Genomic DNA, 115,343 nt, shown 5'->3' with positions numbered 1-115,343 from the left:
GCCCGTAGATATGCACGCCGAACTGCGCTGCGTGACCCACTGGAGGCGGAAAGAACCGATTGCCTGCATTGGAGAAACTGCCATGCACTAGCAACCGTTCGTAGCTGGCTTCCCGGAGGCTCGCCTCCCTGTCCCCGCTGAAATGCGAGTCGGGATGAACAAGACCCACCGTGCCATCGCGTCCCGTGTGCATCCAAGTCATGCACATGAAGGCACGATACAGATTTGGCCGAGTCTCTTGCATCAGCGCGTAGTTGACACGTGAACTGAGAAACTCGGAGGTACCGCTCACCGATGCAAGCTCATCCAGGAAATAGCGGAGGTTACTCTCCTCAGCCAGGACTGATGTCCTTCTAGCCTGACGTACCGAAGTCGGAGGCTTCTCCGTCAGCATGAACCAAGGGTCACGCTCAGCCAGGAGAGGGTTCTCCACCCACTCCGGCCGCACCCAAGGCGGGTTCCCCACCTGGAGGTCGAACCCCCCGCCCTTCCCCCGGAACACATGCGCGAAGTGCAGTTCCCAGTGGAAGAAGCCGTGGCCGTCCTCCGCCTGTATGTCCTTCTCCGTCGAGCCGGCGATGCTCTCCACCACGCCCAGCCAAGGGAAGCGCCCCGTCAGGTGCTGGGCCTCGTCCATGCCCAGGACCGCGACCAGGTCCTTCTCGTACGTCGTCAGGACGTCCAGGTCCTCGATGGCGTCCAGGAACGAGCCCTCCGGTACCTCGTGGGTGCCGAGGAGGCAGTCCAGGAAGTCCAGCCAGTCAGCCAGGGTCTTCAGCGGGATGGTGTCGCGCCAGCGGTTCGTCGGGATGCGTGACTGCCGGCTTCCGCCGCGCCGCTGACCGGACGGACGTTGCTGCTTCTGCTCCTCCTCGACGGGCTCACCGAACAGGGAGACCTTCTCCCAGCCCTGGTCCCCCGGCGCCGGGCCGTCGGTCGGCTCCGGCGCGGCAGGTTCCGCCGTCCGCGCGGCAGGCGCCCCGCCCAGCAGCGCGGCCAGGTCCGCCTCGCTGACGACGCCGCCCCCGACCTCGTACGCCCGTGCCGTGCCGTCGAGCTCGGCGACCTTGTCCAGCGGCCAGAACCACAGGGCGCACCAGGCGTCCATGACCTTCTTCAGGCGCCAGTACGGTGTGCCGGTCGCGGTCAGGTCGTCGAGGACCCGCTGACGGTCGATGGCCTGGTCCGGCTGGTCGAGCCAGTCGGCGCCCCAGACGTCGATGCGGCGAGCGATCTTGTCCTCGGAGAGTTCCAGACGCTTGGCGACCATGCGCCACAGGAACTCCGTCGTGCGGGCCAGCCGCTGGAGGCGCCCGGCCTCCGAGTCACGGTTGCGCTTCTGCCAGGTGGCGTACCGCTTGGCGCGATCGGCGGCCGGCTCGTCCTCGCGTTCGGCGAACGCCGTGCCCTTCGGGGACTTCTGAATGCCCTTGCGCCAGGCGGCGAGCGCCGATGCCTGGTCCGGGGCGAGCTTCTTCGCCTCCGGTTCGGCGGCGACCGCGCCCCAGCCGACGGCCGGGAGGAGGAAGTGGTGGACGGCGCCCTCGGGCAGGTCGCCGTCGCGGAAGGGGAGTTCGTCCGGGGAGAGGGCGTCCTTCCTGGCGAGCCAGGCGCCCTTGTGGAGGTCCTTGCCCCGGTACACCTTGCGGCCCGCGCCGATCAGGGAGTTGCCGCGGCGCAGGTGCAGGCCGAACCAGGGGGCCCGCATGCCGGGGTGCATGGTGTTGAGCCAGAGGGAGACCTCGGCGAGCTCCACGGCGGTGGCGTTGAGGTCGACGCCGTAGGCGTTGTGCAGGGCGACGTAGGCCTTGGTCTTCTGGAGCTCGATCTGGCGGCGCTCGGTGTCGATGCGGCGGCCCAGCTCGCCTTCGCGGCGGCGCAGATACTCCGAGGCGACCTGGTCGATGGCCTCGTTGAGGAACGCGCCGGAGCCGAGGGCCGGTTCGCAGATCTTCCACTCCAGCAGCTCGCGCGCCGGGGTGGTCGTGCCGTCCTGGTCGAGGCGGTGCTTGAGGGCCAGCTCGACCGTGACCTCGGTGAGGGACTTCGGGGTGTAGTAGGAGGCGGAGGTCTGCCGGTCGCGGCCCGCGAGGCGGTAGACGAAGGAGCCCTCGGGGTGGACGACCCGTTCGAGGTGGCCGGTGGTCTCGTCGCGGACGCGCCGGACGAAGACGTCGTCCTCGTACTCGTGGACCTTGGACTCCGGGATCATCCAGCTGCCACCGGACGCGTCACCGCCCTTGGCGACCTCGTACAGGTCCTCCACGGCGATGAAGCCCGTGTAGGACATCAGGCCTTCGTAGACCGCGCCGAGCTGGTTGATGCCGAGCTGGGCGTACGAGATGAAGCCGCCGCGCTCCTTCCCCTTGCCCTTGGTGAGCATCAGACGGCGCAGCACCTTGTGCAGGGTCTCGTTGCGCAGCCGGGTGTCGAGGTAGGGGCCGCGCTTGGACTCCGGGACGGCGGGGTCGTACGCCGGATTCTCCACCTGGTCGTCGGCGATGAGGCGTACGGCCTTCTCGGCGAACAGGTCCGAGCGCAGGGATTCGAAGCGCAGGCCCTCGTCGGCGCTGCGGCCGGCGGTGCGGCGCAGGCGGGCGGCGTCGCTGAGGCGTTCGGTGTACTCGGCCCGGGTGATCGCGCAGGCGGCGAGGAGCTGGTCGGCCTCGCGTTCGGCCTCGGTGGCCTCCTGGAGCGCTGCTTCGGCTTCGAGGTCCTCGGGCTCGGTGCCGTAGGGGCGGTGGCCCTTCTCGACCATGCGGAACAGCAGGTCGAGGGACTCGTAGAGGTGGTAGCCGTTGCGGGAGCGTTCGCCGATGAGGTCGCGGGTGACGAGGTCGCCGAGGCGCTGGAGGCCGTAGCCGCGGTCGTACTCGGGATAGTCGGCGGGCAGGATACCGAGGGCGGGCTGGGCCTCCGCGTACAGGAGGAACAGGATGCGGTAGAGGTAGCGCAGCGACTCGCGGCTGAGCTCCTTGGCAAGGCGTACCGGGTCGTCGAGCTGCGCGGGGGTGACGCCGTTCTCCGGGCTCCGGAGGCGGTCCAGGACCTCGTTGGCGATCCACTCGACCGACAGGCGCAGGCCTTCGCGGAGCTCGGTGGAGACGCCGACGGCGTGTTTGCCGGACTTGTCGACGAAGTCGGCGAGCGGGGCGGATCCTCCCTCCACGGGCACCCGCAGGGAGTCGGCGCCGAACAGCGCGGCGATCGTGTCGAGTTCCCCGCCGTTGCGGTCGTCGCGGCGGCCGAGGGCCTCGTCGAGGACGGCGGCGAGGTAGCGGCCCTCGTACCAGGTGAGCCGGTCGGCGAGGACGATCACACCGCCGACCAGGAGCAGGACGTGGCGCGGGGGATTCTCGCACTCGAAGAGGAAGTCGGCCAGTGCCTTGCCGTCGGTGAGCGACCCGGAGGCCTCCAGGGCGACCGGGTGCAGCAGCCGGCCGGCGCCCTCCGGGTCGAGGGCGGCGTCGGGCTGGGCGGTCCAGCCGCAGGAGACGGCGACGATGCCGGACTCCTGGTGCAGGGCGGTGAGGGTGTACTCGCGCTCGGACCGGTGGACCGTGTGCGTCTGCTCGTGGGCCTCGCTGAAGCCGAGCGCGCGCAAGGTTCCCAGGTGCAGGTCGGTGACGCGCTTGGGCCAGTCAACGGGGACGGGGGCGTCCGGCCGGCCGAGAGCCTCCTCGTCCTTCTCGAAGTCCGCGCGGGAGGCGAAGTACGGTCCGTGCAGGGCGCGCAGGCCTTCCCTGGGTGTACGGGCGCGCGGCGGTACGGTCGCCGGGTCCTCGCCCAGACGCTTGGCGTCGGCGACGGCCGCCGCGTGAACGCGGCGGGCCTCGTCCTCCCTGGCTGCCCAGCGGGCGAGCAGCCCGTCCTTGGCCTTGAGGTCCTTGGGCAGCACCTCGGCCAGGTAGTGGGCCGAGAGGAAGTCGCCCTGGTTGATCAGGGAGTCGTACGTCACGTGAGGTCTCCGCTGTCCGCCGGTTCGGGGCTGTCGATCGGGGCGGGCCGGTCCAGGACGGCCAGGACCCTGAGCAGGGGGCGGCCGGTCGTCCGCAGCTGGTCAAGGAGGTGCGCCTGGTCGTCGGCGGTCTTCTCGACCTGGCGCTGTCTGCGGCTGGTGATGCCCGGCAGGAGTGAGTCCTTCTCCCATCGGGCGAGCTGCTTGCGGTAGTCGGCGAGCGGTTCGCTGATCAGGTCGGCCCAGGCGTCCTTCGTACGCTCCAGGTGGGCGCGGGCCGCTGCGACGGCGGCCGGGACGAGGGACTGGAGGCGGTCCCGGTCGCGGGGTCCGCCGGTGACCGCGAGCCGCGGCCCGACGCCCGCGGCCCGCAGGGCGTCCGACATGGAGGTGACGACCGGCGTGCTGGGCAGTCCGGTGACGGCCATCCACTTCACGACCGTGGGGCGGCCGAGCGCGTTGGAGTAGATGCCCTGGACGAGGAAGGTGGGGTGTCTGGCGTCGGGCGAGGTGATGACGGGGGCCTCTTGCCGGCCGAACTCCACCAGCACCTTGTCCGTCAGCCACTCCACCACCGGGTGGATGTCTGTGAGGAAGGAGACGTTGGGCCAGAGGGTGTCCGAGCTCTCCCGGGCGTCGCTGAGCTTTCGGTCGGCCAGCTCCCGGTCGAAGGTCAGGAGCATCCGCTCGGCGACGCCCTGCTCCTTGAGGTAGGAGGGCGGCAGGGCCTTCAGACGGCGCAGCAGGTCCGGGGCCTTCGCCGGGGACAGCGACAGATACGGGCGGTTGTCGGCGTCCCTGCTTCGGGTGAGGCCGATCAGCTCGTCGGCCCGCTCATCGAATACCTCGGCGAGCGCGGTGTCGACGAAGGCCGCGGTGTCGTTGAAGAGGCTGGGGAGCTCGGCGCGCGCCGGGAGTTCCTGGTCGGTGATCGTGTCGACCTGGCCGAAGAGGCCGGCGAGCAGGCCGTCGTCCTCGCCGGACGGGGCAGCGTCGAAGAAGTCCTCGACGCTGCCGCCCTCGACGAGCTCGCGGATGAGGCGGCGTTCCTCCTCCTCCGCCCGGTAGTAGCCGGTCTCCGCCTCAGCGGTGCCGTTGAGCTTGTGGGCCTCCTCCTCCCGGCGCAGCAGCTTCTCGGCGACCGTGCGGTCGTCCTTCGCACCGGGCACGGCGGAGGTGAGGATCAGGGCGCGGAACTCCGGCTGGACACGCTGCCCGTAGCGGTCGATACGGCCGTTGCGCTGCTCGATGCGGATCAGGGACCAGGGGATGTCGTAGTGGATCAGGTCGCTGCACTGGCGGTGCAGGTTGACGCCCTCGGAGGCGACGTCCCCGGTGAACAGGAGGCGCACCGGGTGGTCGGCGAGGGAGAACGCCTCGCGGATCGCCTGCTGTTCCTGCTCGACGAGTCCGCCGTGCATGAGGAGGACGGGCTTGCGGAAACGCTTGGCCGGATCGCTCGTCGTGCCGGCGGCTGTCTCTTCCGGGGTGCTGTCGGCCGGGAAGCCGAGGCGCGCGGGCACGACACGGGCCAGCCACTTGAGGGTCTCGACGCGTTCGGAGAAGACCACGGCGCGTTTCTTGCCGCCGGGACGGATACCGATCTGTCGCAACTGCTCGACGAGCGCGTCGAGTTTGGCCGAGTCGCCAGGTGCGCTGCCGTCTCCGATGGAGTCGGTGAGCGCGGCCAGGCGGGCAAGGGCCTCCTGCTCGGCATCGAGGGCGGGGTCGTGCCGCTTGCCGTCCTTCGCGTCCTTGCCGGCTTTCGCGGTGAGGTTGTCGCTGCGGTTGGTGACCATCCGGCCGAGCGCGACGTGGGAGGAGAGGAAGGTCTTGAGGACGTTGTGGGCGAAGAGCGGATCGGTGCTGACGGAGACCCGGTCCTGGTCGCCTGTGCCGAATTCGACCGTGGTGGGCGGGGCCGGCAGCCAGTGCTCGGCCAGTTCGGCGAAGATCCGCTCCTCGGCCTCGGTGGCGGCGCAGTGCACGGAGTGGGTGGGCCCCCGGTCCGCCCACTCCTCGCCCATCTGGTCACGGACCTCGGGGCTGATCTTCGTACGGCGGATGTAGAGGTGCCCGAGGTCCTTCTCCGGGTCATAGTCGTTCGCGTCGACGATCGCCGCCGGGTCGAGGAGGGACACCAGGTCGGCGAAGGACTGCTTGTCGCCGTTGTGCGGGGTGGCGCTGGCGAGGAGCAGCGCGTCGGTACGCGGGCCGAGGATCTCGGCGAGGGCCCGGCGCTGGCTGCCGGGGTTGATCAGGTTGTGCGACTCGTCGATGACGACCGCGTCCCACTGGATGCGCTCCAGGTGGTGCCGGAACTGGCCGATGTTCTTGAGGGTGTCGACGGAGATGATGACGCGCTTGTAGTGCGTGAACGGGTTCCGGCCGGCCGGGATCTCGCGCTGGATCCGCTGGATGCCGAGGGAGTCCAGGCGGACCAGGGGGATGGAGAAGCGGGTCCACAGCTCGTGCTGGAACTGCTCCAGCACGCTCTGCGGGGTGACGACGAGGATGCGTTCGCCGCGTCCGCGGCGGATCAACTCGGCGAGGGTGATCCCTATCTCCAGCGTCTTGCCCAGGCCCACGACGTCGGCGATCAGGATGCGGGGGCGCAGGTTGCGCATGGAGAGCGCCAGCTCGGCGGGGCGCTGCTGATAGCTGAGCGGGTCCAGCAGGAAGCCGTCGGCGAGGGCCAGCCCGCGTTCGGACTGCGGGAGCGGGGTCTTGCGCAGGACTGCCTCCAGGAAGAGACGGCTGCTGCGGAAGTAGGAGGACGTGTCGGGAACGAGTGTCGTCTTCTCGGGGTCGACGAGCTCGACGTCGTCGATCTCGGTGAAGAAGACCGCTTCCTCGTCGCGTACGAACTCCGAGACCCCGACGGCTTCGATCCTGTCGCCGTCCCGGTCGGTACTTCTGGCGCTCCTGACCAGCCATTCCTCGTCACGGACGTGGATCTGCGCGCCTGCCGGGTACCGGGTCTCCCCCTGGTCTGCCACCCGTGATTCCTTCGTTTGATGCGTGTCGGTCCCTGGTCCCCCAGTGCTTCACGAGTCTTTCACGGGGTTGGAGGGCGCCGTGCGGCTCCCGCACATCCTCAGAAGGTGGCCTCACGGGAGTAGGCGGCGCGCAGCGACTCGGCGATCCGTAGCGGGGCGGTCAGACGGACGCCGGTGCCTGATGCGCCGCGCTCCCGCTCCTGCTCGGCAGCGGGGGCCGGCACCGCGTCCTCCGGTTCAGGACCGGGGGCCTCCTCCGCGTCGGCGGCCACGTCGACGACCGTCGGCATGTAAGCCGGGTCCACGGCCGGCGGGAGCGGTGCGATGTCGAGCGGCACCGCCGGGGTGCGGGCGGTGAGCTTGCGCCTGGCTTCACCCGGGGTGAGACCGAGACCCCGGATGACATCCGCGAGCTGTCTGGTGACTTCCCCCAGCGCGGGCCGGCTGCCCGGGTCCTTGGCCAGCATGGCGGCGATCACTGATTGCAACTCCGGTGCCAGGCCCGCCAGGTCGGGCACTGCGGCGGGGTCCTCGATGCGCAACGCCACGGCCTGCCAGCTGGGCCCGGTGTACGGGTAGTGCCCGGTCGCCGCGTACAGGAGACAGGCACCGAGGGCATAGACGTCGGCGCCACGGCCGAGGTCGGTCTCGCCCCGGGCCTGCTCGGGCGGCATGCACAGGACCGAGCCGACGACGACTCCGGTCGCGGTCAGTACGGAGCGCCGCTCGGCGAGAACGGCCAGGCCGAAATCGATGACTTTGGGGCCGTACTCGGCGAGCAGAATGTTCTGCGGCTTCAGGTCGCGGTGCAGCAGTCCTGCCTCGTGAATGGTGCCGAGCCCTTCGGCAAGCAGGGCGCCCAGGCTCGCGGTCTCGGCCGGGGGCAGCGGCCCGTGCCCGGTTACGTACGTCCGCAGGTCCGGTCCCGCGACGTACTCGACGGCGAGCCAGGGCAGGTCCGCCTGGGCGTCGGCCGCCACGAACGCGGCGACGCACGGGCCGTACACCACCTTGAGGCTGTCGACCTCGGACACGAACCTGGCGCGGGTGTCCTCGTCGAGGACCGCCCGCCTGATCACTTTCACAGCAACCAGGTGGCCGGCCTCGGACTCACCGAGATAGACAAGACCCATACCACCGGCACCGATGCGCCCGTGCAGGACGTACCCGCCGATGCGGGCCGGATCCTCGCCGCTCAGTGGCTCCACGGTGACGGCCTTCCCTTCGGCGCTGACAGCGGGATGTCGAGGATATACGGGCAGCTCGCAGCGGGGCCCTCGGTTATGGGGCATAGCCGCGAGTGCCTGGCGCACGATGCTTCGAGTCGACAGCGGCCCGCTTCCGGGAGGTGAGCAGGGCTCGGATGACGACTCCAAGAGGATCTCTTCGCGGTCCATGGACCACTGCAGTCGGCCGCGACGGCGTCTCGGCGCGGCCTCCTGGGGCCGTGGGTGACAGCCAGGTCCCCGGAGCATGGGACATTGATTCCTTTTCAACCTGCATCAGCAGTACGCCGTGGGGCTGACAACAGGGTGAAGCCCCCGGTGGGTGGGATTTCGACCAAGATCACCAGTCTGCCAGGAGCTTTCGCGTGCTTGTCTACCCGTCCGGTATCGATCTGTCCAGCCGCACTCTGCAGCACCTATCCGGTCTCCTCGCAGGCCACCGTCGTCGGATCGGCTCCCGGTGGCGGCGCCTGACCTGTGGCCGGCAGGCCGTGCTCGTCCTGGCCTACCTGCGCTGCGGCGACACCTACGCCCGCCTCGCAGCAGGTTTCCGTGTCGGGATCGCGACGGTCCACCGGTACATACGCGAGGCCGTCGACCTCCTGGCCGCTCTCGCGCCCACGCTGGAACAGGCCATGACGACGGTGCGGAAGAAGGCGTACGTGATCCTCGACGGCACCGTGCTGCCGATCGACCGCATCGCCGCCGACCAGCCGTGCTACTCGGGGAAGAAGAAGCACCACGGGATGAACGTGCAGGTCCTCGCGGATCCAGTCGGCCGCCTGATCTGGGCCTCGGACGTGCTACCCGGAGCCGTGCACGATCTGACCGCGGCCCGGACCCACGGCATTCCCGCCGCTCTCGCCGCTGACGACGTCAAGTGCTGGGCTGACAAGGCGTATCAGGGCGCAGGCCCTGCTGTCCGCGTCCCGTTCCGGGGCAAGAACCTGCGTGGCTGGCGTCGTCGTCACAACCGCGATCACGCCAAGATCCGCAGCCTCGGCGAACGCGCCATGGCCACCCTCAAATTCTGGCGCCTCCTGAGGAAGCTCCGCTGCAGCACCACCCGGATCACCGCCGTCGTCCGTGCCGTCGTCGCACTCGAACTCGCCACCTGATCAAGATGGAAAAGGCTCAGTGCGTTGGCGCCGGCGCGCTGGTTGCGCTCGTTCAGGCGCCGCAGCTCCGCCTTCGCGGCGGGGAGATGCACCAGCGCCCATCGGCCGCCCGCGGCCTCGATCGTCTTCTTCCACGCATCGCGGTCCTTGCGCAGTGCGCCCCCGAGCCGTTGATCGACCAGATGCTGCGGAAGGTCCGTTCGGCCGACGGCTCCTGGCTCCTTGCCCCTGGCCAGGACTCCCGACTCTGCCGGGACTCCTGGGCAGGAGGTCTGCGAGCACGCTCAGGGTGATCAGGAACTGGTCGGGGCAAGCGTCGTCCGCTCAAGGCGGGCGAGGTGACGGTCGTGCACGCGGCTGAGGATCAGCAGCGAGCACGCGGCGCCGATCAGCGCGCAGAACATGTCCCACTGGGTGTCCCACACATCGCCCTGGGTGGCCAGGAACGCGTCGGCCGCCTGCCCTCCCGTCACGGCCGCCACCCACTCCAGCATCTCGAAGACCGCGCTGAAGGCGAGGCAGGCGCAGACCGTCAACGGGGCCAGCCATCGGCTGCCGCGCAGCGGCGAGGTGCGGACGAGGAGTTCCCGGACCAGGATCGCCGGGACGAATCCCTGCATGAGGTGGCCGAAGCGGTCGTAGGGGTTGCGTTCCAGGCCGAACCAGTCCCGTACCCAGTCACCCGCGGGCACCTCCGCGTAGGTGTAGTGGCCGCCCACGATGAGGACCAGGGCGTGCGCGGCCAGCAGACAGCACAACAGATCGCTGAGCGGGAACCGCTTGCGCAGCAGGACCGCCAACGGCAGGCCCAACATCACCCAGACAGTTTCCAGCAGCCAGGTGGTGGGGTCCTTCGGGTGCCACGCCGACACCGTGAGCGCGCCCGCGACGACGGCCACCAGTACGACGGGCAGCCGATGTCTGGTGAGGCGAGCTCTCGCCTGACCGGTGACCGGCTGTGGTTCAGCCGTCGGGCCGACGGCGGTGGAATCGGCGGACATGGCTGGCTCCCTGTGTTGGTGGACATCATCCTCGGGTGGCTCCCAAGGTCTCGGCATCAGCACGGCTGCTCATCTACCGCCGGGTGAAGCCGGCCGACTTGGTGTCCAGGGTTGTGGTGCCGTCCTGCGCAGTGGCCAGGACGGCAACGTGCCAGGCGCCGCGCGGGGATGACTCGGCGTCGGAGCCGGTGATCCTGGTGGTGTAGGTGCAGCGCACGGTCTCCTGTCCGGCAGGCTTGCAGACGGCCGGCTCCGCAGTGGCCATGTCCTTGGTGGTCAGCTCCTCCTTGGCGAGGGACGAGTTCTCCGGCCAGGCCAGTACCTTCACGCTCTTGACGCCGGAGGACGCCGTGACGTCGGTGGCGAAGGTCAGCGAGCCGTCACGGTCGCCCTCGGGAGCGGTGTAGCGGGCATCACTGTGCGCCAGGGCCAGAGGCTGCTCCCCGGCGTGGGCCAGAGCGAAGGCCCCGGCACCACCGAGGGCGAGAACACCGGCGGCGACTGACAGAGCGATACGTCGGGACATGAGATTCTCCGTAACTGTCTTAAGCACTGGATCGGTCCGGGCCACTCGGTGGGCGGCGCCTCTGCACCGATACTCGCCGCGCAGCGGCCTGCCGGGCCTGAGTGCGACTACTCAACTCAGCCTGAGTAGGCCCAGATTTCGTGCGGACTCGCGTGACGGGACGTCACGTTTACCCTCAAGTGGGCGGGTTGTCTGGGGTGCCGGAGTGGTGAAAGCAGACCACGACCCCTGATGATCAAGGTGTCCGAGCTGGATCCGGCTCGCAGACCCGCGCCGACGACAGGATCGGCGTTACCGGCTCGGAGCCAGGCCCGCCCTGTGCGGTGCCGCAGTCCTGGCGCCGGGGCGGTCACACTCGCCGCGATCAGGGGGGCGGCGGCAGCAGCCGAGTCGGCACCCTGGGCGTATGTCGGTGCACCAGACGGAAGGCTCGTACGCTGGGTCAGCGTACGAGTGCGGAGAGTGTACGGCGCCCGTAGTTTCAGCGGATCGGGAGGGCCTGGCCGACAGCCGGCGGCGAACGGATCCGGGCTGTCCGCGCCGAACACCCGTCGGTCAGCGCACTCCTGGCCCGCCGTCATTTATCTGGGAGGACCATGGCACCCGGTGTCGTCGTAAAGAATCTTCAAAAGGCGGATGCAGTTCGCGAGATCGACGCCTCCTTATGGAGGACAGCGCAGAGAGGCGAGCCCATCAGGTCCGCGGGACCGGCTCGCGTGCGATCGAGGAGCGCGATGGCTCAGCAGGATGGCAGGCCCGGCAAACTCCCGGGGCTGCTCAAGTACTTCCGACCGGATCTGTTCGGCCCCCGTCATGGAGTTCTCCAGGTCATCGGCGGCACCGGAGAGGAGCAACTCTCACCGGAGGCCGCCGAGCAGTGGCACGAGGCGCTCGCGCTCGGCGACCGCTGGTTCTTCATGACTCGGAAGCGGCTCACGAAGGAGCACGCCGAGGACATCTGGCAGATCGTGCTTCTCGCGGTGTGGCGGACACTGAGGGACCACGGACCGGTGGACCGCATGAGCGCTTACCTGGGCGTGGTCCACAGCCGCGAAGTGGCACGGTACATCGACCGGATGAAGGAACACACGCTGACCGTCCTGGGTCAGGACGTCCGCGTCGAGGCGGCGGACGACGCGCATGTGCCGCACAACCTGGCGGACCTGCACGAGCGCGCCCGGCGTCTCGCCAAGGAGCTCGAAGGGCTGGTGACTCCGGCGCAGGCGGAGGCGGTGATCCTCGTCGACGCGTACGGCCTCGACTCCAGGTTCGTCGCCGAGCTGACGGGCACGACACACACCATGGTGCGCAATCGCGCCAGCAGGGCGCGCCGGGAGATGCGGAAGCCCGACGTCAAGAAGCAGGTGCACACGCGGCTGGGCGTCACCGACTGAAGCCCGGAATGCCTTCTACGGTCCGCGTCCGTACGACCGCCGCCGCGTACGGACGCGGCCCCGAGTGGGCCGTCCGACATCAGGCCCAGAGCTGCGCAGAGAGCAACTGCGCAGACCCGAATGAGGAAGTTGGAATCAGATGAACAACGAGTCTGGGGGGGCTATGCACAACGTGGGGCGGTGGGTGATCGTACTTGTGGCCGCGCTCTGGGGGTCGGTGTACCGGCTGTACGACCGGACACTGATCGCCGTGATGTCCTGGCTGCCGATTCGAGCGGACCAGGATGTTCCGGGGAGGCGTGCCGACGGGGGGAACGGCACGGCCCGGTCCGTGGGCAACGGGGCACGGACACTGGACCCGCAGGAAGCATGAGCGGGACACGGATGCCTCGGCGTCCCGGCCGATCGAAGCGGCCGAGCAGCTGTACGCGTCCGCACCGCGCCCCCGCTCAGTCGGCGGAGCGGGGTTGCGACTGAGGTGACTGATGCGTCAACGCCTTGGAGTTCCGGGGGAACGTCAAGGCTGTGACGGGGGACATCGACAGAGCCGGACGCCTTTGATGCACATGAGGCGTCCGGCTCCTCCTATCGAGAGACAGGACAACACCGCACTGTCGCCGCGGAGTTCGAGTGAGGCACGGCTTCGCCGCATCCCGGCAGTGCTCCTTGGAGGAGTCCCATGAACACCCTGCCCGAGCCGTACGCGAACCGCCAGGTCGAGGCCGCCGAGGTCGAGGCCGTCACCCTCCTGATCGAGGCGAGGCGCGAACTCGGCCTCCGCGAGGCGGAGACGTGGGCCGCCCGTCGCGAGGTACGCCGGCTGCGCCGCGCCCGCCGGGCCGAGATGTACCGCCGCGTCGTACGGAACGCGCAGGTGCCGTTCCGTGTCGGCTGTGCGGTGCTCGGCACCCTGGCCTTCCTCGCGAGCGCCGTGATGTTCGCCCATGGCCACCAGCAGGCGGCCGACACGCTCAGCGCCGCCGGGGCGTTCTGGGCGCTCGCGGTGATGCTGCGGCCGTCCAGGTAGCCAGGGCCCGGTCGCGCACGCCTTCGCCGCCGGATCACCGAGCTTGGCCAGGGCGGAGGCGAGCCTCGTAGGGCTGACTTCGGGCCACTCCCGGGAGTGGTCGACGTCGGCGAGGCCCGTTCGTGCTGTCCGCCGTCATGTCACACGCTCCGGTCAGGCGGTCACCTTGGCGATGAACGCGGCGAGGTTCGCCACGGTCCGCCCCACCTTCTCCTCCAGGGTGAGGGACTCCTGGAGGCGTCCGCCCACGCCCGCGTCCTTCCTCCCGCGTACGTAGAGGGAACAGGCCAGGTCGCTGCACATGTAGACGCCGACCGAATTGCCCTGCTGCCCGGCCTTCCCGGACCTCGGCGCGACCATCAGGGAGACGCCCCCGGTGTGGATGGTCACGCACACCGAGCACATGCTGCGCCGTGTCTGCCAGGAGCCGGTGCCGGAGGAGCGCAACTGGACGCCGACGGGGCGGCCGTCCAGCTCGATCACGAGGTAGGCCCGGTCGGGGGCCTGGGGATCTCGCCAGCCCAGGAAGTCCAGGTCGTCCCAGCACCGCTCGGCCAGGTCGCGGGGGACCGCCAGGCGCTTGGCCTCGCCCTTGGTGCAGTTCACGAACGCGCTACGGATCTCTTGCTCAGTCAACGACTTCATACGTGACACGCTAATTTGCCTAAAACGATTAGGCAAATACATAATGATCGATGGCAAGGGTGAGACGTGATTCGGAGGATGCGCATGGCACAGGGTGGACGGGCAGGACTGACCACGGAGCGCCTGGTCCGGGCCGGCGCGGAGCTCGCCGACGAGATCGGCTTCGAGCAGGCGACCCCCGCGGAGCTGGCCCGGCGGTTCGGTGTCAGGACGGCGAGCCTGTACTCGCACGTGAAGAACGCCCACGACCTCAAGACCAGGATCGCCCTGCTCGCCCTGGAGGAGCTCGCCGACCAGGTCTCCACCGCGGTGGCCGGGCGGGCCGGCAAGGACGCCCTGACCGCTTTCGCGAACGTCTACCGCGACTACGCCCTCGCACACCCGGGGCGCTTCGCCGCCGCCCGGTTCCGGCTCGACCCGGAGACGGCGGCGGCCAGTGCGGGCGTCCGGCACGCACAGATGACGCGGGCGATCCTGCGCGGATACGACCTGGCCGAACCGCACCAGACGCACGCCGTGCGGCTGCTGGGCAGCGTCTTCAGTGGATACGTCGGCCTGGAGACGGCCGGCGGGTTCAGCCACAGCGCCCCCGACTCGCAGGAGAGCTGGACCGAGATCCTCGACGCCCTCGACGTCCTCCTGCGTACCTGGCCCACCACCTCCTGATCACCCCTCTTTTTTTGGCGGCCTCACCCGTCACTGCCCTCGACCGAGGAGACCGGCGCCACGGACACCGAGCGCGCCTGGACCACCACCCCCGTCACCGCTGACCTCCTGCGCGGCGCCGTCGACCTGGAGCGCACCGAACGCGGTGTACTGCCCCACCTGCTGCCCGCGCGCGCCCGGCAGCAGATCCCCGACGGGCAGCCGGCCATGGCGGAGTCGCAGCCCTCCGGTGTGCGGCTGGTCTTCCGGACCCGGGCCACGGCCGTCGAGCTGGACGTCGTGGCCACCAAGCGGATCTACGTGGGAGCGCCGCCAGTCCCCGACGGGGTGTACGAGCTCCTCGTCGACGGGCGGCTCGCAAGCCGGGCCTGCGCGGCCGAGGGTGACACGCTCACCGTCGACCTGGCTTCCGGGACCGCGCGGACCCGGTCCGGGCCGGTGGAGACCCTGCGGTTCAGCGGCCTGCCGGATCACGCGAAGGACGTCGAGATCTGGTTGCCGCACGACGAGACCACCCAACTGGCCGCCCTGCGCACCGACGCCCCCGTGCACGTACCGCCGGACGGCGGCCGCAAGGTCTGGCTGCACCACGGCAGTTCCATCAGCCACGGCTCCAACGCCACGGCCCCGACCGGGACCTGGCCCGCCGTGGCTGCCGCGCTGGGCAGGGTGGAGCTGGTCAACATGGGATTCAGCGGCAGTGCTCTGCTCGACCCGTTCACCGCCCGCGCCATGCGTGACACCCGCGCCGACCTGATCAGCGTCAAGACCGGCATCAACTTCGTCAACACCGACCTGATGCGGCTGCGGGCGTTCGGCCCGGCCGTCCACGGTTTCCTCGACACCATCCGTGACGGCCACCCCACCACCCCGCTGATCGTCGTCTCACCCGTCCACTGCGCCCTCCACGAGGACACACCGGGTCCCACCGCCACGGACTTCAGCGAGCTGAGCGAGGGACGGCTACGGTTCGTAGCCACCGGCGATCCCGCGGACAGGGCGACGGGGAAGCTCACGCTCAACGTGATCCGGGAGGAACTGGCCCGTATCGTCGAGGAGCGTGCCGTCACCGACCCGGACCTGCACCACCTCCATGGCCTCGACCTCTACGGCGCGGCCGAGGAGGCCGAACTGCCGCTGCCCGACGGCCTGCACCCGGACCCCGCCGCCCACCTGCGCATCGGCGAACGCTTCGCCCGCCTCGCCTTCGACGGCGGACCTTTCGCTACGAGGAGCCGCTGAGCCCGCGCGCCGATAACCATCGGCAACAACGGGGCATCTAACCTTTCCGCAACGACATTCAGGCGGCGGGCGGGTGGTCAAGGCGGCGCGCAGGAGCACTCCGTGGGCGGCTTGGTGAGCCGTTCCGCGGAGCTCCGCGATCCGCTCACCAGGTGCCGGACCGCTGGTCAGGCAGGGTCGGCCCGGACGGCTCCACTCCTCCCGCACGACCCCAAGAGCCTTTGTCGTAGGCACACTTGTGACAGAAGTTGGTCGATCTCCATGCGATTGATGCGCAGACTTATTCGGAGGTTCACCCGTCGGGAGCTCCGCACTACGGCATAGGATCATGCCGCGCCACCGGGGCCCCTCTGCCCCGTCAGCCCCCTTTCCCCACCCTCACACCCGCACACCCTCACCCGCACGCCTTGTCCCGTCCCGACGACGGGGCAGTCGATGTGCCGATGTCCGCACCACACTTCCCCACAACCCGTTAACAGGTATCTGCGTGCCACCGATACTCAGCACCGGTTCCGGTCACGGAGCCGTGCAGTGAAAATCAACCGTCGCCTTGTCCTTCTCGTCACCGCGCCCCTCACCGTGGCCGTCACGTTCTCGGTCCTGGCCCTCGCACCCGCGACCAACCAGGCTTTACAGGCCGACCGGTTAACCGCGATGGTCGATGCCGCCGCCGGTGCGGGCGAGTTGACCCACCAGTTACAGCGTGAACGGGCGGCAGCCACCGCCCTGGTCTCCGGGAACGGAGACGCGGACGCGTTCCGGTTACGTGCCGAGGCGACCGACAAGAGCATCGCCGAATTCCGCAGCCGGACCGAACGCCTCTCCTCGGTACCCGGCAGCGCGCAGGGCGCTCTGGACCGTATCGAGCGCTTCATCGACGAAATGCCCGGCCTCCGCACCCAGGTGCGCTCGGGCAGCAGCACCATCTCCGCGCTCGCCTTCGGCTACCGGATCGTGATCGCCGACCTCAACGGCTACCGCGACGGCATCGCGCAGGCGGACGGCGTCGACGCCGACATCGCGGACCGGATCCGCGCGGCCGCCGCCCTGTCCGAGGCTGCCGAGCACACGGCCCAGCAGCAGGTCACGGTGATGCGGGCACAGGCCGCGGGCGGCTTCACGACCGCCTCGCAAAGGACCTTCGACGCCGGCCGTCTGGGCTACACCGATTCGACCGGTGTCATGTTCGACCTCGGCCCCGGCGAGTGGCGGACATGGCTGGAGCGCACCCTCTCCGGAGCGAGGGCCCTGGAGGCCCGGCGCCTGGAGGACGAGATCGGGCGCACGGGCACCGGCAAGGACATCACGGTCACCCCGCAGGAGTGGCAGAAGGCCTCCGACGACCGTCAGACGATGCTGCGTTCGGTGGAACAGCGGATCGACGAGTCCGTCCTCGCCCAGGTCTCCGACGCCCGCACCACGCTCATGTGGACGGCCGGGGCGGAGGTCGCCCTGGTGGTGCTGACCCTGATCGGCGCGGTCGTCGTCGCGATCCGTCTGGGGCACGTCATGATCCGGCGGCTGCGCGAACTGCGCAACGCCGCGCACGAGGTCGCCCACACCGGGCTGCCCGCCGTGATGAGTGAGCTGTCCCGGCCGGGCGCGCTGAGCGGAGCGACACCCGAAGAGGTGGCCGAGCGGACGGGCAACCCGGTCAGGACCACCGGCGACGACGAGATCGGGGAGGTCGGTGAGGCGTTCAACGCCGTCCACCACGAGGCCGTCCGCCTTGCGGCCCAACAGGCCCACATCCATGAGCAGTTCGCCGAGACGCTGGTGGGTGTCGCGCGCAGGGGTGCGCAACTGACCGCCGTCATGGTGTCCGAGCTGGACACGGTGCAGCGCGACGAGGCCGATCCCGTGCGCATGAAGACGCTCTTCGCTCTCGACCACCTCGCCATCCGCATGGAGCGCAACACCAACAACCTCCTGGTGCTGGGTGGTTACGGGAACGCCCGGGTGCGCTCGGCCGATGTCGGCTGCTCCACCGTCATTATGGCCGCCGCCCAGCAGATCGAGCGGTTCGACCGGGTGTCCCTCGGCGCGGTCGAGTCGGGAATCGGCGTCACCGCCCGCGCCGTGCACGACGTGGCGCACATCCTGGCGGAACTGCTCGACAACGCGACCCGTTTCTCGCCTCCCGACAAACAGGTCGGAGTCGCCGTCTGGCGGCTGTGGGACCGGGCCGTCGTGCAGATCGTCGACGAAGGGGTGGGCATCCCTGCGGAACGCCGGGCGGTCCACAACGCCACACTGCTCGAACCGCAGGCGGGTATCGGCGACGTACGGTCCATGGGGCTGCACGTGGTGGCACGGCTCGCGGCGCGCCACGGCATCGTTGTCGAGCTGCGCGACTCGTCCGGTCCTGGCACCATCGCCGAGGTCACGCTGCCCGCGAAGGTGCTGGCCCTGGCACCGCAGGAAGCCGCGCCGCGGCCGCCGGGTGCGCTCGGCGGGGACGGTGACAACGACGTCCACTACGAGGCGCCCCGTCCGATCACCCAGCCGGGGCGCCGGCAGCCGGCCGGGGCGGGCGCGTGGCCCGACCGCAACGGCACTCCCGTCGGTGCGGGTGTCGGCCCGGGCCGGGGCGGGTCACCGGCCGGTGACCACAGGCCGGGCGGAGCACCGGGGGTGAACCGGGGCGCGGGCGAGCGGGACACGCCGGTCGGTGGCGGACCGGGCGCCGAACCGCGTGGGCGGGAGCACGGCACCACGCCTGCGCCGCATCCCGTGCACGACGAACCGGAGTCGCGCGTCGCCGGGGTCAGCTCCTCGGGGCTGCCCGTGCGGCAGCGCAGAACGGCCGAGCAATGGCCCACCCTGGGCAGGCGGGAAGGCGCCGAACAGCGTCCCGGGGCCACCGCTCCGAGGCCGTCGCCCCGCCGCCGGGACTCCCGGCAGGTCTCCGACGTCCTGGCGGCCTATGCCCAGGGAATCAACAGGAGCACGAATCACCGTGGGCGTTCCGCCGCGGACGACAACACCGAACGGACCGAGAAATGACCTCTCCCACCGACCTGAGCTGGATCCTGAGCGGTTTCGCCGGGCGCATCCCGGAAGTCACCCAGGCGATAGCCGTGTCCGTGGACGGACTCGCGCTGGCTTACACCGGTGTGGAGCGTGACGACGCCGAGCGGCTGGCCGCCATCGCGTCCGGTGTCGTCAACCTGCTTTCCGCCGCAGCCCAGTTGACCGGCACCGACCCCGTGGAGCACAGCCTCACCGCGATGGAGGGCGGTTACATGTTCTCGATGGCCGTCTCCAGCGGCGCGTCGCTGCTCGTGACCACCACCAGGGACGCGGACATCGGTGAGGTCAGCTACATGATGTCCGAACTGATCAACCAGGTCGGTGACTCCCTGTCGCCCCAGGTCCGCGATCCGAGTCTGCCGCCGGCGCGCTGACCCCCGGGGTGCGGCCGAGCAAAGGTGCCTCGGTCCCGTACGGCCGCACCCCCGGCCCCGTCCGTACGACGTGAACCACTCGTGTCACCCGGCTCGTCGCCGTGCGTCGTGCCGAGCCCGCTCCACAGCCAGCCCCGCCCGTTCCGATCCACACTCCTGATGAGAGCCCTCATGTACTTCGACATATCGAGTCCCCGCCGTCGCGGATTCCGGTCGGCCGGAGCCGCCGCACTCGCCCTCGGTCTGGCGGCCGTCACCGGTTGCAGCAGCGACAGCGGTGCCGGCGGCGACACCGTGAAGGTGGGCCTGGTGGCCTCCCTGTCCGGCACCTACGAGCCGGTCGGCACCGAGCTGCGGGCCGGCTTCGAGCTGTATCTGGAAACCCATGGCAACAAACTGGGCGGCCGTGAGGTGGAGCTCATCGTGGCGGACGAGGGCGACGGTCCGCCGACCGCCGTACCCGCGGCCACGAAGCTGGTGAAGAAGGACAAGGTCGACGTGCTGACGGGTCTCGTCAGCGGTGCTTCGGTCAACGCGGTGCTGCCGCTGGTCAACCAGGCCAGGATCCCCTTCCTCGGGTCGAACGGCCGCCCGCCCGTCAAGAACCTCGAATACGTGTGGACGACGAGCTTCCTCTCCGACGAGCCGGGCAAGGCCATCGCCCCGTACGTCAAGGAGAAGGTCGACGGGCCGGTCTACGCGATCGGTCCCGACTACCAGGGCGGCTACGACGAACTGCGTGGCTTCACCGACGAGTTCAAGCGCGTCAAGGGCAGGCTCGCCAACCCCGACGGCAAGACCACCTGGACGCCGTTCCCGAAGACGACCAACTTCATGCCGTACTTCGCCGAGATCGCCAGGACGGACGCCAAGGCGGTGTACTGCTTCTACGCGGGCAAGGCCGCGATCGACTTCGCCAAGCAGTACGCCCAGTCGGACATCGCCGATCTGCCGCTGTACACGGCCTTCGTCACCGAGGGCAGCGTGCTGCAGGCCCAGGGCCCCGCGGCGAAGGACATCTACTCCGTCCTGAACTACGCGGCCGACCTCGACAACGAGGCCAACCGCACGTTCGCCGCCGACTGGACGGCCGAGCACGACACGCAGCCCACCACGTACGCGATGGCGTCGTACGACGCGGCCTCCGTGCTGGACAAGGCGATCGCCGACGCGGCGAAGGACGGCGACGTGACGCCGCAGACCATCAACAAGGCCATCGCGGGGCTGGGCCAGATCGACAGCCCGCGCGGCGCCTGGGAGTTCGGCGACAAGGCCCACTCGCCGGTGCAGACCTGGTACCTGCGCCAGGTGCGGCCGGACGGGGCCCAACTCGCCAACGTCATGGTCCAGGATCTGGCGACGCTCGGCAGCTGACATGGATCTCCTCGACGCCCACCTCGTACCGGCGGTGGACGGGGTGGCCTTCGGGCTGCTGCTGTTCGTGGTCGCCGCCGGCCTGAGTCTCGCGTTCGGCACCGCGGGCGTGCTGAATCTTTCGCACGGCATGCTGTACGCGATCGGCGCCTACACGGGCGCCGAGCTGAGTGACGGGACCTGGGGCGGTCTCGTTCTCGGGCTGGCCGCCGGGACCGCCGCGGCGTGCGTCGCCGGGGCGGGTCTGTCGGCGGCGACGGCTCCGCTCGCCCGGCGTGGGCATCTCGCGCAGGCACTGCTGACGTTCGGGCTCGCCCTGGTCGGCGGCGATCTGCTCATCCAGCTCTTCGGGGCGGACGAACTTCCCGTGCGCGTCCCGGAGGCGCTCGACTCCTCGGTGACGCTGCTGGGCCACCGCTACCCCGCGTACCGGCTCGGCTTCATCGTCATGGCCGTGCTGCTCGCCGCATTCGGTACGTGGGTGCTGACCCGGACCCGTATGGGCGCGGCGGTACGGGCCGCCGCGGACGACCCGCAGATGCTCGCGACCACCGGTCACAACCCCCGGGCGGTGCACACCGGCGTCCTCGCGGCGGCGGGCGCGCTGGCCGGGGCGGCGGGTGTGCTCGGGGCACCGATCATCGGCCCCGGGCCCGGTACGTCCGAGAACGTGCTGATGCTGTCCCTCGTGGTGGTCGTGCTCGGCGGGCTGCGCTCGCTGTGGGCGACGCTCGCGGCGGCGGTCGCCGTGGGCGAGGTGCAGACCCTGGGTGTCTCGTTGGTGCCCGACCTGGCGCCGTACCTGCTCTTCGCCGCGATGGCGGCGGTGCTGGTGCTGCGCTCCCGCTTCGCGGAACCGGCCACCGCGCACGGCCCGGAGGACCCGTCCCCGGACCCCGTCGACCGACTCCGCCGCCACCTCGCCACCAGGCTCCGACGGCCGAGCGCGGCGGCGGGGGTTGAGGGGGCGGCTGCGGCGCCCGACGAAGGGGGGCCGGACAGTGGCACGTCGGGTGCGGCCCTGGCGCCTCGCGAGGGCGGGACGGACAGCCGCACGTGGGGGACGGGCCCGGCACCCGGCGAGGACGGGGCGGACACCGACCCGTCGGGTGCGGCTGCGGCGCCCGACGAAGGAGGGCCGGACAGTCGCACGTCGGGTGCGGCCCTGCCGCCGCGCGAGGGCGGGACGGGCACCGACCCGTCGGATACGCCCCCCGCGCCCCGCAAGGGCCGGGGCAGGAGCGTGTTCGCGGCGAGCGGCCGGTTGCCCCGCGGGGTGGCGTCGCGGCAGGCCGTTCCGTTGCTCGTCCTGCTCGTGGTGCTGATCGCACTGCCGTGGCTGCTCGACGCGTACAGCATCTCGCTGGCCGGTTCCGCCCTGGCCCTGGGGCTGCTGGCGGTCAGTGTCACCGTCCTCACCGGCTACGCCGGACTGCCCACGCTCGGGCAGACCGCGCCGTTCGCCGTGGGCGCGTACGCCACCGCTAACCTCGCGGACGCCGGGTGGACCGTGGGCCCCGTCCAGATCGTCCTCTCGGCGCTCGCGGCCGCGGTCTTCTCCGCGGTGGTGGGACCCGCCGTGGTCCGGGCCCGCGGCACCACCGTACTCATGATCACGCTCGCCGTCGGCGAGCTCACCGGCGCGGTCGTCAACCAGCTCAAGTCCGTCACCGGCGGCGCCGACGGCCTCGTCGGCTTCCCCGCCACGCAGGCTCTGTGGGGCGGGGAGGGGATGGTCGTGGAGAGCGAGCTCTACACCTACGCGCTCGTCGTCACCGTCGTCGCCGTCACCGTCACCCTGCTCGTGCTGCGCTCCCCGGCGGGAAAGCTGCTGACCGGCACCCGGGGCGCGGAGGCACGGATGCGCGCCTCCGGGCACCCGGTGGGGCGCTATCTGCTGGTGGCGCACATCTGCGCCGGCGCATTGGCCGGTGTGGGCGGGTCGCTGATGGTCACCGTCCAGCAGTACCTCTCCCCCGCCGACGTCGGCTTCGAGATCGCCGCGTTCGCGCTGCTGGCGGTGGTCATCGGCGGTACGACTTCCGTGATCGGCGCGCTGACGGGCGCCGGGCTCATCGTCACCACCCGGGACTGGGTCGCCGGTTCGTGGCCCGGGCACGGGCCTCTGCTGCTCGGCGTGCTGTTCGTCGCCACCGTCTACCTGCTGCCCCACGGCCTGGCGGGGCTGCGCGGCGGATCCGGCCGGAGCGGACCGACGCCCGACGGGTCAACGGCACCCACCCCGACCCTCGCCGGGAAGGTCTCCCCATGACGCCCGCACCGACCACCGCTCCGGCAGTTCCCGTGCTGGACCTCACGCGCCTCACCCGCAGGTACGGCAGTCTCACCGCCGTCGACGACGTCAGCCTGCGACTCCCCGTGGGCGCCCGGCACGCCGTCATCGGCCCCAACGGTGCCGGCAAGACCACCCTGCTCAACCTCATCGCGGGCACCGACCGGCCCGACCACGGCACCATCGCCCTGGACGGCGCGGACATCACCCGTACGGCCACGGCCAGGCGCAGTCGTCTCGGCATCGCGCGAAGCTTCCAGCAGCCGTCGGTCGTAGCCGAGTTGTCGGTGCTGGACAACGTCGTACTGGCCGGCTGGCCGCACCATCCGAAGCGCCGCGGCGCCTGGCGCAGACCGTCCCGGCACCGGCTGCACACCGAGTCCGCCGGCCACCATCTGGAGACGGTCGGCCTCGCCGACCTCGCCCACCGCCCCGCCTCCACGCTCTCCCACGGACAGCGCCGCATGCTCGACCTCGCCGCCGCGCTGGCGGGCAACCCGCGCCTGCTGCTCCTGGACGAGCCGGCGGCCGGTCTGACCGACGGCGACATCGGCCGGCTGCTCGGCATCCTCGGTGGCCTGCCGGAGAGTGTCGCGATCGTCCTGGTCGAGCACCATGTCGAGGTGGTCGCCCAACTCGCCACGAGCGTCACGGTGCTGGCTGCCGGGAGGGTGCTCGTCAGCGGCCCCACCCAGGAGGCGCTGGCGCACCCCGAGGTCCGCGACGCGTACCACACGGGCACGGCGGACGCCCCTCGCAAGGGGACCGAGACCACCGCCCCGTCCGCCACCGAAGCGAGAGGGTGACCGACGCCCGATGCTCGAACTCACCGCCCTGACCGCGGGGTACCACGGGGGCACCGTCCTCCACGCCCTCGACCTGTCGGTGCCCGCCGGCACGGTCCACGCCGTCGTCGGCCACAACGGCGCCGGCAAGACCACCCTCGTCCACACCGTCGCCGGGCTGACGCGGCCGAGCTCGGGGACCGTACGCCTCGACGGCCGCGATGTGACGGGGCAGCCCGCGCACCGGATCGCCCGGGCCGGGATCGGCCTCGTACCGCAGGGCCGCCGGGTGTTCGCCGGGCTCACCGTCGACGAACACCTGCGGCTGTCCTTCCGCCCGCCGCGCCGTGGCGACACCACGCGGCCGAGCGTCTGGACCCCGGCGCGCGTCCTGGAGCTGTTGCCCCGGCTGGGCGAGCGCCGGGGCAACAGGGGTACGGACCTGTCCGGCGGCGAACAGCAGATGCTGGCACTGGCCCGCGCCCTGCTCGGCTCACCGCGTGTGCTGCTGCTCGACGAGCCGACCGAGGGCCTCGCGCCCGTACTCGTGCGGCAGGTCCACGAGTTGGTGACCACGCTGGCGGACGAGGGCATCGGCGTACTGCTGGTCTCCCCCAGCCCGGCCCGGGCCGCCGAGTGCGCACGGACGCTCACGGTCCTCACCTCGGGGCGGACGACGCTCCGCATGGACGGCGAGGACGCCCGCGCCGACGCCACCGCGCTGCACGCCGCGCTCGAACTCGCGCCGACGGCGGTCTGAGACACGAGCGGTACGGACGACGGGGGCGGCGGCCCACCCGCGCACGGCCACCGCCCCTGCCATCGTGCTCTGCGCCTACCCGGCCTTCATGCTGTGGCCACCGAAGCCGCTGCGCCGGTCCGAGCCCTTGTTCTGGTCCTGCCACCACGCGTCGAACTCGGGCTGGCCCATGGCCGACCAGTCGGGTGTGTTCTCCACCTGCGCGCTGCCCATCCGTCGCGCGAGTGCGACCATGGCCGCCCCCACGGGCCCGCGTCGGGCGTCGTAGCTCTCCAGGACCTCTTTCCAGCTGTCCCCGGCCACCCAGGCCGCTTCCAGGGCGGTGGCGTCCTGGAGCGCCTTCACGCTGCCGCCGCCGATGTGCGGCCGGGCGACACTGGCGGCGTCACCGACGAGCGCCATCCGCCCCGAGGTGTAGTGCGGCACCTCCAGGTCGTAGATGGGCTGGATGAAGGTGGTCTCGGCGGGGGTACGGAGCACCCTGGCCGCCCAGTACGGCGGGAAGTTGTCGGCGACCAGGGCGCGCAGGCGCGCGGTGAGCTCCGAGTTGAGCCGGCCGGGCGGCAGCGAGGTGGGGACCCGCAGGTCGGGGTGGAGGCCGTCGGCCTGCGGGGGCCTGGTGTAGAGGACCCAGTTGAGCAGGTGACCGCCGACGCCGTCCGGGATGCGGTAGATCATGCAGTGGCCACCGGGGAAGACGATGTTGTGCGCGTCGTGGCCGTCCGAGGGGAGGTCCGTGACGTCCGTCGACGTCCCGCGCCAGCCGATGTAGCCGGCGTACGTCGCGTCGGTGCCGGGGAACATGGCCTCGCGGACGACGGAACGGTATCCGTCCGCCCCGATCACGACGTCGAAGTGCTCCTGGTGTCCGTCCGCCAGCCGCAGCGTCACCCCGTCGGCTTCCGGCTCCACGCCGGAGACCACCGCGCCGGACCGGTAGGAGACCTCCTCGGGCACCCGGCGGCGCAGTTCGCTCCACAGGGAACCCCAGCTGTAGGCACGGAAGGGGAACGGCTGCTCGCCGACGGCCCGCCCGTGGTCCGCCTCCCCGTCGCGCGCGCTCCACACCCGCCGGGTCAGTGGCGCCCAGGGCATCTCGGGGGCCACGTAGCCGGCGTCCCTCAGCTCGTCGTAACGGTCGCTGTGGAGGGCGATACCGACCCCTCTGTCGCGGAGTCGGGCGTCGGCACGCTCGAACACGGTGACCGTCGCGGCTCCGCCGCGCGACGCGGCCAGCGCCGCGGCACACCCCGCTATGCTGCCGCCGACCACGGCGATGCTGCCTCCACGCATGACTCGCACTCCACTCACTCGGTATTCGGGCCGCCGCTCGGGACTGTGTCGCCGCGACGGCGCGCCCCAGTTGCAAACCACCCTGCATCAACGGCTGTTGGCCGTCGTGGAGCGGTCAGGACCCGCACGGAATCCTATCGGGATGCATACAACCAGCTTGCGGTGCATGTGAGTTGACCTCCGCGAAGAGCGCGGGTGGAGGTGTGCGGTGCGCGCACTCGCGGCTGGTGCGGTCCGCACGCTCGCGGCTGGTGCGGTCCGCGCCTGATCGCCACTCCCGGCATGGCCGCCGCGAAGGCTCCGGTGACGCTGGAGGGCAGCGGCTACACCCCCGGAGAGCGGGTCCGCATCACCTTTCGCTTTGCCGGTGGGGGCTACGAGGCCGGCCTGCGCGATGTCACCGTGGGTCAGGACGGGCGCTTCGCCGCGGAGGTGAAGGTCCCGGTGGACCGGCCCACCGGGATGGAGACACCTGTGTTCCGGGCGCACGGCCTGGACAATGTGGACACCGACAACCAGGCCGACACTCCGTTCATCTACGCCGAACAGCCCGAGCGGCTCGGGTCAGGGGGACTCCCTCCGCGTCCCGGCGGGACGTTCGTCCATGCCCCCTGGGACGAGGAAAGGACGGTGGCGGCGACGAGCGGGTGCAGGGCGAGCGCGAAGGCCGGACGGTCGAAGGCCGCGTCGAGCGAGCCGGAGTAGTCGACGGTGATCCGCGGCATGGCAGGGCAACTCCTCTGATGCCTATGCGTGTTGAGGGCATCCAGCGGTACGGATGAAGAGGTGGCCGACCGTGCCCCGGGTCCTGGATTCCGGTGAGTTCATTCAGCCCGACCGCTTCGGCGCCCACATGATCAGTGGGGGCGCAGCCGTCAGCGGTCCCCGTCGAGCACGAGCATGATGTGCTCCGCCTCTCCGTGCAGGACCGTCCCCGTGCGCCGGAAGCCGTGCTTCTCCAGCAGCCGTACCGAGCCGGTGTTCTCCGCGAAGGGGTCGGCGTACAGCGGCCGGTTCGTCTCCAGGTCCAGGAAGAGTGCCAGCGCCTGTGTGCCGACGCCCCGGCCCCAGTACTCCCGGCCGAGCCAGTATCCGAGGAAGCGCCGGTCCTCGTCCCACCATGCCACCAGGTTGCCCGCCAGTACCCCGTCGACGGTGACGGCCCGGACGAGGACGGATGAATCCCCCAGGACCTTCGTCTTCCAGTGCGTCATGAAGGCCTCGCGTTCGCGAGGCGGGAAATTCGACCGGCGTGCGGACTCCGGGTCGTGTTCCTGCGCGTGGAACACTTCCAGGTCGGCCTCGTCGGCAGCTCTCAGACGCACTTGGTCGCTCATGCCCATGGAGTCTGGCACCCGCCACTGACAGTCCCGGTCCGCCGGCAGCCGAACGGCTGCCCCGCGAAGGCGTTCCGGGCCGGTGGGACAGGGCGTATACCGGCGCCGAACCTGCGGCCAGGCGTTCCCATACCGGGGCCTCATACGTTCTGTCTCAGCCGGCGCAGCAGTCGCCGTCCATCAAGGAGGACAGGATGCCCGAGAACACGAACCCGGAGCAGCAGGACGACATCGAGGCCGAGGTCGTCGCGCACAGCGAGGACGAAGAGCTCGAGGCCGGCTGCATCGTCAACAACAGCAGCGCTCTTTCCTGAGCATTGCGCGGGCTGCCCGGCTCCGGCTTCACGCCGCGAACCGGGCAGCCCGCGCCTGTTTTTCCGCGCCTGTTCCCGCACCGGCGCCCTCGGCGGCCGGCCGGCCGCAACGGACAGCGCGGCCCGCGCGGCCGACATCGTCGAGCGGACGGCCCAGGCCTCCGCCACACCGAAGGAGGACCATGGGTACACGATCAGCCGGCCTCGAGGCCGCGGAGCGTCTGTCCACTCGCACCCGGCACTGGATGGGGCGCCACGCGGACTACCTCGGCTCCCCGGCCGCCCACGCGGAGCTCCCGGTGACCCCGCACGTGAAGGCGCTGCTGCAGCTCGCACTGCTCTGCCGTACCTGGCGCAGGATCGCGCCGGCGGACGCGGATCTCGTCGCGCCCGCCGCGGTGGTGGAACGCACCTGGCAGCGTGCGGACTTCCCTCGTCTGCTCACCGTGGACCCGAGGTACGCACGGCAGTTCCAGCTGATGTACGCGGCGCTGGCACCGGCCACGAGCGCCCCGGGCACGTCCCGCGTCACACCGGAGCGGGACGGCGTGCGGACGGGCGCGGCTGTGGAGTTCGACGGCTCTCTGGAGCGGGGGAAGTCGCCGTACCTCCAGCTGGAAACCCGGTTCTACGCCGATCTCGCCGGCGTGGAACACCGGTTGGCGTCCTACCAGGAGCTGTACGCGTCCAGTCTGCTGGCCCGGGCCGGTGCGCTGCGGGTGGCGGAGCTGGACGTCTGCGAGATCGCGCACACCGTGTTCCACCTCAGTGACTTCGGCTTCCGCGATGCCGGCCTGACCGGGGGCGACCTGGACCGGGCGGTCGACGTCGTGGACCGGCTCACGGAGCGCTGCGTGCGCCAGGGTGCGTGGGACCTGACCGGGAAGCTGGTGCTCGCCCAGTACTGCCTGGGCGTGGATCCGCTGAGTACGCCTTCGGGGGCGTCCGGTGTCCGGATGCTGGAGCGGGCCCTGTCGCCCGACGGGGCGATACCCGGGAAGTCCCTGGCCGAGCGGGCCGCGCCGGACGCCACACCCGTGGCGTTCTTCCGGCGCGCCTACCAGTCGACCCTCGGTACGGCCCTGGCGATGCTGGTCGTCACCGGCGGCCGGTCCGGCGAACTGGCCACAACGGGCGCGTACACGGCGGGCTCGTACACAGCGGGAGGCGCACGATGAGCCTTGACCAGGCAACCCGTACGGGGGGCGAGCGCCTGCTGCGCGGCGAGCGGAACTGGTGGTTCCTGGGCGCCGGCGGAATCGTCCGCCTCGGCTCCCGGCACGTCACCCCCGACGGAACGCTGCTGCCCGAGACGGAACGTTGGCTGGACGAGCGCGGCATGTACGCGACCCGGCCGGTCCGCTCCTACGCGCTCACCGTCCTCACCAGTACCCACTGCAACCTGGGCTGCGGATACTGCTTCCAGAACACCGCCCAGGACCCGGCGGGCGGCAGCCGCCCGCCCCGGATCGCCCGGAGCCGCCTCACCTCCCGGACGATCACCTCGGTCCTCGACTTCACCGAACGGCAGATGGCCGCCGCCGGCCTGGAGCGGCTGAGGATCCTCCTCTTCGGCGGAGAGCCCCTGCTCAACCCGCGCGGCTGCCTGGAACTGCTGGAACGGGCCGCGGACCTCGGCCAGTCCTCGGCCTGGATGATCTCCAACGCCACCCTGCTCACCCCGCGCCTCGCGCACCAGCTCTCCGACCTCGGACTCGACTCCGTCCAGGTCACGTTCGACGGCGACCGCCCCGACCACGACCGGATCCGGATCGGCAGGGCGGACGGCGGCGGGACCTTCGACACGATCGTCCGCAACGTCGTCCAGGCCTCCGAGGCCGCACCCCTGCGGTGGACCCTGCGGGTCAACGTCTCCCAGGAGAACTTCCACGGGGTCGACAGCCTGATCGGCCGCCTCTCGGCGGCGCTCGACCCCGCCCGGTGCACGCTGTACTTCGCCCGGGTCGGTGACGTCGGCATCGGATACGCCAACGACCTGCACACGGCGGAACTCTCGGCCGCCTTCATCCGGTGGCAGCGCCGGGCGCTCGCCCTCGGCTTCACCGTGAGCCGCCCCGGTGCCCGCCGGCCCTGCACCACCTGCGGTCACTCCGGCGGCCGCTACGGGGCGGTGGTGAGCGCGGACGGGACCCTGGCCAGCTGCTGGGAGACCGCGGGCAAGCCGGACTGGGAGGTCGGCGCGGTCGCCGACGGCTACCGGTCCGGTACGAAGGCCGACGACCGCTGGGTCGCGTGCGAGGACCTCTACCGCTACGACGAGGGCGCGCGGGCGCTCACGGAGTTCCGTGACACGGTCGACACGGCGCTGCTCGATCACCTGGCCGAGACGGGGCGCCTGTAGCGATGACCACCCCACTCGACCAGCTCTCCGACGGCGCGCTCGACTGGCTGGGGGGAAGCCTCGACCACTTCGACCCCTACTCGTCGAGCGCCCCGTCGGCGACGCACGCGAAGGCGAAGGCCGCGCTGGAGCTGGCACTGCTGTGCCACTGCGCGGCACGCCTCGACGGCTCTCCCGCGCCGCTGACGGGGGCGAGGGAGCTGGTCCGGACGCTGTGGGGGCGTCCGGACTTCCCTGACCTCTTCGACATCTACCCCAAGCACGCGTCCTCGTACGGGCTGATCTACACGGCACTCGCCCCCGCCGGTGTCGGCGGCACGTCGTTGCGGCTGGACCCCGGCTTCCTCTCGCCGCACGGGAAGTCCCCGTACGAGCGCATCGAGATCCGCTACTACGCGGACAAGGCCGGTGTCCCCCACGGGATCGAGCCGTACGCCGGCCTCGTCCCGCTCAGCCCGCTCGTCGCGTACCAGCCCCCGGCGCCGAAGGACATGGCACCGGAGGGCGCGGCGCCGGAGGACGCGGACGCGGCACCGCTCCCGACTCCGCAGGCGTACGCCCTGACGCACACCGCCTTCTATCTCGGCGACTTCGGCCGGACCCGCCCCGGGCTGACCGCTGACGCGGCGGCAGGCGCGGAGGACCTGGTCCGCCGCATGCTGGACCACTGCGTCGCGCACGACCGGTGGGACCTGGCCGCGGAACTCCTCCTCACCCAGTTCATCCTGGGCACCGATCCGCTGCGCACGCCCTCGGGTGCCGCGGCCGTGGAATGCCTGGTGAAGGCGCAGCAGTCCGACGGCGCGGTCCCCGGCCGGTCGGCCACGCTTCGGGCGACGGAGTCGGACACGGCCGCGGAGTTCTTCCGCAGGGCGTACCACACGACCCTGGTGACGGCCCTGATGGCCTTGATCATCTCGTCGGGGAGAACGTCATGATGCCACGCCTGGTACTCATCAACCGCGACTACACCAGGCTCTGGATCGGGCAGGCGGTCTCGTCCGTCGGGGACGCCGTCTTCAGCACCACCCTGGTGCTGTGGGTGGCCACCGTTCTGGCGAAGGACGAGACCTGGGCGCCGATGGCGGTCAGTGGTGTCCTGCTGTCGACGGGCATCGCCGTCCTGCTCGTCGGCCCGCTCGCCGGAGTGTTCGTCGACCGCTGGGACAAGCGCCGCACGATGCTCCGCACCGAGGTGGTCCGCGGCGGGCTGGTGGCCGTGCTGACCTTCGTGTCCTTCCTCCCGGTGGACGCCCTCCCCGTCGGGATGTGGCTCGCGCTCGTCTACGTGACCGTGCTGATGCTCAACGCGTCCGCCCAGTTCTTCACACCCGCGCGTTTCGCGGTCGTCGGTGACCTGGTGACCGGGGAGGCCGACCGTGCAAGAGCGGCCGGCATCGCCCAGGCCACCGCCCAGACCGCCTGGATCATCGGGCCGCCCCTCGCCGCGCCGCTGCTCTTCACGGCCGGTCTCCAGTGGGCGCTGCTCCTCAACGCGGTGTCGTACGCGGTGTCGTACATCGTGATCCGCTCCATCGGGGCGGGCCGTCCCGCACCCGTCGCCGAACGGACCGGCAGCGGTGCCGTCCGGCAGCCTGCCAACGTGTTCGAGGAGTTCACCGCCGGCCTCCGCTTCTTCCGGCGCAGCAAGTTCCTGGTCGCGCTGATCGTGCTCGCCGTCATCGGCCAGTTCGGGACGGGTGCCCTGAGTACGCTCAACGTGTTCTTCGCGACGGACAACCTCCACATGCCCACCCACCTCTACGGCTACATCGGTACGGCCATGGGGCTGGGCGGCATCGTCGGCGCGCTGTGCGCGGGGCGTGTGGTGCAGTGGATCGGGGCTCGCCGGACGACCTGGGCGGGTCTGCTGGTGAGTGGCGTCCTGCTGCTCGTCTACTCCCGGCAGACCGGTTTCGTCGGAGGCGTCGTCCTGCTGTTCCTCTTCACCGTTCCGCTCACCATGCTGAACACGGCGATGGCACCGCTCCTGCTCGGCGCGGCACCCGCCGAGTACCGGGGGCGGGTGGTGTCCGTGTTCTATCCGGTGACGCAGCTGACGTCGATGCTCTCCGCGGTGCTGTCCGGCTGGCTCGCCGGCTCCGTGCTGCGGGACGTCGCGGGCTCGTTCGCCGGTATCCGGTTCGGCCCCGTCGACACGGTCTTCGCGGCGTCGGGGGTGTTCGTCGTCCTGTCCGGCGTCTACGCCTGGACCGCTCTCCCGCGCACGGAGGCCCCCGAGAGACCCGACCCCGGGCCGGCTCCCGCACCGGAGGAGCCGCTGCCCGCCACACCCCGAGGGAGAACCAAGTGACTTCCGTCATCCGACCGGTGCGGCACCGGTATCCCGATGCGGTCCGGCAGGACCTCGTACAGGAGATCCACGGGCTTCCCGTCGCCGACCCGTACCGCTGGCTGGAGGACGCCGAGGCCGGGCCGGTGCACCGCTGGGGCGGGGAGCAGGACGCCCTCTACGAGGCGGAGCGGGCGGCCCTGCCCGGTCTGGAGCGGTGGCGGGCGGAGGTGGCGGCGCTCACCGGCGTCGACCGTGCGACGGCTCCGAAGGTCCGGGGCGGCAGGGTCTTCCGGCTGCGGCAGGAGGCCGGGCGGGAGCATCCCGTGGTGACGGTGGCGGAGGGCGAGGAGGGCACCGAGCGGGTGCTGCTCGACCCGTGTGCGCTCGACCCGTCGGGGCGTACCGTGCTCGACACCTGGCAGCCGTCCCTGGAGGGGGATCTGGTGGTCTGCCAGGTGTCACGGGGCGGCACGGAGGACTCCTTGCTCCGGGTGATCGACGTGGCCACGGGCGAAGTCGTCGACGGGCCGGTGGACCGGGTGCGGAAGTCGTCGATCGGCTGGCTGCCCGGGGGCGAGGCCTTCTACTACGTCAGGCAGCTGGACCCGCGGCTGAACCCCGGCGAGGAGCGCTACCACCGGCGGGTCTACCTGCACCGGGTCGGGACCGCGCCCGGGACGGACGCGCTGGTCTTCGGTGAGGGGCGGGACCGGACCCAGTTCTACAGCGTGTCCGTGACGGCCGACGGGCGCTGGCTCGGGGTCACGGCCACGCTCGGTACGGGCCGGGGCACCGACGTCTACCTGGCGGACCTGACCGCGGGCCCGCTCCACCGGCCGCTGCTGCGGCCGGTCCAGGAGGGCATGGGGGCCGTCACCCGGCTGTGCGCGGTGCCGGACACCGGTCCGGACGACCCGGTGTGGCTGCGCACCGACCACGGCGCCCCGCGCGGTCACGTCGTCGCCTGCCGGCCGGCCGACCTCCGGCTGGGCCCCGACGCCTGGCGCGAGGTGATCCCCGAACGGCCCGACGCGATCCTGACCCACCTCGTCGTCCTGTCCGGTCCCGAGCTCCCGCACCCGCTGGGGCTGGCCGCCTGGACCCGCCGCACGGTGGCGGAGGTGACCGTGCACGATATGGCCGACGGCCGGCAGGTGGCCACGGTGCCGCTGCCCGGCACCGGCGCGGTCGGCGACTTCTCGGCCGGTCCGCACGGGAGTTACGACGCCTGGTTCACGTACACCGACTTCGTCACGCCGCCGCGGGTGTTCCGCTTCGACGCGCGGACACACGGGGTGACACTCTGCGAGGACGGTGCGCGGGACGCCGGGACGGTCGGTGGCGCGGTCACCCGGCAGGTCGAATTCCCGTCCCGGGACGGCACGACGGTACGGATGTTCGTCATCTCCCCCACGGGCCGTCCGGACGTCCCGCGTCCGACCCTGCTCACCGGTTACGGCGGGTTCGGCAGGACGATGTCGCCCCGCTACCGTGCCCAGGTCCTGGCCTGGGTCAGGGCGGGCGGGGTGTTCGCCTGGGCGGGGCTGCGCGGCGGCGGCGAGGAGGGTGAGGAGTGGCACCGGGCCGGAAGCGGAGAGCACAAGCAGAACACCTTCGACGACTTCGACGCCGCCACGGACCACCTGGTCTCGGCGGGGTGGGCAGCCGGCCGGATCGCGATCCTGGGCGGGTCCAACGGCGGGCTGCTGGTCGGCGCGGCGCTCACCCAGCGGCCCGAGAAGTACGCCGCCGTCGTGTGCATGTCGCCGCTCCTGGACATGGTCCGCTACGAGCTCTCGGGGCTGGGGCCCAGCTGGGTGCCCGAGTACGGCAGCGTGCGGGACCCGGACCGGCTGAGAGTCCTGCACGGCTACTCCCCCTATCACCGCGTCACACCGGGCACCGCGTACCCGGCGGTGCTGCTGACCGCCTCGGACGGCGACACCAGGACGGACCCGCTGCACGCCCGGAAGATGTGCGCCGCCCTGCAGCACGCCTCGTCCGGTACCGGGCCGGTCCTGCTGCGGCTGGAACGCGGTGTGGGCCACGGTGACCGGGCCACTTCGAGCGTGGTGGCGCTGCAGGCCGAGTATCTGGCCTTCCTCGCGGCGCACGTGGGCCTCGCGGCCCCCGGTCGGGACGAGGGGTCCTAGCGGGTCCTCGCGCGGCCGGTGACGGTCCTCGTCACTGGCCCACCCGTCCGTCGACGCACTCGCGCAGCAGGTCGGCGTGTCCGCAGTGGCGGGCGTACTCCTCGATCCTGTGCACCATCAGCTCGCGGACGGCGGTCCTGTCCTTTCCCAGCCGCTCGCCCAGGTCCGGGTGCGCGGCCAACGCGGCGTCGGTCGAAGCCTGTTCGCGCTCCAGGTCGGCGTACGCGGCGTCGACCAGGTCCTGTTCGGCGACGGCTCCGTCGAAGTCCGCGTCCCTCGGGCCGTACAGCTTCGGCACCGGGTCGCCGTCGATCCAGGTGCGCCAGTCCCGTTCCACCTCGACGAGGTGCCGGATCAGGCCGAGCAGCGACATCGTCGACGGCGGAACGGACCGGCGGGCCAACTGCTCCGCGTCCAGGCCCTCGCACTTCATGAGGAGGGTCCTGCGGTAGTCCGCCAGGAAGTCCCGCAGTGTCGCGAGCTCACCCTCCGAACCGGCTCCCTGGCTGTTGCGCGGGTCGTCCTCCGGGTCCGCCCACATGTCGGGGTAGGTGGTTGCCCGGCTCCATCGTGCGGGTGTGTCGCTCATGCGCGCCATGGTGGTCCGCGGGGCCCCGGCCCGCCACTTCTTTACGGACCGGGGCCAACGGACCGGGGCCACTTGATCACCGCGGGCCCGCCCCCAGCCGGTCCTCCACGGCCGCGCGGACCTCGCTCCAGGGGTCACGCCGAAGAGGTTCCAGCGTCTCCTCGGACGTGTTCCCGTGCAGAGCGACCCTCAGCCTGACCGACTCGTCCGCGTCATGGGCGAGGCGTTCGAGGAGGACCGGCGACAGCTTCCGCTTCATGGCGACCAGGAAGCGGACGCGGGTGCCGGGATCCTCGATCAGGGTTTCGAGAACCGCCAACGGGACCGTCCTGTTCCGGACGACGCCGACCCGCTCCGCAGGGAACCGGTCGACGACCTCCCTCCACACCTGCACGGACGCCTCGTCCGCCGCCGCCCGGCGGCACTCCTGCGGATCCTGACTGTTGCACAGCCGAACGAATTCGTCGGCGGTCTCGATCATCCGAGCCTCTTGCCGGTCTCCCGACAGACCCTGAACGCCGATTCGCCGCGGCCCGTCACGTCCGGAGTCCCCCACATGCCGTCCGAGGCGTGGGGGCATTTCCGCCAACCACATCAGTCGAAGCGCTTCGACAAATCCCGGCACACGTAATCGTGCGCGCACTCACGAACCGACCTGGGTCCGTAAGCAACCAGGCACCGCCCAACCCGTTGACATCCCCTCGTCGACCTGCGAGTTTCGAAGCGCTTCAACGATCCAGGTCGGACGGCAGGCCGCGGCCCCGACCCCGCTCGCCGGACCTCACGGCCGCGCGCGGCAGTTCCGCACGCCCCGACCCCATTCCTGAGGACGGACATGACGTTCTTCGACAACCCCGTGATACCCGGCTTCAGCCCTGACCCGAGCATCTGCCGGGCGGGCGACGACTTCTACGTGGCGACGTCCAGTTTCGAGTACGTACCCGGGGTGCCGCTGTGGCACAGCCGCGACCTGGTGCACTGGAAGCTGATCGGGCACGCGCTGGACCGGCCCTCGCAGTTGGACCTGCCCGAGACCGTCTCGTCCTCGGACGGGGTGTACGCGCCCACGCTCCGGTACCACGACGGCCTGTTCTGGATGATCACGACCGTCGTCGGCGGGGCGGACACCTTCCTGGTGACCGCGCAGGACCCCGCGGGGCCTTGGTCGGAGCCGGTGCCGGTCGGCATCCCGGGCATCGACCCCGACCTGGCCTGGGAGAAGGACGGCACCTGCTGGTGCGTGTTCTCCTCGGGCGGGATCCACGGGGTGCGCATCGAGCCGAGGACGGGCGAACTGCTGGGCGAGCCAGTGGCGATGTGGTCGGGAAGCGGGCTCCAGTATCCCGAGGGGCCGCACCTCTACCGCATCGGCGACTGGTGGTACCTGCTCCTGTCGGAAGGCGGTACGGAGCGCGGGCACGCCATGTCGGTGGCCAGGGCCCGCACCCTGCCGGGGCCGTTCGAGCCGCACCCCGACAACCCCGTACTGTCCCACCGCAGCACCGGCCACCCGGTGCAGAACACCGGCCACGGCGATCTGGTGCAGGCGCAGGACGGTACGTGGTGGATGGTGCTGCTGGGCACCCGGCCCCGCGGTGACACACCGAAGTTCCACGGGCTGGGCCGGGAGACGTTCCTGGTGCCGGTGCGCTGGGAGGACGAGTGGCCGCTGCCCGGTCCGCCGGAACTGCGCGCGCCCGCTCCGGCGCTGACGCCGCACCCCTGGCCGGACGAGCCGGACCGGGACGACTTCGACTCCCCCGCGCTCGCACCGTGCTGGGTGACGCCCCGAGGGCACGCCCCGGCCGCCGTCCGCCTCGACGAGCGGCCTGATCACCTGGTGCTGCACGCCGGCAAGGACAGCCTCGATCAGCCCGGGGCGCTCTTCGTGGGACGGCGTCAGCGCGATCCCGACTGCAGCGCGCGTACGTCGGCCGATGTCGCCGAGGGCGGCCGGGCCGGGCTCGCGGTACGGCTGGACGACGCCCACCACTACCAGGTGGAGAGGGTCGACGGCACGGTCCGCGCCGTCGCCCGGATCGGCCCGCTGTGCCACACCGTCGCCGAGCGGAGCGTGCCGTCGGGCCCCGTGACCCTGCGGGCCGACATCACCACCACCGATGTCCTGCCTCCCACGGTCACGGTCCGTGGCGCCGTCCCGCCGGGCCTGCGCGTCGGCGCTCCGGACACCCTGCGCCTGGGGTACGAGACGGCCGACGGCGACTTCGAGATCCTTGCCGAACTCGACGGCCGCTACCTCACCACGGAGGTCGCCGGGGGATTCACCGGCCGCGTCATCGGCATGTACGCCACCCACGGCAGTGCGGCCTTCGACTGGTTCGAACTGCGCTCGGCCTGACGGACGTTCGCCCGACCGGCCCGACGTCCGCCGCAGCGGGGGTCGGGGCGGGGCGCTGAGCAGCGGGGTGGGTCCCACGGGCAGAACTCCGGCCCCGGGCGCTTCACGACGGGAGTGGGCCTCTCCGTCCTCCGAGGACGGGGGGAGGGAGAAGAGGAGTGCCCACTCCTTTCGCCTTGAAGGTACCGCTCGACGCGATCGGCTGAGCGGGACCACCGGTCCAACCGTCGTCGCCCTGCACCGCTCCGCCTGCCTCCTCCCACGCCGGCCCACGCCCCGGTCACCGGCGGGGCGGCGTGCTGTTCGTCGGCCCGCACCGGCCCTGTCCGGGGTACGTCGCCTACGTACCGCCCAGCCCCGGCGCCTTCGGCCTGAGCCCCGGCGCCACGTCAGCGCCGCAGGTCCAGCTCCGCGACGACCGTCTTGCCGACGGACACACGGTCGAGGACGTCCCACCGGTCGGCGAGCGCATCCACCAGGAGCAGGCCCCGCCCGGTCTCCGCGAGCGGCGGCATCGAGGGGTACGGATCGCCCGGTGCGGGCGGCCGGAGTTCGCCCCGGGTGTCGGAGACCGCGATACGCAGCGTCCGGCCGTGAATCACGGCGGTGACCACGAAGTCCCGGCCGGGGAACCTGCCGTGCGTGACGGCGTTGGCGGCGAGCTCCGCGACGAGCAGGGCGGCGGTGTCGGACGTCTCACTGCCGTGCGGCACGCCCCGGGCGTCGAGTTGGTGCAGCACGAGCCGACGGGCGAGGCGTGCGCCACGCGGACTGGAGCTGAACCGTTGCGTGAACACGCGTACGGTGAACGGCTCTTGACGGGTCGCGGGGGTGGACGGCGCAGTCATGCGCCCACGACGGCGGCGCCCAGCACCCCTGACCAGCGGCGACGCGCGTACGCCACGTCGGCGTACGCGCAGTCCGGGCGGCCGGTACGTGACGCCGCGTCGGTCCCTCGGATCCCGAGAACGGGCGGCACCGGCACCCGGCCGAGGTGGCCCCAGCCGGCCCGCCGTGGCGCGGCGCAATCGCCATCGCGGGCCGGTCCCGGGACGGCGATTGCGCCGTGTCTCAGTTGAGCCTGGTGGCGTACGCCTCGATCGCGTCGCGCTGATACGCGGCCGGACCCGGGGCGATCGCCTCGTAGGCCGTGCGCCAGGCGTCGTTGTCCACGCAGGAGCGCCCGACGGCCCGGTACTCCTCGCCGGAGACGCCACGCAGCTGGGTCAGCGCCCGGTACTGGGCGTCGATCCCGGCCTGCACCTGTTCGTCGTCGGCCGGGTGGCCCGCGGCCATGAGTTCGGCCAGCCGGATCATCTGCGCGGTGCGCTCACGGTGCGCGGTACCGGCGTCGGCCTGGCTCATCGAGGCGGCACGGCGCCCAACTCCCTCGGCGAGTTCGGGGAAGTCGGACATGTTCTCCTCGTAGTGGGAGGGCTGGACGCCCTCGAAGAGATTTTCCGGTCGGTTGACGGTCACGGGGGTGCCGTCCTTCCTGGACTGCTCCAGTTCGGCGATCGTGCGGGAGACGGTGTCGGCCAGGGCATCGAGCCGGTCCCGCTCCACGAGCAGCTTTCGGTGGTGGCCCCGCAGTGCATCCACCTCGTCGACCTGCTCGGACAGGATCCGGCCGATCTCCGGCAGTCCGACGCCCAGCGCCCGCAGTACGAGGATCCGCCGACCCCACCAGGCGTACGCTGTGACATCACGCGCACACGCTCGGTGGCCACTTCGTGCCCATGGCGTGTCGGTGCGGCAACGTCGGAAGCGGTACGGCGGGGCGGGTGCGCGTGGAAGGTGGCCGGCTGTGGCCTACGAGAACACGGACGACGGCGTTGCGGGAACGGGCGCGGGGGCCGGCTCCGAGCCGGGGGTGTCGGACAGCCTGCGCACGTTCGGCGCGTTCGTCCAGGCACTGCGGGAGCACGCGGGCTTCTCACGCGAGGAGTTCGGCGACCTGGTGCTCTTCCCCAAGCACACCGTCGCCTCGATCGAGCAGGGCCGCCGGATGCCGGACTGCGACTTCGTGGAACGGGCGGAGGCGGCACTCGGGAACACGGGTGCGCTACGGAAGGCGGCGCCGCATCTGTCGAGGCAGGCCGGGCTGGCGAGCTGGTTCCGGCAGTGGGCGCGGCTGGAGACACAGGCAGTGACCTTGTGGACCTACGAGTGCCGGGTCGTTCCCGGGCTGCTCCAGACCGAACGGTACGCGCGGGCCGTGACAGTTGGCGTGCCGCCTGTGAAGGACCAGCCCCAAGTGACCAAGCAAGTGACAGCTCGGCTGGAACGCCATCACCTCTTCGAGCGCAGGCCACCGATCGCGTTCGGCTTCATCATCGAACAGGCGCTTCTTGAGCGCGGTACGGGAGGTCCTGACGTGATGCGGGAGTTGCTCGACAGCCTCGTGGAGCGGTCGGTGCAGTTCAACGTCGAGTTGCAGATCATGCCGCGATACCAGCCGGACCATGCTGGGTTCGACGGTCCGTTGATGCTCCTGGAATCACAGGACAACAAGTGGTTCTGCTACGCGGAGGGGCAGCGTGGCGGCATGCTGATCTCGGACCCGAAGGAGGTCAGCATCACCCTCCAGCGGTATGCGAAACTGCGCTCGCGGGCTCTCACCTCCGAGGACTCCAGGAGCCTGCTCAAGCAACTGCGAGGAGCGCTATGAGCAGCATCGACGAACGGGCTTGGTTCAAGAGCAGCTACAGCGGTTCCGACGGTGATGCCTGCATCGAGGTCGCGAACGGGACACAGTCCGTCCACGTCCGGGACTCCAAGGACCGGCTGAGCCCCGAACTCACTCTCTCCCCCACCGCATGGGACGAATTCGTCGCCTACGCGGCGCAAGGCTGACACGACCCTCACACGCCCCGTGCCGGACCCGTCCGGCGCGGGGCGCTGCCGTTCGTACCTGCTGATCGTCGTCCGCTCCCGTCCCAACTCCGGCTCATGGTCCGGGACAGAACCTGGAGTGCGAGGTCCAGGTGCAGAGCCTGACGCTTCTGACGGGCCAACAGATCACGGCGGCCTGGCCGGCCATGACGGAGACCGTCCGTGCGCTGATGCCCAAGCTGCGTTCCTGAACCGGCAGCGGAGCGGACGACCCTGGCCGCGGCTGAGGCCGATCCGTTCCTATGCCCGCGGTGTGCTGTCAGAGCGCCACGTGGTGAGACGAGGGTGCCCCGGCAGTTCGGCGCGGCCGGCGGCCCACAACAGGGTGAGCCAGGGATCCGCGCCGCCCGGAGCCTCTGGAAACAGACGGGCGAGCACTCGCGAGCAGAGGGCGGAGGGCGGGGTCCAGGCAAGCCCGAAGCCTTCCGCCACATCGTGCATGTGTACCAGCGTCTCCTGCAGCGCCAACGCTGCGAAGCCTTCGGGGTCCGACACCCCGGCGGCGTGGTGGGCGCGGACCTGGGGCGGCGTCGTACGCACCATGGCGACCAGCAGCGCGCCGGTCGCCTCCAGCACCTGCACCAGGCCGGCCGGACCCGCATCACGGTCCGCGTAGAGGAAGTTCACGGGTCCGTCCGGCCTCGTCCGGCTCATCGCGAAAGGCACATGGGTGTCCAGCGGCGGGCTCTGCGGCCCCATCTGCGCGGCGTAGTAGAACAGGTTGTCGGCGAGGTGCTCGACGGTCTCCCAGCAGTCCCACTCCAGCGAACCGGCCTTACCGCCCCACCCCTCCGGGGGTGCGTCCCGAAGGATGCCCACGGCGAGCCGCACGGCAAGGTCGACGTCGTCCGCGGTGACGGGAGACGGGACTGATCCGGTTTCGATTGATCGAGACATGGCAGCACCGTATCGCGAGGGAAGAGGGCAACCCGGTGCCCTTGCGGACACAGCCTCAGCCTGTTCTTCAACCTCGGGGCCGGTCGTCCAACAGGGCGGTCGTGAACACCACTTGGTGCGCGGCAAGCCACTCCTGCATGCGGTCCCAGCGTTGTCATGCCACCGGCCAGCGCTTCGCCGTCCGTCGCCCGGCCCTCAGCCGTCATACCGATCACTCCTCGGGTGAGCGTCATTCTCGTACGCACCGGCTTCCGGTCGCCGCCCCGACCGTGGGTTCAGAATCGGAAGCCGATCACGCCGAAGCCGGGCAGCGCCTTCGCGCGCCGCATCCAGCCCAGGCACTGCGTGACGGCCTTCGTGACTCCCGGCTCCTGCGGAGGAGTCCGGCCCGGCTCGGCGCCCTTGCGTGCGGTGGCCTCGTGCTGTTCCAGGGCCCGGGTGATGCGATCGGGCGTCCACTCGCCGCAGCCCGGTGTGAAGGTGTACGGCAGCGGAGCGGGCGGGCCGCCGTGGCCGAAGGACTCCAGGGACACGGCGGTGATACCCAGCGCGCCCAGCCCCCGGTCGACGACCGACAGCCAGTCGCCCCGGTGCGGTGTGAAGCAGTCGTTGGGCAGGAACGCGCCGGAGAACGAGCACAGCCGTTCGTAGGCGTAGCCGTACTGGAAGGCGTGGCGCCGGTTCTCGCTGAAGGGCCCGCCGTGGATGACCGCGCGCAGCGCCGCCTCCGCCGTGGGGGCGCCCTGCCCCATCTCGTGGCTGTGACAGTCGTCGGCCATGTCGTCCGCTAAGCGGTTGCGGATCACCTTCAGAAGCTGGTCGTCACGGGATCCGACCAGGGCACGCGTGGCCGTCACATCGAGCAGGCAGAGGCTCAGGGAAGAACTCATGGGAGGAACCTATGGGAGGAACAGCCCTCAGGACCTGGCGTCGAGCGGCCGCAGGAAGCGGCGCTCATAGCGCTTGATGCAGCGGGTGTTGCGAGCCAGTTCGAAGGCATCCTGGCACTCCGGGTCGGTCATGCTGTCCGTGCGGTACTGCTCGTACGCGGCGAGGCTGGGAAAGGAGAAGAGGGCGTACGCGATGTCGCTGTCGCCCTCACTCGGCAGGAAGTAGCCGTGGTGCGTCCCGCCGAACCGGTTGACGAGCCCGACCCAGCGACGGCCGTATTCCTCGAAGTCCTCAAGCTTGTCGGTGTCGATCTCGTACTTCAGATGAATGGTGATCACGCCTCCATGATGGGGCATCGCCGAAATGGCGGCTCCTGGTGGCGCGGCCGGGACTACTCGGCGTCGCGCCGCCGGCGCGCGCGCTCGAACTCGGCGACATCCGATATCCAGGAGCCGTGCTGTTCGAGTGCGGCGCAGCCGCCGCGGACGAAGGCGCTCACCAGGTTCCGGTACCCGCCGATCCCGTCGACCAGGCTGTACTCGACCCGGTACTCCGGGTCCGACCCGTCCTCACCCTCGCGCGCCGTCGTGATCCGGGCGACGGAGTCCGCGTAGAAGTGGAGCTGGATCCCTTCGCCCCTCTCCTCGTCCTCGATGGTGAACACTTCGTTGTCCGCCGCAGAGCGATCGCCGACGAACTCCCAGAACTCCGCGGTGGCAGTGCGGGGACTGGCCCGGAGCCACTTCTTCTCGACGCCCTTGTCGTCGGTGAACGACAGGATCGTCTTCCTCGCACCCTCGCCGAAGTCGGCGCGGTCGCCGGCAGCCTCCTCGTCGTCCTCCATGGGCGTGCTCCTGGCGCGGTCCGTGGCCTGCGAGCACATCAGGAAGCTCACGGTGCGCACCGCGTCGTCGACGAGCTCAGGGTGTGCTCGGCGCACGGCCGCGTCGACCGTCTTCGCCATCCGATCCCAGTCGCCCTTGTCCGTGGCGCGCTTCCCCCGTCGCGGATCGAGGCCGATCCGCATCCCGGCGCACGCCTGCTCCGCGGCGGCGATCACCCGCATGACCTCGGGCAGCAGCACGGGGTCGACGGCATCTGGCGTCCGCCTCGGAATCGTCGAGCCGTGCACGTACTGGCCCGTGTACATCAGGATCGCGGCGTCGAGCGGACCGAGTACCACTCCGCGCCGGGCGCGACGGCGGTCCGCGTCGTGCTCCTGAGCCCGTTTCCCGTCGGGTGTCTCTGTCGCCGCGCGCATCGCCGCGCAGAACTGACCGCGCTCCAGGAGAGCGATGTCGGCTCCATGGGCGATGAGCCGGCCCCTGTCCCACCGGATGTGCTGGAAGAGCGCGTCGACGTCCGCGGGCGCGGAGAGGAGGACCGGGTCCAGGAGCGCGACGGCGGCGTTCTCGTCGAGCCGGCCCCGGGTTCCGGCGGCGTCGCACAGCGGAAGGACCGCACTCCACAGCAGCAGGTGTCTGGCCAGGTCCTCCCGGATCACCGCAAGATGGGCTTCCCCGATCGGGAACGTGAACGTGCGAGGGTCGTGGTTGGCGTCGGCCCCGGCGCCGAGCATCAGCTTCAGCTCACCGTTGTCGCGGATCACTTTCGGGGTCCAGTCGCTCCTGCGCGTGAAAACGACGTCTCTCATGGACTCAGTCTTCCCCATCGGACGGGACCGGCGAGTCCTGCCTGCACCGGTCCGACCGGCCGCTTCAGGAGTTCCGGTGCAGAACAACCTCGATCCGGCCCTTCTCCCCCACCGTGTGGGACGACTTCGTCCGATGTCGCTGAGCACGCCCGGACGGTGAGGTAGTGCTGACGGCCTTGTCATAGGCGGTGGATACCCTGCGGGAATGAGTAACGCGATGTGGGATGCCCTGGCAGCGACGCCCCTCCCGGAAGTGCGGCGCCGCGCGGCCGTCCTGGAGGAGCTCGCCGAGGTCGAGCCGGTGAGGGTGGCCGGCGCACAGCGTCTGGCCTGGAACGACTGCGGCGGCCAGTCCGCGGTCTGGTATTTCGCGGAGGACGGCCGCGTGCTGCTGCTGACGTTCGACCACGAGTCGGACCTGAATCTGTACGCCGAGCAGGATTTCGCCCTTCAGGAGTCCTTGTACGAGGGCGTCCCCGAATCCCTCGTAGCCCTGGTCCGCGACCGTCCCGAGAACTACGAGTCTCTGAACCTCACGGACCCCGAGACGGGCCGGACGATTCACTACGCGGGCGGTGTCTTCTGGTACGACGGGACGCGCTGGCACATCTCCGACGGCCTGGCGGAGTACTGCCGCCGCGAGGACGCGGACCTCTTCGGCGAGTCCGGCTTCGACTACTGCCTGGGCTTCTACCACTTCGGCCAGGACTTCACCCCGGAGACCGTCGTGGGGATCCGGGACGAGGACACGAAGGCGAAGGAAGCGGATCTGTCACGCGTCCGCGAAGTCTTCACCCGGCACGGTTAGGGCTCGGCGTCTCAGCGGGTGAGGCCGGCGATCACCTCGACGGCGCGGTCGATCTCCGCCTCGGTGTTGTAGTAGTGCGGGGAGAGCCGTACCAGCGGGTGTACGTCGCGGACCTCGGAGTCGAACTGGGAGTGTTCGGCGACGGTCGTCGTGACGTTGATGTGCTGTGCGGCCAGCGCGGCGGCGACGTCCGCGGTCGGGATTCCGTCGACCTTCGCCGTCACGACGGCGCACTTCTCCGTCCCCTGGTCGTGCGTGGTGACGCCGGGCAGGGCGTCCAGCCGTCGGCGCAGGAGGTCGCCGAGTGCGAAGGCGCGCTCGCCGATCCGGTCCATGCCGAGATCGAGAGCCTGGCGCACGGCCGAGTCCAGCCCCAGGACGTTGGCGTACGCCATCTCCCAGGTGGCGAACCGTCGTGCGCCGGGCTTCCAGGTGAAACCGCGTCCGCCGTCCCAGTTCGCGGACTCGATCTCCACGACGAACGGTTCCAGGCGGTCCAGCGCCTCGCTGCGGACCCACAGGAAGCCGGTCCCCCGCGGTCCGCGCAGGAATTTGCGGCCGGTCGCGGTGAGCATGTCGCAGCCGATCTCGCGTACGTCGACGGGGAACTGGCCGACGGACTGGGTGGCGTCCAGGAGGAAGGGCACCCCGGCGGCCCGGGTGATCCGGCCGATCTCGGCGACCGGGTTGACCAGGCCCCCGCTGGTGGGGACGTGGCTGACGCCGACGAGTGCGGTGCGTTCGTCGATGAGGGCGGCCAGCGCGGTGGTGTCCAGCCGGCCCGAGGCGTCGTCGGGGACCACGATGATCTCGGCGCCGGTGCGCCCGGCGGCCTGGAGGTAGGCCAGGACGTTGCTGCCGTACTCGGCGCGGCCCGTCAGGATGCGGGCGCCGGGGCTGAATTCGAGGGCGTGGAACGCGGCGTTCCAGGCCTGTGTGGAGTTGCCGAACAGCGCCACCTCGTCGGCCCGGCCGCCGATCAGCTCCGCGATGCTCCCGTACGTCGCGTCGATCCGCTCCTGCTCCTGGGCTGCCGCCTCGTAGCCGCCGACGGCCGCTTCGAGCTCCAGGTGCGCGGTGATCGCGCGCAGCGTCTGCCGGGACATCAGGCCTGCTCCGGCGTTGTTGAGATGGACCCGGAAGGCGGTGCCCGGGGTGTCACGGCGGAGGGCTTCGATGTCCATGCGGGTGCCTTCTCCTCTGTCGGGCGGCTTCTCCGGCCACGCTCCCAAACCTCTCCACTCAAGTAAAGCGATCAAGTAGAGCGACGCCCTCCGCACGGTCCGCCACAGGCCGGACGGGACCCTTTTCCTGATGGTTCACGGGTGAAGGGCATCGAGCCCGGCACGGCGCACGCGTGGTTCGTCACGGCGCGCTCCGCGCACGGCGGTGTGACCGCGTCCGAGCCGAGCGGGTTCGTGACCAGGGACGCGCGCGGGCGGCCCGGCCCGTGGGGGCCGGGTGTGCCGGACTACCGGTGGTTCACGCCACCGGCCGCCGGACGGTGACCGGCTGACCCGCGTCCGCGCAGGACGCGCAGGACGCGCAGGACGCGCCGGACGCGCCGGACGCGCCGGACGCGCCGGGCCCACCGGTTGCGCGGGCCGCCCCGGACCCGTAACCAGGGGTCCGGGGCGGCCCGCGTCAGGGGCCGGAGGGGCCGTCCAGCCGGTCGAGGGAGGCGGCGGTCAGGGCGGTGACCGCGGGCGGGAGCGCGGTCCGGACGTCCGGGGCGAAGTACGGCGAGTGGTTCGGGGGAAGGCCGGTCGCGGCCCCGGCCCACTGCTTGGGACCCATGACCCCGATCATCCAGTAGACGAGCGGGACGCCTGATTCGGCGTGGATCTCCAGGCCCGCGTCGCCGAAGAGCGGGAAGTCCTCCGCCGCCATCGACGGGGGCCACTGACCGACCCGTTCCGGTCCGTACGAGCTGGTGTGGGCGGCACGGACCGCCCGGGTCGCGTCGGGGTCGCACCACAGGGCGGGCGAGCGGGAGAGCACCGTCACCTCCGGGTCCCTGGGGCAGGCGGAGGCGGTGCACTCGGCCCGTACGATCCGCTCCACCGCGGCGAGGGCACGGTCGAGGGTCTCCTCGTCCGTCGCGCGGAGGCCGATGCCCAGCTCGGCCGTGTCCGGCACCACGTTGACCGCGGTGCCGGCGTGCAGGGTGCCGACGGTGAGGGTGAGCCGGTCACCGGGTGCGGTCTCGCGGGCGACCACGGTCTGGAGCCGGGTGACGACCGCCGCAGCCGTCACCACGGGGTCGACGGTCAGGTGCGGGGTGGCGGCGTGACCGCCCCGGCCGTGCAGGACGACGGTCAGGGCGGCGCTCGCGGCGGCCACCGGCCCGTGCCCGGTGCCGTGCGCGACCATCCCGGACGGGAGCGGGGCCGCGTGCTGAGCGAGGACCACGTCCGGTCTGCCGAACCGCTCGTACAGGCCGTCCGCCAGCATGGCCCGGGCTCCCGTCAGAGTCTCCTCGGCGGGCTGGCCGACGACCACGACGGTGCCCCGCCAGCGGTCGGCGGTACGGGAGAGGAGGTCCACCGCGCCGGCCGCCGCCGCGAGGTGGAGGTCGTGGCCACAGGCGTGCATGGCACCGTTGGCGCTCGCGTAGGCGAGGCCGGTGCGCTCGTCCATCGGCAGCGCGTCGAGCTCCGCGCGCAGATACACGCGCGGGCCCTCGCCGTTGCGCAGGACACCGACGACGCCGTGGCCCCCCACGTCGCGGGTCACGTCGCAGCCGGCGGCGGCGAGCCGTTCGGCGAACAGGGCGGCGGTGCGGCTCTCCAGGCCGGACGTCTCCGGGTGGCGGTGCACGTCCAGGTAGAGGGTGAGGGCGGGGCGCAGGACCTCCCCCGCCCTGGTCAGGACGGGGTGGGGCGGGCGGGTGGCGTGCGTCATGGGGTCTCCTGCGGCGGGGAGTTCGGGGGCGCTGTCGGGGCGCTGGCGTCGCGTGCCAGCGATGTGCGTGCGCGAGGCGTGCCGAACGGTCAGTGGCGGCCGGTGGAATGGGTGGCGCACACCCCAGCAGGCCGTCGGACCGGCGGCCCCGACGGAGGAGACCGCATGAACAAGGACCTGAGCACCCTCGCCGACGAGATCCTCGAGCTCGAGGCCGAGACCTTCGAGATCTCCGACTACTCGGACGCCAGCGAGGTCGTGCTGGCCGGTTCCACCAGCACCAGCTCGACCTCGACGTGCAGCTCCACCACCAGCACCACCTCCTGCTCCGCCTGATCCGGCGTCAGCAGCGGTCCGTTCGCGCCCGGTACCCGTCTCCTGACGGGTACCGGGCGTTCGCGGTTCCTCAGGGGAACGGGTGCGGGACCCGGCGGATCTCGGCGTCGGTCAGATCCGTGGTGCGGTGGCCGCCGCGCCGCAGGGCGGTGCGCAGCCGTGGCAGCAGCAGGGCCCGCTGCCGGTTCCAGCCGAAGTCGATCGGCAGGAGTCCCGGCACCAGGGTGCTGACCGTGCGCAGCCCCATGCGTTCCTGTTCGGGGGTGGTCTGGTCGACGACGATCACGTCGTGGCCTGCCCCGGTCAGTTCGTCGCGGACCACGAGGACGTCGTCGAGCAGGTCTCCGGTGCGCGGGCGGCCGTTGTCCTCCCAGTCGCGGTAGACGTCGTCGAAGGGGCGGACGGCCACCGGTTCCAGGTAGCTGCGGGCGTGTTCGGCCATCCGCGGCAGGCCGTAGAGCTGGGCGTGGTCCTTCAGGTGCCTGACCCGGTCGAAGTCGTCCGCCATCGCTTCGAGTTCGTCCCGGCGTTCGGTGGTCTGGCGGGACAGGTGCGGGATGTAGGTGAGCACTTCGGACAGTGCGCCCTCGACGGCGGCGAGCGGGTCGAGCGAGGCCGCCGCGGCGAAGGAGAGGATGCCCGGGCCGCCGTCGCGGCGGACGGCCACGGCGGTGACCACGGGCACGGCCAGGTCGATGCGGTTGTCGAGGACGTGGACGTCGTAGCCCTGGAGCGCGGCCCGTTCCGCCATGGCCGCCGCGGTACGGCCGCCCACGGTGTCCAGGTCGATCCTGGTGAGGCGGGCCGCGCCGTACCAGGCGTTGAGGAAGGCGTCGCGCTCGACGAGTTCGAGGAGTCCGCCCAGCACCGCCTCCTCCAGGCTGCCGCCGATGGCGCAGCCGTTGGAGCACTCGAAGACGAAGTTGTCCGAGGCCAGGCCGGCGCTGTAGTAGACGAGTCGGGAGGGGACGAGTACGGGGCGTTCGTCGCGCAGCGACCAGCCCCACTCCCAGGGGATGGGCCGGTCGGGGTCGAAGGGGTCGACCAGCGGGTCGTCCCGGTAGGTGCGGGGGTCGTAGAAGCCGCAGGTGGCGGGGTCGACCGCGTCGGCTCTCAGCTCGTTCCAGGAGCCGGTGACCGGGGTGGTCCGGCCGCGCCGGTGGGTTCCCGCGTAGCGTTCGAGGCCTTCGAGGAAGGCCAGGGTGCGGCTGGTGGAGAAGGCGTTCTCCTGGCCGCTCCAGGTGACGTCGTTGAGCCCGGCGTAGCCGCGTACGAAGACACTGCCCGCGACCGGGGCGGTCGTCGGGGAGGTCACGTCGGTCCAGGTGCCGCCGCCGAGGGCCCCGCACACCGGGTTGGCGAGCGCCTCCTCCGGTATGGGGTACGAGGAGGCGGGGCGCAGCCGGTAGGTGTCGGGGTGCGGTTTGGGCCGGGGGGTGAGGGCCTGCGGAGTCACTCCGCCCGTGCCGGGGCGCGGCCCGCAGTCGGGGCAGAGCGGGTCGGCCAGGAGCGGGAACGTCCGTACGCGCAGGGTCTTCAGGTCGAGGCGTGACACCTGCGGCAGGGCCCGGTCGGCGGGCCCGGCGGCGGGCGGTACGGCGTCGGGGGTGCCCAGTACCGCCGTGTACAGCGCGGCGACGGCGTCGTACGTGTGGTCGGTGAGCAGCGGCCACTCACCCACGGGCCGGGGGCCGTCGGGGCCGCCGGTCTCCAGGGCGTCGCGTTCGCTGCGGCTGCGCAGCCGCTGCCAGCGCATCGCCAGGCAGCGCCCGCAGGCGGGTGCGGTGCCGTCGCCGCCCCAGGGGCCGACGAGAACGGCGGAGGCGGTGAGGTGGACGCGTGCCCCGGGCCGGTCGGCGGCCCAGGGGTCCGGGGCGCCCCGGTCGCCGAGGGTGGCGGCGGCGTCGGTGGCGCCGACCGGGACGACCTGGAGGGTGCCGGGGCCCAGCCGGTCGTCGAGGGCGAAGTGCAGTACGGCCCTCGCCCGGTCCATCGGGTGCGGCAGCGGCGGGGACGGCTGTGGCCGCGTGGCGGTGGTCATGAGGCCTTCGTCCAGCGGAAGGTCCGGATCGCGACGACGCCGAAGAGCAGGGCGAAGACGGCGAGGCCCGCGCAGCCGATCGCGATGTCGGAGGAGTCGCCTCGGCCGGTCAGCGCGTTGGACACGGCGTCGTTGAGGTAGCGCAGCGGCATGATCAGGGAGACCTTCTGCAGCCAGGAGGGCATGGCGTCCATCGGGAAGAAGGATCCGGACAGGAAGGCCATGGGCAGCATCAGGAAGTTCGCGACGGCCGCGACGGACTCGGGGGTGTTGGCGAACGAGCCGATGATCACGCCGAGCAGCAGGAACGTCGTGATGCCGAGGATCATCACCGGGATCAGCAGGGGCCAGCCGGAGGCGGGCTCCAGGCCGAACAGCGGCAGCATCGCGACGCCGACGAACAGCAGCGACTGGACGAGGCCGACGACGAGGGCGAGGGCGTAGCGGGAGCCGATGACGGCGGACAGCGGGGCCGGGGACATCCGGATCAGCCGCAGGATGTCGTCGGTCCGCCACTGCATGAGGGTGAACGCGATGCCGAACACGGCGGCGTTCGCCACGCCCCAGGAGAGCACTCCGGCGGCGGTGTAGGAGATGTAGGACAGGCCGCTCTGCTGGACGTCCTGGCCGCGGAAGATCAGGCCGAAGACGACGAGGAAGAGGAGCGGGAAGGCGAAGGTGAAGAAGAGGGTCGTGCGGTCGCGGACCTGGGCGCGGTAGCCCGCCGCGGTCAGTGCGGTGTACGTGCTCATGCCTGCTGCTCCGTCGTCTCGGCGTTCCGGCCGGTGGTCTGCCGGGCGGTGAGCCGGGCGGTGAGGTCGAGGTAGACGTCCTCCAGGCTGGCGGTACGGGTCTGTACGCCGTCCAGTCCGGTGAGGCGGTCGACGGCGGTGAGCACCCGTCCGGACGTCCGTGTCTCCAGGACGAGGGAGCCGCCCTGGACGGTGACGCGGTCGACGCCGGGGATCGCCGCCGCCTGCTGCTCGTCGAGCCTGCCCAGCGGCAGCATCAGCCGGCTGGGGGCCTCGGAGGCGTCGACGAGGTTGTGCGGGGAGTCCGTCACGGCGATCGAGCCGTCCACGAGGATGGCGATGCGGTCGCACAGCGCTTCCGCCTCGTCGAGGTGGTGCGTGGTGTAGACGATGGTGCGGCCCTCGGCCTTGAGTCCGCGCAGCACCTCCCACAGGGCGCGGCGGGCCTGGGGGTCGAGGGCGGCGGTCGGCTCGTCCAGGAAGATCAGTTCGGGGCCGTGGACGAGCGCGGAGGCGATGGCCAGGCGCTGGCGCTGGCCGCCGGAGAGGCTCTCCACCTGTATGTCGCGGTGTTCGGTCAGCCCCACGGAGTCCAGGGTGGCGTCGACGGCGGCCCGGGAGGCCCCGTAGAGAGCGGCGACCGTGCGCAGGTGTTCGTGCGCGGTCTGCCGTACGAAGAACGCCGAGGACTGTGTCTGCACGCCGAGGCGGGGCAGCAGCGCGGTGTTGCGCGGCCAGGGGGACTCGCCGAAGAGGGCGACCGTTCCCGAGTCGGCCCGGCGCAGCCCTTCCATGATCTCCACCAGGGTGGACTTGCCCGCGCCGTTGGGGCCGAGGAGGCCGAAGAACTCCCCGCGGCGGATCTCCAGGGTCACGTCGTCGACGGCCTGCCGGTCTCCGTACCGCTTGGACACCCCCACCACTTCTACGGCCGGGGACGGGGTGGTGCCTTCGGGGGGTGTGGCTCGCATGGCCTGTACCTCACTCATGTGGTGCGTGGGTCCTTCGGGTCGGTCGGTGGGGCGCGGTCGGGTCATCGGAGGAGCAGCAGGAGGGCCGCCGTACAGGTGCCGGCCGCGGCGAGGAGGATCAGGGCCGCCGATCCGATCCCGTACGCCGTGTAGAGGCGGCGGGCCCGCCGGGGGTACGCGGCCGTGGCCTCCGCCCCGCCCTTGCCCCGGCGCAGCGTCAGGTATGCGCGGGTCTCGGGGGCGAGGTGGGCGACGCCCAGGGCGTGGCCGAGCATCCGGTAGCCGTCCAGCGGCGGGAGGGGGACGAGGTTGCTGAGGCCCTGGACGCTGCCGAGCAGCAGCAGACCGGCCAGCAGGGGACGGGTGGGGTCGTCCTGCGGGAGGAGGAGCCACCACAGGGCGAAGGGCAGCAGGAGCAACAGGTTGATGTAGGCGCCCGCGCCGGCGATCACCTGTTTGGCGCGCCGGCCGGGCAGGAAGAGGTAGTTGTCGACCGTGCAGTAGAGCATCGCGGCGGGGAGCCGCCAGCGCAGTCCGATCTCGGCGACGTGGCCGCCGTAGTGCTGGGCGGCGACACCGTGGGCGAGCTCGTGGAGGGTGATGCTGAACCACAGCAGCAGGGCCACCACGGCGAGGGCGAGCGGATTGCGGATCAACTCGGCGGTTCCGTCGAGGAGTTCCCCGGCGTTCAGGCCGAGCACCACCAGCATGGCCAGGACGGCGGCCAGCAGCGGCAGTTGCACGGCGGGGTGGAGCAGGGGCCGCAGGATCCGGTGCAGCCGGGCGGTCGTCGCGTCGGCGTCCGCGACCATCCGCCGGGTGCCGTGCCAGAGGGTGCCGGTGCGGGGCGGGGCCGGCGGGGCGGGTGGCGGGTCGGGGGCGCCGGACAGCAGACCGCGCGCGCCGAGGAGCCCGAGCAGCCGGTTCCAGTTGTCCTCGGCGAGACGGCGGCCGAAGCGGGTGGCGTACGCGGGGCCGATGTCGTCGAGGTTCCGTGTCCCGTCGAGCCGGGCGATGACGAAGTGCTCCTTGACGCCCACCTCGAACGCGGCACCGCTGCCGGGGTGCTTGATCAGGTGCACGGTGCGGGGGCCGCGCAGCAGGGCGGGGCTCAGCAGCACCCCCTCACGCAGCGTCGGCCGATAGGCACGGGCCGCCGCGTGTGCCTCGGCGTGTTCCCGTGCGGCGGGCGGGCCGGGGGCGGCGGTCATGCGTGCGCCCCGGCGCCGGTCACGCCCCCGGCCCCGGCGGCGTCCTGGTCCCGCAGCACCTGGCCGAGGACGAAGGACAGATAGGCCTCGTCGCGGATCGTCACATGCAGCCGGTTGTTGGTCATGTGCATGTACGGGGAGAGCAGCCGGGGCAGGACCGCGGGCACATGGGTCAGCGTCTCCGGCGGGGCGGCCTCCGTCTGCGCGGGGCGCTCCTGGCCGGTGTCCTCGCGGGCGGGCCCGTCCCAGGCCGGGAAGGCGAGCTCGCCGCGGGTGGCCAGGTCCACGACGCGTGCGCGCAGCTCCAGGCAGTGGGCGGCCCAGCCCCGCAGGAACGCGGGCAGCCGCCGCAGCTCGCCCGCGGAGACGGCGGCGTGGATCTCGGTGAACCGGCGGCCCAGCGAGGGTGCCGTCGCGGCGTAGTTGCGCTCGTACTCCTTCGAGCCGATGAACCCGGTCCCGGGGAAGGCCCGGTGCCAGAACTCGTAGTAGCCGTCGAGGTAGTCGGCGAGGCGGTCCTTCTCCGGCAGGAAGCAGCTCGCCATCACCATCATCAGCTGCGCGGAGGTGCCCAGCAGCACGGTGCGCAGGTGCAGGTTCATGGTGCGGAAGGCGTCCATGACCAGGTCGCTGGAGTGCCGGAAGTGCCATTCGGCGAGCTCGACCCCGGCGGGCCCGCCGTACTTGGCGTACTCGGGGGCGTAGGCCTCGTACGAGAAGGAGTTGTTCGGCCGCAGGTTCATCCGGCCGTCCTCGCCCATGTACCGGCCCCGGTCCTCGCCGGGGAACTCGATGTCGAACAGGGCGTTGTAGAAGTCCTTGAGGAAGCCCGAGTCCACCTCGTACAGCGCGGGGCGGGTACGGAGGAACGTGCCGAGCGCCTCCTCGGCCCTGCGGCGCACCTCGGGTGCGGCGGCGGCGCTCGCCGGGCGCAGCCGGAGCCGGACGTGCGGACCCTCCAGCCAGTAGTTGATGAAGAAGTGCCCGGCCAGCAGGCCTTCCTCCGTGAGCCGGTCCACCAGCGGGCGGACGCAGTCGACCAGCATCGGCCGGGGGCTGGCGGCGTAGAAGACGTGCAGGGCGATCCATTCCCCGTCCGCCGGGCCGGGGACCGGGCGGGCGGGGCGGGGCGAGGTCAGTTCGGGCATGTCGGGCCGTCCTCGGTGCTGGAGCGGAAAGTGAAGGTCTCTACGGCCAGTTCGGCCACATGGCTGCCCCGCGCCGAGGTCAGGTGCAGCTCGTCCTCGGCGGGGAGCATCTCGCGGAGGACGACCCGGATGCCGGGCCCGCGCTCCACCAGGGCGTCGAACGCCGTGAGGGAGAGGTGGCTGCCGAAGTCCACGTAGGCCGGTTTGGCACCGAGGGCAGCGCGGCCGTCCCGGGTCAGGGTGGCGAAGACCTGCTCGGGCAGCCGGTGGGTGCGCCGCCAGCGCTGCCAGTCCAGGTACCACTCCTCCTCGCCCGTCCCGGGGCGGCGGACGGGGAGCGCCGACGCCTCCGCCGTCCAGCTGCGCCGGCTGATCACGACATCGCCGTGGCGCACCCGTGGACGGCGCGTCACACCGTCCACGGGTTCGCTCTCGGGTACGCCGCCCCAGACGTTCGAGGGGGCCATGGTGCTCGGCGAGAGGAGCAGGAGGGTGCGGGGGATCTCGGGCAGTGCCACGGGCACGAGGTAGCCGAGATAGACGGGGACGACCTCGCACTCCAGCCTGCGCGAGCGCAGGACGAGACGGTCGGCCTTCTCGTCGTGCTCCAGATACAGGTCGTCGAGGTGGATCCGGCCGTCCTCGGGAACGGTGGCCGTCTCGCCGGGACAGACGATCTGGTGGTCCGTCAGACGGCCGTGCAGGTTGAGGTTGCTGGTGACCGGTCCGCCGGTCAGCTCGGCGAACACCGCCCCCCGGGGCTGCCGGTCGCGGAGCTCCGCGCGGAGCCGGCCGGACAGTCCGGGACCGTCGGCGCCCTCCCTGCCGCCGTGGCCGTCGTACACATGGGTGAAGCGGCTGAAGGGGAACGCCACTCCCCCGTACGAGCGGTTGAGGACGACCAGGGACTCACCGCTGCGGCCCGGGGCGGGGCGGGCCAGCTGGAGGTGGTGGCTCTGCGGGGTGAAGTCCGCGGTGAGCGGCGCGAGTTCATCGGCGACCGTGGTGAGCAGTTCCTCGGGCAGGCTGATCTCCCCCGATCCGTCCGCCTCCTCCCACAGCTCGCGCATGCCGGCGACGAACCGGCGACGGGCGTCGTCGAGCGTCCTGAGCGCGGGCTGGCCGAGCCAGTTCTCCTCGGGCACGTAGGTGCCGTCCTCGTCGAACGTGCTGCGCTTGGAGGTGAAGGAGATGTACTGGTCGAAGAGGTCCTCGTGGAAGTCGTGGACGAGGCCGAGCAGGTCGTCGCACCGGCCGCCGCGCCCGTACCGGGCGACGAAGAAGCCCCGCAGGGTGATGCGCTGGGGCAGCGTCATGTCGAACATCGGCAGCACCCCCTCGACCGACCGCAGGGCCCGCCCCGTCGCACCGGTCAGCACGCCGGGCCCGCAGACCAGGCCGTCCCCGGCGCTGACGTCCTCGTACAGCAGGGTCTGCGGGAGAGCGGGCTCCGGCGCGCCCAGCTCCCGCTGGATGTCCAGGAGTTGTTCGCGCAGGGTGCGCAGCAGGGTCCGTCGTTCGCCGGCCCCGGCGGCCGGGTACGCCGCCAGGCAGGCGGCCGGGCCGTCCAGGCCGCGGGCCACCCGGTCGGCCCAGGGGGCGTCCAGGGTGCGCAGGGCCTCCTGGAAGGAACCCAGCGGGTCCGGGGTGTGCACGTCGGTGCGCAGGCAGGGCACCTGCACCATGCCGAGCTGCAGCAGGGCCGCGGCGTAGCGTTCGCACTCGGTGCGTTCGGCGCCGTGCTCGGCGTGCAGCCAGTCGACGAGGTCACGGTGGCGTAGGTCCGTGCGGCCGTCGAAGAGGCCGAGCAGGCGCTCCAGGGTGCCGCTGCTGCGGAGGTAGAAGAGCCGGTCGCGTACCGAGTCGAAGGTCACGGCGGCACTGTCGTCGCCCGCCGTGACCCACTGCCGTACGTAGCGGATGCGGTCCTCGTCGCGGCCCCAGCCGGGGGACAGCACGACGGGCAGGTCCTGGCGGAGCACGGGGTCCGCGAGGACCAGGTCGGCCAGCCGGCCGAGGGCGACGACGTTGAGCCGCACATGGCTCGTCCAGTCCTCGCCGGTGCTCAGGGCGGCCCGGCCGTCCGCCGGGTCGCCGTCGAAGGTGCCCAGGGCCACGGCTGTGAAGGTGCTGAACGGGCTGGTCTTGCAGGCCGTCCGGTAAAGGTAGGCGAGTGCGGACCGTTCGATCTTCCGCATCCGTTTGCCCGGCTCGGCGCCGGTGTCGCGCAGATAGGCGTCGAGCCGGCTGTCGAGCGTCGGCGAGGCCAGCAGCAGGCCGAGCCTGAGGCGTTCCCCGGCCAGGAGGGTGCGCAGTTCGCCCCGGGCGGTGCGCAGCTCGGCGGCGAGCAGTTCGGCGCCCCGGTCGCGGAGTTCGGTGAGCCCGGCGCGGTCGCGCAGCCATGCGGCGGTGCGGGCACCGGCCTCCTCGTCGAGGCCCGCCACCAGGCGTACGGCGGCGTCGGGGGCGGCGGGCGACCGGTTGTTGAACACCTGGCGGCGCAGCGCCAGCAGGGCGCGGCGGGCGTCCGGCCCGACGGCGTCGGCGGCCTTGAGCAGGTCGTGCAGCAGATCGCTGAGGGCGGCGCCGCCCGCGCGCAGGCGTTCCTCCCCGTCCAGGACCTCGTCGGCCCAGCGGCGGGTACGGACGCAGCGCAGCCCGTGCACGCTCTCCACGGGCAGGCCTGCCGCCCGGAGCACGAAGCGGCGGCCCGGCTCCCAGCCCGTGGCGGGCGGGGGGTCGTGGGGTGCGTCGGGGGCGGACGGGATCGGTGTGCCGGACGCGGTCGGTGTGCCGGACGTCGTGAGTGTCATCGGAAGTCTCCCCGGTCAGGCGATCTCGTGGTGGAAGTCGGCGGGCCGGGGGCGTTCGTGGCCGAGCGGCATGATCAGCAGGGGGGCCTCGTCACCGTCCCCCAGGCCGAGTTTCTCGATGAACGAGATGTTGTCGAAGCCGAGGGCCACCCCCGCGCCCAGCTCCAGGGCGGCGGCGGCCACGTAGAAGGTCTGCGCGACGGCGCCCGCGGTGCCGACGGCCAGCCGGTAGCCCCGGTCACCCACCGCGTCCAGGACCGCCGTGGTGCGGACGGTCGGCACGAGGACGACGCCTGCCTGCTCCAGGTTGTAGTTGGCCAGGAAGTAGTTCTCCTGGAGGAACGCCCCCTGCGGGCCCGGCACGACGAGCCGCAGCTCCCCCGCGTCCGGTTCGTAGGCGTACGCGCCCGGCTCGATGCCCTCGACGTGGTTGACGAAGGCGTAGAGCGTGGCCAGCCGTACGGCGTCCGCCGGGTCGGCGTCGCCGCCCAGCGACGTCGCCGCGCAGGCCGCCAGGACGGCCGAGAGCTGTGCGGGGGTGACCGGGCGGGCCGCGTCGAAGCGGCCGAAGCTGCTGCGCCGCCCGCGCAGCGCCCGGCGTACCGGCATCTCCGGGAAGGCGGGGGCGGGCAGTGCGGCGCGGGTCCCCCCGGCGGGTGCGGGGAGGGCCGCGGCTGCGGCGAGGGCGCCGGGGGCGGGGCGGTCCGCCGCGCGTGCCACGGTCGCGGTGTGCATGTCGAGCACGGTCGGGAACTCCAGCACGGTGCGGGAACGCTCGACGTCCCGGTGCCGGACGGCCGGCCGGTGCGCGGGGCCGGGTCCCGGTGCGGCGGCGGCAGGACGGGACCCGGGCTCGGATGCGGCGGCCCGGGGTGTCTCGCGCGCGGGCCCGTCCCAGTGCAGCGGGACGACGGCGAAGATGCCCTCCTCCTCGCCCGCCACGCCGAGCAGCCCGTTCAGCCGGGGCTCGTCGAACCACAGCACCGGTGCCGTCCGCAGACCACGGGCACGGGCCCAGATCCGCCAGGTCTGGACGACGGTTCCGAGGTCGGTGGAGACCACGTGGTACGAGAAGCTGTTGTACTTGAACGCGTTCTGCCAGTACTTGACGCCCAGGACCAGGTACTGGTCGGTGTCCAGCGCCCCGGCGGGCGCGTCCGCTCCCAGCGCCTCCCGCACCTGGCCGGACACGTCACCGGCCAGCAGCCGCTGTACGGCGTGCCGGTGGACGTCGTAGTAGTGGATGCCCGGGGTCAGCGGTCCGGACGGGCCGGAGACCCAGTAGACGCTGACCGGGTAGAGCCCGCCGCCGCCGGCCGTGCCCCGGGACCAGTTGGCGTGGGTGTAGAACGGCAGGCCGGACAGGTCGCTGTTGGCCTGGACGCCCAGCCGGCGGCCGGTCAGACCGTAGGAGTCCTTGAGCATCGCGGACAGCAGGGGCAGGGTGAATCCGGCCGCGCGGTCACCGGGATCCGCGTCGTCCCGGGCCGCCGGGAGCAGGCCGCGGGCCGCCGGGGCGTCAGCGAGGTCGTCGCCGTCGGGCAGGGGGTAGGTCTCGGCTCCCGGGTAGAACTTGCCCTTGCGGGGGCCGTCGGCCCAGTCGGGGACGAAGTCGGCGGGCTCCATCGGGATCCGGCCGCGGTGCATGACGGCGTTCGCGTACTCGTGGGCGTACCCCATGGGGTCTCCCCTTTCGGATGGGCGGTCGGTAGGGACGTCCGTCACGGGAACGGGTGCGGGGCCGGGTTGAGCCCGTCGGCGGTCAGGTCGGTGTCGCGCAGTCCGGCCTCGCGCAGCGCGGTGCGGGTGCGGGGCATGTGCCGGGCGCGCTGCCGGGACCAGCCGAAGTCGATCGGGATCAGTCCGGGCACCAGCACCTTCACGGTGTGCAGGCCCAGGGCGCGCTGTTCGGGCAGGGTCTGGTCGACGACGACCACGTCGAACCCGGCGGCGGTGACGGCTCCCACCGCCCGAAGCAGGTCCTCCCGCAGGTCGGGGCTGACGGGTGCGCCGTCCGCGTCGGGCCATCGCAGGCCGGTGACATCGACCGGGGGGCGCGGGTCCGGCTGCCGCAGCAGGAAGTCGGCGTGGTCGCCCATCTCGGGGACGCCGTAGACGAGCGGGTGGTCGTGGAGGCTGGTGACCTGGTCGAAGTCCTGGGCCAGGGCGCGCAGCCGGGTCTCGTCGCGCCGGGTCCGGCCGACGAGGTTGACCGAGTCGGTGGCGATCTCGCAGAGGGCGGAGTCCAGGGCCGATTCCGGGTCGAGCCCGGCGCCCGCGCCGAAGCACATGCGGCCGACGCCTCCGTCGAAGCGTTCGGCGACGGCGGTGACGACGGGGACGGGGAAGCTGATCCGGGTGTCGAAGAAGCGGGCCCGGTAGCCGTACATGGCGAGCCGGTCCACCATGTGCCGGGTGCCGGGGCGGGTGCTGGTCGACGGGTCGATCTCGGTCAGCGGTACCTGCCCGTACCAGGCGAGCAGGAACGCGTCCCGTTCGATGACCTCCATCAGCCCGAAGTAGACGGCTTCCTCCGGACTGCCGCCGGAGGCGCAGCCGTTGGAGCTCTCCTGCACGAACCGGTTCTCCAGGCCCGGTGCGTGGTAGTAGGCGAGGATCTCGGGGACGGGGCGCGGGCGGGCGTCGCGCAGCGACCAGCCCCACACCCAGGGGATCTCCCGGTCGGGGGTGAAGGGCCGCACCCGGGGGTTGTCCCGGTAGAAGTCCTCGGCGTACAGGCCGGTCTCGCGGGGGTCGACGGCGTCCGGGCCCAGGTCGTCGAGGGAGGCCACGAGTCCGGTGGTCCGGCCCCGGGCGCGCATGCCCGCGTAGCGCTCCAGGCCCTCCAGGACGCCGATGCGCAGACTGTTCCCGAAGCTGTCCGCGTGGCCGCCCCAGAAGGTCTCGCGCAGGTAGGCGCCGGAGCGGGTCGAGAAGCAGCCGACGGTGGCGGAGGTCGTGGTGGACGCGACGTCGCAGATGACGGACGGTCCGAGCGCGCCCCAGTGCGGGTTGGCGAAGGCGTCCACCGGCAGGCCGTGGTCCTCGACGCGGCGGACCCGGAAGGCACCCGGCCGGTACTTGGGCGCGGGCCGCAGGGTCAGGGCCGCGCCCTCGGCGGTGTCCGGTCCGGGCGCACCGCAGGAGGGGCACTCCGGATCGGGCACCAGCGGGTGACGGCGCACGGTCATGGTGTCCAGGTCCAGCAGGTGTACGTCGGGGTACGGACCCTGGGCGGCCTCCGGGCGTTCGGCCTCAGCGGCTTCCACGGCTTCCACGGCTTCCGCGGCGAGGGCGGCCAGCAGTGCGGCCACGGCGGTGGCGGCGAACGGGGTGGCGTAGGGCCAGGGGGCCACCGAGCGGGTTCCTGAGCCGAGTTCGAGCCCTTCACGCAGGGACACCGAGCGGACCCCCTGCCAGCGGCGCTCCAGGCAGGTCCCGCACCCCGTGTCCCGTCCGGCGGCGGGCCACGGTCCGACCAGCACCTGACGCCCGTACAGGTGCACCGGTACGTGGTCCCCGGGTGCGGCGGTGCCGGTGTACGCGTCCCGGACGCCCAGGGCGCCCACCGCGACGGCCGGGACTCGCGCCGTGCAGACCTCGTCCAGGGCCTCTCGCAGGGCCCCGGCGAAGCGGCGGGAGGACTCGGCCCGCGCGGCGGACTGCCGGGGCGGGTCCGCCTGTCCGGGCCGCCGGTCCATGGTCTCAGCGGGCATCTGCGGCCACCGTGAGCAGGACGCGGACGGTGTGGATCCCCGCGGTCGGCAGGTCCGCGGCGTGCGTCGGCACGACGAGCGCGTCCCGTCCGTCGGCGGCGAGGCGTTCCAGGAGCCTGGTCCAGCCCGCGGGCTTCCCGGGCGCGTCACCGGCGGTACCGGTGACGGGGATCAGCGCGGCGTCGAGGTCGCGCAGCAGCGGGTCGCCGGTGTCGGGCGCGCCCAGTCCCTCGGCGGCGAGCTGTGCCTGGCCGAGCAGGTCGCGCAGGGCGTCGACGGCGGCGGCCCCCAGGTCCAGGGCCGCGCCCACCGCCCAGTACGCGGGCGTCCCGTCCCCGGTGGTCCGGGCGAGTACGACGGACGCGCCGGAGTGCGTACGCTCCCCGAGGTCGAACAGGCCGACGCTGATGCCGAGATGGCCCGCGGAGCGCAGCAGGAAGGTCACCTCCGGGTCCTCACCGAAGGCCGAGGGCGGGATCACCGCCGTGTTCCGGGCGCCTCTGACGGCCCGTCGGAGGGCGTCGTGGGCGAGTGCCGACAGCAGGCCCGCGGCGGCGGCCTCCGGCAGGTCCGCACCCGCGCCCGCACCGGCCCGGGTCCGCTCGAACCCCCGGTCGCGGTTGTCCGGGCCGAACGGGCGCACGGCCCCGGCGGGAACCAGCACCTGTTCCTTCGTCACGAGCGAGGTGGCGAGGGCCCACGCGGTGCTCCCGTCGCCGCCGGTGCCGGAGGCGGTCGTCAGTGCGGCGGGCAGCCGGCCTGCCTGCGTGCTCCCCAAGGGGGCGGCCGGCACCACGTGTTCGGCGTAGACGACGGCGGCGGCGTTCAGCGCGCGCAGCCGGGCACCCGCGGTGTGGTGGACGTCGAAGGCGGTGATGGTCCGGGTGCCCTCCGGCCCCAGGCCGAGCACCAGGGAGCCCACCTTCAGGGGCGTCTGGGTCAGCGGTTCGTCCGCGTACCGGGTGAAGACCCCGGCGTGCGGGCGGACGAGGGCGGAGCGGCGCTCCAGCTCGGCCAGGGGCCCTTCGGCGGCGTCGTCGTCGGGGGCGGTGGCGACCGTCGGGAGGAAGGCCGGGCGGGCCGGGGCCGATGTCAGATCGACGGGTTCGGGGCCGCCCTCGGGGGTGCGGCCGACGCAGCAGGGGCAGCGCGGGTGGGGCAGCAGCGGCTCCGAGGCGACGTCGAAGGAAGCCATGTCCTGGATCAGCAGCTGTCCCCGGGTCTCGGCCGGCAGCGCACCGGTGACCAGGCGGAACACCTCGTAGCCGAGCAGGTTGCCGAGCATCGCGGCGAGCGGGCCCGCGGGCTGTTCGCCCGACGTCCCGGTGCCCAGGGCCACACCGCTCCACAGGTCCGCGGCGGCCGCGTCCGACGCGGAGTCCCCGGCCCCGCCCAGCCGCAGGGCGGCGCAGGACCAGCAGCCCTCGGAGTCGGAGGTCATCACCGGCCCGACCACGGCCTTCCGGCCGAACGTCCAGGCCGGCAGCAGCGTCCGGCCGTCCGGCACCCCCTCGCGCAGCAGGCGCAGCACCGTCCCGGGGACGCGGGGCCCGGAGGCGGCCACGACGACGTCGTATCCGTCGTACGCCGCCCAGCCGGGCCGCGCCGGGGCGGCACCCGGGAGGAGGGTCATCTCGACGGGGCAGTCCTGCTCCGCGAGCTCCGCCGCCTCCTGGTGGATCGCCGCGAACTCCTCGGGCGTCACGCTTCCGGAGCCGTCCGCGAGTGCGGAGTCGTAGGCGACGGCCGCGCAGCCGTTGCGTATCAGGGACAGCACGCACCAGCGGGCGACCGGGCCGTCGCCGAGGACGGCGACCCGGGTGGCGCGGAAGCGCGCGAACCGGCCCTCGGCGCCGTCGGCGTAGTGGTCGACGTACGCGATCTGCTGGGCGAAGCGTGCGGCGACGGCGGGCACCGTCGCCAGCGGGCCCGTCCCGTCCGGTACCGGGACCGGACGGGCGAAACCACGCGCGTAGAGCGCCTTGACGAGCTCGCCCACCATGGCCTTCTGGCGTTCCCCGAAGCCCTGGCAGATCTCGTCGACGGATCTGGTGCCGTCCAGGTGCGGGACGAGGAGGGTGGCGAACCGGTAGGCGGACTTGGAGGTGAGCCGGAAGCCGCCGTCGGCGTTGTGGAAGATCACGCCGTCGGGTGTCTGGGTGAACAGGACGTCGCGGCGGACCCGGGGCCTGGTTCCTGCGGTCTCTGCGTACGGTGTCGTGGCCATGCGTGCGTCACACCTCTTGGTCTGTGGTCGGGCGGGGGCGGCCCGGGGGGGCTGGGCCTGTACACGGGTCGGGGGAGGCGGTGCGGTCGGTACGGGGCGGGTACCGGGCGGGTGGTTCGGTACGGGCGGCGGGCGGTTCGGTACGGGGCGGCGCGGCCCGTCAGCGCAGGGCGGCCGGGGGCCTGTCGACCGCCGGCCGGCCGTCCTCTCGGCGGGGCGGGCGGAGCACGGTGGACCGGTGCGCGGACCGGGGCACGGTGCGGCGGGCGTGCGCGCGCAGGAGTTCGTGCATCCGGAAGGCCCCGGGCAGGCCCTCCTCCAGCAGGCCCGCGTCGAGGAGCCGTTCCATCACCGCCTCCGCCGTCTCCTCCGACAGGCCGAGGACGTCGGCCGCCCGCCCGGTGGTCAGGGGGTCGTGGGCCGACGCCCCCAGCCGGAGGTGGGCCTCGGCCAGCGGGGAGGGCAGCCGGTTCAGCGCCTCGTCCAGGATGAGCGGCACGGACATACGGGGGTCGTCGGCCAGCGTCAGCCGGGCCGGCAGATCGTGCCGCAGCCAGTCCACACAGTCGGCGATCCGCAGCCGGGGCCTGGTGATCAGACGGGCGGCGGCGATCCGCAGGGCGAGCGGGAAGTGCCCGCACAGGGACGCGAGTCGCCGTGCCGCGGCGGGCTCGGCGCCGATCCGTGCGCCGCCCAGCACGGCGGTCAGCAGCACGTGTGACTCCTCCGGTTCCAGGGTGCCGAGCCGGAAGACGGCGCCGCCGTGGGTGGCGACGAGCGCGGCCAGCCCCATCCGGCTGGTCACGATCGCGGCGCCGCCGGCGTTGGCGGTCAGCAGCGGACGTACCTGGTCCGGGTGGACGACGTCGTCGAGGACGAGGAGGCGGCCGCGCCCCTCACCGGGCCTCGCGGGCAGGGCACGGCGCAGTTCCTCGGCCGCCTCCCGCACCGGGAGGGCGGTCCCGTCGGGGCGGGTCGGCGACAGCAGCAGACGGCCCTCGGGGTAGTGGTCGGCCACCAGGTGCGCCGCGTGCAGCGCCAGGGCGGTCTTGCCGACGCCGGGCGCCCCGGAGAGCACCACGACCGACGGGCCGGGGGGCCGGTCAACCGTCAGGAGGCGTACCAGCGCGTCGACTTCGGCGTCCCGTCCCGTGAAGCAGGGCACCGCGGGCAGCGGGCCGGCGGCCGGCTGCGGCCCGGTGCCGACCGCCGCGTCCCGAGGCGTCGTGGCGGCGGACGCCACGGGAACAGGCGGTGCGGGAACAGGCTCCACGGGAACAGGCGCTGCGAGGCTCACCGGCGCGCGCCCCGTGTCGGGGGTTCCGAGATCGTCACCGCGCAGGATCGACAGCTCCAGCCGCTGGAGGTCCGCCCGGGGGTCGACGCCCAGCTCCTCCCGGAGGTGCCGCTTGACCCTGCGGTACTCGGCCAGGGCCTCGGTCTGCCGGCCCGTCCGGTACAGGGCCAGCATCAGCTGCTCGGAAAACCGCTCGTGGGCGGGGTATACGCGCGTAACCTCCCAAAGATCGACGAGAGTCTCGCGGCAGCGCCCGTGCTCCAGCTCGATGTCACAGACCCGTTCGAGGACCCTCAGCCGCTCCTCCGCCAGCCGCGGCACCTCGTCGCGGTGCAGGAGGTCGGAAGGGACGTTGGCGAGCAGCGGACCCTGCCACAGCGCGAGGGCGGCCCGCAGCGTGTACAGCTCGGACTCCTCCCCCGACGCGGCAGCACGGTCGACGAGCTGACGGAAGTGCAGCAGGTCGAGCGTCTCGGCGTCGGCCCGCACGCGGTAGCCGCCGGCGACCGCCGTGACGGCCTGGTCCTCGATGCCGTACTTGGCGAAGATCCGGCGCAACCGCAGGACGCAGCTCTGCAGGGCCGCCTTCGCCGTCGCGGGCTGCTCCTCGCCCCACACCACACCGCGCAGATGGTCGGTGGACACCACCGAGCCGGGCCGGATCAGCAACGCGGCCAGCAGAGCGGTCGGTTTGGAGGGCGGCAGCACGACGACGTCCCGCCCGTCGGTGATGCTCAGGGGGCCAAGCAGTTGGAATCGCACCGTCGTTCGCCCTTCCTCCCTCTGGTCCGCCACAGCCGGGTCGAGCCGCACGGCTGCCCCGCCTACTGCCAGCCGAAGTCGTGGGGATTCTGCCCGTGTCCAGGCACATCGGGGCGGGCCGGCGTCTGGGGCGGCGGGCCGGGGGGCTGGTGCGAGGCGGTGACGTCGGCGTCCGTCGCCTGGGCGGGCACGGCACCGGCGAGGAGGGCGGAGCCGGTCAGCATCAGGGCCGCGAAGGCCAGACAGGAGGAGCGGTGAGCATGGAGCATGTGAGGAGCCCTTCCAACCATCTGTGGGGATCGATGGACAGCATGGTGAGTTTTGTACGAAGGTGACGACACGGTGAAGGTCAGACCGGTGGACCGATAGGGCCATGGCCCTTTCCGTCCAGGAAGCCGCCGGGATCCCCGTCCGGACGCCCTTCGACTCACGTACGGATCATGTACAGCCGCCGTACGGAAACACCGCCCGCAATCGCCCCGGCCGCAGGGCCCCATGTCCGAAGCGGGGCGCGCCCGTGCCATGATCTGGACGAGAGGGGCCAGGGGGGCCAAGGGGGGGACGATGCTTGACCGGTTGGGTCTGGACCCGGTGACGGAGACGGTGTACCGGGCGATGCTCGATCGCCCCCGGACAAGCCCGGAGGAGCACCGTGCACGGCTGGGGCTGACCGTGGGTCAGCTCGAAGGGGCCATCGGACTGCTGCGCAGCCTGTCGCTGGTCCGCCCTGCGGCGGACGGGGACCCGCAGCGGATACACGTGGTCGATCCCAGGCTGGGCCTGGAGTTACTGCTGGCCCGCCAGCGGGCCGAACTCGCGGCGCGCAAGCAGCGGGTGGAAGAGGGCGAGGCCGCGGTGGCCGAGCTGCTCAGCGAGTTCACCCCCGCCCATCCCGTGCCCGGCGAGTCACCGGTGGTCCACCTGGACGGCGTGGACCACGTCCGGGACTACCTGGCCCGGCTGCACGCCGAGGTGGAGGACGAGATCCTCACCTTCGCCACGGGCGGTGCGCAGACCGAGGAGAACATGCGGGCCTCCCGGCCGCTCAACCAGCAACTGCTGGGCCGCGGTGTCCGGATGCGTACGGTCTATCTCGACAGCATCCGCAATCACGCCCCCACGGTGGCGCACGTCAAGTGGCTGACGTCGATCGGCGGCGAGATGCGCACGGCACCCTCTCTCAGCACACGCATGATCATCACCGATCACCGGCTCGCCCTGGTGGCCCTGGACGACCAGGACTCCTCGCTCGGCGCGCTCGTCGTGTCGGGGCGGGGGCTCATCGCGGCCCTGGAGGCCCTGTTCGAAAGCGTGTGGGGACAGGCCCAGCCGCTCGGCCCGGCCGAGAAGCACGAGGCGTGCTCGCTGACCCGTCAGCAGGACGAGGCCCTGCGGCTGCTGGCACGGGGGTACACGGACGAGGCCATAGCCAAACGTCTGGGTGTCTCCCCGCGCACCGCCCGCCGCATCGCCACCGGCCTGATGGGCCACCTCGAAGCCCGCAGCCGCTTCCAGGCCGGTGTCCACGCGGTGCAGCAGGGCTATCTGCAGGCCGGGGACCCGACGCCCTGAGCGGCGGGTGAGGACGGCGGTTCACCCGTGGATGCCGCCGGGAGGTCAGTCGGGCAGCGGGACGCGGATGACGGGGTCGAAGGGGTGCTTGTTGAAGCCGGTGCGCAGATTGCGGCACTCCGGCGCCTTGCACATGAAGAACTCCTCGACGGCCTTGCGGCCCGTGCGGTTCCTGAGCCAGTCCTTCTCGGTGGTGGTGAGGGAGCGGTGTTCCTCGTCGGAGCCGCAGGTGTAGCAGTACATCGCGCGAGATGGCATGAAACCTCCTGATACGGCGAACAGGCCGGTCAGGAGCATACGGATATACCGGGCGCGCCGGACAGTACTTCACCCACCCGCACACAGGAGCGAGCCCCGCCCCCGCACGGGGGAACGGGCCCTTGCGGCCGCTCAGTCCGTGTCCGCGCCCCCGAGGCTCTTCAGGAACTTCGCGGCGACGGGGCCCGCGTCGGCGCCGCCCGAGCCGCCGTCCTCCAGCAGCACGCACCACGCGAGATCGCTGTCCCCCTGGTAGCCGATCATCCAGGCGTGGGTGCGCGGCGGCTTCTCCCCGCCGAATTCGGCCGTGCCGGTCTTGGCGTGCGGCTCTCCGGGCAGTGCCGTCAGGGCATGGCCCGCCCCGTACGTCACCGTCGCCCGCATCATCTCGCGCAGGGGGCCGACGACCGCGGGGTCGAGCCGCGCCGTCGCCTCGTGCTTCTTCCTGACCGACTCGGGGACCAGCACCGGCTGTTTGAAGGTGCCCTCCTTCACGGTCGCCGCGATCGAGGCCATCACCAGCGGGGACGCCTGCACCCGGGCCTGACCGATCGTGGACGCCGCGAGGTCGTTGTCCGAGGTGCTCACCGGGACCGAGCCGTCGTACGTCGTGTAGCCGACGTCCCAGACGCCGCCGATACCGAACGCCTCCGCAGTGTCGTGCAGGGCGGACCCGCCGACCTCGGCGCGGTTCCCCACGAACATGGTGTTGCAGGACTTGGCGAAGGAGTCCCTGAAGGTCGAGCCGGCCGGCAGGGTGAACTGCTTCTGGTTCTCGAACCGCTGTCCGTCGACGTGGGTGAACTTGGGGCATCCGACGACGTCCGTGGGTTTCATGCCCGCCTTCAGCATGGCGGCCGCCGTGACGACCTTGAACGTCGAGCCCGGCGGGTACTTCCCGGCCAGTGCGCGGTTCAGGCCTCCCGCGGGGCGGTTGGACACGGCCAGGATCTCGCCGGTGGAGGGTGCGACGGCGACGAGCGCCGCGTTCACCTTCAGACCGTCCAGCGCCTCCGCGGCCGCGGTCTGCACCTTCGGGTCGATGGTGGTCCGCACGGGCTTCCCCGGCTTCGCCGTGCTCTTGGTGAGGGACGCCTGCGCCTGGCCCGACTGCCGGTCGGCGACCACGATCTCACTGGTGGCCCCGGCTCCGCCGCGCAGCTGCTTGTCGTAGCGGGCCTCCAGGCCGAAGGTGCCCTTGCCCTGCTCGTCGACGGATCCGCGCAGCGAGGCGGCCTGCAGATCGTCGCCGTTGGTGTCCAGCACGGCGGCCCGCTCGGCCACCGCCTTCAGTGCGAGCGTCTGACCGGACTTCAGCCGGGGGTGGACCGTCGGCGAGTCGAACACGACGGTCCACGCGTCCGCCTTGCGGACCACCCTGGCCTCGGAGTCGTAGCGGAAGACGCCGACCGCGGGGATGCTGAGCTTCGCGGTGTAGGGGACGGTGACCTCGCCCTTGTCGTTCTTCTTTCCGTCTCCCGCCGCGAGCACCGTCTTCGTCGGTCTGAGGTTGGTCATCACCGAGGTGAGCAGGGATTCGGCGTTCTCCGGCGAGTCGGACAGCGCGCCGGCGTCCGCGGGCTCACCGGCGGCCCAGGCGTCGAGGAACCGCTGCAGCTGCGCCGTGGCCGCCACGATCTCCGGATCCTCGTCCGGGCCGTCTCCGGACCATGCCTGGTAGCCCCACCACCCGCCTCCGGCCAGGACGACGGCCGCGGCCACGCCCAGCACCGGCCCCTTGCCCCGGCGGCGGGAGTTGCGGTGGTCATGACGTGCCATGCGTTGCAGCGTGGGGTCGGACACTCCGGTTTGTCTCCTCGTCTCGCGCAGACGTCTCTCCCGCGACCGGACCGTCGCCGGTCACCTTCCGAACACGCTAACCGCTGCTCCCCGGCGCCGGGCCATCACGGAGACCGCGCGGAGAGCGAGTCGAGAGCGGATGGAGAGCGGCAGGGGGCGGGGCGGAGCCGGCCCGTGGCGCGCCGCCGGGGCGGGGCGTCACGGGCCGGCTCGGTGCGGGGGCCGCGGTGGTCAGGCGCGCGGCGTGAAGGCGATCACGTCGCCCGCGTGCTCGCCGCCGGACAGCTGCCCGTGGCGGTCGGTGCGGATGTAGACGCGGTGCAGCCACCGGTCCTCCCCGTCCCAGCGCGGGGTGAACGGTGTACGGGCGCGTGTGGTGCGGAAGTTGTCGATGATCAGGACGTCTCCCGGGACCAGGTGCACCGCCTCGGTGCACTCGTCCAGCGCCTTGGAGAGCGCCGCCACGGCTTCCACGTCCCGGGGGTCCCCGGGGGCGAGGAGCTCACGGTCGTAGCCGAGGAGCGGGTCCTCGGAGCTGCCGTACAGCGGTTTGACCTGGGCTATCGCCCCCGGGTCCTCGACACCGCCGCGGAAGGCGACATCGACGCAGCAGGGCATCTTGCGGTCGAACAGGTGCTCGCGGAACCCTTCGGGCACCAGGGGAAGCGCCTTGCGCACCGACCCGACGAGGGTGGCGGCCCGGCGTTCGTGGTCGGCGCGCGAGCAGGCGAGCATGACGTAGTTGGGCTGGAGGCTGTGGTAGGCCATCTCCGTGTGGAACTCCAGCAGCGTCTCGGAGGTCTCCGAGGAGAGGTGGTGCGCGCCGGGCGACGGGTACACGTCGTGGTAGACGGTGCCGCTGCGCAGCTCGGCGTAGCCGGTGTGCAGACCGAGCCTGCGGCCGACGATGCCGAGTATCGCCTCCATGGTGAGCAGCGGGCGGTCCACCGGCGCCGGAGTGGACTCCGGGGTCCGCGGCAGCCGGTCGGCCGCTTCCACGGGCAGTCCGCGCAGCAGCAGGTATCCGTCCTCGTTTCCCCGTTCGTTGAACGAGTCCAGGGCTTCGGCGACGGGTGCGGGCAGTTCGCCGGCCGCGTCCAGGGCGGCGTCCAGGAAGGCCCGCAGGTCCTGACGGGGAACCGTGGGCAGCCTGGTGACGAGGTCCAGAAGTTCGTCGCGGAGTGCGGTGCAGTCGATGACGGTCACGCGAGGTTCCTTCCTTTGATGTGGGCGCGGGCGTACTGGAACAGCAGTTCCGCGCCGATCTCGGTCGCCAGGACGGAGGTGATCCCGGCGTGGTCGTACGGGGGCGAGACCTCCATGACGTCGAAGCCGACCGGCCGCAGCTCGCCGACCCAGCGCAGCATGGCGAGGACCTCGCGGGAGGACAGCCCGCCGGGTGCGGGGGTGCCCGTACCGGGGGCGAACGCGGGGTCGGCGACGTCGATGCGACCGACACGTAGACGGGGCGGTCGCCGATGAGCTCCTGGACGAGCGCGTGCATACCGGGGACACCGGTCTCCACGAACTCGTCGGTGGTGACGATGCGTACGCCCTTGCCGCGGGCGAAGTGCAGTGAGTCTGGCTGGGGGTTGTGGCCCCGGATGCCTATCTGCACGGTGCGCCGCGGGTCGACGAGCCCCTCGTCGATGGCGTGCCGGAAGGGCGTCCCGTGGTGGAACTCCCCTCCGTAGAAAGCGGGGTTGGTGTCGGAGTGCGCGTCGAGGTGGACGACGGCGACGGGGCCGTGCTGCTCGGCGACGGACCGCAGGGCGGCCAGGGTGAGCGAGTGGTCGCCGCCGAGCATCAGGAAGGCGGCGTTGTCCTTGAGGAGTTCGCGCAGGTGCCGGTGGGCGGTCTCCATCGCGATGTGCATGTTGAACGGGGTGAGGTCGATGTCCCCGCCGTCCACGCAGTCGATGAGGTCGAAGGTGCCGGGCCCCCGGTCGATGCCGACCCCGTGGATCAGGCCGGACTCGCTGCGGATCGCCCGCGGGCCGAAGCGGGCGCCGGGGCGGTAGCTGGTCCCCCCGTCGTAGGGGGCGCCGGGTCCATGTCGTCGACCCGGCGGACCCCGTAACTGATCGCCTCCGCAGGGGGTTTGGCGATCATCGGGAAGCCGAGCCGGCGGGCCGCCTCGTCGAGCTGGGCCCGGTGGCTCACGAGCACGTGCGGGATGTTGAACGGCTCGTCGCCGAGCGCGATCCGCAGCTGGTCCTTGATGTTGGCGGTGCGTACGGCGGCCGGGTCGGGGCCGGGCAGTCCGAGGCGCCGGGCGGCGTGCGCGGCGAGCTCGGTGTGGTAGTCGGAGAACGAGGTCAGCCCGTCGACCAGGGGGTTCCCGTCCTCACCGGTGACCACGGACAGCACCGCTTCGAGGTCGGTGGTGTCGACGTCGATCACCCGGTCCACCCGGGCGAGCGGATGGCTTTCCCAGTCGTGGCCGTGGGTGTACCAGGACCGGTCACCGGTCAGCAGCCACACTTCAAGGCCGTGTTCCTGCGCCTGCCGCAGACCCAGGACGAACGGGTGGTTCTGCATGTTCTCGACGATCGCGATCCGCTTCCCGGCGAACTGCGCGTAGTCGGCCAGAGGTGTTGTCATCGGACGCCTCCCGTGGTGGGTGATGTGGCAATCGACCGGTTCCGGGTTCCCCGGGACCAGTTGAACCGCCGTCACGGGGCGGGGCCATGCCTGGGAGGGTCATGCGCATAGGCCGTCGGCGAGGCGCACAGGAACGCCTCGGTGGTGCCCTGGCCCCCCGGCACCCGGCGCAAGCACTTGCCCGAAGCCATCAGATCCCAACAACTGCGCACAGGCCAGGAGATCCATTACGGAATGGGGCGGGAGTCGGGCGATCCGGCCTGTCTGAACTTCACGAGAACCCCAGCGAAATGGCACGTGTGTGGATATCGTGCACCGAGCGAGGGCGCATCCGTCATCCCCCGGATCGACGGATGCGCCCCGTTTGTGGGGATGCAACTGTGACTGGGGGGTTCATGGGGCATGTCGAAATACCTGAATCGGATATATCCGGGACCGTGGGGTTCGCGGGCGCGTCACGGCCGCGTACCGCCGCGGCCCGGAACCGTCCGGCGAATCCGGAGGAGTTGTGGACGGCCCCGGCCGTGCCGCGCGACCGCGCGGGCCGGCCGGGGGCGAAGCGGAAGCCGGGACGGCACCTGCCGCTCCTGGTCCTGACGGACTTACTGGGGCTGGGATTTCCGGCCCTGCTGGTGCTGCGCGCCGGTGATCGGCCGGGGGCACCGATCGCCGCAGCGGTGGCCGCGGCTGCCTGGGCCGGCGTGCGCGCCGCGCGCGGCCGGTACGCGGTACGGGATGCCGGACGGGTCCGGGGGAATCCGTTCGGCGACTGGCTGGTGCTCGTAGGGGTGCTCGCCGTGCTCCTGGCCGTGACGGGCGGGGCCCTGGACCCGGCGACCGCCGTCGCGGCCCTGGTGCCCGGTCTGGCCGTGGCGGTGCTCGCCGCGGCGGCCCGGCGGCTGTCCGCCCGGCGGGGAGCGGCCCGGCGGGTGCTGGTGGTCGGCGAGGCGGCGGGGCTGGACCGCACGGTCGGCCTGCTCAGCTCCCGTACGGATCACGCGTACGCGGTGGTGGCGGCGGTTCCGGTCGGGCCTGCGGTACCGAACTGCGGGATGCCGGTACCGGGGCGGCTCGCTCCCGAGCGGGCCCACGACGACGTGTCCACGGTGCTCGGCGGGGCCTTCACCCATGACGCGGATCTGGTGCTCGTCGCACCCGGCCCGCGGCTCGACGACGACCGGCTGCGCCGGCTGTCGTGGGGCCTGCACGACAGCGGGCTCGCGCTCTGCGTGCTCTCAGAGCTGTCAGGGATCGCCGCGGCCCGGGTGCGCCCGGCCTCCGCGGCGGGGCTGACGCTGCTGCATGTCGCGCCGCCGCTGCGGCGCGGTGCGCAGGCGGTGCTCAAGACCGTCGTCGACCGGGGCGGCGCGGCGCTCGGACTGCTGGTGCTCGCACCGATGTTCTTCTGCGTCGCGCTGGCGGTACGGCTCACCTCACCCGGGCCCGTCTTCCACCGGCAGACCCGCCACGGGCGCCACAACCGGCCGTTCACCATGTGGAAGTTCCGCACGATGGTGGCCGACGCGGAGTCGCGCAGGGAGCAGCTCTCGGCGGCGAACGAGAGCGAGGGTCCGATGTTCAAGATGCGTCGCGATCCGCGGGTCACCCGGATCGGCCACGCGCTGCGCCGGACGTCCGTCGACGAGCTCCCGCAGCTCCTCAACGTCCTGCGGGGTGACATGTCCCTGGTGGGCCCGCGTCCTCCGCTGCCGGAGGAGGTCTCGCGCTACGACGAGCGGGAGCTGCGGCGGCTGGCCGTCAGACCGGGGCTGACCGGTCTGTGGCAGGTCAGCGGGCGTTCGGACCTGTCCTGGCAGGAGACGGTGTCGCTGGACCTCTGGTACGTCGACAACTGGTCGGTGGCCACGGACATGGGCCTGATCGCCCGTACGGTGCGTGCCGTCACCGACGGCCGCGGGGCGTACTGAGAGCGGCGGGGGAACGCGTGCGGGAAGTCCAGGGGCACCGCGGCCACCGGGCCGGGCGGTCAGCCGCGCGGGGCGAGCTGACCGAGCCACCAGGCGTAGGTGCGGGCGATGCCGTCCCGCAGCGGGATCTGCGGCTCGAAGCCGAGGGAGGAGAGGCGGGACACGTCGAGGAGCTTGCGCGGGGTGCCGTCGGGCTTCGAGGTGTCCCACGTGATGCGCCCCTGATAGGCCGTCACATCCCGTACGGTCTCGGCGAGTTCCCGGATCGTGAGGTCGTCGCCGCAGCCGATGTTGACCGGCTCGTCTCCGTCGTATGCCTCCAGCAGCCGTGCGCACGCGGTGGCGAGGTCGTCCACGTGCAGGAACTCACGGCGGGGGCTGCCGGATCCCCACAGGGTGACCTCGGGTGCCCCGTCCCGCTTCGCCTCGTGGAAGCGGCGGATCAGGGCGGGCAGCACGTGCGAGGACTCCAGGTCGAAGTTGTCCCCGGGGCCGTAGAGATTGGTGGGCATGGCGCTGATGTACGAGGCGCCGTACTGCCGGCGGTAGGACTGGACCTGCACGATCCCGGCGATCTTGGCCAGTGCGTAGGCCTCGTTGGTCGGCTCCAGCGGGCCGGTGAGCAGCGAGTCCTCGCGGATCGGCTGCGGGGCGAGCCTGGGGTAGATGCAGGACGAGCCGAGGAAGAGCAGCCGCTCGGTCCCGGCGGCGTGCGCACCCGCGATCACGCTGAGCTGGATGCGCAGGTTCTCCTCCAGGAACTGCACCGGGTAGGCGCTGTTGGCCATGATCCCGCCCACCTTGGCTGCGGCCACGACCACGGCGTCCGGGCGGACGTCCCGCAGGAACGTCCCGGTCGCCGCCGCGTCGCGCAGATCGAGGTCCTCCCGCCCGCGGGTGATCACCTCGTGCCCGTCGGCGGTGAGACGGCGCAGCAGCGCCGAGCCGACGAGACCTCGGTGGCCCGCGACGAATATGCGGGCGCCGGGTCGCAGGAGGGGGCGGGCGGATTCCTGGGAAGGGCCGGGGAGATCAGTCGTCATGGCCCGGATTGTGTCAGCCGTACCGCGCCTCGGTGACCTTTTGCCGCAATGCGCTCAGATCAAGATATTTCGGTGAACCAACCGCCCATCGGGCGACCACAGAGGGGGGAAGTCATGGCAAGAACCGCGTTCATCACGGGCGTTACCGGTCAGGACGGTTCGTACCTGGCGGAGCTGCTGCTGGAGAAGGGGTACACCGTCCACGGCCTGATACGCCGTTCGTCCAGCTTCAACACGGAGCGGATCGACCACATCTACCAGGGGCCCGAGGAAGCGAATCGCTCCTTCCTGCTCCATCACGCCGACCTTTCCGACGGCGTCGCCCTCGTGAACCTGCTGCGTGACATACGCCCCGACGAGGTCTACAACCTGGGTGCGCAGTCGCACGTCCGGGTCTCCTTCGACGCGCCGCTGTACACCGGCGACGTCACCGGACTCGGCACCGTCCGGCTCCTGGAGGCGGTCCGCGCCAGCGGCATCGAGACCCGGATCTACCAGGCGTCGTCCTCCGAGATGTTCGGCGCCAACCCGCCCCCGCAGAACGAGAGAACGCCCTTCCACCCGCGCAGTCCGTACAGCGTGGCCAAGGTCTACTCGTACTGGGCGACGGTCAACTACCGTGAGGCGTACGGCATGTTCGCCGCCAACGGAATCCTGTTCAACCACGAGTCCCCGCGCCGCGGCGAGACGTTCGTGACCCGCAAGATCACCCGCGGGGTCGCCCGGATCAAGGCGGGACTCCAGGACCGGCTGCACCTGGGCAACCTCGACGCCGTACGGGACTGGGGATACGCCCCCGAGTACGTGGAGGCGATGTGGCGGATGCTCCAGTGCGACACTCCCGACGACTACGTGGTGGCCACCGGCGTGGGGGTCAGCGTCCGGCAGTTCCTCGAGTACGCCTTCGAGCACGCGGGCCTGGACTGGGCCGAGCACGTCCGCTACGACCCGAAGTACGAGCGTCCCAGCGAGGTGGACGCGCTGATCGGTGACGCGTCCAAGGCAGAGGAACTGCTCGGCTGGAAGCCCGACGTGAAGTCCCAGGAGCTGGCCAGGATCATGGTCGACGCGGACATCCGGCTGCTGGCCGACCAGCTGACCGGAGCGGCCGTGCGGGTGGACCGATGAGAGGACCCGGACGTCTCGGACGCCGCGCTCACCCCGCCGGCCGGCCGGGCCATGGACTCCCTCTCCTCACTCGCCCTGACAAGCAGCGGGACGGACGGTTTCCGCATCTGGTCGAGCGAGGCAACCGCGGCCTGCCGGCGCAGTTCGTTGCCCTGCTCCGCAGGAGCCCGTTTCCTCTCCGCCGTGAACGGCGGAGTATCCATGGAGGAATCAGATGAACGGAAGTACAGGACGGGGACCCGGGAAACGCGGCCGTGTGCGGGCCGCCTCCGCCGCGCTCTGTCTGTTCGCCGGAGCCCTGTCGACCGCGGCCGGGGCCTCCCCGGCGGCGGCGCTGACACCTCCGGTGGCGATCACCGCGGACGATCTCACCACCTGGCAGACCAACGGCATCGTCTGGTCGTTGGCCGCCGCGGACAACGGCGTCGTGTACGCCGGCGGCACCTTCTCCACCGTCCGGCCGCCGGACGCGCCGGCCGGCACCTCCGAGCAGCCGGCCGTGAACTTCGCCGCGTTCGACGCGGCGACGGGAGCACCGACGGGGTGCGACCTGTCGTTCACGATGACCTCCGGGACCGCCACGGTCCGGGCGCTGGCGCTGTCGCCCGACGGACAGACGCTGTACGCGGGCGGACAGTTCGGGGCGGTGAACGGGCAGGGCGTCAGCAATGTCGCGGCCATCGACACGGCGACCTGCACCCCGCGCCAGGACTTCAAGATCTCCGTCTCGGCGACGGTGCGGGCCCTGGACGCCACCGCGGACACCGTCTACCTGGGCGGTGACTTCAACAGCGCGGGGGGCCAGACCAGGAACAAGTTCGCCGCGGTCACCGCGTCGGGCGCCGGCCTGCTCCCCTGGACGGCCAACGCCGACGAGGTCGCCCGGGCCGTACAGGTGACACCCGACGGACAGCACGTGGCGCTCGGCGGTGACTTCTTCACCGTGAACGGCACCACCTCGCACGCGCTGGCCGTGGTCGACGCCACCACGGGGGCGCTGACCAAGAGCTACCCGGGCTTCATCCCGAACACCTCCACGGTGCAGGACCTCACGACGGACGCGACCGGCCTCTACACCGCCAACGAGGGCACCGGCGGCGGGGTGTTCGACGGCCGCATCGCCATCGACCTCGACGACTACCAGCAGCGCTGGCGGGACACCTGCCTGGGCGCCACCCAGGCCGTCCTGGTCCACTCGGGCGTGCTGTACAGCGGAAGCCACGCCCATGACTGCGCCAGCATGGGCGGATTCCCGGACCAGCCGCGCAAGCACCTGCTGGCCCAGTCCGTCGACGACCCGACGCTGCTGCCCTGGTTCCCGGACACGAACGACGGCATCGGTGAACCCGTCGGACCCCGGGTGATGGCCCAGACCGGCAAGGGGGGCCACCACTACCTCTGGGTCGGCGGGGAGTTCACCACCGTCAACGGCGCGGCGCAGCAGGGCCTGACCCGCTTCGCCGACGGTCCGGACACCGGGGCGCCGTGGGTGCCCAACGTCAGTCTCTCGACGGTCACCCCGGGACGGATCGACGTGAACTGGCAGACCAGTTTCGACACGGACGACGGGGAGCTGACCTACCGGATCTACAAGGACGGGGCGAGCACACCCGTCCACACCACGACGGGGTACTCGCTCTTCTGGAACCGGCCGCAGCTGAAGTGGACCGACACCGAGGTGGTGGTGGGTGAGACCCACTCCTACCGCATCAGTGTGAGTGACGGCACCAACACCAGTGCCAAGTCCCCCGCCCAGTCGGCGACCGTCGCCGCCACGACGGAGCCCTACCCGGCCCGGGTGCTGTCCGACGGCGCCCAGCTGTACTGGCGCTACGACGAGGGCACGTCCACCTTCGCGTCCGACACGACGGGCGGGATGAACAACGGATTCCTGCGCAACGCGCCCGCCTACCGGCAGACGCCGGCCGCCGTCGCCGGTGACTCGACCGCGATCGGTTTCGACGGCAGCAGCGAGTACGCCTACAGCAACCGGCAGCACCCGCAGCCCATCCGGTTCTCCGTGGAGACCTGGATCAAGACCACCACCACCCGGGGCGGCAAGATCATCGGGTTCGGCAACCTGACCATGCAGAACAGCACGCGCTTCGACAAGCACGTGTACATGGCCAACGACGGCCGGCTGGTCTTCGGGGTCTACAGCGGGGGCCGCCGCACCATCACCACGTCAGGCGCCTTCAACGACGGCAACTGGCACCACGTCGTCGCCACCCAGGGCACCGGCGGCATCGCGCTGTACGTCGACGGGCAGCTGCGGGCGTCCAACTCGCTCTACACCACCAACGAGAACTACCCCGGCTACTGGCGGGTCGGCGGGGACAACCTGAACAACTGGGCCAACCGTCCGACCAGCAACTTCTTCACCGGGCAGATCGACGAGACAGCCGTGTACCCGGCCGCGCTGACCTCTTCCCAGATCAGCGCGCACTACGCCCTGAGGACGGGCTGATGAGGCATCCGTACCTGGCCGGCGCCGTCGTCGCTCTCGCGACGGCGGCGCTGGCCGCCTGCGGCTCGTCCGGCGGCGGGAGCGAGGAGACCGCCGCGGGCGGCAGGCCGTCCACCTCCGCGCCCGCCGTCGCCGGGCCGGCGGCAGAACCCTCCACCTCGTCAGGGCCGGCCGGCCCTGACGCCGGGACGACGAGCGCGGCTCCGAAGGAGCCCGCCTCGGGGATCACCCCGGCCACGGGCTCGTTCACCAAGAAGCAGAGGGAGTACCTGACCGACCGCGTCCCGAAGGGGATGGACCCGGCCGCCGTGCTCCAGACCGGCCAGGAGACCTGCGACCGGCTCCGCTACCTGGTCAAGGCCGACCGGGACATCGCCGTCGGCGCGGTCCTCACCGGCGAGGTGGCCGACGCGAAGCCGGCGGTGGCGCATCTCTGCCCCCAGCACCAGGACCTGGTGGACGAGGCGGCACTGGGTTACGCCGACGGCACGCACACCGGCAGGAAGCTCCGGCCGGGCCGCTACCACGCCCCCTCGCCCACCGGGGACTGCAGCTGGCAGCTGACGGGGGCGAACGGCAAGGCGCTGGTGTCGGGGTCCTCCGGCACCGGGAAGCGGGTGGAGCTCACCGTCCCGGAGTCCGCCCGCACGTTCACCTCCACAGGCTGCTACGCCTGGCTGCCCGAAGGAGACGACAGTTGAGCAAGCTCCCCGCCAGGCTCCCCATCGCCGTGGCGATCCCCACGAAGAACGAGGGCCTGAACATCGCCGAGGCGGTGAAGTCGGTGCTCGGCCACTTCGAGGCGGTCGTCGTCGTGGACTCCCACAGCACGGACGGCACGGCGCAGATCGCCGAGGAGTGCGGGGCCGAGGTGGTCACGTACACCTGGGACGGGGGCCATCCGCGCAAGAAGCAGTGGTGCCTGGAGAACGTCCGCACGGACCTGGACTGGATCCTGCTGCTGGACGGCGACGAGCGGCTGAGTCCGGGGCTCCTGGCCGAGCTGCGGCAGGTCTTCGCCGACCCGGCCGGCGACAGGCCCGCCGCGTACGACATCCCGCTGGGCTACTGGTTCTCGGGCAAGCGGCTGCGGCACGGCTACACCATCCGCAAGCGGTCCCTGACCGACCGCACCCGCTGCCACTACCCGGAGGTCGGCGACCTGGCCGCACCCGGGATCGGGGAGGTCGAGGGGCACTATCAGCCGGTGGCGGCGACGGCCGGCTCGCTGCGGAACCCCATCGAGCACCAGGACCTGGACCCGGTCACCGCCTGGTTCGAGCGGCACAACCGCTACTCGGACTGGGAGGCCTGGCTGGAGCACCACCCCGAGGTCAAGGAGCAGGTGCGGAAGGTGAAGTCCCGTCAGGGGCAGCTCTTCCACAAGGCACCGTTCAAGCCGCTGGTGTCCTTCGTCTACATGTACGTCTACCGGCGGGGCTTCCTGGACGGGCGGGCCGGTCTGGACTTCGCGCTGGCGATGAGCTTCTACCGCTGGCAGATCGCCCTCAAGTCCCGGGAGGCAAGGACCGGCTGAGCCGTCATCTCCTCCGGCGGACCACGTCCTCGTAGGTCTGCCGGAGGGTGCGGGTGACGGCCTCGATGGTGAAGTGCCCGTTGACCAGGTCCCACGCGGCCTTGCCCGCCTGCTCACCGGCCTCCGGTTCCAGGAGTTCCAGGACCGCCTGCGCGACCTTCTCCGCGTTGGCGGCGTCCTCACCGACCCTGCTGTCGATCACCCGGCCCGCACCGGCCTCCGCAACGTCGGGGCCGAGACCGCAGGTGCGGGTGATGACGGCGGGGGTGCCGACGGACATCGCCTCCAGGACCGAGACACCGAGCGGCTCCTCGATCGACGGCAGGACGTAGACATCGGCCTGCCGTCCGGCGGCCAGCACCTCCTCGTGGCCGAGGGGTCCCACATGGTCCAGCGAGTCCAGCACGCCGAGCCGGCGGGCCAGCGCGAGAGTGCCGGGCAGCGCCCCGGTGTCCGGGCCGGCCAGCACGAACCTGGCGTCGGGGTGCTTCGCCAGGACTGTGGGCATCGCGCCGACGAAGTCCTCGGGGCGCTTGCGCTCCTGGATCCGGGCGAGGAAGAGGACGGTCGGCGGCCGGCCCCGCTCCCGGGCGGGCTTGCGCTCCTGCGGCCGCACGCCGTTGACCAGCCGTACGGTGTTGGTGAGCGCGACCGGGGCGGCGACGGCGTTCACGTCGACGCGTTCCGTCTCCGTCAGGTGCAGCACGGCGTCGGCGCGGCGCAGCACCGTGCGGACGCCCAGCAGATCGGTCAGCTGGGCGACCCGCTTCTCCGTCGGGTCGACCATGCCGTGCGTCTGGACGACCAGCGGCGTACGGGTGGCCAGGGCCAGCAGCGCGGCGGGCAGGGTCACCAGGTCGCGCATGAGGTGGACGTGGACGAGGTCGGCGCCGCGCATCATGCGGCGCGCCGTGCGCAGCAGGGCGCCCGAGGTGATGCCGCTGACCTCGAACATCGGGAGCAGGTGGCGGGCCTGGAAGAGGTGGACGGGCACGCCTTCCACCTCGTCGGGCAGTACACCGTCGAAGCCGTCGCCGAGCGCCATGATGCGGGCGTCGTCGCCGTGCGCCCGCTGGACCTTGGACAGGTTGAGCGCGACCCTCGTCGGCCCGCCGAACGCGTGGTCCGGGGTGTGCAGTGTGACGATGTGCAGGACCTTCACCAGGGTTCCCCTCGGCCTCGGCAAACTGTTCACAGACTAGTCATCCGATCACCCCAAGTGGGCTGATTCGTTAGAGTGTTCATCGGCCATGAGGTCGGGCGAACGGGGGGCCATGACGTCCGTGCACGAGGCGCAGGCGGCTGCGCCCGCCCCGGGTCCGGGGCGCCCGCGCACGCCGGTGCCGCCCCCGGCGAAACCCATGTCGTGGACGATGCTGTCCCGGGCGCTGTCGGTGCCGCTCATCCTGGGGCTGGTCTGCTTCCTGCCCGCGGTGATCGCCGCGCAGCCCGGTTCGGGCGTCCGCGACAACGCGTACTGGCTGCAGCTGGTCCTGACCTGCTACGCGGGAGCGCGGCTGGCGACGATGATCCTGTCCACGCGGCGGCGGTTGCTGCAGGGCGTGTTCTGGATGTTCGTGTACATCGCGATGGGGGTGGCGCCGTTCGCGCAGGCCGTCATCGGGCAGACGCCGACGCCGATGGTCGGACCCCGGTCGGACCTGGTGACCGCGGTCTCGCTGATCCTGGTGGGCTGTGCCGCGTTCGACCTCGGGGCGCTGCTGGCGTCCCGGCGTCCGCTGACCCGCCGGCGGGCCGCCCCGGACGGGCGGGGCGGCCCGGCGACCGCGCACCGGGTCAGGCTGCGGCTGCTGGTGCTGCTGGCGTTCGCGGCGAGCGGCTACTACGTGATGAAGCTGGGCGGGCCCGCCATCTTCTTCTCCAGTCGGCAGGAGATCAGCGCGTCGGTCGCGGTCAGCGGCGTCGCGGCCACCGAGTCGAACGTGGGCTCGGCGTTCCTGAAGGGTTTCGGCACCGTGCCCGCGCTGCTGGCGCTGCTCTTCTGGACCCGGCGTCTGGTGACCTCGCGCGGGGCCCGGCGCTCCCCCTCGACCGTTCTGGTCTGGACGGCGCTCCTGGCCCTCAACCTGGTCGTCAACAACCCGGTCTCCAACGCCCGTTACTGGTTCCTGACGGTCCTGGTCTCGCTCCTGTTCACCGCGTTCCCCAGCAGCTCGGCGATGTACCGTTCGGTGCTGGCGACGGGTGTGGTGGGGGCGCTGGTGCTGTTCCCGTACGCGGACCGCTTCCGGTACGACGACGAGGGGTACCGGCCCGTCCAGTCCGCGTCCGCCTTCGAGCCGCTGGCCACCAAGGACTACGACCAGACGGTGATGTTCGCCAACACCATCTCCTGGGTCGACACCCGGGGCCACACCTACGGCCGGCAGTTCGCGGGCACCGGGCTGTTCTTCGTGCCGCGCGCGGTGTGGAGCGGGAAACCGGAGGACACCGGCGTCCGGGTGGGCCAGTGGATGGGGATGAACATGACCAACCTCTCGGCGCCGCTGTGGACCGAGTTCTGGGTGGACTTCGGCCCGGCGGGCATGGTCGGCGGTCTCGCCCTGATCGGTTACGGGGCGGCGCGCACCGACCGGCGGTACGCGCTCGCGGTGCTCCGCGACGGGCCGGGCAGTGTTCTGGCCGTCGCGGCGCCGCTCATCGCCGGATACACCTTCATCCTGTTGCGCGGGCCGCTGCTGCAGTCGGCGGGCAAGCTCGCCATCGCCGCCCTGTGTCTGCTGCTGGTGACCAGCTTCAGGCGGACACCGCGTCAGCGCTGACCGGGTCCGGGCGCGCACCCTTCCGGCGGCGCAGCCGGGCCACCCGGGTCCAGGTGGCTACGGCCTTGCAGACGGAGCCGAGGCACAGGCCCCAGGCCGCCCCCGGCACACCGGCGAGCGCGTAGCCGCCGGCCAGGAAGGTGACGGCGAGGAGCGAGAAGACCACCTGGACGGACAGGGTCGTGCGGGGGTCCAGCATCCGCAGGGCCAGCAGTCCGCAGGTGCCGACGGCCATAGCCGCGTACTGGCTGCCGGTCGCGGGCAGCAGGGCCGCCGCCGTGGGCCAGGTGTCGCCGAGCAGTTGCCGGCCCGCCGCGTCGGGCAGCAGGGCAAGCACGGTGGCCCAGGCCGCGGCGGTCGCGGCCAGCACGGCGGCGAGTGCCGCGGTGGCGCGTACCCGGCGGCGTTCGCAGTCGAGCCGGCGAAGGAGCGGAGGGCCGAAGCCGGTGGCGGAGGTGTAGAGGACGTTGAGCGGCCCGAAGAGCGTGGTCGCCCCCCGCAGCGCGCCGACCACCAGGGGGTTGCCGACGGCGCCGAGCCCCAGCACGGACAGCTGGCTGGTGGCGTTGCCCACGCCGAACTCCACGACGAAGCGCCGGCCGAGGTGCCCGCGCTTGAGCAGGACCCGCATCCGCAGGGGTGTTCCGGCCGCCCGGCGGTGCAGCAGGACGGCGGACAGGAGCAGGGCGGGCAGCGCGGACAGCCCCCAGACGAGGACGAGCCTCGCCGCCCCCGTCCCGTGCGGCTGCACGGCCAGTGCCCCCAGGACGCATGCCAGTCGCAGGGTGTCACCGGCCAGCGCCGCGTGCGGCAGGTGGAGCGTGGAGAAGGCGTACCGCATGGCGTCCTGGCCGAGGACCACCGGCAGTACGAGTCCCAGCATGGCCAGGGCGCGTGAGGTGTCCCCGGGGAGGAACAGGCACACCGCGGCGAGCGGGACACCGACGGCCGCGGCGGCGAGCACCGTGAACAGGACCGCCGACCTGCACGCCCCGGCGGTCTCCTCGTCCCCGCCGCGCCGCAGCACCAGCGGCTGCCCGGTGTACGCGCCGGAGACGCCGAGCAGCACGGTGAAGACGAGGTAGACCGCCGAGAAGCGGGCGAAGTCGGCCACGGTGGAGAGCCGGGCCGCCGCCACCAGGACCAGGATGTTGGTCAGCGCGGCCACACCCTGGTCCGCGACCGAGCAGACGATCGCGGTGCGTGCCCTCACCGGCGCCCGGCGGGGCTGCCGAACGGGAAGCGCAGTCCGAGCGTCGCGGTGGGGTCGCCGGTGGTCTCCGGCCCTTGTGTGCCGTCGGACGGGGAGGCGGTCCCGGAGTTCTCGGTGGAGGCGGGGGCTCCGGGACCCGGGCCGCCGCGCCGCCTGCCGCCGCCGGACTTCCTGCGTGTCCGGCGCTCCTTGAGCGCGAGCCGGCTGCGGCCCGGCTGGAGGAGCGCCCCGAGCACGGAACCGCCGGACGCACCGATGATCTCGCGGATGCGTTCCAGGTCGCTGCGGTGCACCTCGCGCAGGTCGCAGACGATGACGACCCCCTCCACCCGGTCGACGAGGGCCACGGCGTCCGCGTACGACAGGACGGGCGGGGCCAGCACGATGACGACGGTTCCCGGCCGGTCGCCCTCGGCGACGATCCGGCCGACGGGCGCTGAGGTCAGCGCGCGGGGCACGTTGTCGACGGGCCGGCCGGCGATCAGGGTGAAGGCACCGGAGCCGGGTACGTCGACCGTGCAGCGGCTGCCCGAGGGCCAGCTGCCGTCCTCGTCCTCGGTGGTCGCCCAGCGGGGCCGGGCCTCGCGCGCCGCCCGGCCCAGCTCGGCGGCCATGGACGGCGTCCGGAGGTCGGCCTCGACGAGCAGGACCTCGCGGCCCATCTCGGCGAAGGCGGCGGCGAGGTTCGCGGCGGCCGCTGCCGCCGCCGCGTTGTCGCCGCGCGGTGCCGTGACCAGCAGCCGTCGGCTGCTGGCGAAAGCCGGGTCGTAGGCGAGCCGGAAGGCGACCGCCCGGTACTCCTCGGCGAGTCTGCTGTCGCCGCGTCCGATGGCGAGGATCTCCCGTGCGGATCCCCGCTCCCGGGGCAGCGTGCCGAGCAGCGGGGCGCCCAGCGAGCGGACGAGCTCGCGGGTGGAGCGTACGGCCGGGTCGAAGACGAGCCGCACCCAGGACAGCAGCAGTCCGAGAGCGAGTCCCACCACGCCGCCCAGTCCCAGCAGCAGGGGCAGGCCGGCGCCGGTGGGCACGGTGGGTTCGACGGGCTTCTTGTTCAGATAGCCCGGGGTGGTGTCGAGCGCGTTCAGCTCCACGATCTTCCGGTTGAGCTCGGAGATGGCGACGACGAGGTTGGCCCGTGCGCTCTCCGTGTCCTCGGCGCCGGTCCCGCCCGTCTGCTCCTCCAGTTGGTCGCGCTGCTCGACGAGCGGCTTCAGCTGGGCCCGGTAGCCCTCGGCCATGTTGTCGATGCTGCCCTCGGTGCGCTGTCTGCGTATCTGGAGGTAGGCGCTGGCCAGCGCGCCGGCCCGGGTCTTCGCCAGGGCGGGGGTGCCGGCGGTGTAGGAGAAGCGCAGGGTCAGGGTGTTGGGCGGGTTGGTGACCTGGAGGCCGGAGAGGAGCTCGCCCGCGTCGACCGGGTCGCCCTTGGAGGCCAGGGTGCGGGCGGCCAGGGTGCCCACGGTGTCGCTGACGGCGGTCTGCCGCTCGGAGCCGATGTTGATGCCCTTGTCCGCGGACGCGCCGGTGGCGAAGGGGTCGGCGGTCGCCGAGCGGACCTGCACCTCACCGGTGGCGGTGTAGGTGGCCTCTCCGCCCAGGGCGAGGAAACCGCCGCCCAGCAGGCCGACGACGACGCCCCCGGCGAGGAGCGCGCGATAGCGCAGGAGCTGGCGGAACTGGTCCCGCAGCAGCGCCGGTTCGTCCTGGTCGTCCAGGGTGCGGATCGGATGCGTCATCGGCGTGCTCTCCCTTGTGCGTCCCCGAGGACCTCGGTGAGCAGGGCGTCGAAGCGGGCGAGGCCCGCCTCCCGGCTCAGGTGGTGTGCGACGTACCGGGGCCCCTGCGCGCCCAGGGCGTCCGCCGCCTGCGGGTCCTCGGCGAACTTCCGTACGGCGGCGAGGAGTGCCGCCGGGTCCTCGGGGGCGACGAGGACTCCCGCACCGGAGCGGCGCACCTCGTCGGCGGTGCCGCCCTCGTCGGCCACCGAGGCGACGACGGGGCGGCCCGAGACGAAGTAGGAGGTGAGTTTGGACGGCACGCTCATGTCGAGCACGGAGGCCCGCTGGGTCACCGCGAGCACATCGGCGGCGGCGAGCACATCGGTGAACTCGTCCGGCCCGGCGGGCGGCAGGAAGTCGACGTTGGGCAGTTCCCCGGCGCGCTCGCGCAGCCCGGCGCGCTGGTTGCCGTCGCCCATGAGCACGACACGGATGCCGGGGGCCAGCCGGGCCAGCTCCACCAGCACGTCGAGCCCCTGCTTGAGGCCCATGTTCCCGGAGTGCAGGAGCACCGGGGTGCCCTCGCGCCAGCCGAGCCTCTTCCGGGTGGCGGCCCGGTCGCCCGAAGGGCCCTCCACATGGGTCCAGTTGGGGACGAGGCGGATGCGCCCGGGATCCACGCCGAGGGCGGTGACCCCCGGCACGAAGCTCTCGTGGATCACCCCGACGACCGCGGCGCCGCGCAGCGCGTACCGCTCGGCCGCCGCCGCGACCGACGCCGCCCTGTCCCCGCCGCGGATACCGCTCTGCGCGGCGGCGGCCCCCATCAGGTCCTGGACGACGGGTATGTGGGGGACGCGGTGGCGGCGGGCGATACGGGCGGCGATGACGCCGCCCGCGAGGCTCGGCATCTGGGAGACCACGACGTCGGGCCGTCCCGGCGGCGGGGCCAGTGTCCCGTGGGCGAGCACGGACGCCTCGAACGCGGCCCGGCGCAGGGCGCTCTGCCGGGGCGGCACGTAGTGGCGCCGCCGGTGCACGCTCACACCCTCGCGGACCTCGTGCTTCCGCCACACACCCCGGTACCGCTCGTCGACGCGCCAGGCCGGGTAGTGCGGCATACCGGTCAGGACCTGGGTCCTTGCGCCCGATGCCGCCCAGTGTTCGGCGAGTTGGGTGGCGTACGGGCCGATGCCCGTCAGCTCGGGGGCGTAGTTGGTGGAGACAACGAGAACTCTGCGGTTCACGAACGGTTTGTGATGCTCGGCAGCGGACATCGCGCGATCGCCTTCCCCCCGGAACAGCCTCCCCTTGAGCTTATCCGTTCACGCATTGCACAAGTGTTCTTCACAGTAAGGTCGTCGGACCAGTTCCACCGTGGGGGGAGAGAACGGATGGTGCAGCACAGGGTCGGTTACGCACCGGGGGTGTACGACCTGTTCCACGTCGGCCACCTGAACATCCTGCGGCACGCCCGCAGCCAGTGCGACTACCTGGTGGCGGGGGTCGTCTCCGACGAGATGGCCGCGCTCGCCAAGGGCCACAGACCGGTGATTCCGCTGACCGAACGTCTGGAGATCGTGCGGAGCGTGCGTTTCGTGGACGCGGCGTTCGTGGAGACGGTTCCGGACAAGGTCGAGACGTGGCAGCAGGTGCGCTTCGACGTCATCTTCAAGGGGGACGACTGGCGGGGCACCGAGAAGGGGAAGCGCCTGGAGCGCGACTTCGCCGAAGTGGGCGTGGAGGTCGTCTACTTCCCGTACACGGTGCACACGTCCAGCACCCGGCTGCGCCGGGCACTGGACGTGCTCGTCAGCCGGCCCGGAGCGCTTTCAGCTCCCTGAACCACTTGGCCAGGAAGGCCACGAGGAACAGGGCGTGCACGGCGGCGAGCAGGGCGTATCCGGCCCGGAAGACGCCGGGTGCGCCGAGCAGCAGGAAGACCAGGCAGAACACCCCGTAGTCCGCGGGCAGCAGCGCCACGGCCCGCACCCGGGACACCGGGGCCGTGGCGCCGCCGGCCGCGGGCGCCGTCCGGGCCGCGGCCCTGCCCAGCTGCTCCCGCAGCAGGCCGGCGCAGAAGGTCAGCACGGCGGTGAACAGGAAACCGAGCGGCAGCAACAGCCAGGCTTCCGAGGGCAGTTCGGTGTAGCGGTAGAAGGAGATCAGCACGGCGGTGTGGACGAGGATCATCTTGGCGCAGTCCACGACGTGGTCGAGCCATTCGCCGTCCGGACCACCCCGTCCCGTCAGCCGGGCGAGCTGCCCGTCCGCCGAGTCGAAGGCGAAGCCGACGGCCAGAGCGGCGTAGACGACGGCACCGAGCCACCAGGACGGCTCGGCGAGCGCCACCGCGGCGAGCCCCGGGAAGGTGAACGCCGCGCTGATCAGGGTTACCTGATTGGGCGTCAGTCCGGTGCGGTATGCCCCCGCCGCCAGCAGGCGTCCGGCCGGCCGGTTCACGTACCGCGAGTAGAGCGAGACGCCCCTGGACGACTTCTGTGCGCCGCGCAATTCGCGCAGCACCGTACCCGTGCTTTCCATACGCCCCCCAGCGCCCGGCCGAACTGTCCGCTGCATCATGGCAGACGTACGGGGACGGGCAGGGGTGGTCCGTACCGTCCGGCGGCATGACCTGGCAGGTAATCGACGTGCCACCGGACCCGGGACAGGCTGTTCACGACGCCGCGAACACCGTGGCGGCGGACACCTGGCTTCCGGGAGGGAACAGATCATGACCGTTCACGAGGACGCCGTCCTGCGCTACTTCGCCGCGTGGAACGCGGACACCGCCGAGGAGCGTACGAAGGCGGTGGCCGCGGCCTTCACAAAGGACGCCACGTACACCGATCCGCTGGCCGAGGTACGTGGCCACGACGGGCTGGTCGCGGTGATCGGCGGGGCGCGGGAGCAGTTCCCCGGCTTCGACCTCGTCCCCACCGGGGCGCCGGACGCGCACCACGGCCTGGCCCGCTTCACCTGGGACCTGGTCTCCCGGGCCGACGGCTCGGCCCCGGTGGCCGGGTCCGATGTGATCACCCTGGCCGGGGACGGCCGGATCAGCTCGGTCAGCGGGTTCCTGGACCGGCTGCCGGGAGCCTGAGCAGGGTCAGTCCTGCTCCGGGCGCGGTTCGGGTCCGGGCTCCGTGAGCTGTTCGTCGAGGTCGTCGAAGAGCAGTTCGCTGTGCCCGACCTGACCGGTCCGGTAGGCCGACCGGGCCACCAGGTGGGACGCCACGGGGCTGGTCAGCAGCTGGAAGAAGCCGATGAGAGCCAGCGTCGCGAGGTCCATGCCGCTGCGCAGCCGCAGCGCGACCCCGGCCAGCACGAGCAGCAGGCCGAGGGTCTGCGGCTTGGTCGCGGCGTGGCTGCGGGACAGGACGTCGGGCAGCCGCAGCATGCCGATCGCCCCGAGGAGGCAGATCACCGCACCGGCGAACACCAGGACCGCACCGGCCGTGTCGCTGATCTGCAGCGGGACGTTCATTCCGGCTCGTCCTTCCCTGCGGGGGTCCGGCGCGAGAGCGGCCGGTCGCGTACGGCGATGAAGCGGGCGATGCCCACCGACCCGGTGAAGCCGAGGAACGCGAGGACCAGCATGACCGGGAAGTAGAAGGGGTCCAGGGCTATCGCCGACTTGGCGCCGAGTCCGGCGATGATCAGTGCGGCGCCGACGTCCAGGGCGATCGCGCGGTCCAGCATGGAGGGGCCGCGCCAGATCCGGACGAGCAGCAGCGCCCCCGCGACGACGAGGACCACCACGGCGGCGGTGAGCAGCACCCGGTCGACGGTGTCGGGGCCGTTCATGAGCCCTCCCCCGGTTCGCCGGGCCGCCCGGTCGGGGGTGGTGGCGCGGACACCCGGTCGATCTCGTCCCTGGTCCCGAACGCCCGTACCGTCAGGGCCTCCAGCCGCCGGACGGAACGCCGGGCGGCATCCAGCGCCTCCGGCCGGTCCGCGTCGAGCACGTGCAGGAAGACCGTGCCGGTGGCCCGGCGCACCTCGATGACGGAGCCGCCGGGCACGTTGGACACGGCGACGGCGGTGGCGGCGAGCATCAGGTCGCTGCGGCAGCGCAGCGGTACGCCGATGACGGCGGGCCGGTGCGGACGTCCGGCGAAGATCTGCCGGGTGACCTTCACGCCCGAGGTGTACATGTCGTAGAGCAGGTATCCGGCGAGGACGAGGATGCCCCACGGGTGGAGCCGCAGCCCGAGGTCGACCTTGGGCAGCGGGAACGCCAGGCAGACTGCCACCGCGACGACCACGCCGGTGACGACGTTGGCCCAGGTCAGGGTGGACCAGAGCAGCACCCAGATCAGGGTGAGCCAGGCGATCAGCGGCAGGTCCAGCACGCGGCCCCGGCGGCCGGGGAACGCGCAGCTGAAGGGGGGCAGGTCGGGGTCACGGAAGGACAGGGTGACGAAGCGCCTCACGGGCCGAGTACCTCCTCCACATAGGGGGTCCGCGCGATGAGTTCGGCGGCCGAGCGGTCGGTGTAGGCGGCCAGCGGCCCCGCCAGCACGGTGAAGGCGAGACCGAGTGCCACGGCGCCCGCGGTGGCGGCGGTCATCGCGCGGGGCGGCCGGGTCGTGGTGGTGACGGCCCGTCCGTGCAGGGTGGCGGCGACGGCCTGGCCGGCCGGCCCGGGGACGCCGAGGACGCGTTCGTCGCCGCTGCCGAAAATGCGGTCGGGGCCGGTGTCGGCGTCGTCGTCGCTCTCGTCGGCGGACTCCAGGACGGTGCCGAAGGCGGCCTGGTCGGGGGGTTCGGCGCGCCAGAAGGCCAGGTTCCAGACCTTGGCCATCACGTACAGCGTGAGCAGGCTGGTCACGGTCGCCCCGGCGACGAGGATCCAGGCCCAGACGCCGCCGTCGGCGACACCGGCGCGCATGAGGCCGAGTTTGCCGATGAAGCCGGACAGCGGGGGGATCCCGGCGAGGTTCATCGCGGGGACGAAGAAGAGGACCGCGAGGAGCGGGGCGGCCCTGGCCAGTCCGCCGAGCCGGGTGAGCTCGTTGGTGCCGCCCCGGCGTTCCATGAGGCCGGCGACGAGGAAGAGGGTGGTCTGGACGGTGATGTGGTGGGCCACGTAGAAGATCGCGCCGCCGTACGCGTCCCGGGTGGCGAGGCCGATCCCGAAGACCATGTAGCCGATGTGGCTGATGAGGGTGAAGGACAGCAGCCGTTTCAGGTCGGTCTGCGCGACCGCTCCGAGGATGCCCACGACCATGGAGGCGAGCGCGGCGGCCATCAGCAGGTCACCGAGCCGGTTGCCGGGGAAGAGCAGGGTTTCCGTGCGCAGCATGCAGTAGATGCCGACCTTCGTCAGCAGGCCGGCGAAGACAGCGGTGACGGGTGCGGGGGCGGTCGGGTAGGAGTCGGGGAGCCAGGCAGCGAGGGGGAAGACGGCGGCCTTGATCGCGAAGACGGTGAGCAGCATCGCCTGGATCAGGGTCTGTACGCCGAGCGGGAGTTCGGGCAGCCGGACCGCCAGCTGGGCGAAGTTGGCGGTGCCCGTCGCGGCGTACGTCATGGCGATGGCGGTCAGGAACAGCATCGAGGAGAACAGCGAGATGATCACGTAGGTGGAGCCGGCCCGGATCCGGGGGCCGGTGCCGCCGAGCGTGAGCAGGACGAAGCTGGCGACCAGCATGATCTCGAAGCCGACGTAGAGGTTCACGAGGTCACCCGCGAGGAAGGTGCAGGACACCCCGGCGAGCAGGATGAGATAGGCGGGGTGGAACACCGCGACCGGTGTCTCCTTGTCCCGGTCGGCCATGCCCTGGCCGAGCGAGTAGACCAGCACGGAGAGGGTGACGGCCGAGGAGACGGTCAGCATCAGCCCGGACAGCCGGTCGGCGACCAGGGTGATACCGAGCGGCGGGGCGAAGTCGCCCAGGTGCACGGACAGCGGGCCCTCGCGGTCGGACACGATCATGAGGGCGACCGAGAGTCCGAGTACGGCGGTGAGCACGGCGACGCTGATGATGCGCTGGAAGCGGGCGAGCCGGGTGCCGAAGGCGAGGCTCAGCCCGGTGGCGCAGAGCGGCAGCAGCACCGGCAGCGGGACGAGCGCGTTCATCCGGCGGCTCCTCGGTCGGGGTCCTGGCCATGGGTACCGGGTGCGGTGCTGACCGGGTAGTCCTCCGGGTCGGCGCCCAGCACGTCGTGCCACAGGTCGCCTGAGGCGTCCCGGCCCCGGGCCTGGAGTGCGCGGTCGGCGTGCAGCCGGGCGCGCAGCCGGCGGCGTTCCCCGCGGTAGCGGGCCCGTTCCTCCGGTGTCCGGCCGGACTCCGTCCGGTACTCCTCGCGCAGCTCGGCCCACTCCCCCAGCACCTCGGCCCGCAGCACGACGCGCCGGTCCTCCAGGTCGTCGTGGACCTCGTCCGTGCCGGTCAGCTGGTGGCTGCGGTAGGCCATGGCGAGCAGGAACGCCGTGGTGGCGAGGGTGATGACGATGGCGGTGAGCGCGATGGCCTGCGGCAGCGGGTCGGTGACCCGGCGCAGCGGTACGCCGTAGAGGAGCGGTGCCGCTCCGGCGGATCCGGTCGCGGAGAGCACCAGCAGGTTGATGCCGTTGCCGGCGATCACCGCGCCGAGCAGGATGCGGGTGAGCGGCCGGGTGAGCATGAGAATGCCGCCGACCGCGCAGAGGACCACGGCGGTGGCGAGGAGCGAGACGCTGACCGTCATCGGCCGGTGTCCCCCGTCCCGGGCGCGGGGGCGAGTGCGCCCGCCGCGCGTTCGATCTGCCGGTCGACCTTGGCTCCCAGCGCCCGGACGATGTCCAGGACCACGCCGAGGACCAGCAGGTAGACACCGAAGTCGAAGAGGACCGGCGTCGCCAGGTGGTAGTCGCCGAACACGGGCAGCTGCCCGTGGTACGTCCACGCGTGGAGGACCGTGCCCTCCGCGAGGCCGAGGAGGGCGACCCCGGTGGACAGGAAGAGGCCGAGTCCGGTGAAGAGGCCGGGCTGCAGCGGGGCGGCCTCGGCGAGTTCGAACCGGCCGCCCGCCAGGTAGCGGGTGATGAAGGCGAGTCCGGCGACGAGTCCGCCGACGAAGCCGCCGCCCGGCATGTTCTCCGCGCAGAACAGGAGGTACAGGGAGAGGACGAGGATCGGGTGGAAGACCAGCCGGGCCACCACCTCGAAGACCACGGACCGGTGTTCGGGCGCGAGGGTCGAACCGGCGGCCAGCCAGTCGCGTTCGGGGGCGGTGTCGTCGCCCTGCGGCAGTCCGGTCAGCCGGTGGCCGGTCAGCGACCAGGCGGTGGCGCCGCGCAGTTCCTCCCGGGTCATGGGTCCTTCGCTGCGGCGGTGCAGGTAGATGAGGCTGGTCACGCCGATCGCGGCGGCGGCGAGGACGGCGGACTCCCCCATCGTGTCCCAGGCGCGCAGGTCGACGAGGATGGTGGCCACGACGTCCTTGAGCCCGTGGTGGGCGACCTCCTCGACCATGGCCGCGCCGGCCGGTGCGGCGACACGCGAGGCGCCCGCCACCCAGACGACCACGCCGAGCGTCGCCGCGGCGCCGAGCGCCACCGGGACACGGATCGCGCGCCGCCAGTGACTGACCGACTCCTGGAAGTGCACCGGCATCCGGCGCAGCACCAGGACGAACACGATCATCGACACGGTCTCCACGCAGAACTGGGTGAGTGCCAGATCGGGGGCGCCCTGGACGACGAAGAGCAGCGCGGCTCCGTACCCGGTGAGTCCCGCGAGGACGACGGCCTTCATCCGGCGGCTGACGGTCAGGCAGAGCAGGGCCGCCGCGCAGGTCAGCACGGCCACGGCGCCCTGGAGCGGGGTGTCCCACGCCCGGGGGGCGACCGCTCCTTCCCAGGGGCGGTCGGTGATCAGGACCGCCAGTTGTCCGGCCAGCATCACCAGCAGGGTGGTGGCCAGGTAGACGGACAGGGAGCCGCGCTGGACAAATCCGGTGACCTGCAGGGCGATGCGTTCCAGGCCGAGCAGGAGGTGGCCGAAGACGCTGTCGGCGGTCGGCCAGGCGATCCGCCGGGAGATCCGGGTGACGGTGGTACGTCCGGCGAAGAGCACGGCACCGCCCGCCCAGGTGAGGGCGGACAGCAGCAGGACCGTTCCGAAGCCGTGCCAGAGCGCCAGGTGGTAGGGGTGGGCGGGCGTGGGGAAGGTGTCGGCGTACGCGGCGAACAGCCGGTCCGTCCACCCGACTCCGGGGCCGAGGACCAGACCGGCCACGGCGAGGACAGCGGGCGGGGCGAGGAAGGCGGCACCGACACTGCGCACGGGGGTGTCGGCGACCCCGGGCTTGCGGAAGAACGCACCCCACACGAAGCGGAGGGTGTACGCGACGGTCAGCACGGAGCCGACGACGGTGACGGCGAGCACCCAGTGGTCCACGGTGTCGCCGTGCTGCAGCGCGTGGAAGGCGGCCTCCTTCGCGGCGAAGCCGAGCAGCGGCGGCACCGCGGCCATGGAGGCGGCGGCGAGCACGGCGACCGTGCAGAGGTACGGCGCCGCGCGGCCGACGCCGGAGAGTCTGCGCACGTCACGGGTGCCGGTCGCACGGTCGACGATGCCGGTGACGAGGAACAGCGCGGCTTTGAACAGGGCGTGACCCAGGATCATCGCGGCGGCGGCGAGTGCGGCGTCCCGGGTGCCGGCCCCGGCGAGGACGACGAGGAAGCCGAGCTGGCTGACGGTTCCGTAGGCGAGGAGGAGTTTCAGGTCGTGGAGGCGCAGCGCCCGCCAACCGCCGAGGAGCATGGTCGCGCCGCCGAGCACGAGGACGACGGGCCGCCAGACGGGGACGTCGGCGAAGGCGGGGGCCAGCCGCGCCACCAGGTAGACACCGGCCTTGACCATGGCCGCGGCGTGCAGGTAGGCGCTGACGGGGGTGGGTGCGGCCATGGCGTTCGGGAGCCAGAGGCTGAACGGCCAGATCGCCGACTTCGACAGCGCCCCGCACAGGACGAGGACGACGGCCACCGACACGGCGAGGGTGGGCTCCGGCGGGTCGGCGACGATCGCGGAGATCCGGTAGGTGCCGGCCGCCTGACCGAGGATCAGGAAGCCGACCAGCATGGCGAGGCCGCCGAGCGTGGTGACGGTGAGTGCCTGGAGGGCGGAGCGGCGGTTCTGTTTGCGTTCGCTGGCGTGGCCGATGAGGAGGTAGGAGAAGACCGTGGTCAGTTCCCAGAACACGTAGAGGGTGATGAGGTCGTCGGCGAGAACGAGCGCGAGCATCGCACCGGCGAAGGCCAGCAGGTTCCCGGCGAACGAGGCCAGTTGAGGGGAGTCGTCGGTGAAGTAGGAGGCGCAGTACAGCAGGACGAGCGTGCCCACACCTGCCGCGAGCAGCACCATCAGCTCGGCGAGCGCGTCCAGTCGCAGGCCCACCCAGACGTCGTACGCCGGGATCCACTCCCAGGCCTGGTCGGCCGACCGCCCTGCCGCCGTGGTGCTCCATTGCGTCGCCGCCCAGACGGTGGCCGCCGCGGGGGGCAGCGCTAGCACGACGAAGGCGTGCCTGCCGAACCACCGCACCAGCGGACGCGCGCAGGCTGCCAGGGCGAAATGGCAGACGATGAGCGCGATCACGAGGAGGTATCCGGAACAAAGGGCACCGAATACAGATATATCGCCCAGCTCCGTTCACCCGTCCGGCGCGCCGCGCGGCCCCCCGGCCGCTGATTCCCGGCGGGCCGGTCCCACCTGGCGCCGGGCCGCTGCTTCCCGCCGGGCAGCCGTCCACCGTTTCCCGCCGGTCGGGACCCGCCGGGAGCCCGGCCTCCGTTCCTCCGCCCGTTCAGACGTGGCGGGCACACGCCCCACTGTGATCACAGAACGGCGCGTTCCCCGTCAGTCCGCAGCCGCACACCATCACCCGCGTCTCCTGCATGGGGCCTTCCGGAGTGGCCACCTCCAGGTCTCCGCGCACATGGACGACCCCGTCGGCGTGCAGGGAGACGTGCGTCGGCACGTCGGGGACCTCGTCGGGCATCCCGTCGGTGCGGTGGTAGGCGAGCGCCCCGCTCGGGCAGCGGTGGATGACGTCGGCGACGTCGTCGGCCGAGGCGTGCCGGGGCATGATCCACGGCCTGCGTCCGACCTGGAAGACGTCCGGCAGCCCGTGGACGCACTCCGCGGCGTGCAGGCAGCGGTGCGCGTCGTAGCTGACGGTGATGCCGTCACCCTCGTACGACCTGGTCGCGGGGTGCGGGGGCGGTTCGCTGGTCACCACGGTCCTTCCCTGTACGGCCGGTGCCGGACACCTACGTGCGGGAACCCGCGTGTGGGACACCCACCCCTCCAGGCTCACCCCGGAGCAGGTGGGCCGCTACTCGGGCGGAGCGACCGGCCCGGTACGTCACGGGGAACGGTGAAGGAACTGTGGGCACGCCGTGTTGCACGTGTGAGCCCGCCTACTCTTCATTTTTACACTGTGACTAATATCCATGTGTCCAAGTTCTCAATGGATTTGATCAGTCACCGGCTGACACCACTGTCAAGGAGCATCCCCTGCGCACGCGCGCGTCACGGCGGACCGACTCGACACCCATGTCGTTGCGGACAGCCCTACTCGTACTGGCCATCGTCCCCGGTGTCGCACTGGCAGCCCTCTGGGCGGTCACCAGTGGCCAGACACTGCTCGACTTCCAGCGCCAGGCAGCCCAGGGACTCTTGGCCGAGCAAGCGGGCCAACCGTCCAACATCGTGTACTACAACCTGCAGGAGGAGCGTCGGCTCAGCGCGGAGGCGCTGGCCCGTCCCGGCGACTCCGACACGGCGCTGAAGCAGCAGCGCACGCTCACGGACGACGCGATCGAGACCTTCCAGTCCCTCTCGGACGTGAACGCCGACGACGCGCCCGAAGAGGTTCGGGACGCGGTCGGCAGGGCCCGGGAGGCGATCAACCAGCTGCCCGCGCAGCGCACCCTCGTCGACGAGGGTGACGACGAGCAGCAGAAGGCCGTCTACGGGTACTACACCGATCTGATCGCCGTGGACCTCAAGCTCTTCGCGGCGCTCAGCCACGTGGACAACGGCAGGGTGACCACGCTGTCCCAGACGCTGGTGGACCTTTTCTGGACCAAGGAGATGATCTCCCGCTCGGACGCGATCCTGGCCCGGGGCTGGCCCGCGGGCAAGCTGAGCACCGAGGACCTCCAGCAGGTCCGGGAGTCCGTGTCCGCCCAGTCCTTCCAGGCCGGCAACAAGGTGCTCCCGTATCTGCCCGAGGACGAACGGGCCGAGTGGCAGGAGATCATCGACGGGCCGGCCTGGGCCGGCAAGACGGAGGTCGAGGAGAAGGTCCTGCGCCCGGCCTTGCCGGACAGCGCGGGGTTCGTCGCGCTGGAGGCCGACGAGAAGACCTGGCGTCAGGCCATGGACGACGTCACCCCGCAGCTCGTCGAACTGATGGAGAAGCGCACCGCCGCCGTCGTCGAGAACGGCAAGAGCAGCATCCTCTCCCTGCTGCTCAAGATGGTGCTCACCACGGTGATCGGCCTGCTCGCGGTCATCGCGGTCATCCTGACCACCTGGCGCCTCACCCGTAACCTCCGTCTGCGCATCGGCGGTCTGCAGGAGCGGGCCGAGGAGCTGGAGCGGGCGCTGCCCGAGGTCGTGGAACGGCTGGCGCAGGGCGAGAAGATCGATGTCGAGGCCGAGGCCCGCGCGATCGAGACGCCGGCCGAGGGCGGTGACGAGCTCACCCGGCTCGGCAGCGCGCTCAACCAGGCGCGTACCAGTGCCCTGCAGGCCGCCGTCAAACAGGCCGACCAGCACCGTGGCTTCGAGCGGCTGCTGCAGCGCATCGCGCGCCGCACCCAGCAGTTGATCGGCCAGCAGCTCAAGAAGCTGGACGAGCTGGAGCGCAAGCACGAGGACCCCGAGGTGCTCGACGGCCTCTTCGACCTGGACCACCTCACGGCGCGTCTGCGCCGGTACGAGGAGAACCTGGTGATCCTCGCCGGCGGTTCGCCGCACCGGCGCTGGCGCAAGCCCGTACCCCTGCTGGACGTCATGCGTTCCGCGCAGGGCGAGGTGCAGGACTACCGCCGGGTGGTGCTCGATCTCGACGGCTCCCCCTGGCTGTCCGAACGGGCCGTCGGCCCGGTCTCCCACGTCCTGGCGGAGCTCATCGAGAACGCGCTGAGCTTCTCCCGGCCGCCCAGCCCGGTCGAGGTCCGCGCCGCCGAGGTGAGCCGGGGTCTGGCCATCGAGGTCGAGGACCGCGGTCTCGGCATGGACGAGGCGCAGCTGGCCGAGGCGAACGAGCTGATGAGCCGTCCGCCCCGGATGGACGTGCTGGCGCACTCCGAGGACATCCGGCTCGGCTTGTACGTGATCGCGCGCCTCGCGGACCAGCACGGGCTGCGGGTCGAATTCCGGCCGTCCGCCTTCGGCGGTACCCGCGTGGTCGTGCTCGTGCCCGACGAACTGACCGTGGCCGAGCCGGGTTCCCGCCCGGTGGGCGTACCGTCGCCCGCCCCGGTCACCGCGCGGCGTCCGCCGGACGCCGCCCCCGCGGCTCCGGGTGCGCTGCCGACGCGGGTACAGGGCAAGGCGCTGGCCGGTGTCACGGCCCTGGCCGACCACACCGCACGGTCCGGCCGCACGGCCGGGCAGGACCCGCCCGAGCAGCCGGTTCCCTACGGCACGGAGGACCGGCCGGAGGCCCCGTACCCGCGGCAGGACCCGCCGAACGCGGCTGCCGAGGAGCCGTACAGGGTGTCCGGTCAGCCCTTCCCGCCCACCGGACAGCCGTACGGCACGACAGACACCCCGTACCCCGGGACCGGCTCCCCGTACGCCACGGGCGACACCCTGTACGCCGACGCGGAACAGCCGTACGCCGGCAGCGGTGGCGCCTACGCCGACGCGGCACCGTACGCCGAGGGCGACTCCGCCTTCCCGGATGCCAGGCCGTACACCACCGGTAGCCCCGCCCACCCCGACGCGGACCGGCCCTACGCCACCGGTGACACCTCCTGCCCCGGGCCCGAAGGGCCGTACGCCGGGGACGACCTCGCGTACGCCGGGCCGGACGGCGCGTACTCCGCGTCCGAAGGCGGGTACTCCGGCCAGGAGCAGCCTTACATGACTGCGGCGGGCCAGTACCCCGTGCCCGGCCACGCCTACCCGGCCGCCGAGGACCAGGACCCGTACCCGGCGCCGAGTTCGTCGTACCCGCCCCCGTACCCGGCCGGGACCGACACCGACCGGCAGTCCTACGGTGCGTCCGACCACGCCGCCGTGACGCGCCACCCGCAGGCACCGCAGCTGCCCCCGGCGGTCTCCGCGGCACCGCTCCCGCCCGAACGGCCGGCTCTTCCCGGGCCGGACGCCGCTCCGGCGGCGGAGGGTGCCGAGCCCCCGCTCCCCCGGCGGGTGCGCCAGGCCAGCCTGGTGGACGAGCTGCGGGTCGGCCCCGCCGCCCGCACCTCCGCACCCAAGCCCCCGAGCTGGGACGAGAACCCGCTGCTTCGGCCGGCCCCCCGTCGGGCCGGGGCCGCGATCGGGGCGTTCCAGCGCAGGTCGCGCGCGGCCCGCGCGGCGGAGGAATCGCCGCGCCCGCCCGCCCCCTCCCTTCCCACGAGAGAAGAACGGTCATGACTCGCACAACGGCCACCCTCCAGGACCTGGACTGGCTGCTCGACGGTTTGGTGGACTCGGTCGCCGAGACCGTGAACGCCGTGCTGCTGTCCGACGACGGCCTGGTGGTGAGCCACTCACGGACCATCGACCGGGCCGACGCCGAGCGGCTCGCCGCGATATGCACCGGCCAGCAGAGCCTCGCCCGCGGGGTCGGCCAGCTGTTCAACGGCGGCACCGTGCACCAGGTGATCGTCGAACTGGCCGATCTCTGGCTGTTCATCATCACGGCCGGCCAGGGCACCCACCTCGCGGTCGTCGCGTCCCAGGAGGTCGACGCCGAGGTCATGTCGCTGGCGATGCACAACCTCGTCCAGCAGGTCGGCCAGAAGCTCATCGCGCCCGTGCGCGGCGAGTTCGACGCCTTCGGTACCGGGAACGGGCAGCGGGTGTGACGCCCTACTGGGACGAGGAGGAGGCCGAGGAGGACGGAGCGGGCACGATGGTGCGCCCGTACACCATCACCCGTGGCCGAACCGCCCCCGAACGGGACGACTTCAGCCTCATCACCGTGCTCACCACAGCCGACCGGCCGGTGGACGAGCACGGCGTGGCCCTGCGCGCGGGCCGGCTCCAGCCGGAGCACCGCATCATCCTCGACCGCTGCCGCCGGCCGGCCGCGGTCGCCGAGGTCTCCGCCGACCTCGACCTGCCGGTCTCGGTGACCAAGATCCTGCTGGCGGATCTGGTGTCCCAGGGCCTGCTGCTGGCCCGCGCCCCACTGACGGTGGCGCGGGCATCCGGCGGGGCCGACATGGGCCTGCTGGCCGCCGTACGTGACGGACTCCGGAGACTCTGACCCAAGATGACAACCAGCCAGACGGCGCCCTCCGCCGTCAAGATCCTCATAGCCGGTGGTTTCGGCGTCGGAAAGACGACCCTGGTGGGCGCCGTCAGCGAAGTCGCCCCGCTGCGCACCGAGGAGTACCTCACCAAGGCCAGCATCGGTGTCGACGACCTGGCCGGCGTCGGCCGGAAGGACACCACGACCGTGGCCCTGGACTTCGGCCGCATCACGGTCAGCCCGGAGCTGGTGGTGTACCTCTTCGGCACACCGGGCCAGGAACGCTTCTGGTTCATGTGGAACGACCTGGTCAACGGGGCGCTCGGCGGTGTCGTGATCGCCGACACCCGTCGGCTCGAGACCAGCTTCGCCTCGATCGACTTCTTCGAGAGCCGGGACATCCCCTTCGTGGTGGCGATCAACTGCTTCCACGGGCGCAACACCCGTACCACGGAGGAGATCCGGGCCGCCCTCGACCTGGATCCGCATGTCCCGCTGCTGATCGGCGACGTCCGGGAGAGGCCGTTCGGCCGCGACGTGCTGCTGGCCCTGGTCGACCACCTGATGAGCCTGCCCGCCGCGGTCCGCTGACCGGCCCTCCACCCCGTCCCTCACCTCCTTACTTCCTTATTTCTCGCTCTGGAGAGACCTGAGATGGCAACACCCCTTCGTGTACTGGTACATGGCGGCGGCATCGGCGGGCTGACCCTCGCCGTCGCGCTCGCCCGGCGTGGTCACACCGTCGAGGTCGCCGAGCTCCGGGACCAGCTGGACGCCCTCGGCGTCGGCATCATCCAGCCGTCCAACGCGCTCCACGTCATGCGCGAGATCGGCGTGCTCGACGCGTGCGTCGCCGCCGGCTTCGAGTGGGAGGTGCTGACCATCTGCGACCCGGCCGGCGCCACGCTCGCCAAGATCCCGCAGCCCCGCATGGACGACGCCCCCTCGAACAACGGCATACCGCGCCCGGCCCTGGCGAATGTGCTCGGCGACGCCGCCGTCGCCGCCGGGGTGGGGATCCGCTTCGGTACGACAATCGTCGAGCTGGCCGACGACGGTTCCGGCGTCGAGGTGACCCTGTCGGACGGCTCGTCCGCCCGCTGGGACCTGGTCGTCGGCTTCGACGGCATCGGCTCCCCGCTGCGGACCCGGCTCTACGGCGACCGTTTCACCCCCGAGTACACCGGCTTCGCCAACTGGCGGGTCACCGTGCCGCGTCAGCCCGGGATCCAGGGTGTCGTGATGAGCACCGGCAATCAGGCCGCGAAGGCGCTGCTCACCCCGATCACGGACGAACTGATGTACCTGGGCGCGGTGTTCGCCGAGGAGTCGGACTTCCGGCCGGACCCCGCGCGGGCCCACGAGCAGCTCGCGGAGCGCCTCACCGTGTTCTCCGGACCGGTCGCCGAGGCACTCACGCACGTCAAGGATCCGGACGCCGTCGTGTACTCGCGCATCTCGCAGGTCACGGTGGAGGATCCCTGGCACGTCGGCCGGGTCGTCATCGCCGGTGACGCCGCGCACGCGAGCACACCGCACCTCGCCCAGGGTGCGGCGATGGCGGTGGAGGACGCGCTGGTCCTCGCCCAGTCGCTGGACGCCGAGGACGACGTGCCCGCGGCGCTCGCCGCCTGGGAGGCCCGCCGCCGGCCGCGCGCCATGTTCGTGCAGAACCTGTCGCGCGCGATCCTGAAGCAGGAGACGGGAACGGGTACGACCCCCGAGGAGGACGAGCTCCTGAAGATCGGCATCCCGGGCGCCGCCCATGTGCTGGCCAAGCCGTACTGAACAGCCGTATGACGTGATTCCCCGTCGGGGCAGCCGGACGGACCGGCTGCCCCGGTCTCGTTCCCGGCGCCCGCGCGGGGCGCGCCGGTCGCGCCGTGCTTCGGTCGTGCATCAGTCGAGCACCGCGATGCCGTCGAGCTCGACCAGGGCCTGCTCGTCCCAGAGCCTGGCCGCTCCGATCACCGCCATCGCCGGGTACTCGCGCCCCGCGAGCCGGCGCCAGATCCTGCCCAGTTCGGGGGCGTGGGAGCGGTAGTCCGCGACATCGGTGGCGTACACGGTGACCCGGGCCAGGGACGCCGGGGAGCCGCCCGCCGCGCGCAGGGCGGTGAGCAGATTGCCGAGTGCCGTCTCGAACTGCTCGGGCAGGGTGGCGCCGACGACCTTCCCGTCCCCGTCCAGGGCGGTCTGGCCGGCCAGGAAGACCAGCCGGCCGCCGGTGGCGGTCACGGCGTGCGAGAAGCCGGTGGGCGGGGCGAGTTCGGGTGGGTTGATCCGGGTGAGGGGATTCATGCGGGCGTCTCCTGGGTCGCGTACAGCTCCTTGGCGATGATGGTGCGCTGTACCTCGGTGGCGCCCTCGTAGATCCGGGGCGCGCGGACCTCGCGGTAGAGGTGTTCGAGCAGATGGCCGCGGCGCAGGGCCCGTGCGCCGTGCAGCTGGACGGCCGCGTCGACGACGTACTGCGCGGTCTCCGTGGCGTACAGCTTGGCCATCGCGGCGCGCCGGGGTACACCGGGCTCGCCCGCGTCGTGGGCCGCGGCGGCGGCGTACACCAGGAGGCGGGCGGCCTCGGTGCGGGTGGCCATCTCGGCGACCTGGTGGGAGACGGCCTGCAGGTCCTTGAGCGGGCCGCCGAACGCGGTGCGGCGCGCCGTGTGCTCCAGGGTGGCGTCGAGCGCGGCACGCGCCATGCCGACGGCGAACGCGCCGACGCTGGGCCGGAAGAGGTTCAGGGTGTCCATCGCGACCCGGAAGCCCCGGTCCGTCTCCCCGAGCACGTCCTGGGCGGTGACGGGTACGCCGTCGAAGGCCAGGGTCCCGATGGGGTGCGGGGAGAGCATGTCCAGGGCCGTGCCGCTGAGCCCCCGACGGTCCGCGGGGACGAGGAACGCGGTGACCCCGCGCGCTCCGGCGCCTTCGGTCGTGCGGGCGAAGACGGTGTAGAAGTCGGCCTCCGGGGCGTTGGAGATCCAGCACTTCTCGCCGGTCAGCCGCCAGCCGTCCGGGGTGCGGCGGGCTGCGAGTGCCAGGGCCGCCGCGTCCGATCCGGCATCCGGCTCGCTGAGCGCGAACGCGGCGACGGCGCGGCCCGCGCGCACCTCGGGGAGCCAGCGTCCGCGCTGAGCCGGGGTGCCCGCCTGGACGACGGGGTAGGTGCCCAGGCCCTGCAGCGCGAGTGCGGTCTCGGCCTCGGTGCAGCCGCGTGCCAGCGATTCGCGCAGCAGGCAGAGGTCCAGCGCACCGGAGCGAAGCATCCGGTCCAGCAGGCCGAGCTCGCCGAGCGCGGCGAGCAGCGGGCGGTCGACCCGGCCGGGCTCGCTCTTCTCGGCGAGGGGGCGCAGCTGCCCCCGGGCGAGTGCGTACAGCTCGTCACACCAGGCGGTCTGACCGGGTTCGAGCGAGAATGCCGTCATACCGGCGCCTCTCTTGTCGCGACGTATCGCTGACTCGTTGCGGACTTATCGCGGACCGTTGACTACCGTCACCCAAACGATACGCTCCAAGGGCGACTAGGGGGCGATGCTTCATGAAGCCGTCAGATACCGCGAGTGCGCACACCGACACGTTCGCGCGCGACCATCTCCCGCCCGCCGGCCAGTGGCCCGAGCTGGTCTTCGACCTGCCCGAGCTGCGCTATCCGGACCGTCTGAACTGCGGGTACGAGCTCCTCGACCGGACCGTCGACCGCCTCGGCCCGGACCGCCCCGCGTTCCGCACCGCCGACGGCGGCGTCTGGAGCTACGGGGAGCTGCGGGACCGGGTGGACCGGATCGCCCGGGTGCTGACCTCCGATCTGGGTGTCGTCCCCGGCAACCGGGTGCTGCTGCGCGGCCCCACCACCCCCTGGCTCGCGGCCTGCTGGCTCGCGGTGATGAAGGCGGGCGCGGTCGCCGTGACGGTCCTGGCCCAGCAGCGGGCGGCGGAGCTCGCCACGGTCTGCTCGCTCGCCAGGGTCGGCCACGCGCTGTGCGACATCAGGTCCGTCGACGACCTGGTGGGGGCGCGGGTGCCCGGGCTGCGGATCACCACGTACGGCGGCGGCGGACCCGACGACCTGACGACGCTCGCGGCGGCCCGGCCTGGGCCGTACCGGGCGGTGGACACCGCCGCCGACGACGTGGCGCTCATCGCGTTCACCTCGGGGACCACCGGACGGCCCAAGGGCTGCATGCACGTCCACCGTGACGTGCTGGCCGTCGCCGACACCTTCGCCCGCCACATCCTGCGGCCGGTCCCGGACGACGTGTTCACGGGCAGCCCGCCACTGGGCTTCACGTTCGGGCTCGGCGGTCTGGTGATCTTTCCGCTGCGGGCCGGTGCGTCGGCGCTGCTGCTGGAACAGGCCGGGCCCGGACGGCTGCTGCCCGCGCTCGCCGCCCACCGGGTGTCGGTGCTGTTCACCGCGCCGACCGCGTACCGCCTGATGCTCGACGCGCTCGACGGCCACGACCTGTCCGCGCTGCGGCGCTGCGTCTCGGCGGGGGAGAATCTGCCCGCCGCGACCTGGCACTCCTGGTACGAGCGGACGGGGCTGCGCATCATCAACGGCATCGGCGCCACCGAGCTGCTGCACATCTTCATCTCGGCGGCCGACGACGCCATCCGCCCGGGTACCACGGGCAGGCCGGTGCCCGGCTGGCGGGCGCGGGTGGTGGACGACGACGGCGAGGAACTGCCCGACGGCGTACCCGGCCTGCTCGCGGTACGCGGCCCGGTCGGCTGCCGCTACCTCGCCGACGAGCGTCAGCGCGCCTATGTGCGCCACGGCTGGAACATCACCGGCGACACCTACGTCCGCGAGCCCGACGGGTACTTCCGGTACGTCGCCCGCGCCGACGACATGATCATCTCGTCCGGTTACAACATCGCCGGTCCCGAGGTGGAAGAAGCGCTCCTGCGCCACCCCGAGGTGGTGGAGGCCGCGGTGGTGGGCCGGGAGGACGAGCTGCGCGGCCAGATCGTGGCGGCGTACGTGGTGCTGCGCGCGGGTGCGGAGCAGTCCGCCGACGCCCTGCGCAGGCACATGAGGTCCGAGCTGGCTCCGCACAAGTGCCCGCGCGTCTTCGAGTTCCTGCCCGCGCTTCCCCGGACGGCGACCGGAAAGCTCCAGCGCTTCCGGCTGCGTGGCACGGGCGCTCTAGAGTGATCGCGTGGCCGAGCACACCCCCCGTTCCCTGATCGTCACCCTCTACGGCGCGTACGGGCGTTCCCCCGGCAACGCGCCGCTGGCGGTGTCCGAGCTGATCCGGCTGTTGCACGCCGTCGGCGTCGACGCCCCGTCCGTGCGTTCCTCCGTGTCGCGGCTCAAGCGCCGTGAACTGCTGGTGCCCGCCCGGACGGCGGACGGCGCGGCGGGGTACGCGCTGTCGCCCGACGCCCGGCAGTTGCTGGACGACGGGGACCGGCGGATCTACCGCCGTCCGGAGCCCCGGCTCCGGGACGGCTGGGTGCTCGCCGTCTTCTCCGTACCGGAGGCCGAACGCCACAAGCGGCACCTGCTGCGCTCCCGGCTCGGCCGGCTCGGCTTCGGCACGGCGGCGCCCGGTGTGTGGATCGCTCCCGCCGGGCTGTACGAGGAGACGCGGCACACCCTGGAGCGGCTGGAACTGGCCCCGTACGTCGAGCTGTTCCGCGGGGAGCACCTCGGTTTCGCCGCGACGAAGGAGTCCGTGGCGCGCTGGTGGGACCTGGACGCGGTCGCCGGGCTCCATCTGGACTTCCTGGAGCGGCAGGAACCCGTGCTCCGGTCCTGGCAGGCGAGGCCCGCCGGGTCGGTGCCGGATCCGCAGGAGGCGTACCGGGACTACCTCCCGGCGCTGGATTCCTGGCGGCGGCTGCCGTACGCGGATCCGGGGCTGCCCGGGGAGCTGCTGCCGAAGGACTGGCCGGGGGCCCGCTCGGCGGAGGTGTTCGGGCTGCTGCACACCCGGCTGCGGGATGCCGGGGCCCTGTTCGTGCACGCGCGGGCCACCTGATGGAATCCGGATGCCCGCCGGCCGGTCGAACCGGCACGATGAGGCATGACCTGGACCTTCACCGATGACGTCGACGTCTTCCTGGACGCGGCCGGGGCCTCGCTGACGGCGCGGCCCGTCGAGAACACCCTGGTGCTGACCGTCACCGGGACGCTGCGGCGTGGCGGCCCGCACGCGTACGGCGAGGGCGCCCCGGTGCTCGGCTGGTGGCGCGGGGACGACAGTGAGGTCGCGGGGACGCTGGTGCGGACTCCGCCGTATCCGCCGCTGCTGGGTACGGTGGCCCCGGAGGCGGTCGCCCCGCTGATCGAAGTGTTCCCGATGAGCGGGGTCGACGCGGACCGCGCCACGGCCGTCGCGCTGGCGGCACACTGGCCGGGCCATCGCGTCGAGCAGGAGCAACGGCTGTACCGCCTGGGCGAGTTGGCCCCGCCTTCCCCGGCCCCCACCGGCCTGCCGCGCGCCGCGACGGGGGCCGACCGGGCCCTGCTGGTGGACTGGCATCTGGCGTTCGCCGAACAGGTCGGCCGGCCGGGCACGCATGCCGAGCGGCTCGTCGACGAGCGGACGACGGACGGCGGGCTGACACTCTGGGAGGACGCGGGGGTGCCCGTGTCGATGGCCGGGGTCTCCCGCCGGATCGCGGGCACGGTCCGGGTGGCGACCGTCTACACACCACCGGAGCACCGGGGGCGGGGGTACGCGGCGGCGGTGACGGCCGAGGTGAGCCGGGCCGCGCGGGCGGCGGGCGTGCGGGAGGTACTGCTGTTCACCGACCTCGCGAACCCGACGAGCAACGGCGTGTACCGGCGCATCGGTTACGAGCCGGTCTCCGACCGGCTGCTGATCACCGCGGAGCCCAAGTGACGGACGGGGCCGGGGATGCGCCCCTTGGGCAGGTCTGGCTCGTGGCCGCGACCGTGGTGCGGTGGCGGCGGTACGGGGACGGCGGACAGGAGCTGCGGCCGGGCACCAAGTCCTGCCGGGGCGGCTCGAAGATGCATGTGATCGCGACGTATCCGGGAACGGCCCACGAGCAGCTGACCACGATCGGGCGCGGCCGCCGCACGGGCACGTACATCACGATCGGCATGGCGACGCGCAACCTGCGCACCTTCCGCTCCGTGCCGGTCCACAGCCCGACCGTACTGCGACTGTGCGAGGAGGCCGGCGTGGGCGGCTGCCTGTCGGGCCGGGAGGACGCGGGGGAGCCGGCCGCCCTGCCCGGACGGCTGGCGGCCGAGTACCGCGCCACCTCGTGGGGCGCACCTCATCCGCTGCCCTGCCGCTGCCACGAGTGCCTGACGCTCAGCCCAGGGTGAGCCGGGGCCTGGGTGCGTCGGTGCGGCCCGTCGGCGGGGTGCGGCTGCCCGCGCGGTACGGGAGGGGCCAGGGGGCGCCCGTCCCCTCGTAGCCCTGTTCGGCGGCCGCGTGCAGGGTCCAGTGCGGGTCGTACAGGTGGGGGCGGGCCAGGGCGCAGAGGTCGGCGCGGCCGGCGAGGAGCAGCGAATTGACGTCGTCCCAGGAGGAGATGGCGCCGACCGCGATGACGGGGACGTCCAGGGCGTTGCGGATCCGGTCGGCGTACGGGGTCTGGTAGGAGCGGCCGTACTCGGGGTGTTCGTCCGGGACGACCTGGCCGGTGGAGACGTCGATGGCGTCGGCGCCGTGTGCGGCGAAGGCGCGGGCGATCCCGAGGGCGTCCTCGGGGCTCGTGCCGCCCTCGGCCCAGTCGGTCGCGGAGATCCGGACGGTCATGGGCCGGTCCTCGGGCCAGACCTCGCGGACCGCGTCGAAGACCTCCAGGGGGAAGCGGAGGCGGTTCTCCAGCGGTCCGCCGTGGGCGTCGGTGCGCCGGTTGGTGAGCGGGGAGAGGAAGCCGGAGAGCAGGTAGCCGTGCGCGCAGTGCAGTTCGAGGAGGTCGAATCCGCAGCGGGCGGCCCGCCGGGCGGCGTCGGTGAACCGCTCGCGGACGGTGTCGAGTCCGGCCCGGTCCAGGGCGTACGGGATCTGGCCGGCGCCCGGGGTGTACGGGATCGGGGAGGCGGCGGCGACCGGCCAGTTGCCCTCGTCCAGGGGCTGGTCGATGCCGTCCCACATCAGCTTCGTGGAGCCCTTGCGGCCGGAGTGGCCGAGCTGGACGCCGATCGCCGCGCCGGGGGCGGAGTCGTGGACGAAGCGGGTGATCCTGGTCCAGGCCGCTTCCTGTGCGTCGGTCCACAGTCCGGTGCAGCCGGGGGTGATACGGCCTTCGGGGCTCACGCACACCATCTCGGTCATGGTGAGGCCGGCGCCGCCGAGTGCGCGGGCGCCGAGGTGGACGAGGTGGAAGTCGCCGGGCATCCCGTCGACGGCGGAGTACATGTCCATGGGCGAGACGACGACGCGGTTGCGCAGTTCGAGGCCGCGCAGGCGGAGCGGTGTGAACATCGGCGGGGTGCCGGGCGGACAGCCGAACTCCTCCTCGACCGCCCCGGTGAAGCCGGGGTCGCGCAGCCGGAGGTTGCCGTGGGTGACGCGGCGGCTGCGGGTGAGGAGGTTGAACGCGAACCGGCGGGGCGGCTGGTCCATGTACTGCGGGAGTTCCTCGAACCAGCGCAGGCTGGCCGCCGCCGCGCGCTGGGTGGACAGGACGACCGGGCGGCGCTCCGCCTCGTACGCGGCGAGGGCGGTGGGCAGGTCGGGCTGTTCCTCGATGCAGGCGGCCAGTGCGAGGGCGTCCTCGACGGCGAGCTTGGTGCCGGAGCCGATGGAGAAGTGGGCGGTGTGGGCGGCGTCGCCGATGAGGACCGTGTTGCCGTGCGACCAGCGGGAGTTGGTGACGGTGGCGAAGGTGAGCCAGGAGGAGTTGTTGGAGCGCAGCGGCCGGCCGCCGAGTGCGTCCGCGAAGATCTTGGCGCAGTGTTCGGTGGACCCGGCGATGTCGCGGGTGTCGAGCCCGGCCGCCCGCCAGACCTCTTCGCGCATCTCGACGATCACGGTGGAGGCGTCGGGTGAGAAGGGGTAGGCGTGCAACTGCGTCACGCCGTGCGCGGTCTCGGCGGTCTCGAAGCGGAAGGCGTCGAACGCGAAGTCCGCGGCGAGCCAGATGTAGCGGTTGCGGTGGGTGGTGATCCGGGGGCCGAATTCGGCGGCGTGGGCCTCGCGGGTGGCGCTGTGCACCCCGTCCGCGGCGATCACCAGGTCGTGCCGGGCGGCGAGCTCGGCGGCGGGCGGGGCGGGGGTCCGGAAGCGGAGGCGTACGCCGAGGGATTCGCAGCGGGCGTGCAGGATCCGCAGCAGCCGTCGGCGGCCGAGGGCGGCGAAGCCGTGGCCGCCCGAGGTGTGGACGGCACCGCGGTGGACGACGTCGATGGTGTCCCAGCGGACGAACTCGTCCCGCAGCGCGCGGTACACGACGGGGTCGGCGTGCTCGATGCCGCCGAGCGTCTCGTCGGACAGGACCACCCCGAAGCCGAACGTGTCGTCGGGTGCGTTGCGCTCCCAGACGGTGACCTCGCGCCGGGGGTCGAGGCGCTTGAGGAGGGCCGCCGCGTAGAGGCCACCCGGGCCGCCGCCGATGACGGCGATCCGCCCGGTGCCCGGCCGCGGGTCCGAGGGGGACACCGCTACCGGCCCTGCCACTTCGGCGGCCGCTTCTCGGTGAAGGCGGCATGGAACTCCGCATAGTCCTCGCCGGTCATCAGGAGGGCCTGCGTGGCGGCGTCCATCTCCACGGACGCGGCCAGCGGCATGTCGAGCTCGGCGGTGAGCAGAGCCTTCGTCCGGGCGAGGGCGAGGGCGGGGCCCTCGGCCAGCCTGCGGGCGAGCGCCGCGGCCTGCGCGTCGGCCCGTCCTTCCTCGGCGAGCTCGCTGATCAGCCCGATGCGTTCCGCCTCGGGGGCGCGGACGGGTTCGCCGAGCATCAGGAGCCGGGTGGCGTGGCCGAGGCCGACGACCCGGGGCAGCAGGTAGGCGGCGCCCATGTCGCCGCCGGAGAGGCCGACCCGGGTGAAGAGGAAGGCGAAGCGGGCCGACGGGTCGGCGACACGGAAGTCGGCGGCGAGGGCGAGCACGGCTCCGGCCCCGGCGGCGACCCCGTGCACGGCGGCGACGACGGGGAAGGGGCATTCCCGCAGGGCCCGGACGACCAGGCCGGTCATCCGGTTGAAGTCCAGGAGCTGGGCGGTGTCCATCGCGAGCGTGGCGCCGATGATCTCGTCGACGTCGCCGCCGGAGCAGAATCCGCGCCCCTCCCCGGCGAGCACGAGCGCGCGTACGGTGCCTTCGCGGGAGAGCTCGGCCAGGAGGTCACGCAGGTCGGCGTAGGCGCCGAAGGTGAGCGCGTTGAGCTTCTCGGGGCGGGCGAGGGTGACGGTCGCCACGCCGTCGTCCAGCGTCAGGCGCAGGTGCTGCCAGCGCTCCGTGTGCGGAGCGGAGCCGGTGAACGGGCTCATGGAAGGGTCCCCTCCAGCCGTCGGACTGCTGCTGATCCGCTTCGAAGTTATCACTCATACGTGACTTCCGTCATGAGAGCGCGATAAACGATCGGTGAGGCCGATGTGGCGAAGGTCCCCTTTGTACCGGTCGGCCGCCTCTATGTCTGAGGCGCTGCACTTCGTATGGTTGAACGCAGGAAGTCCCGATACGGAACTCCTGGTGCAGCCGTCCCCCGCTACCGCGGTCCCGGAACACCGGCCCTGGAACAGGGCCCGGGAACCGCGGACCCGGAACATGAGTCCCGTACAGGAAGTCCCGCTCCCGAACGGAAACCCGCCTTGTCCCCCGACGCCCCCGCTCCCCCGCCCGCACCCACCTCCTGGCGCATCGCCCTGCCGCACTCCACGGCCGCGGTGCCCATCGCCCGCGCCCTCATCCGGACGGCGCTGGCGGACATCGAGGCGCCGGCGGACAGCGATACCGCCGAGCTCCTCACCGCCGAGCTGGTCGCGAACGCCGTGGAGCACACGAACGGCGCCGGGCCCATCGAGCTGGTGGTCGAGCTGATGGCGACCGGCTGCCAGGTGGAGGTCCACGACCACGACCCGGACCCGCCAGGCGACCTGTCCCGCCCCGGCCCCGGCAGTCAGCCCGACCTCTGGCAGGAGCACGGCCGCGGCCTGCTCCTGATCCGCACCCTCAGCTCGGCGTGCGGTCACCGCACCACGGAGCACGGCAAGGCGGTCTGGTTCACCCTTCCTTCGGTCCCGAAGCAGCCGGGCCCGTCCCCGCGGAGCTGACCAGCCGCGACCTGCTACGCCCGTAACCGGCGTAGGCGAGCGCGCCGACGGCCAGGAAGACCACGAACTGCAGCCAGGTCGTCCAGCCGGTCCCGTAGATCAGGTACAGGCAGAACGCGACGCCCAGCACCGGGCTGAGCGGATACAGCGGCACCCGGAAGGAGCGCTTCACCTCCGGGTTGCGGCGGCACCGCCGAGCTCGGCGAAGGAGAAGGCGGTGAGGATGCAGGTGATCGCGGCGAGGACGAAGGAGACCACCACGGCGGGACCCGCCTCGGCGACGCTGCCGGACAGGCCGACGAAGATCCCGGTGCCGACGATCGCGCCGACACCGAAGCGGACGAGCTGGAACAGCCCCATGGCGCGCCGCAGGCCGTGGCCTTCCAGGTCGGCGCCGGACTCGGCAACCAGCAGCCCGGGGCTCTTGACGCACGCCCGGGTCACGTACGACGGCTTCGCCGGGGCGTGGGGGGCCGGGGCGTGGGGGACGCTCTTCTCCGGTTGAGCGTGTGCGGGGAGCCCGTGGGGGCAGGGGGCCTGCCCGCGGGGAGGGCTGCGGCCTGCGTGGACCAGGGGCCCGCACGCACGGAAAAGGGGTTCGAGCGTGCGGGCCCGAACCCCGTCAAGCGGCACCATAATAGCCATTCATACGCATATTTACCCAATCAGGTGCATGATCATACGTTCCGCCGCCCTGCGTTCGACCCTGGCCGCCGCTACCCGGCCCTGGCAGCCGCTTACCCGGCCATGGTGGCCACGAGGACGGCCTTGATGGTGTGCATCCGGTTCTCCGCCTCGTCGAAGACCACGGAGTGCGCGGACTCGAAGACCTCGTCGGTGACCTCCAGCGCCGTCAGTCCGTGCCGCGCGTGGATGTCGCGGCCCACCTTCGTGCCGAGGTCGTGGAAGGCCGGGAGGCAGTGCAGGAACTTCACGGCGTCGTTGCCGGTGGCGCGCAGGACGTCCATGGTCACGGCGTAGCCCGCGAGGGCGGTGATGCGCTCGTCCCACACCTCCTTGGGCTCACCCATGGAGACCCAGACGTCGGTGGCGACGAAGTCGGCGCCCAGGACGCCTTCGGCGATGTCCTCGGTGAGGGTGACCCGCGCACCGCTCGACCGGGCGAGCTCGTGGGCACGGTCCACGATCTCCCGGGCCGGCCAGTAGGCCGCGGGCGCGACGATCCGGACGTCCATGCCGAGCAGGGCACCCGTGATCAGGTAGGAGTTTCCCATGTTGAAGCGAGCGTCACCGAGGTAGGCGAAGGCGAGCTCCTCCAGCGGCTTCTCGCTGTGCTCGGTCATCGTGAGGATGTCCGCGAGCATCTGGGTCGGGTGCCAGTCGTCCGTGAGGCCGTTGAAGACGGGGACCCCGCCGTACGCGGCCAGTTCCTCGACGGCCTGCTGGCTGTCACCCCGGTACTCGATACCGTCGAACATCCGGCCGAGCACCCGTGCCGTGTCCTTCACCGACTCCTTGTGCCCCATCTGGGAACCGGAGGGGTCCAGGTACGTCGTGGACGCCCCCTGGTCGGCGGCGGCCACCTCGAAGGCGCAGCGGGTACGGGTGGAGGTCTTCTCGAAGATCAGCGCGATGCTCTTGCCGGTCAGCCGCCGCGCTTCCTCGCCGGCCTTCTTCGCGGCCTTGAGCTCTGCCGCCAGGGCGATCAGGCCGCGGAACTCCTCGGCCGTGAAATCCAGCTCCTTGAGGAAGTGGCGGCCTACGAGGTCTATGGCCATGGTGACTGCTCCTGGGTCGGGCTGAGGGCATGCGTACAGAGAGACCCTGGAAGTCTATACGAGACCCTGCATTGCTATACAGCCCCCTGGTGTGGAAGCCCGCGGGAATCACCGGCACGGGGAGCACCGGGGCAGCTCACACCGGGTCGCGCACCACCGGACAGCTCATGCAGCGCGGACCACCACGGCCCCGGCCCAGTTCGCTGCCTCGGATCTCTATGACCTCGATGCCCTGCTTCCGCAGATAGGTGTTCGTGGTGGCGTTGCGCTCGTACGCCACCACGACGCCCGGCTCCACGGCCAGCACGTTGCACCCGTCGTCCCACTGCTCGCGCTCGGCGGCGTGGACGTCCTGGGTGGCGGTGAGGACCCGGATCGTGTCGAGGCCGAGCGCGGCGGCGATGGCCCGGTGCATGTGCTCGGGCGGATGGTCGGTGACCTTCAGCTCGCGGGGGCCGCTGCCGGGCTCGATCGTGTAGGACCGGAGCATCCCGAGTCCGGCGTACTGCGTGAACGTGTCCCCGTCGATCATCGTCATCACCGTGTCGAGGTGCATGAACGCACGGCGCTTGGGCATGTCGAGCGCCACGATCGTGCGGGCCGAGCCGGCGTCGAAGAGGCCCCTGGCCAGCATCTCGACGGCCTGCGGGGTGGTGCGTTCACTCATCCCGATCAGGACGGCACCCCGGCCGATGACGAGGACGTCGCCGCCCTCGATGGTGGACGGGTAGTCGTGCTGGCCTTCCGACCAGTGGTGGAAGGGGCCCGCCTCCGGACCGGTGAACAGCGGGTGGTGCCGGTAGATCGCCTCGAAGTGCACGGTCTCGCGCTGCCTGGCCGGCCAGCGCATCGCGTTGATCGACACCCCGTCGTAGATCCACGCCGAGGTGTCCCGGGTGAAGAGGTGGTTGGGCAGCGGGTTGAGGAGGAAGTCGTCCAGGTCCATGACGTGGAAGCGGACGGAGATCGGCTCGGCGTGCCGCTCCAGGAACTCCCGTTTGGTCATCCCGCCGACCAGCGCCTCGGTCAGCTCGGCGGCGGACAGCTCCTCGAAGGCGGCCCGCAGATGCTCGGTGGCGAGCGGGCCGTACTCCTTCTCATCGAAGACCCGGTCGAGGACCAGCCGCCGCGCCACCGGGATGTCGAGGGACTCCCGGAGCAGATCACCGAAGAGATGGACCTCCACACCCCGGTCGCGCAGGACGTCGGCGAAACCGTCGTGCTCCTCCCTGGCGCGGCGCACCCACAGCACGTCGTCGAACAGGAGCGCGTCCTTGTTGCTGGGGGTGAGCCGCTTCAGTTCCAGATCGGGGCGGTGCAGGATGACGCGGCGCAGCCGCCCGGCCTCGGAGTCGACATGGAATCCCATGTATCCATCCTCACCGCGCGGAGCATCGTTCACCCCTGCGAACCGCCCGCTGTTTCCCTGCCTCTGCCGTTCGCGCCCAGTGCGCGGGCGCGAGTATGCGGTGCTTCGTCGTCCGTCGTGACGGCGCTCTCGAAGTCGACGATCCACATCTTCGTGGAATCGGGGTCGATCAGGATGTTCTCGGGTGAGAGATCTCCGATCAGCGCTCCCTTCCGGTGTACGGCGTCCACCATGCGGATCGGTTCCACGGCACCTGACGGATTTTCTCCACCCACACGTCGACCGCGACCGGGCGAGCGGATGTAGGGGGCGATGACGACATCGTTACGAGCCCAGTAGCTGCGCATACCCGTGGCGAAGACGCGCTGTTCGCCGGGGAACGTGTGCTCCGACCCCTCGAAGAGGTCCACGGGGCCGGGGCAGAAGCCGAGATCCCCCAGGCGCCCCAGCATGGCGAACTCGCGCCGCAGGAAGCACGGTGCGTCCCAGCGCTCCTCGCCGACGCCCCAGCAGTCCGTGAGGGGACGGGCCTCCTTGACGAACACCGGCTCGCCGTTGCTCGTGTCCGTCCCGTAGCAGAGGCCGCCGGAGTCGGAGAACCCGAGCGCGGACTGTCGGACATGAGGTGACTCGCGTCCGCGCGGTGAGGCGTCTCGGCCTCTCCGCACCGGTGTCCGGCAGGGAGAGGCCACGCCTCGGACATCCTTCGGACTGCCCTCAGAGCCGGGGGTCGACCGGCTCCGACTCCAGGGCGAGCACCGCGAAGACCGCCTCGTGGATCCGCCACAGCGGCTCCCCCTCGGCCAGCCGGTCCAGCGCCTCCAGGCCGAGGACGTACTCGCGCAGGGCCAGCGACCGCTTGTGGCCGAGGAACCGTCCACGCAGCCGGTCCAGATTCTCCGGGCGCGTGTACTCGGGGCCGTAGATGATCCGCAGGTACTCCCGGCCGCGCACCTTGATGCCCGGCTGGACGAGCCTGCCCTTCTCGTCCCGCACCAGGGCGCCGAGCGGCTTGACGACCATGCCCTCTCCGCCGCGCCCGGTCATCTCCAGCCACCAGTCGACGCCGGCGCGCACGGAGGCGTCGTCGCCGGTGTCGACGACGAGGCGACGGGTGACCTGGAGCAGTCCGGTCGGGTCGTGCTCGACGAGGCGGTCCAGCCAGGCCAGTTGCTCGTCGTGCGGCACGGAAGCGAGCGAACGCCCCCGCACGGCGAGGATCTGGAACGGCGCGAGCCGGACCCCGTCGAGCCCCTCGGTGCTCCAGCAGTAGCGGCGGTACGCCTCGGTGAACGCGGTGGCGTCCGCGGCGCGCTCCCGCTGACGGCCCGCGAGCGCGCCGACATCCACACCGCGGGCCTCCGCCGCGGCCAGGGCGTCACCGGCCACGGGCAGCACCGCACCCGACGCGGCGCCGACGGCCGCGTACTGCGAGCGCAGCAGCCCGGCCGCCTTCAGGGACCAGGGCATGAGCTCGGCGTCCAGCAGCACCCAGTCGGTGTCCCACTCCTCCCAGAGTCCGGCGGCGGTGACGGCCGTGCGGAGCCTTCCGAGGATCACCTCGGTGAGCGCCGCGTCGTCCAGGAACGGCCGCCCGGTGCGGGTGTGCAGGGCGCCGGTGGGGCCGTCGGTCCCGAAGCGCTCGCGGGCCGTGTCCGCGTCGCGGCACACCAGTGCCACCGCGCGCGAGCCCATGTGCTTCTCCTCGCAGACGACCTTGGCGACCCCGTCCGTGCGGTACTGGGCGAAGGCCTCGGCCGGATGCTCCAGGAAGCCCTCCTCGCGCGAGGTCGCTGTCGGGGCCATGGTCGGCGGGAGGTAGGCCAGCAGTCTCGGGTCGACGGCGAAGCGGCTCATGACTTCGAGCGCGGCCGCCGCGTTCTCCTCGCGCACCGCGATGCGGCCCATCTGCCGGGTCTCCACGATCCGGCGGCCCTGCACGTCGGCGAGGTCCAGCGGACGGCCCTCCCTGCCTCCGGGCGCCTCGGTCGTCAGCGGCTTCGCCGGCTCGTACCAGACCTTCTCGGCCGGTACGTCGACGATCTCGCGCTCGGGCCAGCGCAGCGCGGTCATCCTGCCGCCGAAGACCGCTCCGGTGTCC

Annotated in this window: 96 protein-coding genes and 4 pseudogenes (2 of these 100 cut by a window edge); 42 read left to right on the top strand and 58 right to left on the bottom strand. The window is 72.0% G+C overall.

Features of this window, described 5'->3' with window-relative positions; genetic code table 11:
* From OG524_RS28720 to OG524_RS28710, 3 genes are all read right to left on the bottom strand, one after another.
* Positions 1–3,958 carry the 5' portion of a hypothetical protein gene (locus OG524_RS28720; RefSeq protein ID WP_405811920.1) on the bottom strand. 1,799 nt of this gene lie to the left of the window's left edge, so only the first 3,958 of its 5,757 coding nucleotides appear in the window; its start codon is at positions 3,956–3,958; its stop codon lies beyond the left edge, outside the window.
* Positions 3,955–6,957 carry an SNF2-related protein gene (locus OG524_RS28715; RefSeq protein ID WP_405811919.1) on the bottom strand — a complete coding sequence of 1,001 codons (3,003 nt, stop codon included), beginning with the start codon at positions 6,955–6,957 and terminating at the stop codon, positions 3,955–3,957. Before OG524_RS28715 ends, OG524_RS28720 begins: the two co-directional genes overlap by 4 nt.
* Positions 6,958–7,055: 98 nt before the next feature.
* Positions 7,056–8,165 (bottom strand): serine/threonine-protein kinase, encoded by a 1,110-nt coding sequence (locus tag OG524_RS28710; RefSeq protein ID WP_405811918.1) that lies wholly within the window; start codon positions 8,163–8,165, stop codon positions 7,056–7,058.
* A 383-nt stretch (positions 8,166–8,548) separates the two neighbouring features.
* Here OG524_RS28710 and OG524_RS28705 point away from each other — a divergent pair, with 383 nt between their 5' ends.
* The gene (locus OG524_RS28705) at positions 8,549–9,301 is read left to right on the top strand and encodes a transposase family protein (RefSeq protein WP_405387807.1); all 753 of its coding nucleotides are present in this window, start codon (positions 8,549–8,551) and stop codon (positions 9,299–9,301) included.
* Between the two features lie 293 nt (positions 9,302–9,594).
* Here OG524_RS28705 and OG524_RS28700 read toward each other — a convergent pair whose 3' ends face one another.
* Positions 9,595–10,302, bottom strand: coding sequence for a DUF2238 domain-containing protein (locus OG524_RS28700; protein WP_405811917.1), 708 nt, complete (start codon positions 10,300–10,302; stop codon positions 9,595–9,597).
* 73 nt (positions 10,303–10,375) lie between these two features.
* The gene (locus OG524_RS28695; protein ID WP_405811916.1) at positions 10,376–10,828 is read right to left on the bottom strand and encodes a DUF5707 domain-containing protein; all 453 of its coding nucleotides are present in this window, start codon (positions 10,826–10,828) and stop codon (positions 10,376–10,378) included.
* A gap of 734 nt (positions 10,829–11,562) precedes the next feature.
* Between OG524_RS28695 and OG524_RS28690 the strand changes: the two genes are divergently transcribed.
* The 3 genes from OG524_RS28690 (at position 11,563) to OG524_RS28680 (ending at position 13,249) form a co-directional block, all read left to right on the top strand.
* Positions 11,563–12,222: an RNA polymerase sigma factor gene (locus OG524_RS28690; protein ID WP_405387811.1), complete on the top strand. Its 660-nt coding sequence runs from the start codon at positions 11,563–11,565 to the stop codon at positions 12,220–12,222.
* A gap of 184 nt (positions 12,223–12,406) precedes the next feature.
* Positions 12,407–12,595, top strand: coding sequence for a hypothetical protein (locus OG524_RS28685; RefSeq protein ID WP_405387812.1), 189 nt, complete (start codon positions 12,407–12,409; stop codon positions 12,593–12,595).
* A 306-nt stretch (positions 12,596–12,901) separates the two neighbouring features.
* Positions 12,902–13,249 carry a hypothetical protein gene (locus tag OG524_RS28680; RefSeq protein ID WP_405811915.1) on the top strand — a complete coding sequence of 116 codons (348 nt, stop codon included), beginning with the start codon at positions 12,902–12,904 and terminating at the stop codon, positions 13,247–13,249.
* Positions 13,250–13,402: 153 nt separating this feature from the next.
* Here the strand turns inward: OG524_RS28680 and OG524_RS28675 are convergent, their stop codons facing one another.
* A complete protein-coding gene (locus OG524_RS28675) occupies positions 13,403–13,894 on the bottom strand; it encodes an FBP domain-containing protein (protein WP_405387814.1) in 492 nt (163 codons plus the stop codon).
* An 84-nt stretch (positions 13,895–13,978) separates the two neighbouring features.
* On the opposite strand from OG524_RS28675, the gene OG524_RS28670 reads away from it, so the two are divergent.
* From OG524_RS28670 to OG524_RS28635, 8 genes are all read left to right on the top strand, one after another.
* Entirely contained in the window at positions 13,979–14,560 is a 582-nt protein-coding gene (locus OG524_RS28670) for a TetR/AcrR family transcriptional regulator (RefSeq protein ID WP_405811914.1), read from the top strand.
* A 33-nt stretch (positions 14,561–14,593) separates the two neighbouring features.
* Positions 14,594–15,802, top strand: a complete 1,209-nt coding sequence (locus tag OG524_RS28665; protein WP_405812511.1) for an SGNH/GDSL hydrolase family protein — start codon at positions 14,594–14,596, stop codon at positions 15,800–15,802.
* Positions 15,803–16,333: 531 nt separating this feature from the next.
* Positions 16,334–18,808 carry a nitrate- and nitrite sensing domain-containing protein gene (locus OG524_RS28660; RefSeq protein WP_405387817.1) on the top strand — a complete coding sequence of 825 codons (2,475 nt, stop codon included), beginning with the start codon at positions 16,334–16,336 and terminating at the stop codon, positions 18,806–18,808.
* On the top strand, positions 18,805–19,209 hold the full coding sequence (locus OG524_RS28655; protein ID WP_405387818.1) for a roadblock/LC7 domain-containing protein: 405 nt from the start codon (positions 18,805–18,807) through the stop codon (positions 19,207–19,209). Before OG524_RS28660 ends, OG524_RS28655 begins: the two co-directional genes overlap by 4 nt.
* A gap of 171 nt (positions 19,210–19,380) precedes the next feature.
* A complete protein-coding gene (locus OG524_RS28650; protein ID WP_405812510.1) occupies positions 19,381–20,583 on the top strand; it encodes an ABC transporter substrate-binding protein in 1,203 nt (400 codons plus the stop codon).
* A 1-nt stretch (position 20,584) separates the two neighbouring features.
* On the top strand, positions 20,585–22,855 hold the full coding sequence (locus OG524_RS28645) for an ABC transporter permease subunit (RefSeq protein ID WP_405811913.1): 2,271 nt from the start codon (positions 20,585–20,587) through the stop codon (positions 22,853–22,855).
* Entirely contained in the window at positions 22,852–23,682 is an 831-nt protein-coding gene (locus OG524_RS28640; RefSeq protein ID WP_405811912.1) for an ABC transporter ATP-binding protein, read from the top strand. The genes OG524_RS28645 and OG524_RS28640 overlap by 4 nt, the downstream gene beginning before the upstream one ends.
* Before the next feature lie 10 nt (positions 23,683–23,692).
* Entirely contained in the window at positions 23,693–24,421 is a 729-nt protein-coding gene (locus OG524_RS28635) for an ABC transporter ATP-binding protein (RefSeq protein WP_405811911.1), read from the top strand.
* Positions 24,422–24,496: 75 nt separating this feature from the next.
* On the opposite strand, the gene OG524_RS28630 is transcribed toward OG524_RS28635, so the two are convergent.
* The 3 genes and pseudogenes from OG524_RS28630 to OG524_RS28620 all read right to left on the bottom strand — a co-directional run bounded on the left by OG524_RS28630 (position 24,497) and on the right by OG524_RS28620 (position 27,051).
* Positions 24,497–25,714 carry an FAD-dependent monooxygenase gene (locus tag OG524_RS28630; RefSeq protein WP_405811910.1) on the bottom strand — a complete coding sequence of 406 codons (1,218 nt, stop codon included), beginning with the start codon at positions 25,712–25,714 and terminating at the stop codon, positions 24,497–24,499.
* Between the two features lie 626 nt (positions 25,715–26,340).
* A pseudogene (locus OG524_RS28625) lies at positions 26,341–26,439 on the bottom strand (isomerase); the annotation flags it as partial.
* Positions 26,440–26,589: 150 nt separating this feature from the next.
* On the bottom strand, positions 26,590–27,051 hold the full coding sequence (locus OG524_RS28620) for a GNAT family N-acetyltransferase (RefSeq protein ID WP_405387823.1): 462 nt from the start codon (positions 27,049–27,051) through the stop codon (positions 26,590–26,592).
* A 496-nt stretch (positions 27,052–27,547) separates the two neighbouring features.
* On the opposite strand from OG524_RS28620, the gene OG524_RS28615 reads away from it, so the two are divergent.
* From OG524_RS28615 to OG524_RS28595, 5 genes are read left to right on the top strand one after another with little or no spacing between them, the layout of a single operon-like run.
* Entirely contained in the window at positions 27,548–28,543 is a 996-nt protein-coding gene (locus tag OG524_RS28615; protein ID WP_405387824.1) for a DUF6895 family protein, read from the top strand.
* Positions 28,540–29,727, top strand: coding sequence for a radical SAM protein (locus OG524_RS28610; RefSeq protein WP_405811909.1), 1,188 nt, complete (start codon positions 28,540–28,542; stop codon positions 29,725–29,727). The genes OG524_RS28615 and OG524_RS28610 overlap by 4 nt, the downstream gene beginning before the upstream one ends.
* A 2-nt stretch (positions 29,728–29,729) precedes the next feature.
* Complete coding sequence (locus OG524_RS28605) at positions 29,730–30,665, top strand: DUF6895 family protein (protein ID WP_405811908.1); 936 nt, start codon at positions 29,730–29,732, stop codon at positions 30,663–30,665.
* Positions 30,662–32,041, top strand: coding sequence for an MFS transporter (locus tag OG524_RS28600; protein ID WP_405387827.1), 1,380 nt, complete (start codon positions 30,662–30,664; stop codon positions 32,039–32,041). The genes OG524_RS28605 and OG524_RS28600 overlap by 4 nt, the downstream gene beginning before the upstream one ends.
* Positions 32,038–34,176, top strand: a complete 2,139-nt coding sequence (locus OG524_RS28595; RefSeq protein ID WP_405811907.1) for a prolyl oligopeptidase family protein — start codon at positions 32,038–32,040, stop codon at positions 34,174–34,176. Before OG524_RS28600 ends, OG524_RS28595 begins: the two co-directional genes overlap by 4 nt.
* A gap of 31 nt (positions 34,177–34,207) precedes the next feature.
* On the opposite strand, the gene OG524_RS28590 is transcribed toward OG524_RS28595, so the two are convergent.
* On the bottom strand, positions 34,208–34,774 hold the full coding sequence (locus OG524_RS28590) for a DinB family protein (protein ID WP_405387829.1): 567 nt from the start codon (positions 34,772–34,774) through the stop codon (positions 34,208–34,210).
* Between the two features lie 67 nt (positions 34,775–34,841).
* The gene (locus OG524_RS28585) at positions 34,842–35,246 is read right to left on the bottom strand and encodes a hypothetical protein (protein ID WP_405811906.1); all 405 of its coding nucleotides are present in this window, start codon (positions 35,244–35,246) and stop codon (positions 34,842–34,844) included.
* 354 nt (positions 35,247–35,600) lie between these two features.
* Between OG524_RS28585 and OG524_RS28580 the strand changes: the two genes are divergently transcribed.
* The gene (locus OG524_RS28580; RefSeq protein WP_405387831.1) at positions 35,601–37,124 is read left to right on the top strand and encodes a glycoside hydrolase family 43 protein; all 1,524 of its coding nucleotides are present in this window, start codon (positions 35,601–35,603) and stop codon (positions 37,122–37,124) included.
* 389 nt (positions 37,125–37,513) lie between these two features.
* On the opposite strand, the gene OG524_RS28575 is transcribed toward OG524_RS28580, so the two are convergent.
* A complete protein-coding gene (locus OG524_RS28575) occupies positions 37,514–37,972 on the bottom strand; it encodes an ATP-binding protein (protein ID WP_405811905.1) in 459 nt (152 codons plus the stop codon).
* Between the two features lie 223 nt (positions 37,973–38,195).
* Positions 38,196–38,804, bottom strand: a pseudogene (locus OG524_RS28570) (TipAS antibiotic-recognition domain-containing protein); the annotation flags it as partial.
* Between the two features lie 127 nt (positions 38,805–38,931).
* Here OG524_RS28570 and OG524_RS28565 point away from each other — a divergent pair.
* On the top strand, positions 38,932–39,795 hold the full coding sequence (locus OG524_RS28565; RefSeq protein WP_405811904.1) for a Scr1 family TA system antitoxin-like transcriptional regulator: 864 nt from the start codon (positions 38,932–38,934) through the stop codon (positions 39,793–39,795).
* Positions 39,792–39,980, top strand: coding sequence for a DUF397 domain-containing protein (locus tag OG524_RS28560; protein WP_405811903.1), 189 nt, complete (start codon positions 39,792–39,794; stop codon positions 39,978–39,980). The genes OG524_RS28565 and OG524_RS28560 overlap by 4 nt, the downstream gene beginning before the upstream one ends.
* A 279-nt stretch (positions 39,981–40,259) precedes the next feature.
* On the opposite strand, the gene OG524_RS28555 is transcribed toward OG524_RS28560, so the two are convergent.
* The 4 genes from OG524_RS28555 to OG524_RS28540 form a co-directional block, all read right to left on the bottom strand.
* Entirely contained in the window at positions 40,260–40,916 is a 657-nt protein-coding gene (locus tag OG524_RS28555) for a hypothetical protein (RefSeq protein WP_405387833.1), read from the bottom strand.
* 275 nt (positions 40,917–41,191) lie between these two features.
* A complete protein-coding gene (locus tag OG524_RS28550; RefSeq protein WP_405811902.1) occupies positions 41,192–41,806 on the bottom strand; it encodes a hypothetical protein in 615 nt (204 codons plus the stop codon).
* A gap of 27 nt (positions 41,807–41,833) precedes the next feature.
* Positions 41,834–42,145: an NIPSNAP family protein gene (locus OG524_RS28545; protein ID WP_405387836.1), complete on the bottom strand. Its 312-nt coding sequence runs from the start codon at positions 42,143–42,145 to the stop codon at positions 41,834–41,836.
* A 53-nt stretch (positions 42,146–42,198) separates the two neighbouring features.
* A complete protein-coding gene (locus tag OG524_RS28540) occupies positions 42,199–43,461 on the bottom strand; it encodes a DUF6357 family protein (protein ID WP_405811901.1) in 1,263 nt (420 codons plus the stop codon).
* A gap of 205 nt (positions 43,462–43,666) precedes the next feature.
* Between OG524_RS28540 and OG524_RS28535 the strand changes: the two genes are divergently transcribed.
* Entirely contained in the window at positions 43,667–44,269 is a 603-nt protein-coding gene (locus OG524_RS28535; RefSeq protein WP_405387838.1) for a hypothetical protein, read from the top strand.
* An 11-nt stretch (positions 44,270–44,280) separates the two neighbouring features.
* On the opposite strand, the gene OG524_RS28530 is transcribed toward OG524_RS28535, so the two are convergent.
* Entirely contained in the window at positions 44,281–45,453 is a 1,173-nt protein-coding gene (locus OG524_RS28530) for an aminotransferase class V-fold PLP-dependent enzyme (protein WP_405387839.1), read from the bottom strand.
* 141 nt (positions 45,454–45,594) lie between these two features.
* Here OG524_RS28530 and OG524_RS28525 point away from each other — a divergent pair, with 141 nt between their 5' ends.
* Positions 45,595–45,777: a hypothetical protein gene (locus OG524_RS28525; RefSeq protein WP_405387840.1), complete on the top strand. Its 183-nt coding sequence runs from the start codon at positions 45,595–45,597 to the stop codon at positions 45,775–45,777.
* Positions 45,778–45,913: 136 nt separating this feature from the next.
* Here the strand turns inward: OG524_RS28525 and OG524_RS28520 are convergent, their stop codons facing one another.
* The gene (locus OG524_RS28520) at positions 45,914–47,173 is read right to left on the bottom strand and encodes an amidohydrolase (protein WP_405387841.1); all 1,260 of its coding nucleotides are present in this window, start codon (positions 47,171–47,173) and stop codon (positions 45,914–45,916) included.
* A gap of 165 nt (positions 47,174–47,338) precedes the next feature.
* Here OG524_RS28520 and OG524_RS28515 point away from each other — a divergent pair, with 165 nt between their 5' ends.
* Positions 47,339–47,509 (top strand): thiazolylpeptide-type bacteriocin, encoded by a 171-nt coding sequence (locus OG524_RS28515; RefSeq protein WP_030757923.1) that lies wholly within the window; start codon positions 47,339–47,341, stop codon positions 47,507–47,509.
* Positions 47,510–47,579: 70 nt separating this feature from the next.
* Here the strand turns inward: OG524_RS28515 and OG524_RS28510 are convergent, their stop codons facing one another.
* The 11 genes from OG524_RS28510 to OG524_RS28460 form a co-directional block, all read right to left on the bottom strand.
* Complete coding sequence (locus OG524_RS28510; RefSeq protein ID WP_405387842.1) at positions 47,580–49,550, bottom strand: TOMM precursor leader peptide-binding protein; 1,971 nt, start codon at positions 49,548–49,550, stop codon at positions 47,580–47,582.
* The gene (locus OG524_RS28505) at positions 49,547–50,302 is read right to left on the bottom strand and encodes an ABC transporter permease (protein ID WP_405387843.1); all 756 of its coding nucleotides are present in this window, start codon (positions 50,300–50,302) and stop codon (positions 49,547–49,549) included. The genes OG524_RS28510 and OG524_RS28505 overlap by 4 nt, the downstream gene beginning before the upstream one ends.
* A complete protein-coding gene (locus OG524_RS28500; RefSeq protein WP_405387844.1) occupies positions 50,299–51,291 on the bottom strand; it encodes an ABC transporter ATP-binding protein in 993 nt (330 codons plus the stop codon). The genes OG524_RS28505 and OG524_RS28500 overlap by 4 nt, the downstream gene beginning before the upstream one ends.
* 44 nt (positions 51,292–51,335) lie before the next feature.
* Entirely contained in the window at positions 51,336–52,484 is a 1,149-nt protein-coding gene (locus OG524_RS28495; protein ID WP_405387845.1) for a peptidase M50, read from the bottom strand.
* Positions 52,481–53,632: a lantibiotic dehydratase C-terminal domain-containing protein gene (locus OG524_RS28490; protein WP_405387846.1), complete on the bottom strand. Its 1,152-nt coding sequence runs from the start codon at positions 53,630–53,632 to the stop codon at positions 52,481–52,483. Before OG524_RS28490 ends, OG524_RS28495 begins: the two co-directional genes overlap by 4 nt.
* Entirely contained in the window at positions 53,620–56,445 is a 2,826-nt protein-coding gene (locus OG524_RS28485; protein WP_405811900.1) for a lantibiotic dehydratase, read from the bottom strand. Before OG524_RS28485 ends, OG524_RS28490 begins: the two co-directional genes overlap by 13 nt.
* Before the next feature lie 15 nt (positions 56,446–56,460).
* Positions 56,461–58,125: a nitroreductase family protein gene (locus OG524_RS28480; protein WP_405811899.1), complete on the bottom strand. Its 1,665-nt coding sequence runs from the start codon at positions 58,123–58,125 to the stop codon at positions 56,461–56,463.
* A 41-nt stretch (positions 58,126–58,166) separates the two neighbouring features.
* Complete coding sequence (locus OG524_RS28475) at positions 58,167–60,161, bottom strand: TOMM precursor leader peptide-binding protein (protein ID WP_405811898.1); 1,995 nt, start codon at positions 60,159–60,161, stop codon at positions 58,167–58,169.
* Positions 60,151–62,388 carry a TOMM precursor leader peptide-binding protein gene (locus OG524_RS28470; RefSeq protein WP_405811897.1) on the bottom strand — a complete coding sequence of 746 codons (2,238 nt, stop codon included), beginning with the start codon at positions 62,386–62,388 and terminating at the stop codon, positions 60,151–60,153. Before OG524_RS28470 ends, OG524_RS28475 begins: the two co-directional genes overlap by 11 nt.
* Positions 62,389–62,548: 160 nt before the next feature.
* Positions 62,549–64,447, bottom strand: coding sequence for a BTAD domain-containing putative transcriptional regulator (locus tag OG524_RS28465; protein ID WP_405387851.1), 1,899 nt, complete (start codon positions 64,445–64,447; stop codon positions 62,549–62,551).
* A gap of 62 nt (positions 64,448–64,509) precedes the next feature.
* Positions 64,510–64,716 (bottom strand): hypothetical protein, encoded by a 207-nt coding sequence (locus OG524_RS28460; RefSeq protein ID WP_405811896.1) that lies wholly within the window; start codon positions 64,714–64,716, stop codon positions 64,510–64,512.
* 295 nt (positions 64,717–65,011) lie between these two features.
* On the opposite strand from OG524_RS28460, the gene OG524_RS28455 reads away from it, so the two are divergent.
* Entirely contained in the window at positions 65,012–66,019 is a 1,008-nt protein-coding gene (locus OG524_RS28455) for a helix-turn-helix domain-containing protein (protein WP_405387853.1), read from the top strand.
* Positions 66,020–66,064: 45 nt separating this feature from the next.
* Here the strand turns inward: OG524_RS28455 and OG524_RS28450 are convergent, their stop codons facing one another.
* The 5 genes and pseudogenes from OG524_RS28450 to OG524_RS28430 all read right to left on the bottom strand — a co-directional run bounded on the left by OG524_RS28450 (position 66,065) and on the right by OG524_RS28430 (position 70,618).
* Positions 66,065–66,277 (bottom strand): hypothetical protein, encoded by a 213-nt coding sequence (locus OG524_RS28450; RefSeq protein WP_405387854.1) that lies wholly within the window; start codon positions 66,275–66,277, stop codon positions 66,065–66,067.
* Positions 66,278–66,409: 132 nt separating this feature from the next.
* Positions 66,410–68,056 carry a penicillin-binding transpeptidase domain-containing protein gene (locus OG524_RS28445; protein WP_405811895.1) on the bottom strand — a complete coding sequence of 549 codons (1,647 nt, stop codon included), beginning with the start codon at positions 68,054–68,056 and terminating at the stop codon, positions 66,410–66,412.
* 252 nt (positions 68,057–68,308) lie between these two features.
* Positions 68,309–69,283, bottom strand: a complete 975-nt coding sequence (gene cs1 / locus OG524_RS28440; RefSeq protein ID WP_405811894.1) for a clavaminate synthase Cs1 — start codon at positions 69,281–69,283, stop codon at positions 68,309–68,311.
* Positions 69,280–70,124 (bottom strand): annotated as a pseudogene (speB, locus tag OG524_RS28435) (agmatinase); the annotation flags it as partial. The pseudogene speB and the gene cs1, both read right to left, overlap by 4 nt.
* Complete coding sequence (locus tag OG524_RS28430; protein ID WP_405812509.1) at positions 70,043–70,618, bottom strand: hypothetical protein; 576 nt, start codon at positions 70,616–70,618, stop codon at positions 70,043–70,045. The gene OG524_RS28430 and the pseudogene speB, both read right to left, overlap by 82 nt.
* Positions 70,619–71,076: 458 nt before the next feature.
* Between OG524_RS28430 and OG524_RS28425 the strand changes: the two genes are divergently transcribed.
* On the top strand, positions 71,077–72,609 hold the full coding sequence (locus OG524_RS28425; RefSeq protein WP_405811893.1) for a sugar transferase: 1,533 nt from the start codon (positions 71,077–71,079) through the stop codon (positions 72,607–72,609).
* 59 nt (positions 72,610–72,668) lie between these two features.
* On the opposite strand, the gene OG524_RS28420 is transcribed toward OG524_RS28425, so the two are convergent.
* Positions 72,669–73,652 carry a GDP-L-fucose synthase family protein gene (locus OG524_RS28420; RefSeq protein WP_405387859.1) on the bottom strand — a complete coding sequence of 328 codons (984 nt, stop codon included), beginning with the start codon at positions 73,650–73,652 and terminating at the stop codon, positions 72,669–72,671.
* A 114-nt stretch (positions 73,653–73,766) separates the two neighbouring features.
* Here OG524_RS28420 and gmd point away from each other — a divergent pair, with 114 nt between their 5' ends.
* The 4 genes from gmd (at position 73,767) to OG524_RS28400 (ending at position 78,784) form a co-directional block, all read left to right on the top strand.
* Positions 73,767–74,780 (top strand): GDP-mannose 4,6-dehydratase, encoded by a 1,014-nt coding sequence (gene gmd / locus OG524_RS28415; RefSeq protein ID WP_405387860.1) that lies wholly within the window; start codon positions 73,767–73,769, stop codon positions 74,778–74,780.
* Between the two features lie 214 nt (positions 74,781–74,994).
* On the top strand, positions 74,995–77,247 hold the full coding sequence (locus OG524_RS28410; protein WP_405811892.1) for a LamG domain-containing protein: 2,253 nt from the start codon (positions 74,995–74,997) through the stop codon (positions 77,245–77,247).
* Positions 77,247–77,948 carry a hypothetical protein gene (locus tag OG524_RS28405; protein ID WP_405811891.1) on the top strand — a complete coding sequence of 234 codons (702 nt, stop codon included), beginning with the start codon at positions 77,247–77,249 and terminating at the stop codon, positions 77,946–77,948. The genes OG524_RS28410 and OG524_RS28405 overlap by 1 nt, the downstream gene beginning before the upstream one ends.
* Positions 77,945–78,784 carry a glycosyltransferase family 2 protein gene (locus tag OG524_RS28400; protein WP_405387863.1) on the top strand — a complete coding sequence of 280 codons (840 nt, stop codon included), beginning with the start codon at positions 77,945–77,947 and terminating at the stop codon, positions 78,782–78,784. The genes OG524_RS28405 and OG524_RS28400 overlap by 4 nt, the downstream gene beginning before the upstream one ends.
* A 4-nt stretch (positions 78,785–78,788) precedes the next feature.
* Here the strand turns inward: OG524_RS28400 and OG524_RS28395 are convergent, their stop codons facing one another.
* Positions 78,789–79,946 carry a glycosyltransferase gene (locus OG524_RS28395; RefSeq protein WP_405387864.1) on the bottom strand — a complete coding sequence of 386 codons (1,158 nt, stop codon included), beginning with the start codon at positions 79,944–79,946 and terminating at the stop codon, positions 78,789–78,791.
* Between the two features lie 112 nt (positions 79,947–80,058).
* Here OG524_RS28395 and OG524_RS28390 point away from each other — a divergent pair, with 112 nt between their 5' ends.
* Positions 80,059–81,567 (top strand): hypothetical protein, encoded by a 1,509-nt coding sequence (locus OG524_RS28390; protein ID WP_405811890.1) that lies wholly within the window; start codon positions 80,059–80,061, stop codon positions 81,565–81,567.
* Here the strand turns inward: OG524_RS28390 and OG524_RS28385 are convergent.
* From OG524_RS28385 to OG524_RS28375, 3 genes are read right to left on the bottom strand one after another with little or no spacing between them, the layout of a single operon-like run.
* Entirely contained in the window at positions 81,542–82,780 is a 1,239-nt protein-coding gene (locus tag OG524_RS28385) for a hypothetical protein (RefSeq protein WP_405811889.1), read from the bottom strand. The two genes, OG524_RS28390 and OG524_RS28385, sit on opposite strands and share 26 nt — an antisense overlap.
* Positions 82,777–84,513: a lipopolysaccharide biosynthesis protein gene (locus tag OG524_RS28380; RefSeq protein WP_405811888.1), complete on the bottom strand. Its 1,737-nt coding sequence runs from the start codon at positions 84,511–84,513 to the stop codon at positions 82,777–82,779. The genes OG524_RS28385 and OG524_RS28380 overlap by 4 nt, the downstream gene beginning before the upstream one ends.
* Positions 84,510–85,772 carry a glycosyltransferase gene (locus OG524_RS28375; protein WP_405387869.1) on the bottom strand — a complete coding sequence of 421 codons (1,263 nt, stop codon included), beginning with the start codon at positions 85,770–85,772 and terminating at the stop codon, positions 84,510–84,512. Before OG524_RS28375 ends, OG524_RS28380 begins: the two co-directional genes overlap by 4 nt.
* Before the next feature lie 117 nt (positions 85,773–85,889).
* Here OG524_RS28375 and OG524_RS28370 point away from each other — a divergent pair, with 117 nt between their 5' ends.
* Complete coding sequence (locus tag OG524_RS28370) at positions 85,890–86,339, top strand: adenylyltransferase/cytidyltransferase family protein (RefSeq protein ID WP_405387870.1); 450 nt, start codon at positions 85,890–85,892, stop codon at positions 86,337–86,339.
* On the opposite strand, the gene OG524_RS28365 is transcribed toward OG524_RS28370, so the two are convergent.
* On the bottom strand, positions 86,308–87,039 hold the full coding sequence (locus OG524_RS28365) for a CDP-alcohol phosphatidyltransferase family protein (RefSeq protein ID WP_405811887.1): 732 nt from the start codon (positions 87,037–87,039) through the stop codon (positions 86,308–86,310). The genes OG524_RS28370 and OG524_RS28365 overlap by 32 nt on opposite strands.
* Before the next feature lie 190 nt (positions 87,040–87,229).
* Here OG524_RS28365 and OG524_RS28360 point away from each other — a divergent pair, with 190 nt between their 5' ends.
* Complete coding sequence (locus OG524_RS28360) at positions 87,230–87,598, top strand: nuclear transport factor 2 family protein (RefSeq protein ID WP_405387872.1); 369 nt, start codon at positions 87,230–87,232, stop codon at positions 87,596–87,598.
* 6 nt (positions 87,599–87,604) lie between these two features.
* Here the strand turns inward: OG524_RS28360 and mnhG are convergent, their stop codons facing one another.
* The 7 genes from mnhG to OG524_RS28325 all read right to left on the bottom strand — a co-directional run bounded on the left by mnhG (position 87,605) and on the right by OG524_RS28325 (position 94,725).
* Positions 87,605–87,982, bottom strand: coding sequence for a monovalent cation/H(+) antiporter subunit G (gene mnhG, locus OG524_RS28355; protein ID WP_405387873.1), 378 nt, complete (start codon positions 87,980–87,982; stop codon positions 87,605–87,607).
* Positions 87,979–88,302, bottom strand: coding sequence for a monovalent cation/H+ antiporter complex subunit F (locus tag OG524_RS28350; protein ID WP_405387874.1), 324 nt, complete (start codon positions 88,300–88,302; stop codon positions 87,979–87,981). Before OG524_RS28350 ends, mnhG begins: the two co-directional genes overlap by 4 nt.
* Positions 88,299–88,931 (bottom strand): Na+/H+ antiporter subunit E, encoded by a 633-nt coding sequence (locus tag OG524_RS28345; protein ID WP_405387875.1) that lies wholly within the window; start codon positions 88,929–88,931, stop codon positions 88,299–88,301. The genes OG524_RS28350 and OG524_RS28345 overlap by 4 nt, the downstream gene beginning before the upstream one ends.
* A complete protein-coding gene (locus OG524_RS28340) occupies positions 88,928–90,580 on the bottom strand; it encodes a Na+/H+ antiporter subunit D (protein ID WP_405387876.1) in 1,653 nt (550 codons plus the stop codon). The genes OG524_RS28345 and OG524_RS28340 overlap by 4 nt, the downstream gene beginning before the upstream one ends.
* Positions 90,577–91,191, bottom strand: a complete 615-nt coding sequence (locus OG524_RS28335) for a Na(+)/H(+) antiporter subunit C (RefSeq protein ID WP_405387877.1) — start codon at positions 91,189–91,191, stop codon at positions 90,577–90,579. Before OG524_RS28335 ends, OG524_RS28340 begins: the two co-directional genes overlap by 4 nt.
* Positions 91,188–94,085, bottom strand: coding sequence for a Na+/H+ antiporter subunit A (locus OG524_RS28330; RefSeq protein ID WP_405811886.1), 2,898 nt, complete (start codon positions 94,083–94,085; stop codon positions 91,188–91,190). Before OG524_RS28330 ends, OG524_RS28335 begins: the two co-directional genes overlap by 4 nt.
* Positions 94,086–94,293: 208 nt before the next feature.
* The gene (locus tag OG524_RS28325) at positions 94,294–94,725 is read right to left on the bottom strand and encodes a (4Fe-4S)-binding protein (RefSeq protein ID WP_405812508.1); all 432 of its coding nucleotides are present in this window, start codon (positions 94,723–94,725) and stop codon (positions 94,294–94,296) included.
* A gap of 320 nt (positions 94,726–95,045) precedes the next feature.
* On the opposite strand from OG524_RS28325, the gene OG524_RS28320 reads away from it, so the two are divergent.
* The 5 genes from OG524_RS28320 to OG524_RS28300 all read left to right on the top strand — a co-directional run bounded on the left by OG524_RS28320 (position 95,046) and on the right by OG524_RS28300 (position 100,716).
* Positions 95,046–98,105, top strand: a complete 3,060-nt coding sequence (locus OG524_RS28320) for a nitrate- and nitrite sensing domain-containing protein (protein WP_405811885.1) — start codon at positions 95,046–95,048, stop codon at positions 98,103–98,105.
* Entirely contained in the window at positions 98,102–98,539 is a 438-nt protein-coding gene (locus OG524_RS28315; protein WP_405811884.1) for a roadblock/LC7 domain-containing protein, read from the top strand. Before OG524_RS28320 ends, OG524_RS28315 begins: the two co-directional genes overlap by 4 nt.
* The gene (locus OG524_RS28310) at positions 98,536–98,943 is read left to right on the top strand and encodes a DUF742 domain-containing protein (RefSeq protein ID WP_405811883.1); all 408 of its coding nucleotides are present in this window, start codon (positions 98,536–98,538) and stop codon (positions 98,941–98,943) included. The genes OG524_RS28315 and OG524_RS28310 overlap by 4 nt, the downstream gene beginning before the upstream one ends.
* 6 nt (positions 98,944–98,949) lie before the next feature.
* Positions 98,950–99,519, top strand: a complete 570-nt coding sequence (locus tag OG524_RS28305; protein ID WP_405387885.1) for a GTP-binding protein — start codon at positions 98,950–98,952, stop codon at positions 99,517–99,519.
* Between the two features lie 63 nt (positions 99,520–99,582).
* A complete protein-coding gene (locus OG524_RS28300) occupies positions 99,583–100,716 on the top strand; it encodes an FAD-dependent monooxygenase (RefSeq protein ID WP_405811882.1) in 1,134 nt (377 codons plus the stop codon).
* Positions 100,717–100,827: 111 nt separating this feature from the next.
* Here OG524_RS28300 and OG524_RS28295 read toward each other — a convergent pair whose 3' ends face one another.
* Both OG524_RS28295 and OG524_RS28290 read right to left on the bottom strand, forming a co-directional pair.
* Positions 100,828–101,229: a RidA family protein gene (locus OG524_RS28295; protein ID WP_405387888.1), complete on the bottom strand. Its 402-nt coding sequence runs from the start codon at positions 101,227–101,229 to the stop codon at positions 100,828–100,830.
* Complete coding sequence (locus OG524_RS28290; RefSeq protein ID WP_405387889.1) at positions 101,226–102,353, bottom strand: acyl-CoA dehydrogenase family protein; 1,128 nt, start codon at positions 102,351–102,353, stop codon at positions 101,226–101,228. Before OG524_RS28290 ends, OG524_RS28295 begins: the two co-directional genes overlap by 4 nt.
* A 113-nt stretch (positions 102,354–102,466) precedes the next feature.
* Between OG524_RS28290 and OG524_RS28285 the strand changes: the two genes are divergently transcribed.
* Genes OG524_RS28285 through OG524_RS28270 form a run of 4 tightly spaced genes read left to right on the top strand, consistent with a single transcriptional unit; the run spans position 102,467 to position 106,237 of the window.
* On the top strand, positions 102,467–104,086 hold the full coding sequence (locus tag OG524_RS28285; protein WP_405811881.1) for an AMP-binding protein: 1,620 nt from the start codon (positions 102,467–102,469) through the stop codon (positions 104,084–104,086).
* A 4-nt stretch (positions 104,087–104,090) separates the two neighbouring features.
* A complete protein-coding gene (locus tag OG524_RS28280; protein WP_405387891.1) occupies positions 104,091–104,915 on the top strand; it encodes a PaaX family transcriptional regulator C-terminal domain-containing protein in 825 nt (274 codons plus the stop codon).
* A 45-nt stretch (positions 104,916–104,960) separates the two neighbouring features.
* Complete coding sequence (locus OG524_RS28275; protein ID WP_405387892.1) at positions 104,961–105,782, top strand: GNAT family N-acetyltransferase; 822 nt, start codon at positions 104,961–104,963, stop codon at positions 105,780–105,782.
* A gap of 41 nt (positions 105,783–105,823) precedes the next feature.
* A complete protein-coding gene (locus OG524_RS28270; protein ID WP_405811880.1) occupies positions 105,824–106,237 on the top strand; it encodes a hypothetical protein in 414 nt (137 codons plus the stop codon).
* On the opposite strand, the gene OG524_RS28265 is transcribed toward OG524_RS28270, so the two are convergent.
* A complete protein-coding gene (locus OG524_RS28265; RefSeq protein ID WP_405811879.1) occupies positions 106,224–108,539 on the bottom strand; it encodes a bifunctional salicylyl-CoA 5-hydroxylase/oxidoreductase in 2,316 nt (771 codons plus the stop codon). The genes OG524_RS28270 and OG524_RS28265 overlap by 14 nt on opposite strands.
* Positions 108,524–109,351 carry an enoyl-CoA hydratase family protein gene (locus OG524_RS28260; protein ID WP_405387896.1) on the bottom strand — a complete coding sequence of 276 codons (828 nt, stop codon included), beginning with the start codon at positions 109,349–109,351 and terminating at the stop codon, positions 108,524–108,526. Before OG524_RS28260 ends, OG524_RS28265 begins: the two co-directional genes overlap by 16 nt.
* Positions 109,352–109,672: 321 nt before the next feature.
* Here OG524_RS28260 and OG524_RS28255 point away from each other — a divergent pair, with 321 nt between their 5' ends.
* Positions 109,673–110,134 carry an ATP-binding protein gene (locus tag OG524_RS28255; protein ID WP_405387898.1) on the top strand — a complete coding sequence of 154 codons (462 nt, stop codon included), beginning with the start codon at positions 109,673–109,675 and terminating at the stop codon, positions 110,132–110,134.
* Here the strand turns inward: OG524_RS28255 and OG524_RS28250 are convergent.
* From OG524_RS28250 to OG524_RS28225, 6 genes and pseudogenes are all read right to left on the bottom strand, one after another.
* Positions 110,085–110,306, bottom strand: coding sequence for an amino acid permease C-terminal domain-containing protein (locus OG524_RS28250; protein WP_405811878.1), 222 nt, complete (start codon positions 110,304–110,306; stop codon positions 110,085–110,087). The two genes, OG524_RS28255 and OG524_RS28250, sit on opposite strands and share 50 nt — an antisense overlap.
* Positions 110,307–110,320: 14 nt before the next feature.
* A pseudogene (locus OG524_RS28245) lies at positions 110,321–110,578 on the bottom strand (amino acid permease); the annotation flags it as partial.
* A gap of 293 nt (positions 110,579–110,871) precedes the next feature.
* Positions 110,872–111,873 carry an ornithine carbamoyltransferase gene (gene argF / locus OG524_RS28240; protein WP_405387901.1) on the bottom strand — a complete coding sequence of 334 codons (1,002 nt, stop codon included), beginning with the start codon at positions 111,871–111,873 and terminating at the stop codon, positions 110,872–110,874.
* A gap of 136 nt (positions 111,874–112,009) precedes the next feature.
* On the bottom strand, positions 112,010–113,242 hold the full coding sequence (locus OG524_RS28235; RefSeq protein ID WP_405811877.1) for an arginine deiminase: 1,233 nt from the start codon (positions 113,240–113,242) through the stop codon (positions 112,010–112,012).
* A 29-nt stretch (positions 113,243–113,271) separates the two neighbouring features.
* Positions 113,272–113,934, bottom strand: a complete 663-nt coding sequence (locus tag OG524_RS28230) for a hypothetical protein (protein ID WP_405811876.1) — start codon at positions 113,932–113,934, stop codon at positions 113,272–113,274.
* A gap of 25 nt (positions 113,935–113,959) precedes the next feature.
* Positions 113,960–115,343, bottom strand: the 3' portion of a protein-coding gene (locus tag OG524_RS28225) for a polynucleotide kinase-phosphatase (RefSeq protein ID WP_405387904.1). The gene runs 1,160 nt beyond the window's last position; only the last 1,384 of its 2,544 coding nucleotides appear in the window; its start codon lies off the right edge, out of view; its stop codon occupies positions 113,960–113,962.

The sequence above is a fragment of the Streptomyces sp. NBC_01520 genome, assembly GCF_045040375.1.
Classification (GTDB): Bacteria; Actinomycetota; Actinomycetes; order Streptomycetales; family Streptomycetaceae; genus Streptomyces.
Note: the sequence above shows the minus strand (reverse complement) of the source record. Positions and strands in the feature narration are given on the sequence as shown.

Coding starts and splice junctions, on each gene's coding strand:
- OG524_RS28700 (WP_405811917.1), bottom strand. CDS start 10,302: ATGTCCGCCGATTCCACCGCCGTCGGCCCGACGGCTGAACCACAGCCG.
- OG524_RS28695 (WP_405811916.1), bottom strand. CDS start 10,828: ATGTCCCGACGTATCGCTCTGTCAGTCGCCGCCGGTGTTCTCGCCCTC.
- OG524_RS28690 (WP_405387811.1), top strand. CDS start 11,563: ATGGCTCAGCAGGATGGCAGGCCCGGCAAACTCCCGGGGCTGCTCAAG.
- OG524_RS28680 (WP_405811915.1), top strand. CDS start 12,902: ATGAACACCCTGCCCGAGCCGTACGCGAACCGCCAGGTCGAGGCCGCC.
- OG524_RS28675 (WP_405387814.1), bottom strand. CDS start 13,894: ATGAAGTCGTTGACTGAGCAAGAGATCCGTAGCGCGTTCGTGAACTGC.
- OG524_RS28670 (WP_405811914.1), top strand. CDS start 13,979: ATGGCACAGGGTGGACGGGCAGGACTGACCACGGAGCGCCTGGTCCGG.
- OG524_RS28655 (WP_405387818.1), top strand. CDS start 18,805: ATGACCTCTCCCACCGACCTGAGCTGGATCCTGAGCGGTTTCGCCGGG.
- OG524_RS28650 (WP_405812510.1), top strand. CDS start 19,381: ATGTACTTCGACATATCGAGTCCCCGCCGTCGCGGATTCCGGTCGGCC.
- OG524_RS28645 (WP_405811913.1), top strand. CDS start 20,585: ATGGATCTCCTCGACGCCCACCTCGTACCGGCGGTGGACGGGGTGGCC.
- OG524_RS28640 (WP_405811912.1), top strand. CDS start 22,852: ATGACGCCCGCACCGACCACCGCTCCGGCAGTTCCCGTGCTGGACCTC.
- OG524_RS28635 (WP_405811911.1), top strand. CDS start 23,693: ATGCTCGAACTCACCGCCCTGACCGCGGGGTACCACGGGGGCACCGTC.
- OG524_RS28630 (WP_405811910.1), bottom strand. CDS start 25,714: ATGCGTGGAGGCAGCATCGCCGTGGTCGGCGGCAGCATAGCGGGGTGT.
- OG524_RS28620 (WP_405387823.1), bottom strand. CDS start 27,051: ATGAGCGACCAAGTGCGTCTGAGAGCTGCCGACGAGGCCGACCTGGAA.
- OG524_RS28615 (WP_405387824.1), top strand. CDS start 27,548: ATGGGTACACGATCAGCCGGCCTCGAGGCCGCGGAGCGTCTGTCCACT.
- OG524_RS28610 (WP_405811909.1), top strand. CDS start 28,540: ATGAGCCTTGACCAGGCAACCCGTACGGGGGGCGAGCGCCTGCTGCGC.
- OG524_RS28605 (WP_405811908.1), top strand. CDS start 29,730: ATGACCACCCCACTCGACCAGCTCTCCGACGGCGCGCTCGACTGGCTG.
- OG524_RS28600 (WP_405387827.1), top strand. CDS start 30,662: ATGATGCCACGCCTGGTACTCATCAACCGCGACTACACCAGGCTCTGG.
- OG524_RS28590 (WP_405387829.1), bottom strand. CDS start 34,774: ATGGCGCGCATGAGCGACACACCCGCACGATGGAGCCGGGCAACCACC.
- OG524_RS28585 (WP_405811906.1), bottom strand. CDS start 35,246: ATGATCGAGACCGCCGACGAATTCGTTCGGCTGTGCAACAGTCAGGAT.
- OG524_RS28580 (WP_405387831.1), top strand. CDS start 35,601: ATGACGTTCTTCGACAACCCCGTGATACCCGGCTTCAGCCCTGACCCG.
- OG524_RS28575 (WP_405811905.1), bottom strand. CDS start 37,972: ATGACTGCGCCGTCCACCCCCGCGACCCGTCAAGAGCCGTTCACCGTA.
- OG524_RS28560 (WP_405811903.1), top strand. CDS start 39,792: ATGAGCAGCATCGACGAACGGGCTTGGTTCAAGAGCAGCTACAGCGGT.
- OG524_RS28555 (WP_405387833.1), bottom strand. CDS start 40,916: ATGTCTCGATCAATCGAAACCGGATCAGTCCCGTCTCCCGTCACCGCG.
- OG524_RS28550 (WP_405811902.1), bottom strand. CDS start 41,806: ATGAGTTCTTCCCTGAGCCTCTGCCTGCTCGATGTGACGGCCACGCGT.
- OG524_RS28540 (WP_405811901.1), bottom strand. CDS start 43,461: ATGAGAGACGTCGTTTTCACGCGCAGGAGCGACTGGACCCCGAAAGTG.
- OG524_RS28535 (WP_405387838.1), top strand. CDS start 43,667: ATGAGTAACGCGATGTGGGATGCCCTGGCAGCGACGCCCCTCCCGGAA.
- OG524_RS28530 (WP_405387839.1), bottom strand. CDS start 45,453: ATGGACATCGAAGCCCTCCGCCGTGACACCCCGGGCACCGCCTTCCGG.
- OG524_RS28520 (WP_405387841.1), bottom strand. CDS start 47,173: ATGACGCACGCCACCCGCCCGCCCCACCCCGTCCTGACCAGGGCGGGG.
- OG524_RS28515 (WP_030757923.1), top strand. CDS start 47,339: ATGAACAAGGACCTGAGCACCCTCGCCGACGAGATCCTCGAGCTCGAG.
- OG524_RS28510 (WP_405387842.1), bottom strand. CDS start 49,550: ATGACCACCGCCACGCGGCCACAGCCGTCCCCGCCGCTGCCGCACCCG.
- OG524_RS28505 (WP_405387843.1), bottom strand. CDS start 50,302: ATGAGCACGTACACCGCACTGACCGCGGCGGGCTACCGCGCCCAGGTC.
- OG524_RS28500 (WP_405387844.1), bottom strand. CDS start 51,291: ATGAGTGAGGTACAGGCCATGCGAGCCACACCCCCCGAAGGCACCACC.
- OG524_RS28495 (WP_405387845.1), bottom strand. CDS start 52,484: ATGACCGCCGCCCCCGGCCCGCCCGCCGCACGGGAACACGCCGAGGCA.
- OG524_RS28490 (WP_405387846.1), bottom strand. CDS start 53,632: ATGCCCGAACTGACCTCGCCCCGCCCCGCCCGCCCGGTCCCCGGCCCG.
- OG524_RS28485 (WP_405811900.1), bottom strand. CDS start 56,445: ATGACACTCACGACGTCCGGCACACCGACCGCGTCCGGCACACCGATC.
- OG524_RS28480 (WP_405811899.1), bottom strand. CDS start 58,125: ATGGGGTACGCCCACGAGTACGCGAACGCCGTCATGCACCGCGGCCGG.
- OG524_RS28475 (WP_405811898.1), bottom strand. CDS start 60,161: ATGCCCGCTGAGACCATGGACCGGCGGCCCGGACAGGCGGACCCGCCC.
- OG524_RS28470 (WP_405811897.1), bottom strand. CDS start 62,388: ATGGCCACGACACCGTACGCAGAGACCGCAGGAACCAGGCCCCGGGTC.
- OG524_RS28460 (WP_405811896.1), bottom strand. CDS start 64,716: ATGCTCCATGCTCACCGCTCCTCCTGTCTGGCCTTCGCGGCCCTGATG.
- OG524_RS28455 (WP_405387853.1), top strand. CDS start 65,012: ATGCTTGACCGGTTGGGTCTGGACCCGGTGACGGAGACGGTGTACCGG.
- OG524_RS28450 (WP_405387854.1), bottom strand. CDS start 66,277: ATGCCATCTCGCGCGATGTACTGCTACACCTGCGGCTCCGACGAGGAA.
- OG524_RS28445 (WP_405811895.1), bottom strand. CDS start 68,056: ATGGCACGTCATGACCACCGCAACTCCCGCCGCCGGGGCAAGGGGCCG.
- OG524_RS28430 (WP_405812509.1), bottom strand. CDS start 70,618: ATGCAGAACCACCCGTTCGTCCTGGGTCTGCGGCAGGCGCAGGAACAC.
- OG524_RS28425 (WP_405811893.1), top strand. CDS start 71,077: ATGGGGCATGTCGAAATACCTGAATCGGATATATCCGGGACCGTGGGG.
- OG524_RS28420 (WP_405387859.1), bottom strand. CDS start 73,652: ATGACGACTGATCTCCCCGGCCCTTCCCAGGAATCCGCCCGCCCCCTC.
- gmd (WP_405387860.1), top strand. CDS start 73,767: ATGGCAAGAACCGCGTTCATCACGGGCGTTACCGGTCAGGACGGTTCG.
- OG524_RS28410 (WP_405811892.1), top strand. CDS start 74,995: ATGAACGGAAGTACAGGACGGGGACCCGGGAAACGCGGCCGTGTGCGG.
- OG524_RS28405 (WP_405811891.1), top strand. CDS start 77,247: ATGAGGCATCCGTACCTGGCCGGCGCCGTCGTCGCTCTCGCGACGGCG.
- OG524_RS28390 (WP_405811890.1), top strand. CDS start 80,059: ATGACGTCCGTGCACGAGGCGCAGGCGGCTGCGCCCGCCCCGGGTCCG.
- OG524_RS28380 (WP_405811888.1), bottom strand. CDS start 84,513: ATGACGCATCCGATCCGCACCCTGGACGACCAGGACGAACCGGCGCTG.
- OG524_RS28375 (WP_405387869.1), bottom strand. CDS start 85,772: ATGTCCGCTGCCGAGCATCACAAACCGTTCGTGAACCGCAGAGTTCTC.
- OG524_RS28370 (WP_405387870.1), top strand. CDS start 85,890: ATGGTGCAGCACAGGGTCGGTTACGCACCGGGGGTGTACGACCTGTTC.
- OG524_RS28365 (WP_405811887.1), bottom strand. CDS start 87,039: ATGGAAAGCACGGGTACGGTGCTGCGCGAATTGCGCGGCGCACAGAAG.
- OG524_RS28360 (WP_405387872.1), top strand. CDS start 87,230: ATGACCGTTCACGAGGACGCCGTCCTGCGCTACTTCGCCGCGTGGAAC.
- mnhG (WP_405387873.1), bottom strand. CDS start 87,982: ATGAACGTCCCGCTGCAGATCAGCGACACGGCCGGTGCGGTCCTGGTG.
- OG524_RS28350 (WP_405387874.1), bottom strand. CDS start 88,302: ATGAACGGCCCCGACACCGTCGACCGGGTGCTGCTCACCGCCGCCGTG.
- OG524_RS28340 (WP_405387876.1), bottom strand. CDS start 90,580: ATGAACGCGCTCGTCCCGCTGCCGGTGCTGCTGCCGCTCTGCGCCACC.
- OG524_RS28335 (WP_405387877.1), bottom strand. CDS start 91,191: ATGACGGTCAGCGTCTCGCTCCTCGCCACCGCCGTGGTCCTCTGCGCG.
- OG524_RS28320 (WP_405811885.1), top strand. CDS start 95,046: ATGTCGTTGCGGACAGCCCTACTCGTACTGGCCATCGTCCCCGGTGTC.
- OG524_RS28315 (WP_405811884.1), top strand. CDS start 98,102: ATGACTCGCACAACGGCCACCCTCCAGGACCTGGACTGGCTGCTCGAC.
- OG524_RS28305 (WP_405387885.1), top strand. CDS start 98,950: ATGACAACCAGCCAGACGGCGCCCTCCGCCGTCAAGATCCTCATAGCC.
- OG524_RS28300 (WP_405811882.1), top strand. CDS start 99,583: ATGGCAACACCCCTTCGTGTACTGGTACATGGCGGCGGCATCGGCGGG.
- OG524_RS28295 (WP_405387888.1), bottom strand. CDS start 101,229: ATGAATCCCCTCACCCGGATCAACCCACCCGAACTCGCCCCGCCCACC.
- OG524_RS28290 (WP_405387889.1), bottom strand. CDS start 102,353: ATGACGGCATTCTCGCTCGAACCCGGTCAGACCGCCTGGTGTGACGAG.
- OG524_RS28285 (WP_405811881.1), top strand. CDS start 102,467: ATGAAGCCGTCAGATACCGCGAGTGCGCACACCGACACGTTCGCGCGC.
- OG524_RS28275 (WP_405387892.1), top strand. CDS start 104,961: ATGACCTGGACCTTCACCGATGACGTCGACGTCTTCCTGGACGCGGCC.
- OG524_RS28260 (WP_405387896.1), bottom strand. CDS start 109,351: ATGAGCCCGTTCACCGGCTCCGCTCCGCACACGGAGCGCTGGCAGCAC.
- argF (WP_405387901.1), bottom strand. CDS start 111,873: ATGGCCATAGACCTCGTAGGCCGCCACTTCCTCAAGGAGCTGGATTTC.
- OG524_RS28235 (WP_405811877.1), bottom strand. CDS start 113,242: ATGGGATTCCATGTCGACTCCGAGGCCGGGCGGCTGCGCCGCGTCATC.